The following is a 115,343-nucleotide window of genomic DNA, read 5'->3' as shown; positions in this document are numbered from 1 at the left end:
GATAAAATAATCTGGATTGCTTCCTTTTCCAAAAGAAGGATTTAAAGTATTAGGAAAAATATCAGCCACCATTGTTGTACCTACAGCTGTACCATCAGTTCTCCAAAGTTCTCTACCATTTGTTCCATCATCAGCCGAAAAAAACAAATAGCCATCATAAACAAAAAGATTATTTGGACTAGAACCAGCAGCCAAGTTAGCCGCTGTTGAAGGATTAATTTCTAAAAACAACCCCGTTCCAGAAGAGGTTCCATCTGTTACGTATAATTCTGGATTTTGTCCAGCTGTACTATACGCTAAAAAATAAATTTTATCATTATAGGTTACCATAGGAGTTCCACCACCTGCAAAAATTGGATCTATTATCTTTACAGTTCCAGCAGGCGTTCCATTGGTTTTCCAAAGTGAAGATGGTCCAGAAGCTTCTCTCGCCCAAAAGTATAATTCACCATTCAATTCTGCATAAAAATCTGGATTATCGGAAACATCAGAGCCATTCGGACCAGGATAAATATCCAATAATACTGTAGTACCACCAGCTGTTCCATCTGTAATAAAAAGCTCCATCCCATGGGCTTGTGAAGAAGCATGAAATACTAATTTATTATTAATAACTTTTAACGGTTTTGGGTTATAACCCACTCCATTTCCATTTAAGTCAGACACTAGAGTAGCTCCTGATCCAGTGGTTTTATACAATCTTTGTTGAAAACTAATAGAAGCATTGAAAAATAATTCTCCATTATATTCCATAAAATACCTAGGACTACTACCATTACTTCCCGTATTAATTTCAGCAACCTGTGTAAACTGATATTGTGCTACACTTAATTGGCTGAGCCAAAAGAATGCAATTAATATGTATATTTTTTTATTCATGATTTTTTTGTTTTATGACTATTTCTAGTTGATCTTTTTTTTTACAATTTTATAAGAGAGGATTTATATCTTTTATCATTCCGAAATTATACTGAGCATTTAACAGATAACTGATTAATAAAAGAAAAACATGTAATAAAGTAATTTTTTTAATTTTCATATATAAAGATTTTAATTGTTTTAATCCATTTTTTAGCATAAAAAATGGGTTCACTTTATTCATTGGTAGAAAACCAATTAAAATGTAAACCCAAAAACAAAAAAATCTATTTTATTTCTTTTTTAAAACAATTTCCACTCTTCTATTTTTCATTCTTCCTTCTTCTGTTTCATTAGAAGCTATAGGACATACTGGTCCAACTCCTAAAGGTGTTAAACGTGTACCAAAATCACCATAATTATTCATCAATGCACTTACAACTGCTCCTGCTCTATCTTCTGACAATTGTAAATTGACATCTAAAGAACCTACATCATCAGTATGTCCTACAATATATATTCTAGCTTTCGGATTCTGATTTAGATAGTCTCCAACCTTTTCAATTACCGTAAAAGAACTTTGCTTTAATGTTACTTTTCCTGTGTCAAATAAAATCCCATCTAATATTAATTTTCCTTCTCTTTCTAATTTATCCTTAATCACGTCTGCATTAATAGTAATTAAACCACTTTGAAGTACTTCTTGCTCAATTACTTCCACACACACTTTAACTGGTTTACCATCATAAGTAGGTGTCATTCCAATTTCAACATAATAAACTTTATCAGAGGTAGTTATTTTACCTACTATATACCGTTGTGATACATGATAGGTTCCAAAATCATAATAGTGTGAAATTTCTCCATTACTTTGACGATTCTCTTTACCGTAGACTTTCTCAAAAAACTTAGCACTATACCATGCGGTTGTACCATCGCATTCACCTCCTTTACATTGGAACAAAATTTCAGCATTACTAGCTTTAAAAGCATCTTGATAATTTTTCATTACCTCAACTGTAGATTTACCCAAAGGAATTTCGTAAACAATTGAAGTTTGATGCCCTGCAACCTCTAACCATTTTTGGGGTTCTTTTTCTGGTTTTGCAGGTTTTATGGCAAATTTTAATTCGTTATAGTCTTTTTGGAAATAATATACAATCTTAGAACCAGGATAACGTGTCACCAATTCATGATCATTTGCTTTTTCAATATCTTGTCCAAATACCGTAAAACAAGATAAGAACAGTAATAGTAAAAATTTAGTTTTCATAAGTGTAGCTTGTTGATTCAGATGTAGTACTACCATTGTATATTGTGGTTGTAGTAAACGACATTACTTTGTTGTCTTCTAAAGTATAATTCATTGTTACATCAAAAATAGGTTGGGTCGTATTATTCGCGTTATACTCTTTAATGGACTTAATATTATATTCTGATAAAATATAAATGTTGTTGTAATCGGTATATGAAAAAACACGACTAAAAAAAGGATAGATGTCAATCGGAGAGAAAAGCAATTGATCAAAATCCATTTGTTCTTTAAAGAATTGATAAACAGAATTTTTATGCGATTCATACTGATATTCAGCATAAGATATTATTACATAAGGATCTGTTGGATTACCTGTTCCTAATTTATCAACTCTAATAATCCTATTTAAATCATCATAAGTATAAGAAACACGAGTAAGCTCTTCATTATTTGTAATGCTAGCAATTCTACCATTTACATCATATGTTATTAAAAGCCTGTTTTGAATACTTCCATCATAAAATTCCAACTCTGTAATTTTAAAATTGTTATATATCAAATCAGTTTCATAAGTATCGACTTTTATTTTATTAAGCGAAAAATCGGGAGCCTGAGAGTATATGTATTCAATTTCACTAGGCTGATTTACTACATCAAACAAAGAAATTTTTCCATTGCTAGTATACGTTATAGTATAATTTTGACCAAAACGATTTACTCCAGAAATCCATTTTCCTGAATCACCATAATTAAAAGTGGTTGTATTTGTTGTTGCTCCTTGCGAAGAAGTAATGCTCTTAAGTTTCTTTTCTGGTATTTCTACTAGTGTTGCTTCATCATCTTTTGAACAGGAAGCCATAATAATTAAGCATAAAATTATTATTGATTTTAATTTATTTTTTATCATTATATTTTTTGTTTTATGTCTTTACCAACTTGTATTAATTTTACTTTTATCTCCTCTTGATTTACGATTGCAGAAGTATTAAATAGTATTTCAATTAGATACATATCATTTACATGGAATTTAATTTTTTGAACATTTTGAACTTCAGATTCAGCCCAATGATATGCATTTTCTCCAAAGCCTCCAATTGGTGTTGGTTTTATAATTTGTTGCTTGGTACCCATTACTCCTTTTTCTAAATCCATTCGCAACATATTGGAAAACTTACGAGGCATCTCGTTAATTTCAAGATTAGAAGAAATCGTAATCATGATTTGACTCGCTTTACTAACCTCATTTGGATCGTTCCAAATAAATTCACATCTGTTGGTATCTGGATAAGGGTTTCTAGCATAACTTTCAATTGTTGCAGTATCTACTCCAAAAGCTAAAGCAATATCATCCATAGAAACTAAATCACAAGGATTGATTAAAACTACTTTTTCCGAAACTACATTTTCTGTTGTCACTTCATTACTATTTATCTCTTCTTTACTATTTTCTTTTTTAGTAGTACAGCTAATTAGCAATACTACTACTATTACATTTATTATATTTTTCATTTTTTATAATTTATCAACTGTATATGTAATTCTAAACGTGTTGTCTCCATTTACAATTATAAAATAGTTGGGTTTACCCATTTTTACATCTTTAATAAAAATCGATCTTTGGTGAAAACCAAAGTTAATATCTTGTCTCAAATTTTTTTCTTCTTTTAAATTACATTGTACATTTACTTGTAACTCTTGATTGGCTAATTCTCCTTTAATTAAATAGTATCGCTCCTTATTAATCGCTTTTTTACCTAAATAAAAAATAGCATCATCAAAAACATCATTGTATCTTGTACCTGCATTTTGCTTCACATCAAACGTATCAGAACCACCACTATAATCCCAAATTCTAGCTGGGTAATTTTTAATTGATGGTATATCAATAGTTCCAGATTTGCTTTTTCCATATATTCTAACTCCAATTGCTCCATAAAGTTGAATAGTACTTGCTAATTGTGATCTTCCAATACATGTAGTTTGCATATCAATCACATTAATTCTATAAAGACCCGCATATGGAGAATCATCACACAAATTTGATTTTATAGCTTTGGTACCATTCCATTTATCCGTTAGAGAAGTATTCCAACTCCATTTTCCTTTAAATGAGTTACATTCCATGGTAAATTCAAAATTTCCTTTACTTCCATTATTTGTAAAAGTCCCTATAAGTTTGTCGCCAACAACAGTTGCTTCTATGTAACCAAGATTTCTATATTTCCCTTTAACCTTATTTCCAGTTTGTTCTAAAACGATTTTACCAAAATCAGTATTCCAAATGCCACTCCAAATAGCGGATTTGTTAGAAGTAGATGACTTATCATATATCATTTCTCCATTCCAATCACCACCAGACAAGGAAGTATTCCAACCCCATTTTCCAAAAAATTTATTGGACAGAAAACTCCATTTGAACGAACCCCATTTGTTATCACCATGAGCGAATGTTCCAACTAAATAGGCTTGATTAGTAAATTTATCCGTTACAAATTTACCCACGACAGTACCTCTTTCTCCATAATCACCGTAAACAATCGAATCTTCTTGAATTAATTTTACTATACCAAAATCAGTCCTATAAGTACCATCAACTTGAGCATAGCAGAATTGAATTAAAAAGAGAACAATAACTATTTTTATTTTTTTCATTTTATTCGTTTTTTTCAATTTTAAAACCTATTGCTATCCAATTATCTTTGTCTTTTTTATTTGCTAAATAATATTGCTTACCAAACTCGATGTCTTTTATTTTTATACTTCTTTGTTTCCAACCAAATTTATAATCTGGTCTACCTGTTAATTTTTGTGTAACATCCATTTGGACATTCACTTCTAAATTTTCATTGGCTAAGTCCCCTTTTATATCAAATTCAATAATTCTATCGATATTGTAATACATATTAGAATCTGAAACTTTTATCAATTCATATATGCTTTCAGAATTTTTATTACTGCTATCTTCATTATTCAGAGCACTATTTTGTTTCAGTTTAACAGGATCTGAGGAAGAAATATCCCATAGTCTTGGTTTCTTATTTCCAATAGCTTTAATTTCAACATTACTTGAAGTTGATTTTCCATACATTCGAACACCAGCTGTACCAAAAACATCTACATTCGAAGTTAAAGGATTATCTAAATCATAAAAAAAAGTGTCAATATCAGCTTTTATATGTGTAAGTGTTATTCTATATCTTCCCTCATAATCTTTTTTCGTTTTTATACTGCTACTTGGATTACTTAATCCTTGTGAAACTGTTGTTAAGCCTCCAGTAGCTTTTGTGTAATTTGTAGTCGATGTACTATTTCCACCTGTCAAAGAAGTAAATTCAGCTACAGTCATCGGTTTTAGGAATTTAGCAGAAAATTTAACTTTTTCAGCAGTATTCACTTTTCCTATTTCACCATACCAAACGGTTATATTCTCACTATTTTCCGATTTTATATAACTTTTATAAAGATTGTATTGTGTATTTCCATTATAAAAAGAACCATAAGCTACCGTTTTCAAATCAGTATCGAGCTTGGCTGTAAACGATTTTCCATCTTCAAACTTGCCTTCTAAATTGAATCCTTTTTGCTGCAAATTAAGTTTTTTGGTAAATCCGTTAGGATACGATTTAAACTCATACTGCCCAGACCATTTGTCCATTTTCAGACTTGGAAATGCATCCGATTTTAATGTTCCTGTCCAATTGCCTCTATTGGTAGTTTCTCCTTGCCATCTCCATTCTCCTGTGAAGGATTTATTATCTGAAGCCAATTTGAAGTAAAACTCCCCTACTTTTCCATTATTGGTAAACTTCCCATTAATGGTATAACCTGATTGTATGGCATCAATTATACCTATTGAAGAGTAATCTCCGTAAACTATTGGTCCTTCATGAATAAGTTTTACTTCTCCAAAGGAAGTATTCCAAGTTCCTGTAAAATTTTGTGCTTGTACTAGTATTACAAACAAAAAAGTAATTATTGTTGTGATTTTTTTCATTTTGCTTTCAGTATGAAATAAATTAATAAATGATTATTACATCGGCAATTTTTAGCTGAGTACTAGTATTTATCATAGCATAATACGTTAGACTACCGCTTTCAGATTCATTCGTAATAGTATAATTTTCACCACTAAAAAATAGTGATGATGCAGCATTTCTATCGAAAAACAAAAAATCTCCATTGGATAAAAAAGATGAAATAAATGCGAATAATTTATCTTGATTTGCGTAGATACCTCTAATACTTGGCACTATGTTTTTAGAAAATACAGAGACATTATTTGAAGAAACTCCTATCAAATTCTGATTTTCTCCATAGATGAGGGTTCCTGAATCTGTTCCATTGGAATAGTCATAAGTGCCATTAGTATTATTATAAGTTAAACCATATGGTTCATTTTGTCCAGATATTGAAACAGTAGCGTTCTCTCCATTATAAGTAACAGTAATAATTTTAGCAACATTACCAAATGTTTGAGTAATTTGAGAAACTTTTTTATCTGCATTGTAATTGATTGTTCTGTTCTTAACACCATCAACATCGGTTATTTTCATAGCTGATAGTAAACTATTTTCATTATAACTAAACTCATACAAAGTAGTTGTTGTTATGTTGCCTTGCTCTGAATATGTATTAAGTATTACTTTTTTAGCATTTCCTAAGGTTTCTTGTTGTGGAGTAGCATCATCATCTTTAGAACAAGAAATCAAAGAAAAAACAGACACAACTAATAAGGTTAAAATATTATTTTTCATTTTTATTTTTTTAAATTTTTAATAGAATAAATCTTCTTTTTTCACTTGAATAAAATTCATAACAGGATATTTACAAACAATTTTTCCTTGTATAGGTTTCCAATTTTCAGGTTTATTAGTATCTAAAAAATTCCCTGCCTTTCCAGAAAATTCAATTATAACTTCATCTTGATTTAATTTTGCTATAGTTGCTTCTCCTTCTAATAAAGTGTATGCAAATCCATTTTCCTTTGCCATAGTAACACTTACTACCGTTCCATTAGCATCTCTAGGATCTAGTTTTCCTTCTTCGTTTTTGCCTGAAATAGGCTTTACATCAAGCATATTTTTTAAACCTGAAAAAGAGATGTTAATTTTAGCATCATCACTATCTATAGAAAAAACCATCATCTGTTTTCCCGCTGTATTCATAATGGCTTTAAAATTTTCTTCAGTAGTAAAAAGAGGCTTATCATCATAGGTAATTTCAATTTTAGCTTGATTCTGATTAGCTCTTTCAATATTCTCAGAAGCGACACCTACTTGATCTAAAGTTTTTTCTATTACAGAATTAGTAACACTTTCAGTCGCTTTGTCTTTAGCGTCTTGACAACTTATATTAAATTGCATTGCAATTAGTAGTAAACTGATTTTTTTCATTATTATAATTTTTGGATAGTAAACAAACTCATATTTATCATTCTTACTTTTTCCTCTAAAGCAATTACCTTCATGGAACTTTGTTTTTTAGATTGTCTATTAAAAAAAGTCATTTCCATTACATAACCATAGTCTGTATTTAACAGTTGCATTGGGTTTTCTTCTTTCTTTTTAGAGAATAACTTAGACATTCCTCTTAAATAATCTTGGTATTCAAATTTAACATCTGGAGCATACCAAGCATTAATTCGGCCTTCATCATAAATAATATTGTATTCATGACATGTATATCCATTCATCATTTTAGTTTTCCCTGTTTTCTTAACTGATGGTACAACATCTGAGGCTTCTTGACTAGAAATGTCTTGATTACCCATCATTTTTTCCATCCATTCTAAAGACATTACCTGAGCAGTTCCATTAGAAATATTTAACATAATTGCAGATTGATTCTTCATATCAATGATAAAAGGATCTCCATTTTTTTCCATTTCTGTAATCAAAGCCTCTTTGCCATATCCTTGTTTCATAGTTGTTTTTTTACTATTAGCAGTTACATCTTCTACTTCAATAGTGGCAGTTACAGGAAAAACATATTTGGGTTCATGAGTAGCATTTCCCATTTGAGCAATCATTTCTTGCGTATCAACATTTGATTCTTTACTTGCTTTTTTCTGTTTTCTTTGTTTTTTCTTCGATATTTTTTTAGGAGCTTCAAAAATAGTATCTACAGTAGCTTCTGTAGTTTGATTAATTTTCTCATCTGTTTTTCTTTCCAAAGCACGTTCCATAGACTGTTGGGCTTTGTCTTGTAATTTTTTAAAAAACTGAGCATTAATGGTATGACTAAAAAATAAAGTCATTAGTAGTGTCAAACAAAAATGTTTCATGAGTTATAGATTTTAAATGTTTATTGCTCATTTGTAGAAAAAAAACAAAAAGGTAAACCCATAAATATTATTTTTGTTTTAAAGTTTACTTTACAAAACATCTGCTACTAATGAATGAAAACAACATAGTTGAAAGAATAAAACAAAATGACACTGCCATAATAAAGAAGATTTATGTAGAAAATAAATTGGCCTTTTTTAAGTTGGCAAACCGTTATGCTATTCCTAATGAAGTTGCTTTAGATATTTATCAAGATAGTATTGTTGCTTTAGTTGAAAATGCAAGAAAAAATAGCATAGATAATCTAAAAAGTAGTATTAGTACTTATTTTATTGGAATAGGAAAATTTATGATTTTTAATTATCTAAAAACAAAAAAATCGGTTAATTTGAGTGAGTTAGAAGAGATTGAAACCATAGAAGATTTTACTACAAATAACGATTTATTAAACGAACGAGAATTATTACTAAAAAATGCCTATGAAAAATTAGGAGAACAATGCCAGAAAATTTTAAATCTATTTTATTTTGAAAATAAAAAATTAGAAGAAATACAAGTGATTTTAAAATATGAGAATAAAGATGTTTTAAAAAGTCAAAAATCGAGATGTATTTCTCATTTAAAAAAATCCCTAAATCCAAAGAAATGATGCATGAGTTAATTGAAAAATATTTTGAAAAAAATCTTTCTGAAGAAGAGAAAATTCGTTTTGATAAAATGCTAATTGAAGATGTCGATTTCAAAAATGAATTTGAATTCTATTCGGAATTAAAAAATGCTGTGACAGTTTCAGAGAGACAAAAAATAAAGAAAGAGATTCAACAATTTGAAGCTATTGAAGACAAACCTGTTTTTACATTAAAACGCTATTTTCCTTATGCAGCTATTTTATTGATAATGGTTTCATTTTGGGTTTACTTTGTTATAAACCGACCAAATAATGATAATTTATACCTTACTTATTTTGAAGCATATCCAAATATAGAAATTTCAAACACAAGAAGTGAGCCTAATCAAAAATCAGTCATTGATGATGCTTTTATAGCTTATGATACTGAAGATTTCAAAAAAGCAAACGAGTTGTTTGATTTAGCATTAAAGATTTCAAATACAGATTATATTCAATTTTATAAGGCCATTTCTTTAATGAAACTTAATCAACACAAAGAAGCTTTGAAATTATTTGAAGTTACAAATTGGACCACAAGTTATAAGGAAAAATCTATGTGGTTTCAGTCACTTTGCTATTTGAAATTAAACCAAACGAAAGAAGCTAAAACAATGTTATCAATACTTTCAAAAAAATACTCTTTCAAAAATAAAGAAGCTAAAGAATTACTTTCTAAACTTTAAAAAATAGATAAGTAAAAAAGCAATAATTACTAAACTTAAAAACACATATATCATGATATAATTATTAGGTTTAGAAAACAAAGCATCAGAATTTCCATTTAAAACAAATCCAGACCAGTAATATGGATGCTTCAGTTCGGGTGCTTTTACTGTAGATAAAAATTTAATTTTTGCTTTTTGTAAGGCTTCATTTTTGGGCAAACCATCATTCAAATATTCATAAAAATATTGCATGATTTCAAAACCTTGTTTGTCTGGAGTTTCCCAAAGACTATGAATAGTTGAAGATACTCCACTAAATGTAAAAGCTCTAGATAAACTCATTACTCCTTCTCCTGCATGATTTTTCCCTAAACCTGTTTCACAAGCACTAAGTACAACTAAATCTAAAGGTAAATTCATCGCATACAAATCAGAAAAATATAAATCTTTATCTTGAAAAATAAGTTTTGATTTAAATTCATTTTCATAATCTATTTTTGCATGCATTGCTAAATGATAAACCGTGTTTTCTTTATACTTCAAAAAATTATTTATTGTAGCTTGATTCTTTGTAAAATAATTAGCATTAAATTTTTCATGTAGAAACAAAGCTTCTTTTTCTGCAAAAGGTAAAATACTATAAGGACTTTCTGTATAATCTGGCTGAAAAACAGACATTGTAATATCTTTTCTTTTTTGATGCTTTTGATTTTGTAATTCTAATAGAGATAATGAATTAGAATAATTAATTCTAAAATTTTGAATTAGAAATTTACGCTCATTATCTACTAAAGTTTCAAAAGGCATACCATTCAAAAAGGTATTTGTTACAATAGTTAAATTATTGTTTGTAATATTAAATGGTTTTATTAAAATAGTATATAGTTCGTTAGAAATATTTTCTATAGGTTTTCTATTATCAATTTTTAAAAGATATTCTTTTACTCTTGCTTTTAAATCATTTATATCACAAACTCTTTTTACTGTTACTCTATTAGATTCATCAACATAAACACCGTAAACACTTGTATCGGTTTTATAATATATTAATACTGGACTTTTAAACTTTAATAGAAATTGATTAAAATTGAAATTCGGATTTAAAAAAGTATTCAAAAAAGGAAAATCATTTTTCAATTTCCTTTCTAATAAATCAATTTTATTTTTCAATTGATTTGCTTTAAACTTATTATCTACTGAACTATTCTTTAAATAAAATGTCATTTTAGATTTTAAAGCATTAATTTCAGATAAATAGTTTGTCCCTTCTACAAAACTTTTAAGCTTTTTATTTATTAAAAAATTTTTACATAGATATTTCGATTGAGTATTTTCAATCATTTCCACTATTTCAACATTGTTTTCTTCATTAAGTAAAGCAATTTCCAGAAGACCTTTTCTTATATTTACTACATATTCTTCTAAGCCTGTATTAAACAGTCCGCTTTCATAAATATTATTAAACAAACTAACCGATAACTTATAGCCTTCATAAGATTTTTCTAAGCAAGATCTTCTTTTGGTTTCTCTAAAAATATCGAAATATTCTTTCGCAATCTCATTATTATAAGAGAGTAAATAAAAATCTGCATTATTACTTTTCTTTATGTAGAAAACTGCTTTATCAAAATTTTTTTCAGATTTATGAAAAGATTTTTCTTGAAAAAAAATCATAGCTTTACTCGTATACAAACCTGCTAAATCTCTATACTCATTTTTAGGACATAGTTTTATTGCTTCATCAATATAAAAATGAGCTTTGTCAAATCTTTTTAATTCTCTCCAAAAATAACTGTAAAAAGAATACATGTCTATCAATGCCTTTTTATCGGAAAATGGAATTAATATTTTTTCAGCCTTATCTAGTAATGAAAACGCCTTTTCATATTCTTTTTTTCTATATGAATATTCTGCATAAATACTTGTTGCATCGGAAAAAATCACTAAAACAGCTTCTTTATCAATCAAATTAATGAAGTAGTCATATAATTGATGATACGTTACTAAAGCTTCATTATCTTTTCTTTCTGCTATATTTATTTTTAATTGATTATGAAAATAACTTAAAACCTCTTTGTCAATAAAAGAAGGTGTAATTCGATTAACAGCAGGAATATTTTTTTTAAGCTTAGTAAAATAAAACTTTGCATTGTCTAAATCACCATATTCTAATAAATTACTTATTAAACTATTATATGATGATATTAAATTAATAGTATTACCGTTTGTACTCCTTTCCCAAATTGAAGTTGCTCGTATATAATAATTTTGAGAGTTTTTAAAATCTGAAACTTTATAATATGAAGCGCCAAGATAGTTATACAATAAGGCAGCCTCTTCAGATTCTACCTTCCCATTTTTAAAATAGATTTCCTCAGCCTTTCTATAATATTCTATTGTCTTATTTTCATTGTTTAATTTTTTATAAATAAAAGCTATATCTATAAAAAGCTCCACCTGTTCTTCAATATTTAATATTACCTTTTTATTTTCAACATCATATAGAAACTGTAAAGCAATTTCCAAAGCTTCAACCCAATCACCTGTTGCATTACCTACAGTAAAACAATAGTTTTTATAAAACTCCAAGAGAAAAAAATCAGAAAGAAGTTTATCTGATTCTATTTTTCTTTTCAAATTTTCCAATAATTGTAATTTTTGTTTCCAATCATTCATTAAATAATAACTTGATAAGGTCAATTTAATCTCATTAGTAGCATATTGATTGGAGTTTTTATTTACAAAGCTATTCAGACAAAACGTTCTTACCTGAATAGATTCTTCATATTTTTCCACTTTATGAAGTGAATCAGCTTTTTTATCTAGCTCATAGACTGATTGAGAGAAAGTTAGATGAATTATAAAAAAAAAGAAAAATATAAGTCTCATTTAAAAAAATATGAAAAGCAAATATAAAAAAATCAACACTATAATGATTGTTAATACTAAAATTAAACTTATATTTGCAGCCGAATTGCTACCATACAATTCATACATAATAATCATTTAAATAATATTGGCATGTACTTAACTAATGAAGTTAAAGCTGAAATCTTCGCAAAACACGGAGGAAAAGCTGAAAACACTGGATCTGCTGAAGGGCAAATCGCTTTGTTTACATTTAGAATTAATCACTTAACAGGACACTTGAAACAAAATCGTCATGATTACAACACTGAGCGTTCGTTAGTGAAACTAGTAGGTAAAAGAAGAAGTCTTCTTGACTACTTAAAGAAAAAAGATATCAACAGATATCGTGAGATTATTAAAGAATTAGGAATTAGAAAATAATCAACTAAAGGGGCTTCGCGCCCCTTTTTGTTTTATATATTTTAGAGAAAAAGTTTGGTTTTTCATTGGGTTTCAAACAACTACACACACAACAACAACACAACTAAACCCTTTGTTTAATTAAGAATTACAATTATGATTCCAAAAGTATTCCAAGAAGTAATCGATTTAGGAGATGGTAGAACCATTTCTATCGAAACTGGAAAATTAGCCAAACAAGCTGATGGATCTGTAGTAGTGCGTATGGGAGATGCTATGTTATTAGCAACTGCTGTATCTGCAAGGACTGCAAATCCTGGTATTGATTTTCTACCATTAACAGTAGATTATCGTGAAAAATTTGCTGCAGCCGGACGTTTTCCTGGTGGATTTTTCAAAAGAGAAGCACGTCCTAGTGATAGTGAAGTATTAACAATGCGTTTAGTGGATCGTGTTTTACGTCCTCTATTTCCAGATGATTATCATGCTGAAACGCAAATCATGATTCAGTTGATGTCTCATGATGATGAAGTAATGCCAGATGCATTAGCTGGTTTAGCTGCCTCGGCTGCACTTGCTGTTTCTGACATTCCTTTTTACAATTTAATTTCAGAAGTACGTGTTGCACGTATTGACGGAAATTTTATCATTAACCCTAGTAGAGAACAATTAGTACAATCTGATATTGATATGATGATTGGTGCTTCTATGGATTCTGTAGCAATGGTCGAAGGTGAAATGAAAGAAATTTCAGAAGCCGAAATGGTAGAAGCAATTAAAGTTGCTCACGAAGCAATTAAAGTTCAAATTCAAGCACAATTACGTTTACAAGAAGCTTTTGGTAAAAAAGAAATTCGTGAGTATGAAGGAGAAAAAGAAGATGAAGCTATTTACGAAAAAGTAAGAACTGCTGCCTACGATAAAATTTATGCTATTGCTCAAGAAGCATCAGCAAAAAGCGAAAGAGGTGAAAAATTTGCAGAAGTAAAAGAAGAAGTAAAAGCATTATTCACTGAAGAAGAATTAGAAGAGAATGGTGATTTAGTTAGTAAATACTTTTACAAAACAAATAAAGAAGCTGTTAGAAATGTTGTTTTAGAAAAAGGAACTCGTTTAGACGGAAGAAAAACTACAGAAATTAGACCTATTTGGTGTGAAGTAGATTATCTACCATCAACACATGGTTCTGCTATCTTTACTCGTGGAGAAACTCAAGCATTAGCTACAGTAACTTTAGGTACATCTAGAGAAGCAAATCAAATTGATTTACCATCTGAACAAGGAGAAGAAACTTTCTATTTACACTATAATTTTCCTCCTTTCTCCACTGGCGAAGCAAAACCATTAAGAGGAACATCACGTAGAGAAGTAGGACACGGAAATTTAGCTCAAAGAGCGTTAAAAAATATGATTCCTGCGGATTGCCCTTATACTATTCGTGTAGTATCTGAAGTATTAGAATCTAACGGTTCTTCTTCTATGGCAACTGTATGTTCTGGAACATTAGCTTTAATGGATGCAGGTGTACAAATGGTAAAACCAGTTTCTGGTATTGCAATGGGATTAATTACAGATGGCAACAATTTCGCTGTATTATCTGACATCTTAGGAGATGAAGATCACTTAGGAGACATGGATTTCAAAGTTACAGGTACTGCTGACGGTATTACAGCTTGTCAAATGGATATCAAAATTGACGGGTTACGTTATGATATCATGGAACAAGCTTTAGAACAAGCCCGTGAAGGTCGTTTGCATATTTTAGGAAAATTAACAGAAACTCTTGCTCAACCAAGAGTAGAGGTTAAACCAAAAGCTCCTAAAATTATCACTCGTACTATTCCTGGAGCATTCATTGGAGCATTAATTGGTCCTGGTGGAAAAGTAATCCAAGAATTACAAAAAGCAACTGGAACTACTATTGTTATTAATGAAGTAGATGAGCAAGGAGTTGTAGAAATTCTAGGTACAAGTCCAGAAGGAATTGCTACTGTATTAGCTAAAATTGATTCTATTATTTTCAAACCAGAAATGGGAGAAGCATACGAAGTAAAAGTAATAAAAATGTTAGATTTTGGAGCTGTTGTAGAATACACTAAAGCACCAGGAAATGAAGTTTTATTACATGTATCTGAACTAGCTTGGGAAAGAACAGAAAATGTTGCTGATGTAGTTAAGATGGGAGATGTTTTTGAAGTAAAATATTTAGGAATTGACCCTAAAACACGTAAAGAAAAAGTATCTCGTAAACAATTATTACCTCGTCCTCCAAGAGAGGAAAAGAAAATCGAGAAAAAAGATAACCCACAAGGTTAGTTCAATTATTTAATTCATATAAAACTCCACTTTCATACATTTGATTGTGGAGTTTTTGTTTTTACATTCATCACGCAACCTTTTTTATTTTATAAGACTACTAAATAAACAAACTTTATAAAAACATAAAAATGAAAAAATTAGCACTTCTATTTTTAGGAACATACATAATATTTGCTTGTTCATGTGATAAAGACGAACAAATATTTGATGAATCAATCTATTATAACAATGATACAGATTGTAATACTGTACAATCTGGGACATGCTGTGATATAGACGGTAGAATATTAGTTAACCAAAATACTTCATACACATATAACCACAATAACAATTATGATGCTACATCCATTGAATGGATTATAATTTCAGGAGACATTACATTAATTGAAGGTCAAAATACCAATCTAGCTAAATTCCACTTTGGAAATAATTTTGTAAGTGGCGAAATTAAAGCAATTTCTAACAACATGAATAGTACCCAAAACTGTGTGGATGTAATTTCTATAAATCTAATTAATTAGCATAGTTTCATCATTTTTAAAATATTACTTATTAAAATTAAAAGAAAACTATAATTAGATGTAAATTAAAAAAATAATTACAAAAGCCAATAAAAACATTGATACTCAAGGAAATTATACAAAAATGCATTAAAGGAGATCGAACTTCTCAGAAAGATCTTTACAATTTTTACAAAAATGATTTATTTCATTTAAGTTTAAAATATTGTAGTTCTGTTTCAGATGCAGAGGATAATTTACAAGACTCTTTTATAGAAATATTTAGCAGTATAAAAAAATATAATCACAAAGGTAGTTTTGAAGGCTGGATGAAAAGAATAACCATTAATAAAGCAATAGATAAATACAAAAAAAGCATTAAAAACAATAATAACGAACCTTATCTATTTACTGAAGAACCAGATTTTGATGAAAACGAGTCAATTGATATTTCTGTTGATGAAATATTAGAATTAGTACAAAATCTACCTAATCAATATAGAATTGTTTTCAATTTATTTCAACTAGAAAACAATTCTCACAAAGAAATCGCAATGCTTTTAAACATTAGTGAAGGAACATCAAAATCTAATTACCATAGAGCAAAACTTATTCTAAGAGAACAAATAAGTAATAAAAAAAATCATAAAATCATTAAACAAGCATGAAAAAGAATAATGATTTAGGAAACTATATATCTAATAAACTTCAGAATATAAATCAAGTACCAAATGATGAAATATGGGACATGATTGAAGAAAAACTAGAAAAGAAAAAGAAAAAAAGATTCTATTTTTATAGCATCTTCGGCTTATTAACTTGTTTAACTATTGGTTACTTCTTATTAACGATTAATTTTAATCAAAAAACCTATAAACCAACAATTCAAAAAACCTCTAATAAAGAAAATATTACATCCATCGAAAATAACTTAGACAGTATAAAATCAGTAAAACATTCAAAAGGAAAAATTTCAAACAATAAAAAAAATAGTATTGATTCTATTAATATTATCGAAAAAATCAAAACTTCTAAATCAATTCTTTCAGAAACAGAAGATTACATTATTTACAAAGAAACAATCATATATAAAACTTTAAAACATAAAAGAACATCAGTTAACACACAGACTATCTCTATTAATTCAGACAGAAGAAACACTAACAACGAAAACACTTCAACAACTAAAAAGAATAATTCTAGAAAAACAAATGGTCATTCTATAAAAGAAAACCATTCAAATCTCAACACTATCAAAAACACTCAAAATCAAAATAAAGAAATCACTAATATTAAAAATGAAATCAATAAAACCGAACAAATAAATTCATCAAAATCAGAAACTACAAACTTATTGGTTAAAGAAGATAATTTGTATAAAAATTTTAAAGCATCTATCATAGAATTAAACGAAACGACAGATACCATTATTACTACAGCAATTAAAAAAAGAAAATTAGAAGAGAAGAACAAAGATAAACCTAAAGAAAATATAGAAAAAAATAAAAAAGACCAACATTATATTTCTGTATATTTTGGCCCAACATTATATACTTCACTTACAAAAGGTTCCTCGGTAAACAGTTCCTTGATTAGTAATAAAAAAACAATAAGTTTAAATTCAAGTTATGGAATTTACTATAGGAAAATGTATAAAAATATTGGTTTTAGAATAGGTATTAGCAATACTAACTTGAGTTATAATACTATTATTCCAAACAACAATAATCAATTTTTAACCGATTATTATAATATTCAATTAAATTCAAACTTAACAAAAGAAAGTATTAACGCTACATTTAATGGAAGTAATGAAGTTAAATTAAGACAAAATTTAAGCTATTATGAATTACCATTAGAAATATACAAAACTCTATTAAAAGGAAAATCTAAAATTGGATTAGATCTTTTTTTAGGGCTAACTCCTCAATATTTAAACAAAAACAGTTTAACACTAGAATCTTCAAACATTAAAAATTACACTATTGGGAAATCCATAAACTTACGGGATGTTAATATTGGATTTCAAGTTGGGTTAGGAATAAACTATAGCCTTTCAAAAAAATTACAACTAGATGTTAATCCTATATTCAAATACCAAACATTTCCACATGAAGAACATGATAATTTTAACCCTATTTACATTGCTATACAATCTGGTTTATCCTATAAGTTTTAAGATTAAAAAACTTAATTCCGTTTTTATTGTAAACGGAATTAAGTTACCTATATATAACCAATTTATAACACCATCACTCTTTTTAACCTTTCACTTTACATTTCTTACAAACAACACAGTTATTGATTATTAAATGGCGCTTCTTTTGCAACATATTTACAGTTGCCGAATAAAGTATCAAATCTAAAGAATTAACATTATCAAAATTCTCATAGAACTTATCTCCTATTCTTTTAAGTAAAGTCTTCATTAATTTTCTTTTAATTTAATTTACCCATTTTATTAAGATGTTTAAAATGTGAATGTATCATCTCTAATAATGTTTTATGATGATAAGGTAAGTCATATTCTGTGGTAGTTTCTTTAATAATGTCATTAATTTCTTTATAGTTTACATGACATATATTTGGAAATAAATGATGTGCTGCATGACAATTAGATCCTCCACTAAAAAATCTTGCCCAACTTTTGTTTGCATTCCAATCACAACTAGTATAAAGTTGATGAACTGCCCATGAATGTTCTAAGTTTTCATCTTTAGGCAAGGGATAATCAGCTTCTTCAAAAAAATGAGTCCCAACTAACATGATTATAAAAATTAGTGATGTAAAAGCACTTGAAGACAAAAAAGCAAATAAAACAAATAACCATCCTAAAGAAGAATAAAACATTGGAAAGATCAATACTATAGAAAAATATAAAACCTTATAAAGGAAAAATCTTATATATAACTCTCGTTTTGAAAATCCTTTTTTCATCCAATCATACTCTTTTGAAAACAAATATATCCAATCACTAACAAAAACAGAATGCAATAAAGTCAACATATACACAAAAGGAGCGTAATAAACTTGATATTTATGCTTTGATCCCCAAGGATGAGTCGGACTTAGCCTTAAAAGTGGATTTTTATCTATATCAACATCACTTCCTTCTACATTCGCATAAAGATGATGTGAACGAATATGCCGTAATCCCCACAACATAGGATCTATTCCTACAGTTAAAAAACTAATAAAATGCAATATGCTATTTAATTTTTTATTCTTAAATGCTGTATTATGACTTGCATCGTGACCTAAACTAAAACCAATTAAAAGTCCCGACAATTGAAATACTAAATAACTAAGCCAAAATTCTATTCCTGTTATACCATCTAAAAAAAGCAATGAATAAGACAAGTAACATAACGAAAACCAAAAAATACCTTTAGCCCAAAATTTAAAATTACCATGATGAATTAGACCATCTCCCAACTTATTGTAAACTCTTTGTTTTAAAACTAAAAAAAAGAGTTTCTCTGATTCTGATTTATTAAAATATTTTGCTTTCATAAATTAAACTTTAATTTCTAATTCAAAACTATTTTATTAATCACAAATTAATTTGCAGTAAACAATATTAATTATATTTGTATTTGCGAAAATCACAAAATGAAAAATCAAGAATTATTATTAAAAGCAATTCAACAGAAAGTAAAAAACGTATCGCTCTTAGACGAATTAGCAAAAGTATTAGGCATAAGTTACGATGCTTCACACAGAAGAATATCTCTAAAAAGCAAATTTTCAATTGATGAAACTATAGTACTTTGTAATCATTATGACATTTCTATGGATACTTTATTCAGAAATGGAAATAAATATGTACTAGAAAAAACAAAAACTATAAAATCTATTTCCGATTTTAAGTTATACTTAGAAAAATCAGCTTCTTTATTGAGCCAATACAAATCATCTGATTCTTATGTTTATTATTCTGCTAAAGATATTCCTTTGCATTACACCATTGGAGGTAGTTTATTGTCAAAATTTAAAATATATGTTTGGTTAAACATCTTAACATCTGACCAAAACTTAAGCTTCGAAAATTTTGTCATAGAAGAATCCATGTTACAAGAATCTACTAACTTAGTCTCTATATTTGAAAATGTAAAACGAACAGAAATCTGGAATGATACAACCATTAATAGCTCCTTACAACAAATGTATTATTTCTATGAAGCTGGTTTGTTAAGTTATGAAAATGCCCTCTTAATTATTAATGATATCAAAAACATAATCGCATCTATAGAAATTGAAATAAAAAAAGATACTACTAATTTTGAAATATTCTATAATGAGTTATTAGTTTTAAATAATACTGTTTTGTTTGCTAATGAGTATCATTCATCTTTTTTTATACCTCATAACATGCTAAGTTATTATGTTACATCAGATGTGAAAATTTGTCAAGAAGAAAAAGAATTCATTCAAAATCAATTAAAAAACTCCATGTCAATTTCTAAAGCGGGCAAAAAAGATCAAAAAATTTTCTTTAACAGAATGCATCAAAAAATTGAGTTCTACAAGAACAAAGTTGAAAATTATATTATCGAATAAAAAAAATCATTTTTTTTGTAACTTTTTTACAACCTCTTACGTATAACAAACAGAACACTTAAAATCAAGAGGGATAATATAGATGAGACAACTCAAAATTACCAAGCAGGTAACGAATCGTGAAACTGCTTCCTTAGACAAATATCTACAAGAAATTGGAAAAGTTGACCTTATTACTGCGGATGAAGAAGTAGAATTAGCACAACGTATAAAAGCAGGTGATCAAAGAGCACTTGAAAAATTAACAAAAGCTAATTTACGTTTCGTGGTTTCTGTTGCTAAGCAATACCAAAATCAAGGACTTACTCTACCCGATTTAATTAACGAAGGAAATCTTGGTCTAATTAAAGCGGCTCAACGTTTTGATGAAACTCGTGGTTTCAAGTTCATCTCGTACGCAGTTTGGTGGATTCGTCAATCAATTCTTCAAGCTCTTGCTGAACAATCACGTATTGTACGTTTACCATTAAATAAAATTGGTTCTATCAATAAAATTAACAAAATGTATGCCTTATTAGAGCAATCTAGTGAGCGCGCACCTTCTGCTGAAGAAATTGCAAAAGAACTAGATATGACCGTAAATGATGTAAAAGAGTCTATGAAAAACTCTGGTCGTCATTTATCAATGGATGCTCCTCTTGTTGAAGGTGAAGATTCTAACCTTTATGACGTTTTACGTTCTGGAGAATCTCCAAATCCTGATAGAGAGTTAATCCATGAATCATTACAAACTGAAATTGAAAGAGCTTTAGAAACACTAACTCCTAGAGAAGCTGATGTGGTTCGTTTATATTTCGGATTAGGTGATCAACATCCTATGACTTTAGAAGAAATTGGTGAAACTTTTGATTTAACGCGTGAACGTGTTCGCCAAATTAAAGAAAAAGCAATCAGAAGATTGAAACATACTTCTAGAAGTAAAATACTAAAAACCTATTTAGGATAGTTTTCAATATCTTTTTTTAATTTCATTCTTATATTCAATAAAATTGAAAATTTGAATTTACGAAACAAAAAAGAATTTAAAATTAACAATATTTAAAGCAACAACAGTTTCAATAACTGTTCGTTTTTTGATTGATGATTGAAACCTCGGCTGATTACCGAGGTTTTACTTTTATACAGAATAAACTTTTAAACAATTAAAGGAAAAAGTATCTTTGCATCACAACTAATTAAAAGTATCTGTAATAAATTTAGATTAAACAACACACACAATGAAAAATACACTTATTGCTCCTTCAGTTTTAGCGGCTGACTTTGCTAATTTACAACGTGACATTGAAATGATTAACAAAAGTGAAGCTGACTGGTTTCATATAGATATTATGGATGGTGTTTTTGTACCAAATATATCATTTGGTATGCCTGTTTTAGGAGCTATTACAAAACATGCTAAAAAAACTATTGACGTTCATTTAATGATTGTAGATCCTGATCGTTATATTTCTACATTTAAAAAATTAGGTGCAGATATCTTAACCGTACATTATGAAGCTTGTACTCACTTACATCGTTCATTACAAGCTATAAAAGCAGAAGGAATGAAAGCAGGTGTTGCTATTAATCCTCATACTAATGTTTCTCTATTAGAAGATACTATTAATGATATAGATTTAGTATGTATTATGAGTGTAAATCCAGGTTTTGGAGGACAATCATTTATTGAAAATACATATAAAAAAGTTAAACAATTAAAAGAGATTATCACTAGAAATGGTGCTAATACTTTAATAGAAATTGATGGTGGTGTAACAAATCAGAATGCAAAACAACTAGCTGACGCAGGTGCTGATGTATTAGTAGCAGGTAGTTATGTTTTTGGAGCAAATGACCCTATTGCTACTATAGCAAATTTAAAAGAAATCAGTAAATAATAAATATCAAGTCTGTTAGGTAATTTATATCTAGCAGACTTTTTAATATTGTTCTATTAAATACTTTATTAAATCGGTTGTGGTAACAATTCCTACTAATAATTTTCCTTCAACAACTGGTAATGCATGAAATTCTTTACTAGCTAATATTTCTGCGGCTTCTTTTATAGTCGTTGTTGGCGTTATAGTAACCACATTCTTAGCCATTACTTGCTCCACAGTAAACATATTATAAACTGTTGCATCAATAATTCCACTTTCATCATCTATTGCATCAACAAATGAAATTCTCAGTAAATCTGTATAACTCAATATCCCGATTATCTTATTTCCATTTACCACAGGAATATGACGGATATGATATTTTTTAAATAAGTTTTCTGCCTTAGTTAAATCATCAGTTACAGTTAACGTAATGACTTCTTTTGTCATAATTGTTGTTATCGGTTCTTTCTTTCTCATGATTTCAAAATTTTACTAGAATATAAAGTTAAGGTTATATTTTAGTATTTAAAAATATAATCATGAAATTATAACAACACTTCTCTTTTATAAACTTTCCCTTGTTATAGTAAATATCAAAACTTCAAATAACAATCATTATATCTAAATATGGAAGAATTATTTAGCCTTTAAAATTAATCATTATTTTGACTTTGTCATATAACTCTGGAAACTCTTGTTTAAATTGATCTGGTGTTTCAAAAAAGTGTTCTAATATTACTGCAATAAATTCAAACTCATTTGTATAGGCATAAATCCTAAAATAATTAGAAGCGATAAGTTTTTTATAGTTTGGCGGATGTTTTACCTGTTCCATTATTTCCTCATAAGTAACAGTAAAAATAGTAGCAGAAGTGTCCGTATTTTTCAATCCTTGATGATGCAATACATGCCCAAATTCATGTAATCCTAAATTTAAATTATCATTACTTATATTATATCCTTCCATAAAATCTTTCCATGAAAATACTATTGCTTTCATTCTAGGGTTAAATTCTCCTTTATGATAGGCATCATTCATTTTAGAATAATAAATATCTGGATATATAACTATTTTATCTATTACAGAAAAAAGATACTTTCTCATTCCAAAAGTTAGCATAATAGCCGTTGCAGCTATTAAAACTCTCATTTCATCAGTCACAACTAATCCTTCATTTCCGTGAAAAGAATATCGCGTTATAAAAGTAGCCACTCTATGCTCAAAGTAAACTTTCTCTTTTGGCGATAATTTTTTATAAAATTCAAATTGATTGTGCAAAATTTGTACTTGACTCAATTTTAACTTCTTTGGAAAAGGATAAAAATGCACATAAATAGGTCTTCTAAAGAAGAAAGCATAAATAGGCTCTATAGCCACATTATAAGTAAAGAAAACCAGAAAGGCTAAACCTAAAAATAATAAAATATACTGCAATGGTTGATTTATTTGGAGCTATGATTACCTAAAAGACGAATATAAAAAATTAAATATAAAATTATCCATTCTATAAAAAAAATATTAGCTTTATATGAAAGAACAAATAGTATAAAAACATTGAAAATACAAACCTTACAAATCGATAAACTTACAACTGAACGATTAATCTTAATTCCATATACAATACAAATTTGCAAAAACATCATCAATAAAAATTTTAGCAATTTATTTAACATGGGATTAAAAAGAGGAAAAAGTTGGCCCGATAATGATGTTATAGAAACTTTACCTAAAATAATTAATAACTTATCGCAAGTTGAATCGCCTACTGGATTTGAATCTTGGATGATTATAAAAAAAGAAACATTAGAAATAATTGGAGATCTAGGATTTAAAGGATATAACCATGAAGAAGAAAATATCGACATTGGATATGGCATAATAGAAGAAGAAAGAAGAAATGGTTATGCAGAAGAAGCAACAAAAGAACTTATAAAATGGGCTTTTTCAACAGGACTCATAAAAGAAATAACAGCAAAATGTTTAATTGAAAACACAGGCTCTATCAATCTAATAAAAAAGTTGAACTTTATAGAAGCAAAAAGAGACCATGAGATGATTTATTGGACACTACAAAATAGACACAAATAGCCTTAAATTTATAAAAAATTACAATTATTTACACTTCTTTTACATTTTACCCCATCTCGCTATTTAAATTTACAGTAAAGTTAAACACAAAAATTACTATAAATAAAAAATATAGCAGTATGATAAAAAAATGCCTTTTAACAAGTAAATCATTTATATTTATTTTAATCTTTTCAATTTCATCATCATGCAATGGGCAAAAAGAAACGAAAATATTTCCCGAAAAGACTAAAGTATTAGCTAATAGCATTAGTTTATCCGCAAAAACCCTACCTGAATTCAAAACAGATCCTCACGTTAAAGAGTCGCAAGGAAATCAAATTAGCGGAGTAGTCCGTACCATATTTCAAGATAAAAATAATTTCTTCTGGTTTGGTACTCAAAACGGTCTTTGTCGTTATAACGGGGAGGAATTGATTTATTTCGACATAAAAAATGATCTTGGAAAAAGAATTGTTGTAACAGTAATAATAGAAGACCAATTAGGAAACCTATGGATTGGTCATGATGGAGGAATAACTCAATATGACGGCACTTATTTTACCAATTTCACAGAGAAACAAGGACTAATTAGCAATAATGTTAGGAGTATGGCAATAGATACTAATGGAATTATTTGGATAGGCACTTTACAAGGAGTTAGCCGTTTTGATGGAGAAAAATTCACTCCTTTTTACATTCCTGAAGCTAAACCAGACAACACAAGAGGTGTTACAAGTAGTAAAATAGTACACTCTATCATGGAGGATAGTAAAGGGCAACTATGGTTTGGTACTAATGGAGGTGCTTACATATATAATGGTGAGAAATTAACTAATATTTCTGAAAAAGATGGTTTGTGCAATAATAATGTGAATTCTATTATAGAAGATTCAAATGGAAATATTTGGTTTGCTACTACTCATAATGGATTGTGCTATTTCAACGGTAATTCTTTTATAAATATAACAGAAAAAGGAAATATCACTGGAAAAGAAATCTGGAACATATCAGAAGATAAAAACAAAAACATTTGGTTCAATGTAAAAGGAGAAGGTATTTATCGTTATGATGGAGAAAACTTTACTCATTTCCACGCAGAGCAAGGACTTTCAAACAATGCTACTTTTAAAATCTTAGAAGACAATCAAGGACGCATTTGGAGTGTAGGATTTATGGGAGCTTATCGTTACAATGGAAAATCATTCATAAATATAACTAGAAATGGACCATGGAATGATTAAGTTCAACTTAAATCTTATTAAAATGACTTTAATAAACACTCCTTTTATCTTGTCAATACTTTTTACAATTCTAACAGTATTTTCTTCTTGTAATGAACAAAAAAACACCAATGCCACTCCTTTAGAACTTGAAAAAAAATCCATTGGGAAAACAGTTTATGAACTCGATTCAAAAGCTACTCTGATTTATCAAGACAAAAACAACAACTATTGGTTTAGCAGCAAAGAAAAAGGCGTTTATAAATACAATGGAAAAAATCTTATTCTATATACTTCAAAAGATGGATTAATTAGCTATTCTATTTTAGGAATCCAAGAAGATAAGAGGGGCAATCTCTTTTTTGATACACCAGATGGTGTTAACAAATTTGACAGACAACAATTTACAACATTAAAAATAATAGAAGGTGAAAACGAATGGAAACTTGAACCAAATGATTTATGGTTTAGAATAGGATGGAATAATAACGGTCCTTATCGATATGATGGTAAAAATTTATTCCATTTAAAATTTCCTAAAAGCCAGCTTGAAGATGAGTTTTATTCAAAATATCCAAATATTTCTTATAACCCTTATGGCATTTATTCAATCTACAAAGATCACAAAGGAACACTTTGGTTTGGCACTTCAAGTTTAGGCATTTATCGTTTTGACGGAGAAAAAATAAGTTGGATGTATGAAAAGCTTTTAACAGAAACACCAGAAGGCGGTTCATTTGGTATTCGTTCCATTATAGAAGATAAAGAAGGATACTTCTGGATTTGCAATTCAACTTATAAATACAAAATCTTACCTGATGAAACAGTAGATAATGAAACTAATCTAATTAACTATAAAAGAGAAAAAGGGATTGAAAACAATAGAAAAAAGAATCTATATTTTATGTCAATGACAATTGACAATCATAATGATTTATGGATGATTAGTTATAATGATGGCATTTGGAAAAACAACGGAAAAGAACTTATTCAGTATCCTATTAAAAATGAAGAAAAAGAAATTCTGTTATTTGCAATTTATAATGACAATCAAGGGAATCTGTGGATTGCAACACATAATGATGGCACATATAAATACAACGGAGAAACCTTCGAAAAATTCAAATTAACAATACCAAAGTAGTAGGAACACTATACTTCATGATTCATTTTCATTACATCAAAACTAAAATCCTTTCCCATAGTTTTTTGTTTATTTTCTCTATATTTGAAAATAAAAATACACTTAAAAGCATAGTGTAATTATTAATCTAGCTAAACTATACATGAATCTTCGAAAAAAAAATCCTGCTTTAATCTTAATCGATGTACAAAAAGCTTTCTTAGATGAAGAATATTGGGGTGGAAATAGAAATAATAAAAATGCAGAAGCCATTTGCGGTCAAATTTTAAATCAATGGCGAAAATTAAACTTACCCCTATTTCACATCAGACATAGTTCAACAAATTTAAATTCTAAATTACATATCTCAAATGAAGGATTTCAATTCAATGAACACGTAACTCCACTAGAAAACGAACCTATAATCACAAAAAACGTAAATAGTGCTTTTATCGGAACCGATTTAAAAGAACAATTAGACAATCTAAACATTAATACTTTAGTCATTGTTGGAATAACAACAAATCATTGCGTATCAACAACAACCAGAATGGCTGGAAACTTCGGATACGAAACGTATTTAATTTCAGATGCAACAGCTACATTTGATCGAATAGGAATTAACGGAGAAAAATATGATTCAGAAATTATCCATTTAACAACACTTGCAAACCTAAATGAAGAATTTGCAACAGTATGGAGCTTAGAAAAGTTAATGACTGAAATATAAAACAGCTTAAATAAATACTACTCCTACACAAATTATTGTGTGCAAAAAAAATACTCGTCCATTTTTCGGTTGCTGAATAAACACTATCATCGGAACTTTGCTTCAAACAATTATACGATGAAATTTAAAGACTTACACAATCAAGACAAACCTTTATTAATTGGAAATGTTTGGGATGTATCTAGCGCAAAAATTGCTGAAAGATTAAACCTTCAAGCCATTGGAACTTCAAGTTCAGCAATTGCAGCACTCTTAGGATATAACGATGGAGAAGAAATGGAATTTTCAGAATTAAAATATTTTGTAAAACGAATAGCCCTAAACACAAAGCTCCCTCTATCTGTAGATTTAGAATCGGGTTACAGTCGCAATCCTATAGAAATTGCCAATCACATTAAACAATTAGCAGCTATAGGAGTTGTTGGAATTAACATAGAAGATAGCATTGTTAAAGACAACAGAGTATTACTAAATGCAGATGAATTTGCAAGAACACTTTCAGAAATAAAAAAAATACTTCATAAAGAAAATTTTGAAATATTTATCAATGTAAGAATCGATACTTTCTTATTAAATTATTCAAACGCAATTGAAGAAACAAAAAAACGAATTCAATTATATGAAAATGCAGGTGCAAATGGAATTTTTATACCTTGCATTAAAAACATAGCAGATATAAAAGAAATTGTAACTTACACTAAGTTACCAATCAATGTAATGTGTGTGCCAAATCTTCCAAATTTTGATACACTAACCCAATTAGGAGTAAAAAGAATAAGCATGGGTAATTTCTTATTTGATAAAATGTACACTCAATTTGAACAAACATTACAAGAAGTAATCAACCAGAAATCATTTAAATCCGTTTGTTAAATGCTAATTACAGACAATAAAAAAATAGAAACATATTACAACGCTTTGTTAAAAAGAGAACAACGCTTTGTAGGCATCTTTTTTGTAGGTGTAAAAACTACTTCTGTTTTTTGTATTGCTACTTGTAGAGCAAGAAAACCAAAATTAGAAAATGTAGAATTTTACACGTCATTTAAAGAAGCACTAGATAACGGATATAGACCTTGCAAAATTTGCAAGCCTACTGAAAATGCGAATGAAGCACCAGAACAGATTGCATTAGCTATTAAATTAGTTCAAGAAAATCCTAAAGAAAAAATAACAGACGATCAACTTCGTCAAAAAAACATAAGTCCAGAAGTAATACGCAGATGGTTTAATCAAAATTATGGCATAACATTTCAGGCTTATCAAAGAATGTATAGAATTAACAACGCTTACCAAGAATTAAAAAAAGGTAAAAACACAACAAACACAGCTTTTGATTCAGGGTATGAATCTTTAAGCGGGTTTGGTTATACCTTTAAAAAAATAATAGGTAAATCACCTCAAAAAAGTACACATAAAAATGTTATTTTAATTAACCGATTAACAACTCCTTTAGGACCAATGTTTGTTTGCGCTACTGAAAACGGAATTTGTCTCCTAGAATTTGTAGATAGGCGAATGCTGGAAACAGAATTTAAAGATTTACAAAAATTATTAAATGCTACTATTATTACAGGAGAAAACGAACATATAAAACAGGCTAAAAAAGAAATTACGGAATATTTTGATGGAAAAAGGAAAGTTTTCAGTCTAAAACTCGAAACTCCTGGAACTGACTTTCAAAATTCTGTTTGGAATTGTTTAAAAGAAATTAAATACGGAACAACTACAACATATCAGCAACAAGCCGAGAAAATCAATAATCCAAAAGCAATAAGAGCCGTTGCTTCAGCTAATGGTTTTAATAGAATTTCTATTATTATTCCTTGTCATAGAGTAATTGGAAAAGATGGAAAAATGACAGGATATGGTGGTGGAATTGAACGAAAAAAATGGCTGATAGAACACGAAACTAAAAACATATTGTAATAATATTTTTTTAAATTAAATTCTATAAAAGGCATAACTTATTTTCCTCAATATCATTATAAAAAAGTATTAAAATCGTGAAAAATATCTCGATTATCTATTTGGAAAATAAAAAAATTCTTACCATATTTGTGACAGGTTAAGTACCTTGCTTTTCTTTTAAAAAGAAAAAGATGATGTTTCGTCATCAAGTAGAAATTGTATTTCACACATCACTACATACTATCTTTAGGGTGAGAAAACGTACTAGTAGTGCATTTTCGGTGCCTTCTCCGAGAGATAAAATGCACTACTAGTACGTTTTCTCTGGAGTTGATAGATATAGTCCTAAGAGAATACGAAGGTTTTAACTAAGTCCTATTTTTAATCCTCTTAAAAATAGGACTTTTCATTTTAAAACAATAAATATGTCAGAACAACTTACGCGACAACAGCTTTATGATCGAATAAAAGAGAGTTCAAAAGATGGATATATTCTAGAAGAAATGAAACGATTGGGATTTTGGAAATCTCAAGGAGAGCCTACATTAGAAGAAACTCTTATTCAAAGAGAAGCCAATCTCAACAAAGAACTTACTGCTTTAGTTGCAAAAGAACGTAAATTTCAAAACCAAGAAATGTTACTCAAAGAAATTCACAAACAACGCATGCAAAAAGCAAAAGCGAAACGTGAAGAAACAAAGCAAAAGAGAGAACAAAAAAAACAAGATCAAGCAGCTCGTTGGCAAGAAATTCAAGAAAAAGAAATCATTTATTTAGGTGATGACGTTTCAAAAGGACTACAACAAACCGAATCAAACAAAGATTTACTTCTTCAAAATAACCTTCCTTTTTTTGAAAATGTTTTGCATTTAGCAGAAAGTATAGGAACTAGTACTAAAAAATTAACTTACTGGTGCTATCATAGAAAAGTAAGTACAAATAGTCACTATTATACTTTTGAAATTCCAAAAAAATCAGGTGGAAAAAGAAAAATATCAGCTCCTAAAACAGGTTTAAAAAACCTTCAAAAATGGTTATTGGATACTCTTTTGTCAAAAATTACAATGGCAGAAGAAGTTCATGGTTTCACTGCCAATCGTTCTATAGTGAGTAATGCAAAATCACATATAGACAAAGAAGTTGTAATCAATATAGACTTAAAAGATTTTTTCCCTAGCATTCATTTTAAAAGAGTAAAAGGATTATTCAAAGCCTTAGGTTATTCTGAGCAAATCGCAAGTATTTTTGCACTTATTAGCACTCAAGCTGAAACAAAAGAAGTACTATTAGATGGTGTAAAATATTATGTTCAATCTGGAAATAGAATTTTACCACAAGGCTCTCCTGCAAGTCCAGCTATAAGCAACCTTATTGCTTATAAATTAGACAAGCGTTTAAAGGGACTAGCACAACGATATGGTTTTACTTACACGCGATATGCTGATGATTTAACTTTTTCATCGGAAGAAAACAATGCTAAAAATAGTGCAGCACTACTCTATTTTGCTAAAAAAATTATTACTAGTGAAGATTTCACAGTGCATCCAGATAAAATACATCTGATGAAAAAATCACGTCAACAAAAAGTAACAGGAATTGTTGTCAATGAAAAACCTAATATAGATCGCAATCGACTACGACAATTTAGAGCATTATTACATAATATTTCATGCAATGGCTGGAAAGATCAAAAATGGGGAAAAGCTAAAAATATTTATAATGCCATTGATGGATACATTTTATTTATTCACATGGTTCAACCTGAAAAAGCAATCGTTTTTCGCAAAAAATTAGAAGAAATTGTTGTAAAGCATGGCAAACCTATTACTAAATGTTCAACTCCTTTACCTGTGGAAACACAAAAAAAAGAAGAAACATTAAGCGAAAAAGAAAATTCCTCTTCACCTTCTAATTGGTGGTCTAATTTTTAATACTCTATTTTATGAAACTGATTCAACAATGTAAATTATTCTTCCGAGAAGGAAATTCAGATAAAGTATATGAAATAGACCTTTGTAAATTAACAAACGGTGAATATCTCGTTAACTTTAGATATGGCAGAAGAGGAGCATCCTTAAAAGAAGGAACTAAAACACCCGCAAGTGTAAACCAGCAAGAAGCGGAAAAAATATTTAATAAGCTAGAACAAGAAAAAAGAACAAAAGGTTATCAAACTGAAGAAGAAATTAATATTCCACTTCCTGTATTAAATCATTTAGACAAAAATACACTAGAAGGTCGAATATTACTTCGTTTACAAGATGCTGTTGAAAATACACAATCATTCAAAACCACTTGGAAAACGTCACGCGTTATTTGGAAAGCAGGAGAATTAGGCATTACTAAAGCGGCTCCTTATATTTTGAAATTAGCTTCAAAAGGTGATGATTTTCAATTATATGCTTCAATATGGGCTTTTATTCAGTTAAAAACAGTTGAAGCAATTCCTTTTTTAAAAACCGCAGCACTCCAAATTAAACAAAAGGATCATGTTCGTTGGTTAGCTTACGAAGGCTTATTTCAATTAATGGAAGAAGGTGAAGATTTAAATGAGATAAAAAGAAAATGTTTTACTTTATTACCTGAAACCTTACAAGAAGTTATTAAAGAAGGCGAAACAAATGCTACATTCCATTTTTATTCCTTGCAAATAGAACAAAAACTTGCTTTAGAAGGCTTTTCTGCTTTTTATTTATTAAGTCTATTTAATCCGCAATGGAACAAAGGAATACAAGCTATTATTGAGCAAATTCCTTTTATTCCTCCTTATTTTAAAACAATACGATCATTGTATAAACTAGCTCAAATACGCAAAGATTATACAATACTAGCACTACTCTCTTATCGATTAGAAAAAGAAGACCCTATGTACACTCGTCGGGCATCATTAGATCCAGACGGTTATCCTACTCATCAATATATTAATAGTATAGGTGAATATTTAAATATAGGAAAAGAATTAAGAGGCAAAAATAGTAGAGTTGCTTTTTCACACAATACAAAATATTATTTCCAACAAAATAGTGTAACTCATCTTATACAATTAGGAACACAAAAAGATGGAAAAGATTATATAAAACTAGCCATTAATCAACTTCTTCAATACACAGAAGCAGATTATACCGCTAAAATAAAACAACCTCCACAGCAATATGGAATGTATTCTTATGAATTAAGACAATATCTTTTTACCTCTATTGAATATGCTGAATGCTCAAAAGCTTATTTATTATCGAGTATTCTTTTTGGGAATGACTCTACTAGGATGTTGACTCCAAAATTAGAATTAATTCATAGCAAAACTTATGAAGTAAGTGACAAATGGTATTATAACGTCAACAATGTGCGCCCTTATAATCCAGAAAATAAAGCTACAAAAAAGGAATCTAAAGAAGAAAAAGGGCTCTTAAGTACATTGAAAAACTTCTTTTCTAAAAAAGAAACTATTGTTCCTGAAACCATATCACAACCTGAATCTACTTTAACAGAAGTATCACAAAGAACAGAACTCTATCCGGAACATTGGGATGCTTACCCTGAAGCTTACATTCAATTGTTAATGATGGGAAAAATGAACCTCATTCATCAATTTGCTTTTGATAGATTGCAAACTCATGCTAACTATGATGCCATAAAAAAAAGATTTTCTCTTGAAGATATCATTCAGCTTTTACAAAATCCTTTTGAAATTCCTCAAAAATTAGGATATCAAACACTAGAAAATCGAAAACAGGAATTTGAAAAACTGCCTAATTACATGCTTTTGTTGCTTAATGTATCACATCAGCCTACATTAACTTGGGCAAGTAGAACAATTAGTTTTAATCGTTCTTTCTATTTAGAAAATGCAGAAGCACTAATTGCATTACTTTTTAATAATCAGGAGTTCTTAGATACTTGGATTATAGAACAGTTAGAAGCAATTCGATTCAATGAAGCAACAACTAAAGAAATTGTAGAGCAAACCATTCAAAAACTTATTCTCTTAACAGATACTCCTGCACATAATATTTTAGCTAAAAAAACCATTCAACGCTTAAAAATAGTAGCTAAAAATCAATTAGCTTCACTTCACCCAAAAATCATCAGTTATTTACTTGAAGCTCCATTGGGTATGAATGCTTTATTAGCTAGTGAAATTATTGCACTTAAAGCACAAGCGAATGAAAACATTCCTATTTCACTTTGTGTTGAATTTATCCAAAATCCGCTACAAGAAGTACGTTATATAGGACTTGATTTATTACAAAAAGCTTCTGAAATAGATATACAAACGCATTGGAATACTGTTTTAACATTGCTTCAACATGATACTGCAATGGTAGTTCAAACCGTTTTAAATTTAGGATTACGCCCTAGTTTAGCTTCTCAATTACAAAGCACGTGGATACAAATTGTTCAAACATTAATAAGCAAACCTGCATTTGAAGGCAGTCATTCTTTTATTATCAATCAACTAGAAGCATATAAGGCTCATTTACAATACTTAGAACCTAATTATCTACTTCAGGTTTTATTTGCTAATTATAGAGATGTACAAATAGAAGCATCTTTGTGGTTATATGCTTATCCAAAAACAAATACATTTACTTTAAGACAAATTATTGCTCTAGCAGAAAGCGAGCTTTTAGCCGTTCGTCAATGGGTATGGCAATACTATGAAAATAATATTGAACGAATTAAAAAAGAAAAAGAAAGAGCTTTATCTTTAGTTGATTCAAAATGGGAAGACACAAGAACTTTTGCTTTCCAGTTTTTCCGCACACAGTTTGAAGCTTCTGATTGGACTACAGAAACACTTATTAGTTTAGTAGATTCTGTTCGTGACGATGTTATGCAGTTTGGTAAAGAATTAATCATGCGCTATTTTACAGAAGCGCAGGGTCATCAATATCTAATTGCTTTATCTCAACATCCTAGTGAAGTAATTCAATTATATGTTTCCAACTTATTAAAAGAATATGCTACCGATTCTCCTGAAAAATTAGAACAACTCGATTTCTATTTCCGTTCAGTATTATTCCGTGTGCACAAAGGTAGAATTACCAAAGAACGTGTACTTGATTTTCTTATAGCAGAAGCTTTAAAAAATGAAAAAGCAGCACATTATGTAAATGGTTTGTTTTCTTATTTATCAGCTACTTCTGCTTTGCAAGATAAAGCACGATTTATATTGGCTTTAAGTCAAATACAAGATTGCTATCCGCAAATGGATTCTTGTTTAATTCTTAATTCTTAGACTCATCATGATTTTTGATTATAAATACAAAGGAAATTCAAAAGTAAACACCGATGCTAATTCAGTAGGGATGAATTTTGCTCCTGATGTACAACGCGATCCTACTTTTTTTGTGGGGAAATTACATAAAAAAATAGCTTTTCGTGAAGCTATATCTGCTTTGCATGATGTGGTGGTTTCCGATTTACGTTTTGTTCCTAAAGATCGTGAGGAATATAAAACTTGGTTAAAAGAACAAGAATCGCTTTGGCTTTCTGAATATATGGCTGAAAACCAAATTGAAGCTACTCGTCAAAGAATAACTGCTTTACGAGAAGAATTACAAGAAGTTTACAAAGAAAAAAATAAAGTATTAGGTCCTTTTAACAAAGCAAAAAAAGCTTATTTTGACTATTTATACCAAAAGGACAGAGATGCTTGGTTTGTATTAGATCCTGTAATTACGGTGCATCCAGATGAAGTCTTTTTTGAATGTTTTAGTCAAGATGAATCTTCTTATGGCAAACTAAGTTGTAATTACAATGTGTTTACCCAAATTGATACGTTTGCTTGTGGAACTACTAATATTGATTATTCACAATCACTTTATAATGAATTTCAAAAAATAAGAGACTATAAAGAAACTTCATTCTCTATAGATCCTAGCGGATTTGAAGCAAGTACTACTAATGAAGAAACTTACAAAGAAGTAAAAATAGACTTACCTGATTCTTGGGTAAGAGGTTTTCTACAAGTAAGCTCGGCTATGACTTTGCCTGCTGTTACTTTCGACTTACATCCGCAAGATATGTATCTTTTATGTTCTTATCTAAGGCGTTTTAAAGAACAAAAAGGGCCTCGTGCGCTTCGTTTTATATTGAAACCTGGACAGCCTATACAGGTAATGTTTGAACCCTGGAATGAGATTTTCACTTTTTACCGTTCGCCTTACACAGGTTCGCAAGATAAAACCATTAGAATATGGGGAAGACGTCGTTTACATATTTTAGAACGTTTGTTACCTATTGCTAAAACTTTTACAGTGCATCTTCTAGGAAATGGATTACCTTCTTTCTTCATTGCCAATTTAGGTGATATGACTTTTACATTAGGATTATCTGGTTGGACAGCAAATGACTGGAGTCATTCTGGAAATTTTGATTTAATGGCTCCTCGTAGTACAGTTGACAAACAAACCCAAGAATTGGTTTTTACTGCATTAAAAAAAGATTGGTTTGCTCAACCAGAACAATTATCCAAAACATTAGGTCTTGATTCTCATATTGTATCTTCTTCTTTAGCTGCTTATACACAAGCAGGAAGAGTGGTTTATGATTTGCATAAAGGTGTTTATCGTGTACGTGAATTATCACAAGAGCCTTTATCTGTAGATGCTTTCCGTTTTGGAAGTCCGCAAGAAGAAAAAGCAGATTTATTACTAAAACAACAAAATATCATAGCAAAAGGCGAAGTAAAAGGCGATATGCTACACCTGTCTTCAAAAATTAAAGACGGCAGACAAACTTATGCAGTGGAAGCCCAAATTGACAAAGACAATCGTATGATTAGTGGTTCTTGTCAGTGTGATTATTTTATTGCAAACGGATTGAGAAAAGGGCCTTGCGAGCATTTATTAGCTTTGCGAATGGAAGCTGCTAAAGCTATGCCTTGATGAATGTTTTTTTTGATATAGACTAAAAATTATCAAGAGACTATTCTAAAAGTATTAAAATTATCTTTTTGAAATTAAAGATTCAAAAAAGTTAATTTATTTGCTTTGTCAACTCATTGTGCTTGTGTCATAATTTAAAAAATTAAAACAAGCCTAACAAAGCAGTTACTTTTAAAATAGTCTCTTTTAGTTATTTAAGAAATTATTTTTTGGGAGTAGGTTTTTTTCGCTCACTTTTTTTCTTACCACCTGCCATCTCATATTGAGAACTGTTTTTTCCATACTTTGTGGCTACACCAGTTAAAATACGTTCGTTCCAGTCCTTTACTATCTCTATTTGACTGATGCATTCATTATATAAATCATCAATTGTACTTAAAGCGGTATTGTAAGTATTTAATTTTGTTGATAACGTATTAATTACAGCTTCATAATTGGGAACAGTAATGTCACTTCCTAAATCTAATGCGCTATCAATACTTTTTACCGCTGCTAAACGAATATTAGCCTTCTCAAGGTCTAATATTCTGGCTAATTTTCTTCTTGCCATAACTTTCAGTTTTAAATTATTATTCATTTAATTCATTCGAAATAATTAAAACAAATGTTGTGCCATTTTGAAATAAAAATTTGACAAAAATGATTATATATGTTAATTTTTTTACAAAAAAATATCATTTTTATTAATTAATCTAAGATTATTAAACATAATTAGATTAATAACTAACAAAAATGAATTAGTATTAAATCAAACTTAATTACTATTAAGCATAATCTAATTAGTATTAAACCAAACTTAATTACTATTAAGCATAATCTAATTAGCATTAAACCAAACTCAATTACTATTAAACATAATTTAATTAGTATTAAACCAAACTTAGTTACTATTAAACATAATCTAATTCGTATTAAACCAAACTTAGTTACTATTAAGCCTAATTTAATTTATAATAAACAAAATAGATCATTCAGAGAAAATAGAAAATACATCTCTCTTTTACTGATTAGTATATGGGGTTATGGGTTTACTTTTCAATATCTTCTATTATATCATATATATTATTTAAAATAACATATTTCTCATAAGCTGGGTAACCATTATAAACTACTTTATTATTCTTTATAATTATAATAGTAGGATACAATAAAACACCCATTTTTTTTGATTCTAAATCATCAAAAACATAAAGGTTTTCAAAGTCAAATTTTTTATTTTCAATGAAGTTAACCGTTTTATCAAATTCGTCTCTTTCAATAGCAACATTAACTGAAAAAAACTCTATTTTATTTTTATTTGCAAAATGATTTGTTACATCATTAAACAGGGGAAATTTTTCAATACAAACACCACAACTAGTTATCCAAAAATCTAAGACATAAATTTTATTCTTATCTAACTTCAACAATTCTTTTTTAGAATTATATAACTTTATTTCGGTTTCAACTTCACTTGTGACCTCCTTGAAATTATTAAAGTAGTGAATATTTTGCATCAATATAGTTGATGAAAAAATAGAGTAAATTATAATTGAAACAACAATAATAATTTTCTTGAACACTGTTGTTGCGTTATAAAAAATGTATGATAAAAAAGATACTACTGGTAAAGTAATAATAATGATATATGCTTTATCAAATTGAACTATTTTAAACACACTCAACAACAGTAGAAAAACTGAATATGAAAAACAAACAAAATATTTATTAATCCTAATTCTAAATTTTTGGAATAAAGTAATTGAAATAAAGGCTAATAGCATAAATAATGGAATGTATACTGAATATTCATCACTAATAAAACCTGCGATTAAATTATTTAACAATATGACAACAAAAAAAATAAAATATTTCATAATTTAATTACATTTGGCATTTAGCAGTACAACTTTCAAGGAGTAAAAATCCACAACCTTTTTTTCCATCATCTCTACATTCAACATTTGTTCTTTTTTAAAACAGTGTCTTTAAATTTTATTTCTTTTAAACTTTCTAGTTTCATAATTATTAAATTGAGTTTTATAATGTTTTTCACATGTTCCACTCCTAATACTAATACAAAACAATCAATGAGTTAAGTCCGTTTTACACAAAAAACACATCTCTCTTTTAGTCTGTTTTACTGATTAGTTCTTGCATTCCATAGTATTGAATTGCTTTTTGTTTTAATGGATTAGTACTCCATTCTTCCCACTGATTTGTATATGGGTCATAGCCACATTTTAGAGGTTTGGAATATTGGTTTTTGGGATCTTCTATATAAGCACGACAATCGGTGCAGATATGACGAAATTCACAATCTTTGCAAATGTCTATTTGGTCTTTGGTAATGTTCCAATATTTTTTAAAGTCTTTGTGTTGCAATGCTTCTTCTAATGTGGTGTTTTTAATGTTACCAAAGCTTTGAGAAATTGCTGGACAATTTTTTATGTTACCGTCTTTATCTATGGCTATTTTTTTGTTTAGGCAGGAGTTGTGGTTAAGTGATTCTAGAACTTTTTCTTTGTTTACTGAAAAATAATCATTTCCAATTTTCCCACAATGACTAAAGTTATTTATTTTATAATCCAAAAAAGTTATTGGAAAACTAGCTAAATCAATAATTTTATTTCTGTTTTTCGAATTATGTATCAATAATTCAGTCACTCTAAAATTATATTTATCAATATCTTTTATGAATTTAATGATTTCTTCTGAATAATGAACAATTAGTTCAATTGACATAAAATCTGAATTTTTAGTCAAAGTTAAAATATTCTTAATTTGATTAATTTCTAACTCCTCGTATGCGATAAATTGAATATTTCTGCACATCAAATTTTCAAGACTATTAATAATTTTCTTCAAATTAGTGATATTAAATGCACTTATTTCAATAACAAAATTTGATAAATTAGATGGTATTTCAAAAGTATTATTCATTTCAGGAAAAAAATCGAACTCTTCATAATCAACATACAATCCAAATTCTTTTGAATTTAGAAATTCTATGTACTCATCAATTATTTGTTCGTTTTCTAATCCATAAATCATTTTTATATCATTAATAGATTTTCTTTTATTTAATAATTCAATAATATCAAACATTGAGTTTGGAATTAATGTATAATCTTGTCTTTGAATATCTAAGATTATTGATCTATTGGAACCTCTAAAAATTTTGCAGTTAGTGTGAGTCTTAAAAAATAACATATCTAAAATCTAGTTATTGGCTTATAGAATTTATAAATTGGAAAATTATCAGTAAAATATTTTTCAGAAACAGCAATTTTATATTTGCTAATATTTTCGATTGACCTTTCTCTATATTTTAATTCGAAAAATGACAAGGGAAATAGTTCTTTATTATCTTTAAGATATTTTTTAATTTCTTCTTTAGTCATATTTTAGTGTTTTTGCAATAAGTTTTTCAATATTATAATTACAGGGATAAGATGTCATTCCAAATTGACCAATTGGATTTACTTCTAGAAATACAAAGTCATTTTGAGGAGTAACAATCATATCAATAGATCCTGAATTTAAAGATAATTCGTCCATTAGTTGTTTTATTTTATTCTCAATATAATTAGGTAATTTAAAAGGTATTGTTCTATTTGGTTTCTCTTTATTATAATCTCTAAAGTCTATTTCAGTTTGTTTGCTGTTTTGAGAAAGAATAGCCATTGAATAGAATTCATTATTAAGAAAGAATGAGCGGATCTCATACTTTTTTTCTATATAATTCTGAACTAAAGAAGGAAAAAAAAGATCTGAAGAAACGTCTTTAAGAGTGATCTTTTTAGTGTAGTTATAGATTGTGAAATTTTGAAAATCTTGCATACAATCTCCACTTACAGACTTTGTAATTAAAGAATTATTATAGGATTCTAAATTTTTAAAAGAATCTTTCAATGATATTAAATAATCTATAGGTGTTATTAAGCCTACTTTTCTAGCTTTATCAGAAATAATAAGCTTATTAACATCAGAATTATTAAATGAGTTTATTTTATTCAAACAATCAAGTTTATACATTATAAATTCTATTATTTTTTTAGTTTCAAATTGTTGGAAACTATTAAACTGCTTTATAGATGAAAGTTTAAAATTTGCTAAATTAAATAAACCTCTTCTGTACCAATATGATTTTATTTCACTTAGAAAAAAAGATTTATTATTTATTAATTCAAATTTGATGTCACTTCCTAAAAAATGAATATTTAATGGATCTTCTTCATTAATTCTTATCCAGTCTATTCTTTCTAAATCTAACCACTCAGTTACAATTGTAGTAGAGGTGTCAAATCTATTTGATAAAATTAATATCATTGAGATATTCTTATAATTTTGTAAAATTTAATATTTCTTAAACGACCTTGCCTTAAGCAATTATTGTGATATATGGATTAAAAAAGACTGTCAAAAAAATGACAGCCTTATAATCTTTACTGAATTGATTATTGAGTTAAATCAAAAGTAAAAGCTTCACCAGTTGCAGTACCATCCCACATCATTTGTCTTCTGATATCACCACAATTCCAGTTAGCATCAGTTTTAGCTGTAGCCGTATCTTGATGCGTTAATGAAGCGTCATTTCTACCTCCATAAGCTAATTGTGAATTAGACATTGTTGCTTCAGGATTTTCTGCCTGAAATTCTTTAATTGATTTTAATTTTTGCATAATATATTAAATTTAGTTAATATTCATATCATAATTATATTTGGCTTTCAATCGCCATTTTGAATAATTTAAATTATTTAAACCAACACTTTTTCTAATTGAATCTATTTTTTTTGGATTAATTAAAGGTGTAGAATGTCCTTGATAATCAAGAAAGCTTCCATATAATTGTTCATCTGTTTGATAAATTTTTAATTTGTCATAGACAGTTGCATAATTATAAGGTGGAGTTTCTCCTTTACGTAAGGATTCATATAACTTTGGTAACAATATACTATCCATAAATGCTGGAGAACAATGCAAATAAACAGCTAATAGTTCAGTGTCTTTCTGATTATATTCATAGTATCCAATTTTTTTTACGCTAGGATAGCCATATTTGTTGAAAATGGTTATAATTCTATTTTCATTTTGTTTATTTATATTTTCTTGTCTATTTATCTTTTCAATATTCTCTTCGATAACTGGTCCTTTTCCTCTTACATCTTTGTCTTGAGCAACCATTAATTCTACTGTATCCCTTAATTTTAAATCTAAACTTAAAACATATTTCTCTGAAAATAATGAAAGGTCGTTTTTATTAAATTTAGACTCTTTTAAAATTTTATTTAATAATGTGTCATTTTCAAAAAAGATATAATTACTACCATATCTTTGAAATGATTTTTGAAGAATTTTATCAATTTTCGCTTTATTTTTTTCAACTAAATAAGAAGCCATTAAATACGTTTCATATTCTTTGTAGCCTGAAATATTAATAGGTTCGTACTTTTTAAACAAACTATCTAAAATCTCATAAGAACGTTTATAATCTTTAACAATAAACAAACTATCTGCTTCAAATACTTTTAGATAATAGGGTATATAATTGGCGTCTTTATCTCCTATTTTGGTATAAGTGCTTTTGCAAGAGAATAGAATTATTAATAGAAACAATAGAACTAAAGATTTTTCTTTCATTTTATTTTTGTTATAATTTTGTAAACGCGCAAACTTATAGATTATTTTATATGTTAGATAGAAAATTAACGGATTTAGTTAAAATTTATGATTTATTACATTAAAACTGTAATAAATGTTAAAAAAACAAATCCTTTCTTGTTTTCCGTTTGTTTTCTTCTTTGCGAAGTACTCGGATATTTTAAAAAAAGAGATTATTTGTATTGCTTTTTTTATAATTATTATATACAATTATGTGTGTTTTTTATATAAAGTACAATAATCCTAATTAAGGAAAAACAAAGGAAATAACTCTATAAATAATTCAGGTACTATTCATTACTTTAAAGTTCCAGAATTTGTTTTAGAACACTTTGAACTTATTAAAAAAGTGAATAAGAGATTAGAAGAGGAAATCGAGGAATTAAAAGAAAGGTTAATCCATAAAAGTGAATAACAAAGAAACCGTTGTTCAATTCTTAATAACACACAAACCAAATAGGAATATGATCTGAGATATTTCTAGCTTCACGTAAATCGTTAAAATCTTTATAAAAGGGAATGATTCCAAATTCTTTAACCTCAACTGTTTTAGTATTATAAAATATATTATCAAATTCTGAAGCCAAACAATCTTCTTCGTTAATGCATTTTTGACGAAGTGAGGTTTTTTGATTTACAAAAACAGGTTGGTAACCCATTTTTCGCAACGGAAAGAAAACGGTGTGCGATTGGGGACAATTGAAATCGCCTATAAATACCAAATTTTTGTTAGGATACAAGGCTGGCAGAAACTTAAAATATTTTATTTCGGTTTCGGGTTGTAGCTTTTTGGTTTTAGCATGAAAATTAACTAGGGTAATTTCTTTTTCACCAAATTTAAAAGTTGCCAAATAGGGTTCTCGTTCAATTTCTTCTACATAGGTTGGTTCCAAAAAAGCTTCTCCTATTTTTTTTACTTTGCTTGGTTTCCATAAGAATGCATAACGCTCGGCTTTATAAGCACTACCCGATGTTGGATTGCTTATTACATAATCCCATTGTGCTCCTTTTCGATTTAGTTCGTCTACTAATAAAGCGACTGTTTTTGCTCCACTTTCGCTTACTACTACTTCTTGCACTGCTACAACATCAAATCCTTTTAAAGTGTTTGCCATATAAATTATGTCTTCTGCTGATTTGGATGTGCCTAAATTTTCTATGTTCCAAGAGCAGATTTTAATTTGACTAAAAGTACACAGACAAAATAGTAGGGCTAAGAAAATAAATTGGGGCTTCATTATGGTTTTTAGATTTTTCGGAAAATACAATTTAATTTTAAAATGGAGTAAAAATCGGTTAATTTTTCACGCTTTTTTAAAATTATCTTACCTCTATTTTGTTGTTTATACCAAATAATACTTGTCAAAAACAGAAGATTGAATTCATAAATAAAACAGGTAAACTCTTTTACTAAATGATAGGAAAAGTTATTCTACTACAAATTCATATTCTTTTTTATCCTCATCAGTTCCTTTTAATACTCCATATCGTATCCATTGTACGTAGATATCTTTTTCTACTCCGTTTGTATTTGTTATTTTTCCTGCTCCATATTTCCCGCGTACATTTACATTTCCTCTGACTTCGTTACCTAAACTATCTTTACTTATGATATCATAATTATATTCATAATAATCTTGTTTACCTGTTCGATATTTGTATTTATATTGATTATCTATATGATACGTTCGCCTTTCTTCGTTATCAATTTCTTCTATATCGTCTGGTGTAATAGTAGGTGCTTCTTGATAAAACGATTGTACTTGTCTTGTTTCTTCTTTTACTGGTGGTGCCTGATTGGTTTCTTTGCAGGAAAGGAAAAGAAAAAGGAATAATAGGAGTAGTTTTTTTGTCATAGGGATTGTTTTTTATAATCAAAAGTCACTGGAAATTTTCTAGTTGTTATGATTGGTTCATTGAAAATTTGTTTTTCATATACTGGATTTACTTGTAGATCTATAAACTCTTCATCTCTGTACTTTACATGCTCAATTACTGTTGAAACTTTAATATTTACATCAATACCTTGAAAATCATTATCATTATATAAAACAATATGATAAACACCTTGCATCATACCTATATTATCAAATTTTTTATATCCAGCGATACCTTTACCAAAATCATATCCTTTATATTGAGCACCAGAAAAAAACAAGTTTTTATTCACTTCATCAACAATTCCATAACTAACATCATGTCCTATAGTAGGCAAAACCAAATTTGTTACAGTTCCAACTGCTAAAGCTCCCAGAGGTGAAAAAGTCAACTTTGAGCCTGTTTGTACTGCTCCAACAATAAGTTTCCTATTTTGTTGCCAAGCTTTATTAGATTCTTCACCAACTCCTATCCAATATGCCCAAGCCACAACTCTTTTAGTTTCATATTCACTTACTCTGTTTTGTGGTAATACAAAAAATAAAGAGGTCTTATTTCCATTACTATTTGTTTTTGAATGTACTCTTTGTGATTTATCAAAAATCATTTCTTCTGTTTTTTCTTCAGATTCAATAACCTTTCTTGTTTTTTTTATTTTTAGTGTATCGTATCTTACAATCACATCTTTTGTATAAGAATTCCAAGTAGTATCTTGCTCTGTAACCCATTTAACATTAGTATTAAAATCTTTAAGGCTTTCATTAGTTGGAATGCGCTGAATTTTTATTTTACAGATTCTCCCTCCAAGTGAACTATTATAGAATCTAAATTTATAAACTCCTTTTGAATTTACATTTATAGTCTTATTTTCAATTTTAGAAGTTTTAAAATCTGAGAATTTTGAAGAAGAAGGGAATTCTACAATTTCAACTTCTTTAACTTCTTTGCCATTTATTTCTGATACATTAAAAATAATCTGATCTCCTTCTTCAAAACCAAAATAGAGTATTTCTTCACTTAGGGCTTTTATTTTTATTGTTTGCTCTGTTATATTAATTAGAGTTTGTGACAGAATTAAATTAATGGTTAGTAAATTTATTATAAAAAATAATTTTATTTTCATCTTAATTTGTTATTTTATTAATACATATAAATAATATGGAGAACCTCCATTCGGTCCACCACCACCAGCAACTTCATTAAGTAATAAATCAGAAAAATTATTTATAAGTATTTTTTCCATTTCATTTATATATTTTACAGACGAAGTTTCATATTTAACTATCATCTTTTCCCATTTTTTATTACTTCCATTATGTTTTGAAAAACGATTTAAAGGGTTTGAAGTAATACCTACTTTAACTCCTTCATAATGTCTAAGGTACTGAGCAATACTTTTTATTAGAGATGCCTTGACATCATTGAAAGAACCTGTCCAATGATCGTATATTAATATCATAATTTATTGTTTTTCACAAGTGTTTTTTCTGTTTGCTAATACTAGTCTTATGCTTGACATTATTTCCATTTCATCTACGTTTGAATTTGAATTATGTGTTTTACATAAAGGAATTATATACCAATTCATATCTATAGAATTTGCTTTTTGGACATGAGCACCAACTAAATCGGTCTTTTCACAACAATCAATTTCTGAACACCAATTTACCTTTTGTCCACTATAATTTTTCCAATGTTGTAACCAACTTCCGCAATTACAATTGTTATCAGAAGTTCCATTAATGTTTTTTACTTTTGTCATAATTTTTGTTTTATATTAACTATTTTCAACTTCATAAAACCCAACAGTCTCTAATAATTCATTTTCAAATTGATAGATATCATCTATAGTTTCTATTGGTTGACGGGTTTCATTTTTATTACTATCTATTAATCCAATGTATTTTTTATTTCCGTTTAAGTGTAATCTACATAAGGGTTTTCTATTGTTGTCATCTAATAGGATTCCTAAATAAGATTGTGTGTCTCTGTGAACAATACGTTGTACAGGGATTTTTCGTCTTAATATGGCTACTACAATTTTATATGCTTCTAGTTCTTCTTCTGTTGTAATTACTCTAATATCTTCCTCGATAGGTTCTACTTGATCTTCTAATTGTTTTTCAGCTTCTTTGGTTAGGGCAGCATTTAATCGGTCGTTTACTTTTTCACTGATGAATTGGTTAAAGCCTTTTTGTACCAGTTCCTTAAACTCTTCTAAAACTTTTTCAGTTAATCTTCCTGAGTAAACTTTATTTGCAAATAATCGTACAAATTCGTTTGAAGGTGTATTTGTTTCTTCTTGAATAAATTTCTTAATTTCTTTAGTATATTTTAAGGAACTTGCATTGTTTACAATATTGTTTACATCGAAATTTGACTTGTGAAATTTGGCTATTTCATTAATCACATTTTCTTTTAGACTAGTTATATCAAACTCTAAAAATGGTTTCTCGTCCATTTTATTTTTCTCATCTAAATCGGTAAAAAACTGATATTGAATGCCGTTTGTAAGCAAAGCAAAACGTGTTTTTGTAACATGGAAATAACGTAATAACTGTGAGTTATGAATGTTTAAATTTTCTTTCCAATTTTTACATTCTATAATTAGAATAGGTTCGTTGTTTTCAAAAATAGCATAATCTACTTTTTCGCCTTTTTTCAACCCAATATCTGCTGTAAATTCAGGTACAACTTCAGTAGGGTTAAAAGTATCGTATCCTAAAATATTTATAAACGGTAAGACAAAAGCGTGTTTTGTAGATTCTTCGGTTTCTATTTTGTCTTTTAACTGATTAATTTTATCGGCTAAAGCTTTTAGTTGTGTGTTTAGTTCCATTTTTGATAATTTATTTAGCATTCATTAAACAATAATTGTACGCAGGATAATCATCACCTTTCTTCCTATTATTTTGCCATTGTAAAGGCTGCAAATTTGGCAAATCATCACTCCCTCCATTTGAAACAGGATTAATATGATCAATTTCCCATCCTGTTCCTCCTTCAACAGTGAATCCATACTGATTCCAATCAATCCATGCTCCACAATTATCCTTTCTTCTTACGCTTGGGTTTACTCCTGGCACAACAACTGCCTTATTCCAAACAGCTATTTTTATCTGTTCTGACCAACTACCACCATCTCTATTTGTATTTCTTTTTCTCATTCCTTCCTTTTTTAAATTAATAATATCCAAACTTATAACCATTGAAAATGAATTCCTTACGGAAAACCGTAAAACCAGAAATTATTTCATAAAGCATAAAAAAAACCTATCAGATTTTAAAATCTGACAGGTTTATAATGATAAAATTAGTGTTCTTTTTATTACACTAATCCTAAATCTTTTGCCATTGCTATTAAATGTACTGTGTTATTGGCTTTAAAGTAAATTTTTAATTTGCTAATGCGTTTTTCAATAGTACTTTTACTATTAGGTGTTATGCCTAGTTCTTTGAATTTGAATTCCATTTCTTCTTGTGAAACGCCATTGGAAAGCTGTTTTATTAACTCTAAATCATAGTCGTCTATTTCATTATCTGTTTTGTCTTGAAATACATGAGCAATATTTGGAGAAATATATTTTTCTTTTGAATTAAAAACGGTTTGAATTGCTTTTTTCAACTCTGGAATGCTATTTCTTCCTTTCATCACAAAAGCATTAATTTCATAGCTATCGAAAAGGTTTTTTATTCTATATGGTTTATCTTCTATTGAAAAAGCTATAATTTTTATATTAGGTTGTACTATTCTAACGGTTTGTATTAAATCTTCTCCTGAATGAAGTTTAAGTTCATTTTTTCTGTGATCTTCTTTAAATGAAAGATCTGTAATTAGTAAATCATATGGTTCATTGTCTTGTAATGCTTTTCTCATTTTTAATAAAGCATCGTCGCAATATTTAGCATAGTCAATTTGTTCTTCCAGAATATCTAATTCTTTAAGAGCTTGCACAACTGCAAAATTTAATCCATCAATATCTTCGGCAATTATTACTTTTGAAAACATCATAATTTATTATTATTTGGGAAATTCAATATTAATTTTCACTCCTTTGTTTATTTCTGATTCAAAAATAATACTTCCTTTTATACTATGAATACGGTTTTCCACACTCTGAAGTCCACGTTTAGTAATTTTTTCTTTTTCAAATCCTACTCCATTATCTGAATAGCTGATTTGTATGCTTTTTTCTTGTTCTTTAAATCCTATTACAACTACTTCTGCTTTGCTATATTTTTTCATATTGACTAACAATTCTTGCAAAACACGGTGAATTTCAATTTGTTTTTCGGCACTTATTAATTCCCAATTAATTTCATTACTTCCTTTTTTAATGATATTTACTTCGTCCGATTTGTAACTCATTAGCATTTCATTTAATAAATTACCAAAATCTTTTCCTGTTTTTACACCACTGGTTTGCTTGGAAATATTTCGTGCTTTATCATAAATAACATCTAGACCTCGTAATATACTTTCTTTATTGTCTTTGTTTTGCAAATCTTGAGTTTCAATAAAGGTCATGGTATTAAAAACATCATTAGCTAACTCATCGTGTAGTCTTTTAGAAATTCGGGTTTCAGTTTCATAAGCTGTTTTTTGTATTTTTTCTTTGTTTTTCTTTCTAATGAAATAAAATATAAAAATACCTGATAGTACGCTTACTATAAAAAGTAATAAATAAATAATTTTTTGCTTTTCATGATTCTTGCTTTCTTCTATTGCTAAACGCGAATCATATTTAATTTTTGCGAATTGATTTTTTGCAGTTTGTCTAACAAAATTAATGCTGTCTCTTAAAAAACTAAGCTTTTCATAATAATTTTCAAACTCATCTTTATTAGAAGTATTTCTAATTAAAATATCTAATGCTTCCAATCTATCATCTGGACTATTTACTTTAGTAGCAATATCATAAGCATTTAAAGCAAATCTATTCGATTCTGAAGTAATAGAATCTTTAAAAAAACGTGCTAAATGTATTAATGGAGCTATTTTTTGATATTCATCTCCTATGCTATCTCTAATTCTTAATGACTCTGAAATATAATGATAGGCTTTATTTTTGTTTCCATTATTAAAATAAGTAAAACCTAAATTATCAATTATTCGTGCATATTCAACTCTATCATGTTTTAAATTTTCTACTTTAATTAGTGATTGATATATTTTAATTGCACTTTGAAAATCATTATTCACTATATATATAACCCCTTTGTTATTAAGCATTGTTAATTTATCTTTTTCAGAAATTTTTCCTTTTAAACACAAATCATAATACTTTAAAGCATTACCAAAATCAAGCATTCTCTGATAAGAAGTACCAAGCGAACTATAAATTGAATAAATATAATTAGAATCTTTAACTTCCTTAAAATAATCAAAAGCTTCAGTAGCTGTAGCTTCACTTCCTGAATAATCACCTTTTATTTTTTGAATTTTAGCCATTTCAGCTAGCAAATAAACCATTCTATCAGATTCAGATTCATTTGTGAGTAACTTTGCTTCATTAAAATAAAAATAAGCACTATCTAGATTGATAATTGAATCTCTATAAAAAGTAGCTTTGTTAGAGAATTTTGTATAATCATCAACAACAATTGTATCTTTTTCATTATTACACGAAAAAAGAAAAAACAATAGAAATAAAAACGGGAAATGTTTCATAATGAATTGCATTTCCCGAATTTATGAAAATAAATCAAATAAATTACATTTGATTATGGAATTGGAATTACTGGAACTGGTGGTGGAGGTGGATTGATAGTTCCTGTTTGACCACCTGTTTCACCACCAGTATCATCATTTGCATACTGATTGGTTGTTTCCGAAATATCTTCTGCTGTACATGATGTAAAGCTTACTGAAAACAAAGTAACTGCTATTAAAATATATAATCTATTCATGATTTTAAAAATTAAAAATTTGACATAGGAATAGCTGTTCGAGATTTTCTCGAATTTTGATTATTACAGCTATTGCCGTTAACATTTTGCTTTTGGGAAGTGAGTGAGCTAGAACAGAAAAGTCTTATTTATACTTCCCAGATAAAAATCATAATCTGTTTAGCATCACTTTTTTAGAAGTAGTTTTGTACATTTGTTCTAATCGCGAAATAGAACAAGAACTAATTCTGATGCAAAGATTTGTCAAATTTTTGGCAGTGTTTATACGGAATTCTGATAGTTCTGATAGTTCTAATTAAGTCTGAAAAAATCAGATAGAATCTTGAAAAATCTGAAAAATCTAAAAATAAAATATGGTGAAAAATTACTTAGACGAATACAGAAATAGCATAAGAGACCAATATGACATTGAAAAAAATGGAACTCATACTAATTTTTTATTGAATCCTTCAGAAGCAAACCTGAGAGACTTATGTATTTTACTTTTTAAAGAAAATAAGAATGTAGATGATTTGACTAGTTTTAGATTATATTTTGGTTTTGATTTTTCTATTCAGACTGCTCATGAATTGAACGACATTAAAAAATTAAATAAATTTAAACCCATTGGCCGTTTTCTAAAAAGAAAGTCTAAGTTAAAAAATATTGATGGATTAAATTTAGCAGCCATGTTAGTAGGTTTTGAGAATAGACCTTATAATAAGTTTTCTAAGATACCTTTAGAAGAAGATGGTAAAAATAAAAATTCTAAAAACTTACCATTAGAACAAGAAATCATTGATGAGAAAAAAAAACATCCAGATCTGGAAGACAATAAAGAGGATGAAAAGCAACCAATTTTAGGAATTATTGGTAAAGATTGGTTAACTCGGAATAAAAGGGAAGTAGTAATAGCAAGCAGTGTTTTAGTTTTGGCTTTAGTTTTTTTTGGAATAAATTATTCTATGACAGGAAAAGCATGTATGGAATGGATTGACGATCACTATGAGGTAATTGACTGTGATACTCCTAATGAAGATGGAAACCGATATATTTCGCCTAAAAAGGATGACTCTTTTATAGAAAATTTCAAAAAGGTTATGCCGTGTGACACAACTTCTTACAAAGATAAAAATGGAAATGCTTGTTTGTGGTATGGAAAATCTGCTAGTGGAGACATGGAATTTTTTAATGCTTTACATTATCATCCTGAAACGAATAAAACATTAAAGGAAGTGAGTGATCATATTTTTAGCAACTATATTGAGGGCACTCCTTGTGAATAATATTTAAATATAAAAGCAACAAAATAAACCAATCTACGTGTTTATCTTGTTGCTTTTTTAAAAGTGTGACTTCGGCAGGATTCGAACCTGCAACCAACGGAGCCGAAATCCGTCATTCTATCCAGTTGAACTACGAAGCCTTTTTATTTGTATTGCAAAAATATTAATTTCTATAAGTTAATTGTAGTATATTTTTTATTTTATTAAGGTAGAAATCATAAACAATATTTAATTGTGTTATTGTAGTTAACAATTTTTGTGTAAAGATCACCATGTAACCAATTCATTTTCGACGGCATATCGTACCAAACCTACTACATTTTTTGATCCTGTTTTACAAAACATACTACTTCGATGTGTTTCTATGGTACTTATACTTATAAATAATTTTTCAGAAATTTCTTTATTCGAATATTCTTTACAAATTAAATCTAATATTTCCATTTCTCTTACAGTTAAACAATTAGTTTGAAGGCTACTTCCCGATTTATTATTTATAATTTCCATCATAATAGCAGTAATCTCACTACTGTAATAAGTGCCTCCATTAATTATTTTGTGTATGGCTCTACACAATTCTTGTTTACCCGCAATTTTTAAGATAAAACCTTCTGATCCTGCATTTAAAATACTTTTCACTTCTTTTCTATCACAATCCATGCTTAATACAAGTATTGGAATTTGTGGTTTTTCTTTTTTGATTTTAAGTATTAAATCTACACCGCTAACGTCTGGTAAATTTAAATCTGTAATTAAAAAATCGACTGTAGTATTTAAAATAATTTCTAAAGCTTCTTTTCCTCTAGTTACTGGAGGCAATAAATCTAGTTCTCCATAAGATTCTAAAATTGATTCTAGACCTTCTAAAAATAACATATGATCATCTACTAATAGTGTTTTCAACTTTTTTATATACATAAATTTTAGTTATTAACGCATTCTAAAATAATAAATTAAATAAAAAATAGCAGTATTTACAAGGGAAGGTTTTATCCATTTTATGTTAAATGATATCTCAAATGTAATGAATATATATTATTTTATTTTATAACATTATTGCAATTTTAAAAGAAATTAGCTCCGTTTATTCATTAAAAGAATATTTTTTTGAATAAGTGTATTGTTAGTTTAAAATGGTATTTTTTAAAAATAACAATTTCTGTCCTATTTTTCTGTTTTTATGATTCTTATTTTATCAAGTATGGAATTGCATCATGGAATACCATGAGATAAAATCATGGTTTAACACTATTTTTTTTGTTATTATAAAATTTGAACTTTACAACTACAAATAAATAATTAAACAATTAAAAACATGAAAAAACTATTTTTAAACAAGCTCAATTTAGTATTGGCTTTAATCGTACTGACGTTTGCAAGTTGTGAAAAGGAGAATGATGGAATTGTTCCAGCACAAGATCAGACTAGTCAATCTATTGAAAATTTAAAGGCAGCCTTGTTACCTCCAACTACTCAAGAACTTCCTAAAATTGTTAGTGATCAAATTAATAGTAGTAAAGCTAATCTATTACATTACACAGACAAAGGTATGGAGATTTTAGAAGTTACCGTTTTGGGAACAATTAACACGGCAGATGCATTAAATTTATCAAAAGAAATAATATCTAGTAAAGAAAGTGTAGTGGCTAATGGTGATGTTGCTGAACCATCCTCAATAGTTGCAGGTCCATTAAAAGATTTATACTCTGGGAATGAATTACTAGAAATTCAAGATAATCTAAATGAGGTTGCTACTAATGAGTTAAAAATTAATGACCAAATTCTTGAAATTACTTGGAATATTAAAAACAAAAAAGTTAAATCTTTGTGTTTTTATAGAACTGATGGGATTGTTTGGGACAATGTAATAGGTGGTTTGGTTATTATGGAACAACCACAAATTGAAGAAAGTTCACAAGGTGATTTTCACTCAAAAGTATCTTCTAAATGGAGAAGTCTTACATGGACTGCAAACTGGCTTTGGGGATCAAAAAGAGGTGAAATGGGAGCAAAAATAACAATATACTATTCAAGCTCAAGAGTTACTAATACTGATCGCTCAGATTGGGGGAATATATCATTAGGAAAAGCAAGAAGCGAAAGTAAGATCTTAAATAATACTGGTTCTTATGGTAAAATTAGATACGCATTAGGTCTTTGTACTCCAACAGGTTCTTTAAGTTTTAATAGTAGTAATTTCACAGTTAGTTTTTCTGGACTAGGTAGTAATATTATTGCTAATGGAACTTTAACTTTATATCCATAATAAAAAATTACATACACTTTAAAAAGGTTGTCAAATGAATATTTATTTGACAGCCTTTTTTTATACAATCTATTTAATCAAACTGTCTTACTTGTTTTTTATCGTCATAAACAAGTTTATGAAAGTAGTACAAATTCATATCTATTTTTAGTCGTATGTTATTCTTTTTTGATGCAATTATATTTTTTTAATTATTTATCATGTTGTGTTAAAAAAACTATATATTTATAGTGTTTCATACTTTTAAAAGTAGGGTAAAATTATATCTCCAAAAATATAATTCCCTAGTAAAAGTAAAATATGAGAAGGAGAATAACTGCACAATTACCACTATTAGATTTTATTTTATCCAACTCTAAATCGTATGAAAAATTTTATTTTTTTGTTGTGTATTCTTTCTTTTCTTATGAGTATATCTCAAAATACTGTAGATAAAAATATTCTTTATAAAAAAATTGACACCATAAATGTATTAGTACAAGAAAGAGAAATCGAAAAAGCGAATAGTATTAGTGCAGAAATTCAAAAAAAATTAATTTCATTTGATACTAATACAAAATTAAATATATTATACAAGTTAAGTCTATCGTACTTACATCATAGTTATAATGATGAGGCAAAAAAAATACTATTAACTACTATACCTGAGATTAAACACTCTAATGATAATGAAATAAACGGGAAACTTTATAAGCAATTATGTTACATTGGTATTATTGAATATGATATTCCTTCTGCTACTAAATATTATGAGCTTTCAAAAAAATATTTTAATAAAACCTCTAATTCAAATTTACAATTCAACTTAGATTTACTTGTCTACAAAATGTATCTTAATCTTAAAAAATATGATACAGCGTTAAAAATTGCGAATACTTGCTATTCGAAAAGTTTCCAAACGAAAGATAGTACACAATCTATAGATGCTTTGTCTGCATTAATAGATTATTATAAAGCCATAAAAGATTATAAAAATGTTTTAACATACTCAAAAAAAGGGGTTGAAATTAGTTCTGCTGGCTTCTTAAATTCATATTCTTATTTTTTAGAAGAACAGTCAAATGTTTACATTCATCTTAAAAAATATGATTCTGCTACTTTATATTTTAAAAAAGCCTATAATGCTGTATCAAAAGATACTTCCCCTTTTCACAATTATAAAGCTTGGCGTATTAATAAAATTGGAGCCGAATTATATACTCTATTGAATGATAAAGAAAATGCTATTAAACATTTAGATTTAACTAGTGAATATCCATTTGAAAATAATTTAAAAGAACAAAGTGAATACATTTTTTTCAAAGCAGGTATTTATGAAAAATTAGGAAACTTTGATTTGGCTTTAAAAAACTTAAAATTATATTTAAACTTGAAAGATGAAATTGAGAAAAAAGAAGCGCAAAAGTATTTGATAAAATATACTTCTTTGTATGAAAGTATAGAAAAAGAAAAAAAAATTAATTCTCTGATAAAAGAAAATCATGAAAAAGAAATTCTAATATATAAAAGTAATCTGAAAAGAAAATTTACTTTATTCTATTTTACAATACTATTCATATTCACTATTTTATCTTTATATATTTGGTATCATTTTAAAACAAAAAAAATATTAATTAAAGCTGAAAATTTACGGTTTCAATCGGTTATAGATGCGCAAGAGAAGGAACGAATTAGAATTGCAAAAGATTTGCATGATGGTTTAGGTCAGAATATTTGTGCTATAAAAATGATTTGTTCAAACAGTTTGGATTTAGAGAATAAATCAAACCTAAAATTATTGCATATTATTGATGAAACTTATGAGGAGATTCGGAATATTTCTCATAATATGATGCCTAGTGTTCTCATTAAAAAAGGATTAATTCCTGCTATAAAAGAGATGATTGAAAAAATAGAACATAGTAGCAATATCTTTTTTGATTTTGAATATGATTGTTCGAATAAAATTGAAGAAGATGTATCAATTTCTATCTATCGTATTATTCAAGAATCGATTTCAAATATAATTAAACACTCACAAGCAACTAAAGTAAAAATAAAATTAGGAAAAGAAAGAAAAAATCATGTTTTACTAATTAAAGATAACGGAATAGGATCAAAAGATTTGTCAATAGCTAATCTAATTAATGAACCTGATAGTAAAACACAAAAATTAGGTATAGGTTTAAAGAATATTCTATCTAGAACAAAAATGATTAAAGGTAATATTCACATTGATAGCAGTGTCAATCAAGGAACTTCTTTAAAAATATTTTTTTAGATTATTATTTTAAATGAAAGGTATAAAATGATTCAGTAAGAATTTTTATTCTTTTAAGTACATTTTATACCTTTTATTTAATGTTATTTAAATATTATACTAATAACTTCTTAACAATAGTAGAAATAGTTTTCCCTTCTGCTTGTCCACCTATTTGTGCTGAAGCTAATCCCATTACTTTTCCCATAGATGCAATTCCAGATGCTCCTGTTTCTGCTATTATTTTTGCTATAATTGCTTCAATTTCTGTTTCTGATAATTGTGCTGGTAAGAATTTTTCAATAACTGCAATTTGTGCTAATTCTGGTTCTGCAAGATCTTGACGATTTTGTTTTGTGAATATTTCAGCACTATCTTTTCTCATTTTCACTAAACGTTGCAACATTTTAATTTCGTCTTGCTCTGACAATCCTTCTGATGCTCCTGTTTCAGTTTTTGCTAATATAATTGCCGATTTGATAGCTCTTAATGCTTCTAATGCTACTGTATCTTTTGCTTTCATGGCTTCTTTCATATTGTCCATGATTTTTACTTCTAAACTCATATTTTTTGATTAATTAATTATGTCTTTATTTTTGTTTTTTATTTTTAAAAACAGCATAACCGTTTTATTTAACTTTCTCTGTTAATGTGCAGAATATAAAAGATTACTGAAAAAGCCTTTAAAAAACTGTCACAAAAATAGTAAAAAAAATCCCGAAAATTTTACTTTACGGGACTTAGGTTAGGTTAATTTATGGAGATTTAATCTACATTATCATGTAAGAATGAGTTATTAGACCTTAATTGTAAATCATCATTACTATCTGATCCTAACGACATTCTAGATTGATTGCTTGTTGTGTTTGGTGTTGATGTAACATCAATTCCCATACGCTTATAAGCTGGTTGTTTTTCAATTTCGTCTATATGAGACGCATTATTATTGAATTTATAATTAAATTCTTTCATTTTGCGTTTACGTTCTTCTGCTCTTGCAATTAATGTTTCTTCTATTGTCATTTCAAAAGGAGATACATTCTCTAAACCATCATTATTTTGTGCTGCTGGTTTTTCTGTTTTTTTAACTGCAAAATTTAATTCTTCATCAACTGGCTCTTGAACTTCTTCAATAGGTTTTGATACTATTAATTCATTTTCCTTTTGCAAATAATCTTCTAAAGAATATCTTATTACTCCATTTTGATTTACTTCTGTAACAGGAACAACATTAATAGGATCTTTTACATCTATTTGTCTTGTATTCTCAGTTACTTCTGTTCTTTCAAAAGTTGCTCTTTGTTCTACCTTTTGTGTTCCAAATAAATCTAAAGAAAATGACAAGTCGTCCTTAGTTACTACAAATTCTGGCTCAACAACTTCAATTTCTCTTATTTTTGGTGTAACAATTTCAAAACTTGGTGTTGGAGTTGGTGTTACAATTTCAAAAGAAACATCCATATTTTTGATTGCTTCATTTGTTTGAACTAAATCCATTGTTGGTTTAACATTTTGAATTTCAAATTGAATTTCTTGTTTCTCTTCAAGATTATAAACCACTTTTTCGTTTCCCTCTACATCAGAATTAGTTTCAGACTTGTTTTCTTGTTTTGATTCAAAAATAGGTTCATCTACCACCATATTTGCAATGGTTTTATTTGTTAAATCATGAACTATTTTTTGTTCCTCTTCTAATGAGTGAATAATTTTCTTTGGTTCTGAATTAACAATTTCGGCTTGCTGTTCTATATTAAATCCTGTTGCAATAATTGTTACTGCTACTGAATCTTCTAATGTTTCATCTTCACCTACTCCCATGATGATATTGGCATTGAAACCAGCTTCTGTTTGAATGAAGTCATTTATTTCTCCAATTTCATCAATTGTAATTTCTGAAGTACCTGAAACGATTAACAACAGTACATTTTTTGCACCTGTAATTTTATTATCATTTAATAATGGTGAATCTAAGGCACTCATTATTGCTTGTTTTGCTCTATCTTCTCCTGCAGCTATAGACGATCCCATAATAGCTGTTCCACTATTTGAAAGTACCGTTTTTGCATCTTTTAAATCGATATTTTGAGTATAGTGATGTGTAATAACTTCTGCAATTCCTCTTGCTGCTGTTGCTAATACTTCATCTGCTTTTGAAAATCCTGCTTTGAATCCAAGATTTCCATACACTTCTCTTAATTTATTATTATTAATAACAATTAATGAATCAACTTGTTTACGTAGTCTTTCAACTCCAAGCATTGCTTGCTCTGAACGAACTTTTCCTTCAAATTGAAATGGAATTGTTACAATTCCTACTGTTAAAATATCTCTTTCTTTTGCTAACTGTGCAATTACAGGTGCTGCACCAGTACCTGTACCGCCTCCCATACCTGCTGTTATAAATAACATTTTTGTGTTTGTATCTAACATTTTTTCAATGTCAATGATACTTTCTAATGCTGATTGTTGCCCTACTTCTGGGTTTGCCCCAGCACCAAGACCTTCAGTAAGACTTACCCCTAACTGAATTTTGTTTGGAACAGCACTGCTTTGTAAAGCTTGTGAATCTGTGTTACAAACTATAAAATCAACTCCTTTAATTCCTTGTTTAAACATATGGTTGATGGCATTGCTACCACCTCCTCCTACTCCAATAACTTTGATAACGTTGGATTGGTTTTTTGGTAAATCAAATGAAATGCTTGTAAATTCTTCCATAATAGTACTTTTTATTCTGCGTTATCTAAAAACTCTTTAATCTTATCTATATACTTATCAAAAAATGACTTTTTGATTCTGTTTTCAGTAGATTCCGACTTAGGTTCTTCAATAACTTTCTCTTCTTCTACTTTTCCTTCTTCCACAGGTGTTTGAACTGGAACAGCTTCTTCTTTTTTCATTTCTACTAAAGGTATTGCACTTTTAGTATTATTACGAATACTGTTCATTACTAATCCTACTGCTGTTGCATATAACGGACTAGACAGTTCTTCGTTAGAATTTCCTGCTAAATGTTCGTTTGGATATCCTATTCTAGTATCCATTCCTGTAATATATTCCACTAATTGTTTAATATGTTGTAACTGAGCGCCACCTCCTGTTAAAACGATACCTGCAATTAGTTTCTTTTTAGGGTCTTCATGACCGTATAATTTTACTTCTGCATATACTTGCTCTATAATTTCCACTACACGTGCGTGGATAATCTTTGACAAGTTTTTCAATGATATTTCTTTTGGTTCTCTTCCTCTTAATCCTGGAATTGAAACAATTTCATTGTCTTTATTTTCTCCTGGCCATGCTGAACCAAAACGTACTTTTAATAGTTCTGCTTGTTTCTCAATGATAGAACAGCCTTCTTTTATATCTTCCGTGATTACATTTCCTCCAAACGGAATTACTGCTGTATGACGAATAATTCCATCTTTAAAAATGGCTAAATCTGTTGTTCCGCCACCTATATCTATCAATGCAACCCCTGCTTCTTTTTCTTCCTGACTTAAAACGGCATCAGCAGAAGCTAATGGTTCTAAGGTTAAACCTGATAATTCTAATCCTGAACTTTTTATACAACGACCAAGATTACGAATTGAAGCTGCTTGTCCTACAACTACATGGAAACTCGATTCTAATCGGCCTCCATACATTCCTATTGGTTCTTTTATTTCTGCTTGACCATCTACTTTAAATTCTTGTGGTAAAACATGAATAATTTCTTCACCAGGTAACATCGCTAATTTATGCACTTGTCCTATTAAGGCATCTATGTCTTCATCATCTATAACTTCATCAGCATTCGGACGACTTATATAATCACTATGTTGAATACTACGTATATGTTGACCTGCAATACCTACAACAACATCATTTATTTTGTATCCTGAATCACTTTCTGCTTCTAGAATAGCTTGTTGTATAGATTGAATTGTTTGTGTAATATTGTTCACAACACCTCTATGAACACCAAGACTTTTAGATTTTCCTACTCCTAAGATTTCTAATTTTCCGTATTCATTTTTTTTTCCTATCATTACTACGATTTTCGTAGTTCCGATATCTAATCCTACTGCAATATTATCTTTGTTCATAATTCTCCTATTTCTTACAAACTACTTGTTCTGTAAACATTACATTTACTTCTTTATAATACTTAATTAATGTATCTTTCACAGCATGATGAAAAAAGGCTTTATAATTCTTTAGCTTTTTTTCAATATAAACTGGTTTTCCAAAAACTATTTTATAGTTATAATTTCTACTTGTTAAAATGACATTACCCGAAGGTAAAATTTGAACCCCTGTTATTTCCTTTTTTAAAAAACTGTCCTTATAAATTTCATTAAACAGCATAACATAGCTATCCTTATCTTTATCATCAAAAGTTCCTATAACTAATGGAACTCTTGCAGAAAAGTTTTCAGACAAAGGCATTTTAACTCCTTTACTATCAAGGTAACACATGGTATTACCTGATACATATCGTACAATTGGGGACTTTTGTTTTATATGTGCATTTAGAGAACCATCTATAGTTGAAAAAACTTCAGATTTTTCAATCATTTCATGACCATTAAGAGCAGCTTCTAATACCTGCAAATCTACTCCATCTTTTTTAATTGCTAAAGCACCTCCCCATTTTTGTATTAAAAAGTTATTAACCATTTCGTGAGTTATGAACAAATTTTCTTGTCCGTCTTCAAATGAAATATTTACGCTTTTTATTACTCTATTTTGATTTCGTTTTGATGAAAAAGAATATAAAAATATCATCAAAAGTACAATCAATACTAAGCGTATATGTTGCCAATTAAATCTTTTCATATAATACTTTTTTTATATTTTTAACCATTTCTCCAATGTCTCCTGCACCTATTGTTATATATACATCTGCATTTGAATTTTCAAAAGTTCTTAACACTTCTTCCTTTTCAATTAATTTCTTTTTAGGATTATTAATCTTACTTAATAACCAATTTGATGTTACTCCTTCTATAGGTAATTCTCTTGCAGGATATATGTCTAATAACACAATCTCATCAAACTTTGATAAACTTTCTGCAAAACCATCAATAAAATCTTTTGTTCTTGAAAATAAATGCGGCTGAAATAGCGCCATTATTTTTTTATTTGGATACAATTCTCTTACTGCTTGATGGACTGCATTTATCTCTGTAGGATGGTGTGCGTAATCATCAATATAAACTATCTTTTCTTCTCTAATTTGAAATGAAAAACGTCTTCTAACACCTTTAAATGTAGCTAACGCTTCTTTTATTTTATTATTATCTAGTCCATAACTTTTTGCCATTGAAAATGCGATTAATGCATTTGATAAATTGTGATGTCCTGGCAAACTAAATTTTACATTTTCTATTATTTCTTGATTTGTATTAATATCAAAAACATAGAATCCGTTTTCTATCCTAATATTTTGAGCTTCATAATTTGCTTCTTCATTAATTCCAATAGTTTTTCCTTTTAAAGGCAATCCTTTTGCAATAAACAGGTTATTCGTTGTCACTTTATTAGAAAATTCTATAAATGAGGCTTCAATTGCGGATGCATCTCCATAAATATCAAGATGATCTGCGTCCATTGAAGTGATACAAGCTAAATTAGGATGTAGATGTAAAAATGAGCGATCAAATTCATCTGCTTCTACAACAGTTACTGTTTTTCCGCTTCCAATTAAATTTGAATTATAATTTTCAACTATTCCTCCTAAAAAGGCTGTTACATCAACTCCACTTTGATATAATATATGACCTAAAATACTTGATGTTGTCGTTTTTCCATGTGTTCCAGCAACTGCAAAACAGAATGTATCTTTAGTAATTATACCTAATACTTCTGCTCTTTTTTTAACATTGAAACCATTTGAAGTGAAATAATTCCATTCACTATGGTTTTTTGGAACTGCTGGTGTTATAATTATTAATGTATTTTCTTTGTTTAAATATTCCTGTTCAATTAAATCAATTGAATCTTCAAAATGAATTGATATTCCTAATTCTTGAAGTTCATCTGTTAATTGTGTTTTTGTTTTATCATACCCTGCAACATTCTTGCCAATATTCATAAAATAGCGCGCTAAAGCACTCATTCCGATTCCTCCGATTCCTATAAAATAAACGTTATGGATTTGGTTTAGATTCATTCTACTTGACAATTACTTATTTATTAACTAGTTATGTTTTTTTTATTTATTCTTTAATGAGTTTTTCAATTTCATTCACAATTTCTTTTGTTGCATTTGGCAATGCTAGTTTGTGTATTTTTTTACTCAACTTAGCTTGTTTTTCATCGTTTGAAATTAAATCTGCAAAAACCTTTTTAAAATTTTCATCTAAATCTGTTTCTTTTAGCATTATTGCTCCTTTTTTATTTAAAACAGCTTGAGCATTTTTTGTTTGATGATCTTCAGAAACGTTTGGAGAAGGAATGAAAACAGTTGGTTTTCCCACAATACATAGCTCTGAAACTGATGAAGCTCCTGAACGTGATATTATAACATCAGCAGCCGCATAAGCAAGATCCATTTTATCTATAAATGCTAATACATGTACATTTCCTTTTTTATTAAAATGATTGTATTCGTCAAAATATAGTTTCCCGCATTGCCATACTATTTGAACTCCTAGTTCCAATAAGAAATCAATCTCAGTTGCAATTAACTGATTTATTCTTCTTGCTCCAAGACTTCCTCCAAGTACTAAAAGTGTTCTTTTTGTACTATCAAGTCCGAAATAAGTAAGTCCTTCAATTCTTTTATCATCAATATCTAATAAATCTTGGCGCACAGGGTTTCCTGTTACAATCATTTTATCTTTTGGAAAAAAAGTATCTAAACCTTCATAAGCCACACAAATAGCGTTTGCCTTTTTGGCTAATAATTTATTTGTAATTCCTGGATATGAATTTTGTTCTTGAATAAGTGTAGGTATTCCTAAAATAGTTGCTACTTTTAAAACCGCTCCACTTGCAAAACCTCCTGTACCAATAACTACATTTGGTTTGAATTTTTTTATAATAATAAATGATTTCCATAAACTTGAAATTAGTTTAAACGGAAACATTAAATTTTGTATTGTTATTTTTCTTTGAATACCTGAAATCCAAAGTCCTTTTATATTATAGCCTGCTTGAGGCACTTTTTGCATTTCCATTTTATCTTTAGCTCCTACAAACAAAAATTCTGCATCAGGAAAACGAGTTTTTAACTCATTTGCAATTGCAATTGCAGGATAGATATGTCCTCCTGTTCCTCCACCGCTAATTATAAATTTGACTTTTTTTTCCATTTTTACTGATTTAAAACAGGTTCTAAAGGATTATTACTCTCTTCTTCTACTTCTTCATTTAAATCATTCAATTCTATTTCTCTATCTATTATTTGTTGTAACGCTCTCTCTCTTTTCTTTTTTTCTTCTTCATCCAATGCTACTTCTTCTTCTTTTTTAGTCACACTCAATATTACTCCAATAGCCACACACGTCATCCAAATAGAAGTTCCTCCACTACTAATTAGAGGTAATGTTTGCCCAGTAACTGGTAATAATTCAACAGCAACAGCCATATTAACTAAGGCTTGAAAAATAATAGGAAAACCTAATCCAATGATAAGTAGCTTTCCGAATAAACTAGAAGCCTTTTGAGCATTTATTATAAACCTAAAAAACAATAATAAATACAAAAAGATAATTCCTGTTGCACCAATCACTCCATACTCTTCAACAATTATTGCAAAAATAAAATCGGAAGAGGATTGAGGTAAGAAATTTTTCTGAACACTTTTACCTGGTCCTAAGCCATAAATACCTCCTGAAGCAATTGCGATTTTAGCTTTTTCAATTTGGTAATCATCATCTGTAGGTTTATTATCAACAAAACGTTCTATTCTATTTCCCCAAGTATTTACTCTACTAAACAATTTGTTATCTGGAAATGCTTTTGCAAATAACAGAAACAATAGCAATGAAGCAATCCCCATTCCAATTACAACTCCTAAGTATTTCAAAGGATAATGCCCTATAAAAATAAGCATACACACCATTGAAAAGATTAAAGCTGTAGTAGAAAAATTAGTTGGTAAAATCAGTACTAAAACACTAAAAACAGGAACCCAGAGTTCCAATAATGAATCTTTTAATGAATATTCTTTATCACTTACTTTTGCAAGATATCTTGCTACATAAACCATTAAGACTGTAAAGGCAAGTGTTGATGTTTGAAAACTAACTCCTACGAATGGTATTTGCACCCATCTACTCGCATTTGCACCTCCAATAACAGTACCTTGAAACAAGGTGTATATCAATAATATAATAACTAATGGAATTCCAAAAATGGATAATGCTCTAAAATAATGATACGGAACTTTATGAATGAAGTATATAATTGCAAAGCCAAGAAACAAATGTCCTAAATGTTTTACTAAATACCCTAAAGTTGAGCCTTTACCTATTACATATACAAGGTTAGTACTAGCGCTATAAACAGGTAAAAAAGAGATTAGAGCTAATAGAAAAACTATCGCCCATATTACTTTATCTCCTCTTAATCTAGCTACTAAACTTGTCATTTTTATTATAGATTATATACTGCTTGTTTAAATTGTCTTCCTCTATCTTCATAGTTTTCAAATAGATCAAAACTTGCACAACATGGTGATAACAACACTGAATCTCCTTTTTCAGCCATGCGTTGCGCTATTTTAACTGCTTCTTCCATAGATGTTGTTTCCACCATTGTATCAACTACACTACTAAATGTGCTAAACAATTTAGAATTATCAACTCCTAAGCAAACGATTCCTTTTACTTTTTCTCTTACTAACGACATTAATTCGTCATAATCATTTCCTTTGTCTACACCTCCTACAATCCAAATTGTAGGTGTTTTCATACTGTCTAATGCAAAAAATGTTGCATTTACATTTGTTGCTTTAGAATCATTTATATATTGAACGTTTTGAATTTTCAAAGTTTTCTCTAAACGATGTTCTGCTCCTTGAAAATTACTTAAGCTTTCTCTAATTGTTTGCTTTCTAATTTTCATTAATTGAGCTACAGCTGTTGCTGCCATTGCATTTTTAAGGTTATGCTTTCCTTCTAAAGCTAATTCATTTATTGGCATAGTAAATTTTTCGTTATTAATGTTGCTATTTAAGTTGTTTTCATTTAAAAATCCTCCTCTTTCTAATTCTTTCTCTATTGAAAAGGATATAATTTGTGCGTTTGTTTTATTATTTTGAAGCCATCTTTGAATTTCAATATCATCGTTATCTACTATCAAAAAATCATCTTCTGTTTGGTTTTTTATTATTCTAAATTTTGATTCTATATACAAATTGTAATCATAATTATATCTATCTAGGTGATCTGGACTTAGGTTTGTTATGATAGCAATATGTGGTTTGTAATTTATAATCCCATCTAATTGAAAGCTACTAAGTTCTAACACATACACATCATATTTATCTTCTGCTACTTGCCATGCAAAACTTTTTCCTATATTTCCAGCTAATCCTACATTTAAGCCTCCTTGTTTTAGTAAGTGATAAACTAACATTGTTGTTGTTGTTTTTCCATTACTTCCTGTTATTCCTATTGTTGTTGCTGTTGTAAACTGAGAAGCAAATTCTATTTCTGAAATAACTGGAATCTTTAGTTCCAATAGTTTCTTTACAATAGGTGCTTTTTCAGGAATTCCAGGACTTTTCATGACTACATCAGCATTTAAAATCAAAGATTCTGTGTGCTTTTCATCTTCCCAAGCAATTTTATTAATCGTAAGAACTTCTTTATAATTTTCTTTTATTTTTCCAAAATCAGACACAAAAACATCATAGCCTTTCTTTTTTCCAAGTATAGCTGTTCCTATTCCGCTTTCTCCTCCTCCAAGTATGACTAGTCTCATATTTATCTTAGTTTTAATGAAACCAAAGAAAAAATAGCTAATAAGATTGCAACAATCCAAAAACGTGTTACAATTTTACTTTCATGATATCCTTTCTTTTGATAATGGTGATGTAATGGTGACATTAAGAAAATACGTTTTCCTTCTCCATATTTTTTCTTTGTGTATTTAAAGTAACTTACTTGTAGCATCACGGATAAATTTTCAGCTAAGAAAACACCGCATAGAATAGGAATCATCAATTCTTTTCGGATTGCAATAGCAATTACAGCAATAATACCTCCTATCGTTAAACTACCTGTATCTCCCATAAAAACAGATGCTGGATAAGTATTATACCAAAGAAATCCAACTAATGCTCCTACAAAAGAGGCTATATATATTGTCATTTCTCCAGAATTTGGTATATACATTATATTGAGATAATCTGAAAAAATTACATTTCCCGATACGAACGCAAAGAGTCCTAATGTTAATACCGATATTGCTGACGTTCCTGCTGCCAAGCCATCTATCCCATCTGTTAAATTTGCTCCATTTGAGACTGCTGTAATAATAAATATAACAACTGGAATAAAGATTAACCAAGCCCAATCTTCATATCCATCACCCATGAATGACAACACTTTAGCATAATCAAATTCGTTATTCTTTAGAAATGGAATTGTTGTTGATGTTGATTTTTCTTGAAGAAAAGTAGTATCTATATTTTCTGTTTTTATTCGTTCTCCAATAGTATCTTTTCTTACTGTTACGTTTGGATGAAGGTATAAAACAGATCCTACAATTAAACCTAAGCCTACTTGACCTATTACTTTAAAAATTCCTTTTAATCCTTGTTTATCTTTTTTAAATATTTTTATATAATCGTCAATAAATCCTATAGTTCCCATCCATAAGGTTGTCATAATTAAAAGGGCAACATAAATATTATCTAATTTCGCTAATAAGAAAACAGGAATTAAAGTTGCCATAATAATAATGATTCCTCCCATTGTAGGTGTACCTGCTTTCTCGCTTTGTCCTTCTAAACCTAACTCCCTTACCGTTTCTCCAACTTGTTGTTTCCTTAAGAAATTGATTATTTTTTTTCCATATATTGTAGCTATTAATAGTGATAAAATAAATGCAAATGCAGAACGAAAGGTTATGTATTGAAACACTCCTGCACCTGGAAAATCAAATGTTTTATCTAAATATTTAAAAATGTAATATAGCATACTTTCCTATTTAAATTCAAAATCCAAATCTTTATTATAATTATTTTAGCGATTCGATTTTGTTTGTTTATTATTTATTTGTTCAATTTTTCTAATAGCTCTACAACTGTTTTTAAATCATCAAAATCATGACGAACACCATTAATTTCTTGATATGTTTCGTGTCCTTTTCCTGCAATTAATATAATGTCGTTAGAGTTTGCTAATTGACAAGCTGTTTTAATTGCTTGTTTTCGATCTACAATTGAAACCGTTTTTTTAAAATTTTGTGGTTCTACTCCTTTTTCCATTTCTTCAATAATCGATTCTGGGTTTTCAGTTCTTGGATTATCTGAAGTAAAAATTACTTTTGTGCTTAGCTCAGAGGCAATTTGTGCCATTATCGGTCTTTTCGTTTTGTCTCTATCTCCTCCGCAACCTACAACTGTGATTAACTGCTCGTTTTTTGTACGAATATCATCTATTGTTTTCAATACATTTTCTAATGCATCTGGTGTGTGAGCATAATCTACAATAGCTGTGATTTTTTGCTCGGAAACGATATATTGAAAACGTCCTGAAACACTTTCTAATGCAGAGATTAATCGTAATGCTTCTTGTTCTTCAAGTCCTAATTCTATTGCTGTTGCAAATATTGCTAATAAGTTATACGCATTAAAAGACCCTATTAGTTTTGTCCATACTTCATGATTATTTATTTTTAATAATAATCCTGTGAATTGATTTTCTAGTATTTGTGCTTTATAGTCAGCATATGATTTTAAAGCGTATGTTATTTTTTTAGCTTTGGTATTTTGGAACATAATTGCTCCATTTTTATCATCTACATTTGAAATAGCAAAAGCTGTTTTTGGTAGATTATCAAAGAAAACTTTTTTAACATCTCTATATTCTGCAAATGTTTTATGGTAATCTAAATGATCATGAGATAGATTTGTAAAAACACCACCTTGAAACTGTAATCCTTCTGTTCTTTTTTGATGAATACCATGTGAACTCACTTCCATAAAACAAAATTCACAACCTATTTCAACCATTTCGTTTAAATAATAATTAATCATTAACGAATCTGGAGTTGTATGTGTTGCTTTATATTCTATTTCATTAACCATTATTTTCACAGTTGAAAGTAACCCTACTTTATATCCTGCATTTTTAAATAATTGAAATAATAAAGAAGCTATTGTGGTTTTTCCGTTTGTTCCTGTAATTCCTACTAATTTTAATTTTGCAGAAGGGTTTTCGAAATAATTTGCTGCTATAAATGCTAAAGCTTCATTTGAACTGACTACTTTAATATAAGTAACACCATTAACTATCACTTTAGGAAAATCTTCACAAATTATAGCTGTTGCTCCTTGACTTAATGCCTTTTCTATATAATCATGTCCGTCTGAAAGTGTTCCTTTTATTGCCACAAAAACATCGTTCAACTCTATTTTTCTAGAGTCGAATTCTATTTTATTAACTGCAATATCTGTTGTTCCTTTTACAGCTTCTATTCTTACTTTATATAATATGTCTTTTAAGATCTTCATGATAACTCTAGTGTTATTATTTGATTCTTTTTTATTTTTTCTCCTGCTTTAACGGATTGATTCTTTACTTTACCAATACCAATTACATTTACTTTTGCTCCCAATGTTTCTAATAATGCTACAGCATCCATTCCATTCATTCCTTTTACATTTGGCACAGAAGAAGTATTAGATTGTACTTGTTTATAATAAGCGTTATAGCTTTTTTCTGTTATATTTATTTTTCCATCAAAATCTTTTATATGATTTGTTGGAGGAGAATCTGTATAAATTTTTTGTGCAATTCTTTTAAAAACAGGTCCTGCTACGTCAACACCATAATAACCCGCAGAAACATTTGGCTTATGAACAACTACAATACAAGAATATTTTGGATTTGTAGCTGGAAAATATCCTGCAAAAGATGATGAATAAAATAATTTTGATTTATCTCGATAATTTACTTGCGCTGTTCCTGTTTTTCCTGCCATTGAAAAATCTTTAGAATATAGTTTTGCACCTGTTCCTCTTTTTACTACGTTTTCCAAAATAGCCCTTACTTGCGATAAAGCCTCATCTGATGCTATTTTTGGATTTATTATTTCAGTGTCATATTTTATTATTGTTTTATTCCACTCTTTAATTTCTTTTACAAAAAGTGGTTTTACCATTACACCGTTATTTGCTACTGCATTATACAATGTTAAAGTTTGTAAAGGCGTCATAGCTAAGTTATATCCAAATGCCATCCAAGGTAATGTTGTTCCAGACCAACTTTTAGTTCCTGGTTGTGGAATTATAGGCTTTCCTTCACCTATAAGTTGTAAGCCTAGTGGTTTATTTAATCCATAACTATTAATTCTATCCACAAATTGTTTTGGATTGTCTTTATATGCATCATAAACAGCCTGAACAACTACTGTATTTGAAGAAACTTCAAACCCTCTTGCTAATGAGATTTTTCCATAACCTCCTTTTTTAGAATCTCTTACTTTCTTTTTATAGAATTCAATTACTCCTCCACGCGTGTCATAAACCTTACTTGTATCTACTTTTTTATCATCAAGCAAAGCTATTAAGTCCATTATTTTGAAAGTAGATCCTGGTTCTTGTGTTTCAGCAACAGCGTAATTTTGTGTCTCATAATATGAGCCATCTTTTGCTCTTCCTAAATTTGAAATTGCTTTTATTTCACCTGTTACTGTTTCCATTACCACTACACATCCGTGGTCTGCTTCATAATACTCTAATTGTTTTAACAATGCATGATGAGCAATATCTTGAATGTAAACGTCTATTGTTGAAATAATATCATAACCATCTTGAGGTTCTAATTCATTATTATCATTTATTGGTTTCCACTGACTTTTTGCAATTTTCTGCATCATTCTATGTCCGTTTTCACCATTTATATATTGTCTGAATGCAAATTCTAATCCTTTTCCATCACTATTTGAACGTTCATAACCAATTGTCCGTTGTGCAATAAGACCTATAGGATGTTCTCTCACTGTTTTTTGCTCTACAATAATTCCTCCTTTATATGCTCCTTTATTAAATAGCGGAAAACTTTTTATACGCATATAATCTGTATAACTTAATTTTCTTGCTATTAAATAATATCTGTTTTTATTAGCTCTAGCTTTTTGCAATTCTGCTTGGTAATGTCCTGTACTTTTCCCAAACATAATAGATAAAGAATCACTTAATGCTTTTATATTTTCATTAAAGTTTTCCTTTGTAGGTGATAATGCATCGAATCGGATAGTATATTCTGGAATTGAAGTCGCTAATAAACTTCCATCTGATGAATATACATTTCCTTTATTTGCAGGAATTGTGAAGTTTTTAACGGTTCTTTCTTTTGCTAATTTTCTATAATAATCTCCTTCAACCCATAGAATATTATTGAGTTTTATTATAATAAAAACAGCCATCACAAACATTGTGAAAGCTACTAAGTACATACGGTAGTTACTATTTTTCTCTTTTACTGCCATATTTTTAGTTTATCTATAAAACTTTTATCTTCTTCTTTTTTAGTTTTTACAATAATCTTTGTAGGTGGAACATTAGATGGAAAAATATCTCTTTGTTCCATTTTTTTTGCGACAGTAGATTCCATCTTCAATTTCATCAATTCCGAACGTCTATCTACAAATTCCGAACGAAGCTCTTTTACTTTATTTGTTAGCTCTGTGATTCTATAATTTTTAGCATCATATCTATGATTATTTGCAATCATTATCATCGCTAAAAAAATTAGAAAAACAATAAATTTCCAGTTCTTTAAGGCATCATCACTTACAAGAAATTTTGCTTTTAATAAACTGTATATACTATTTTTCATTCTCATTTTTTCTCTGCTACTCTTAGTTTTGCACTTCTTGCTCTATTATTTACTGCTATTTCTTCTGCTGTTGGGATAATTAGTTTTTCAATACTTTTAAATGGCACTTCAAAATTCCCAAAGAAGTCACGTTCTGGCTCTCCTTCAAACATTCCGTTTTTCATAAATCTTTTTACCAATCTATCTTCTAAAGAATGATATGAAATAACGCTTAATCTTCCTCCTGTTTCTAGTATTTCTAATGATTGTTCTAAAAATTCTTTTAAAACTTCCATTTCTTGATTTACCTCTATTCTAATAGCCTGATATATTTGTGCTAATATTTTATTACTCTTGTGTCCTGGTAAAAAACGAGCCAAAACTTGCTTTAAATGTTCAGAATCTTTTATTTGTTTATCCTTACGAGCCATAACAATTACATTAGCCATAGCTCCTCCATTTTTAAGTTCTCCATAATCTAAAAAAACTCGTTTCAAATCTTGTTCATCATATTCATTTACTACATGAAAAGCACTTATATCTCCTTTTTGGTTCATCCTCATATCTAATTCAGCATCAAATCGAGTAGAAAATCCTCTTTCTGCAACATCAAATTGATGAGACGAAACACCTAAATCTGCTAAAATTCCATCTACTTTTTTTATTCCATGAAAACGAAGAAATCTTTTTATGTTTCTAAAATTTTCGTTTATCAATAAGAAACGATCATCTTTTAAAGCATTATTCAAAGCATCTTCATCTTGATCAAAAGCAATCAATCTTCCTTCTTCTCCTAAACGAGACATAATTTCTTTAGAATGTCCACCGCCACCAAACGTAACATCTACATAAATGCCATTTGGTTTAATATTTAAACCATCCACTGTTTCCTTTAACAAAACCGGATTATGATATTCCATCTCCATCATCAATTAAATTACCCATTACTTCTTCAGCTAAATCAGCAAAATCGTCTGCTGCATTTTCAATTGTATTTTCATACAAATCTTTATCCCAAATTTCAACAATATTTACTGCTGAAGACAACACTATATCTTTGTCAATTTTTGCAAAAACAACTAAATCTTTTGGAATCAACACTCTTCCTGTTGCATCAATTTCTATCATTTTAACGCCAGCAGTAAATCGACGAATAAAATCATTATTCTTTTTTACAAATCGATTTAACTTGTTGATTTTCTGCATCATTTTATTCCATTCATCCATTGGATACAATTCTAAACAAGGTTGAAAAACAGAACGTTTTAACACAAAACCATCTTCCAAAGAACCTAATTGTTTCTTTAGAGAAGCTGGAAGCATTAACCTTCCTTTTGCATCTACTTTACATTCATATGTTCCAATTATTGTACTCAATTTACTCTTATAGGATTAAATTCTATACAAATTTAGAAATTTTTTACCACTTTATACCACTTACTACCACTTTGTTAATAAGTTTTTCCACTTTAACAAGTAACTTTTTTGCACATTTTTCGCTTTTATTACTAAAATTAATAGCTGGCAAATATTTTATAAAACAAATTCAAACAGTTGAAAATTCTTTTTTTAATAAGAAAATGCTGAAAATTAATCATTTAGAATCATTTTAAGTCCAAAAAACGCTCTTTAGAAATAGTTTTTTCAATTCCTTTTTATTCCTGTATAAAATGTTATATTTGTGAAAATTTCAGAAATAAATTTGAAGTTAATTTTATGCTAAAGAAAGAAAAGAAATACACCTATTTTGAATCTGGAGAAGGTACCCCAATAATAGTATTACATGGTTTAATGGGTGGCTTAAGCAACTTTGATGCTGTTGCTACTTTTTTTCCTGAAAAAGGGTACAAAGTTGTTATTCCTGAGCTACCATTATACACTCAAAATATACTGAAAACCAATGTGAAGGCTTTTTCTAAATTTGTAAAAGATTTTATTATCCATAAAGGATTTGATAAAGTAATTTTATTAGGAAACTCACTAGGTGGTCATATTGCTTTATATCATGCAAAAATGTATCCTGAATTAATGAAAGGGTTAGTTATCACAGGAAGCTCTGGTTTATACGAAAGCGGAATGGGCGAAAGCTATCCTAAACGTGGTGATTATGAATACATTAAAAAGAAAAGTGAAGATGTTTTTTACAATCCAGAAATAGCTACAAAAGAAATTGTAGATGAAGTTTTTGCGACTGTAAATGACCGAATTAAATTACTTAAAACGCTAACTATTGCAAAAAGCGCAATAAGGCATAATATGGGTAATGATTTACCTAAAATGAAAATACCTACTTGTATAATTTGGGGAAAAAATGACAAAGTAACACCTCCCGAGGTTGCTGAAGAATTTGACAAATTACTCCCTAATTCTGAACTATTTTGGATTGATAAATGTGGTCATGCTGCTATGATGGAACATCCAGATGAGTTCAATAGATTATTATATCATTGGTTAGTTAAAAATAACATATAATAATTCCCCTATTTGGGGAATTTCAGTTTAAACAAAATGAAAATAACAAGCGCTGAGTTCATAATTAGTAATTCTGATGTAAGTAAATGTCCTAACGAACCTTTACCAGAATATGCATTTATTGGCAGATCGAATGTAGGGAAATCTTCTCTTATCAACATGCTAACCAATCATAAAAACTTAGCCAAAACATCAGGAAAACCTGGAAAAACACAATTAATCAATCACTTTAAAATTAATTTAAATTGGTTTTTAGTCGATTTACCAGGATATGGATATGCGAGAGTTTCTAAAAAAACAAAAGAGGTTTTTCAACAATTTATTACTGATTATTTTGAAAAAAGACAACAACTAGTTTGTGCTTTTGTACTAATTGACATTCGCTTAGAAGCTCAAAAAATAGATTTAGAGTTTATTAATTATTTAGGAGAAACAGAAGTTCCATTTTGTATTATTTTCACAAAAGCTGACAAAATAGGCAAAGTAAAAGCTCAACAAAATGTAGCCGCTTATAAAAAGAAAGTCATGGCGAACGGTTGGGAAGAAATGCCTCAACATTTTATAACTTCGTCATCAGAAGGAATTGGAAGAGATGAATTATTAGCTTTTATAGACCAAATTAATTCCGAATTCAAAAAAGAGCCTTTTTAATTCTGTTTTATTTTTTAATAGTATATTTACTACGTCAAACAAAATAACAATTTATATACTATGAAAAAAATCATCCTAAGTGCTTTGCTATTTAGCACGCTATTGGCATGTAAAAACGATTCTACCTCTCCAAGCGGAAACCTGTTTGAAACTACGAATGAAGCAGATACAAACGAAAGTGCTAATAAAGTAATTAGCTATTACAATGCTTTTATTGAGTACGATTCTAGCACTTCTAAAAAGATCGATAATCTTTTAAATAATGACTACAGCAAGTTTGAAAAAATGGTTACAACCAAACAAAAATCGAACACCATATTAACTTGGATTGCGTTCACTGGCTTAAAAACATCAACAACTGTAGGATATGGAACAAACCAAGTGGATCTTATGAAACCCGAATTTTATTTAGATGATGCTCTTGCTGCTAAAATAAAACCCTTAATCTTAGAAATGTCTGAATCGTTTACAGCAACAAAAAACACTTACGAAGAGTTTAAAAAATATTTCGTTAATGAAGACTACAAAGACGACAATTGGGAAAAAGGAAGCCAATTTTTAAGTGATATAGACAAAAACACTGTAGCCTTTTATAAAAACAGAGATGAATTTCTTAAAATAATTGATGACAATGTTTCAAGTGCTGAAGAAAAGATTTTAGAAAATCATCCTATAAAAGATGCCATTTTACATACTAAAAAAACCTTAAAAATAGTAGACGAAATGATAGTTCAAGTAGCCGAAGAGACAACACCAATAGAGGTAATAGAAAAAGCATATTCTACATTAGAAGAAAGAGTAAAAACGAGCAAAGAAATAAATCAAGAGAAGTTAAAAGAACAAAACAAACTAGATTCTTTTACCGATTTCTACGATGAAATCGAAACGATGCTTGGAAGCATTAGAAAAGCAAAAAGAGATGGAGCCATATCTGACAATGATTATCGAGACATTAATTACAAATACAGTAATGTAATTTCAAATTATAATCGATTTGTTAAATAAATAAAAAGGGAGAATTTTAAATTCTCCCTTTTTATTTAAGCTCCATTTTTTCTGCGAAATAATCGCAAAAATCTTTCATTGTAGCTGACATTTTCTCATCGTTTGTTGCTCGCTGAAATGTATCTGACATTGCCACAAGCGTTTGATGAAAAAACAATTTCATTTCATCAACAGGCATATCTTTTGTCCAAAGATCTATTCGTAATGTTTCTTGTGCTTTTGAATCCCATAAAGAAACCATCATTGCCTTTGCTTCTTCATGATCCACACCACCGTCTTGCGCTGTCCAAGTTAATTTTTCAGGAACTCTATTTTCATCTAATTCTACTAAGAATTTAATTTCAGATGTACTATTTGTCATTATTTACTAGGTTTATATTTAGAATTTTCAAAAATTGTTTTAGCATCTGTTACTAATAATTCGCTTAACGAAATATCATTATTTTCCATATAACTACGAACAATTTGCCAACCAATCCATTGTCCTACTCTACCTGGAGATTCCGCATCAATATCCTGATAAAATTTAGAAAACGGAGCTTCGTTTATAAATCTAAATTCATTTTTAACATTTGAATCATACAGTAATTTATTATCTATAAAATAACTCCATATTTGATATTCATTTTCTTTACACCAAGCTAATTGTTGTTCTGTATATGCTATTTTATTAGCTTCAGAAACATTTGGTATTAATTTATCTTTCATATACAATTCCTTACCATGATATATAATTAATGACAAGAAATTTCTATCCTTTGGACTTGCTATTTTTCCATAACAAAAACTAGAAACTAAATCAGGTAATATTTGATTTTCTTCAAAAGTAATTCTTTGATAATCTGGAAAATCTGAATAAAAAGGATGATCTTTCCCTAAATAACAATCTAATGAAATTAAAGCAATTGAATCTGCATAAATTGCTTTTGCTTCTCTATCCACTTCACTTATTAATGTAATTACCCTAGGTGTATTGTATTTTGGAAAATAATATTGTACTCGTTTAAAAAAATCACTTAATTCATCTTCTAGCTTATTTGTTTCAGAATATTTATTAATTACTTCTCCATACAATTTTTGAAGTAATGGATCAGATAGCTTATTTGTCCAAACAGTATCATGATTTCCACTAGGAAACAAAAAAGGATATTGATTTTTTATTGACTCTAAATCACTTGGCTTTGACTCATAAAACAGTTTATCAAAACGCTCTATGTTGAATTTTACTGGAATTTCAGCTACTTTTTCTTCCGTTTTATCTTCTTCTTTACAAGAGAATAATAGAATGAAAAATGAAAAAATGAAAAACTTCTTCATATAAGGTATTTTTTATAATTTTATAAAAATTTAAGGAATCTGAAATTCCTGAAAAATGAAAACGCAAATATACAGTATACGTTACTAAATTTTCTTAAAAAAATGACAAATTCAAATAGTTTCAATGCAGAAAAAATCAATCAACATATTGTAAAATGGTTACTCGATTACGCAACCAATGCAAAAGTGAAAGGTTTTGTTGTAGGAATATCTGGAGGAATTGATAGTGCATTAACATCTACACTATGTGCTCAAACTGGTTTACCAACACTTTGTGTAGAAATGCCAATTCATCAGGCTGAAAGCCATGTAAATAGAGCAAATGAGCATATTAATCAATTAAAAAGTCGCTTTTCAAACGTTACTAATGAGCGTGCTGATTTGACTCCTGTTTTTGAAACTTTTAAACATCAAGTTACTTCTTCCGAAAACGAAGCTGTTTTAAACTTATCTTTAGCCAATGTAAGAGCACGATTAAGAATGACTACATTATATTATTTTGCTGGAATTCATGGTTTATTGGTTACTGGAACAGGTAATAAAATCGAAGATTTTGGTGTTGGTTTTTTTACCAAATATGGTGATGGTGGTGTTGATTTAAGTCCAATTGCTGATTTAATGAAAAGCGAAGTTAGATTGTTAGCAAAATATTTACACGTTCCTGAAAGCATTCTAAAAGCAAAACCTACAGATGGATTGTTTGGCGATGACAGAAGCGATGAGGATCAAATAGGTGCTAATTATGAAGAATTAGAATGGGCAATGTTAGAATCTGAAAAAGGGAAGACAGAAGATGATTTTTCTGGCAGACAAGCTACTGTTTTTAGCATCTACACTCGACTAAACACTATTAACCAACATAAAATGATTCCTATTCCAGTATGTATAATTCCCAAAATTTTAAAGCAGATTTAAATATATTATTAAATTAATTAACAAGTATTTACTTTTTTTTCACTAACTTTGATAATAAATCAGTTTTTTTGTTAAATTTAACACTAAAGGTATGATAAAAATTTGTGTTGCTGATAACCATCCTGTTGTAATACAAGGAATTAAATCTTATTTCAGCGCTAATGCTGCTATAGAAATTGTTGCGACTGCGACTAAACTAGATGACCTCACTACTATTTTACAGTCCAAAACCGTTGATGTAATTTTATTAGATATTGAACTAGATGGAATATCAAGTATAAGGGATATTAAAAATCTTTTAAAAGATTTTTCTGAATCCAAAATTATTCTTTTCACTTCTGTTTCTGAAAAGATGTACGCGCCAACAGCTATTAAGGCTGGAGTTTCTGCTTATATTTTAAAATCTAATCCTTTAAAAGATTTAGAAAATGCTATCTATAAAGTAAATCAGGGTATTGTCATTTTTAGTGACGCTGTAAAAAGAAGTATTGATCTTTTAAATAAAGGAAAGAAGACAGATCGTCTTTATAAGAAATTATCAACAAGAGAAGTAGAAGTACTTCGTTATTTAAATGATGGTAAAAAGAATAAAGAAATTGCGGAAATTTTAGACTTAGATGAAAAAACGATTAGTACATATAAACTTCGTTTATTAGCGAAATTAAATGTTACTAATTTAGTTGACTTATTAAGTAAGGCTAAAAGTTTAGATATTATTTAAGAGTATCGACTCATTACTCTACCCAATTTTTTAGAAAACATATTGGTAAGACCAAGATAGTCCATTACCATAGATAATGTTTCCGAATTGTCATCTCTGTTTTGAGTTGACATTTCTGTTTTTAGTTCTTCTATAATTTTATTTACCCAATACCATCTTAATGTTAGTATTGTTTCGGTGACATATTGTGCTATTGTTTTGTCTTTTTGTTTCACAATTATCTGTTGTGATTCCCAATTATGCAGAACTTCTCTTTCTTCATTCATTAAAATGGAAGTAACCTCTTGTGCAATTTCATTATCTAATTGCATGATGTATTTTTCCATCTCAAAACTCTCATTTTGATGGTAATAGTTAATTAGATTAGTATAAATAGCTTGAAATATAGGGTTTGCTAATTCTATTTCGTCTTCTTGCAAGCTCAAATAAATTCGTTGATATACTTTGTAAGGATTTGTTTCTTTTACTTCAATAAAATCTCCTTCTTCATTTGTTTTTATCATTACATCTTCAAAATCTTCTATTGAATCTCCGTAGAGTAATAACATTTCAATTATTTTTCTTTCAAGTTCATTTTGAATGTCAATTTTAGCATTTGAAGCTGCATTTTCATTTTTGTGAACCTGAAATGCTTTTTGTTCTTCCTTGAATTTTTTATTTGTTTCTGTTAATTCCTTTTTATCTAATTGAGCTAAAGTATTAAATAAGACTTCTTCAGAAATATCCATAATTCTTGAACATTCTTGCAAGTAAACTTCCCTCTTAATTCTATCTGGAATTTTTGAGATACTTATTACCATATCTCTAATTAAGTCGGCTTTTTTAATTGGATCGTTTTTAGCTTCTTTCATTAACAATGAAGCTTTAAACTGAATAAAATCTTTAGCATTTTCTTCTAAGAATAACACTAATTTATCGTAAGGTGTTTTCTTTGCAAAACTATCTGGATCTTCTCCATCTGGGAAAGCACAAACTCTCACATTTACACCTGCTTCTAATATTAAATCTATTCCTCTAATTGAAGCCCTTAATCCTGCTGCATCTCCATCAAAAAGAACAGTAATATTTTTTGTTAAACGACTTATTAATCGTATTTGATCTGGCGTTAAAGCTGTTCCAGAAGAAGCTACTACGTTTTCAATTCCTGCTTGGTTAAATTGAATTACATCTGTGTATCCTTCAACTAAATAACAATTATCTTGTTTGGCAATTGCTTGTTTTGCATGATAAATTCCATAAAGCACTTTGCTTTTATGATAAATTTCACTTTCTGGTGAATTAACATATTTCGCTGCTTTTTTATCATTAGTTAAAATTCGTCCTCCAAATCCTAAAACACGACCACTCATGCTTTGAATAGGAAACATTACTCTGCCTTTAAAGCGATCAAATTGTTTATCTTCTTTTACAATAGTTAATCCTGTTTTTTCAAGGAATTCTAATTTATATCCTTTCCCTAAAGCTTCTTTTGTAAAAGCATCCCAAGAGTTTGGTGAATATCCTAAACTAAATTTTTTAATAGTTTCTAATGTAAACCCTCTCTCTTTAAAGTATGTTAATCCTATTGCTTTTCCTTCATCCGTTTCTAATAGTGTATGATTAAGAAATTTATTTGCAAATTCGGAAACCAAATACATACTTTCTTTTTCATTAGCCACAGCCAAATCTTCATTAGTTTGAACTGTTTCTTCAACTTCAATGTTATATTTTTTTGCTAAAAATTTTATAGCTTCAGGATATGTAAAATGTTCGTGTTCCATTAAAAATGTTACTACATTTCCTCCTTTTCCTGATGAAAAATCTTTCCAAATTTGTTTTACTGGAGAAACCATAAATGAGGGTGACTTTTCATCTACAAATGGGCTTAATCCTTTAAGATTACTTCCTGAGCGTTTTAATTGTACAAAATCACCTATAACCTCCTCTACACGAGCTGTTTCAAATACATTTTCTATGGTAGATTTTGATATCAAAGTTTTTTATTTAGTGGTCAAAGATACAAACTTGTAAACTGCAAAAAAAGGCACTTTTAATAAAAAAAATGCCTTAATTCTTATTCTGTATTATACCTAATTACTTTGTTACCACATTTTCAGTACTTTTCTCTATTTTTATAAACTTAAAATCAGGTTCTCCGTCTACATCTACATTTCTAAAAAACTCATTAATTCCTCCATCAACAACTTTTATATTGTTTTTTGAAAGGTTATATCTGTTTTCTACATCTTCTATTTTTCTTTCATTTTGAGTTGCAAAAGTATTTTTACAATGTGCAATTATTATATTTTTAAGTTTTACAAGCTCTTCAAATTCTTCTGTTACTAATTGGTTTTTAACTACTAAGAAATCTTCAAATCCATATACAATACTATTTGTAAACGTTAAATAGCTGTCTTTATTTAAGAAAATAGATTCTTTAATTAATCCTTGAGCATTATCCTCTAAATTTACTAATGTTATGTTTTCGGCTTGAATTTTTGTTTTATTTGCATTAGGGTCAAATCGATCATAATCGTCATAAGAATCAATTTCGAAACATCTAGATCCTTGAAAATCGGAAGAATACGGATTGCGAATTGCAATACTATTATTTATTTTTGATTGTACACCTTGAGTAAAATCAAAATCATCATCTGTTGCTCTAAATGAGATTAATTTTTCTAGCGTAACGTTTCCTCCATAGAATTCGAATGAATCATCATTGCAGTAACTTACTTGAATGTTTTTTATGATTGTTTTGTTTCCTACTCCTGCAAACGAAAGTCCATTTAGTTCTTTTTTTGCACTCAATTTTCTTCCTGAATATTCAATTCTTACATAATTTAACACTCCTGAATCGCTTTCTGTGTTCTTTCCTCCATAAACATTGTATTGAGGATTTAAATCGAATTTTAAAATTCCTATTCCTCCAAAATTATTCACAGGTGCATCTCCCATTACTATTATGCCTCCCCAATCTCCTGGTCTTCTTGTGTATGTATCTTTATTTGTTGTAAATACTATTGGAAATCCTGGTGATCCGTTTGCTTCTATTTTTGCTCCTTTAGTAATTACTAATGTTCCACACGTTTCGTAATCTCCTCTTATTACGGTTCCAGGTTCTATTGTTAAAACTGCATTATTCGTTACATATACAACTCCATGTAATAAATATGTGTATCTATTTGAAAGTGTTGTGTTTTCTGTGATTGTTCCAGCTAATGTTTTATTAGTTTCTTTATATTCTTGTTTTTTAGGGTTGAAATTTGTCCAGCTTTCTATCCAATTGTCTTTGGTTATAATTCCAAAGTTAGATTGAGAAAAGCTTAAAAATGTACTTATTAAAAGTCCTGTTAATAGTATATTCTTTCTCATAGCAGTTTGTTTTTTTTAGTTCTTCAAAGCTATCATTCTAGCTTTATCAGAATCTTCCTATGAGATTATGAAATTGTTATTATACAGATTATTATATCAATTTATCATTAATAAAAAATGCCTCTTACACATAAGAAGCATTTAACGCATACAACTAACCCAAATTTATTGTATTAAAGATGTTTAAACTTTAAACTTCCTTTTTGTTTTAATTAAAATCAAAACGAATTCCTAAAGAAATATTATTTTGATCTACTGTATTATTTTTAAATAGTGGATTGATATCGTATTTAACATAAAGACTAGTAGCTTTATATCCAACATAAGTACTCAACCCGTACACGAAGTTTGATGTATTAAAATCTCCTTTTTGCTTATCTTTAATTTTATCACCGTCTAATTCATATTTGGTAATTTGTTTTGACTTAATATTAAAACCTCCATAACCTCCTAGACCAACCCTAAAAGAGTTATGTGTTCTGAAATAAGTCTTTCCGTCTTCTGAAAGTTTTTTAGGTGTAAAATCAAATTCTAAATGTAGTGGAAAAACCAATTGTACATTTCGCAACCTTGATTCTTTTAAATCAACTGCTGCAATTTGCAATTCTGTTTGATTACCATTTTTAACAAAGAACCTGTTATTTGTTGGACGAAGATTATTATACATTACTGACAATCCATATTTTACATGTAATAAATTAGCATTTTTAAGAATTCTAGTGTTGTACGTCAAACCCCATTCATAAAAATGTGAACCTGCAACACGAAAATCTGAATTTTCAATATTTTCTCCTTCAGTGATTAAATTATTTAACCCTAAAGCAAATACAAATTGAGATGTAGTTCTTTTAGATTGTTTTTTTATAAAATCATCTGCACCATTATAAACTTTCATAGAAGAAAGGTTTATTTGTCTGTGGAATTCACCTATACTATCTGGGCTTGACCCAAAGACAATACTTGTACCTCCTCTTTTTGACTTTTCATTATTATCAGAAATTTTTCCGTCAATTTTATCTTGAATTAATTGATTTAATTTTTCTTCTTGAACAGCTACTTTAGATTCAATATTTTTTGCTCTTTCTTTGGCTTTTTTTAATTTTAGTTCATCTGCTTCATTTTTAGAAAGAGTTCCTTCACTAACCTGATTGTCTATTTTATCTATTTCAACTTTTAAAGCGTTTTTTTCTTCATTAGTTATCGAAGCAATTTGATCTCCAATTTGTTTTGCTCGAATTTCAAATGAAATAGGCTTTTGCTCCCTACCTTTAATTGTACCAGTCTCTTGAACAATTTCTTCAACAACCTCAATTATCACATCTTTAAACCATATTTGTCCTTTTCCATGCAACAAAACACCATAAGAAATTGAAGTTGCATCATTGGGAACAAATAAAACAACCTCATATTTTATCCAATCTGTTGTTCCTTTAATAGCTCTATTTTGCATATTATCAAAAGCCAAAACTTTTTCTTTGTAAAAATCTACACGCATCCAAAGTCCAGCCCAAGATTTCACATCTTCACTTTTAACATAACCAGACATTTTAATTGTCTTTCCTAGATATAAATCTGGTTGAATTGTTTGCATTATGTTTCCAAAGCCTTTAATATCTTTTTTAATTGACTTAATTGTTAAAACATTTTGATTGCTAAATTCGGTACTTGTATCAGAACCCATTCGATAACTTCCATCAACTGTTTCTCTATAAGACCAATCTTCTGAATTTTTAGATATGTCTGCTGTTTGAGCTTTTAAATTAGTTACAAAAGCAACTAACGTGATTACTGTGTAAAAAATAATTTTTTGCATAATTTTTCGCTTTTTGATTGATGATTTTTAATGATGATTTATTCGTAGTTTCTATTAGCTACAGCTGTTTTTACTTGTTTAAAATTTCTTGTCAGTCTATCTAAAGTTGTTTCTTTATATTCTTCATTCAGTTCTTTCTCTGTTGATGTGAGTAACAATGATGCATCTACTTTTAAGTTAGATTCAATATTTTTATTAGTTTGAGGTTGTTGTTTTATTTCAACTTTTCTATTTTCTACACTTGCCAGCAAGGTTTCACCACTTATGTATTTATTTTTGACATTGATTCGCTTTACCTCATCTTGATTAATTTGCTCTATTTTGTCATTTTGAACAATTTTTGCTTCTTCTATTTTTACTATTTCCTCTACTTGGCTTTCGTTTTTACTTCTATTTTCTTTAGTAATAAATTTTTGAGATTGTTTATCATTATTTATTTCTGCTAAAGCTTCTTTTTCTTTTATTAAGATGTTATCTATTATTTGTTTTGTTTCATCTTTAACTGTATCAATATCTTTTTCATTAGTTACAATTTTTATATCATTAGTAGTTACAGTTGTATTGTTTTGATCATAAAGCCAAAATCCGATTGTTAAAAAAACTAAAGATGTAGCGGCAATATACAACCATGAAAAACTCTTTTTTTTCTTATTTTCTTTAACAGAAAGCATTGCATCCAATCTATCCCAAGCTTGTTCTGATGGTTTTATTTCTCTTGAACTTAATTTTTCTTTTATTTTATGTTCTATTTTATTTGGTGCCATTTTGTTTTCTTTTTAATAGATTAACTTGTTCTTGAAGCATTTTTCTAGCATGTGATAATTGTGATTTTGATGTACCTTCACTTATCCTGAGCATTTTTGCAATCTCATTGTGCTTATAACCTTCTATTGCGTAAAGGTTAAATATCATTCGATAACCATCAGGTAAATTATCAATTAACATTTGAATATCATCTGCTGAAAAAGCGTCTATTTCAAAGCTATCTTCATTCTCAGATAAAATAATATTTTCTATTTCTTGATGATTAAACACGTTCTTCTTTACTCTAATAAAATCAATACACTCATTGACCATTATTTTTCTCATCCAACCTTCAAAACTACCTTTGTGTTCAAACTTTTTCAGATTGGTAAATACTTTCATAAAAGCTGTAATCATTACATCTTCAGCATGATGAATGTCTTTAATATATTGACGACACACACCTAACATCTTAGGAGAAAACTTAGTATACAATTGATGTTGCGCTTGTCTGTTATTTAAGACCGCTTGCTCTATTACTTGTTTTTCTTCTCTATGTAAGTCTATTACCTTCATTTATTTTTTAGAAATTAAATTCTGATTTTAGAACCGCTTTCTATTTATATAGACGAGATGTTTTTTTAAAAGGTTGTATAGAAACTAAAAAATTATTTAAAAAAATTATTTTTTACGTTCAATAACATAATTCACCATTAAAATAAGAGAATCTTTATATGGTGATGAAGGGAAGTTTTGAATAAGCAATAATGCTTCTTGTTGGAATTGAATCATTTTTTGTTCAGCATAAGCTAATCCGTTTTTGTCTTTTACAAATTGAATTACTTCTCGAACTCTCTTTTTGTCTTTATTATGATTTTTTACTGAATTAATTACCCAGTTTTTTTCTTTAGTAGTACAATTATTTAATGCATAAATCAAAGGAAGTGTCATTTTTTGTTCCTTAATATCAATTCCTGTTGGTTTACCAATTGCATCATCTGTATAGTCAAATAAGTCATCTTTTATTTGAAAAGCCATTCCAATTAGTTCGCCAAATTTTCGCATTTTTTCTACTAGTTCTCCGTTTTCTGGAACTACTGAACATGCTCCAAGTGAACAACAAGCGGCAATAAGTGTGGCTGTTTTTTGACGGATTATTTCATAATAAACATCTTCTGTTATATCTAATCTACGTGCTTTTTCAATTTGCAATAATTCTCCTTCGCTCATTTCACGAACAGCTACTGAAATTATTTTCAATAAATCAAAATCGTTATTATCTATGGAAAGCAATAAGCCTTTTGACAATAAATAATCACCAACTAATACTGCAATTTTATTTTTCCAGAGTGCATTTATTGAGAAAAAACCTCTACGTTTATTACTATCATCTACAACATCATCATGAACTAAAGTTGCTGTATGGATAAGTTCGATCACTGAAGCACCACGATATGTGCGTTCATTTACATCATTATTATTAGCAACCATTTTTGCGGTTAAGAAAACAAACATTGGTCGCATTTGTTTTCCTTTTCGGTTTACTATATAATGAGTAATTCTATTAAGTAGCGCTACTTTTGAAGACATTGATTCACGGAACTTTTTTTCGAAAAGTTCCATTTCTACAAAAATAGGTTGTTTTATTTGCTCTACGATTTTCATTTATGCTCCAAAAATAGCTAAAACTTTGTTTTAAAACAAAGCCTTCTCTATTTGTTTCATCTAGATGGAAGTGACATTCTCTTTTGTTTTACAATAACCACGTTTGATATTATAAAATTATCTCCAAGAAAATTAATTATCTTAAGTTTTATTTGCCAATTGTCCACAAGCAGCATCAATATCTTTTCCTCTACTTCTCCTAACTTTAACTATAATATCATTTTTTTCTAGTGCTTCAATATAGTTTTCGGTTGCTTGTTCTGAAGCTTGTTGAAATTCTCCATCATCAATAGGATTATATTCAATAAGGTTTACTTTACAAGGTACATATTTGCAAAATTTCACTAAGGCATCAATTGATTTTTTATCATCATTTATTCCTTTCCAAACCACATATTCATAAGTTACTTTACTCTTTGTTTTTTTATACCAATATTCTAATGCTTCTCTTAAATCTGTTAAAGGAAAGCTCTTTGTAAAAGGCATTATATTATTCCTGGTTTCTTCAATTGCAGAATGAAGCGAAACAGCCAATTTGAATTTCACTTCATCATCTGCCATTTTTTTTATCATTTTGGAAACACCAGAAGTAGAAACAGTAATTCGTTTTGGAGACATCCCTAATCCTTCAGGAGAAGTTATCATGTCTATTGCTTTCATTACGTTTGGGTAATTCATCAATGGCTCTCCCATTCCCATAAAAACAATATTAGATAATGGTCTATCATAATACAATCTACTTTCATTATCAATTGCTGCTACTTGATCGTAAATTTCTCCTGGCTCAAGGTTTCTCATTCTTTTTAAACGAGCTGTTGCACAAAAATTACAATCTAAACTACAACCTACTTGACTAGAAACACATGCTGTTGTTCTTGTTTTTGTTGGAATTAGAACTGATTCTACAATTAAATCATCGTGCAAACGGACAGCATTTTTAACGGTTCCATCTTCACTGCGTTGCATTGTATCAACTTTTATATGATTGATTACAAAATTAGCCTCAAGCATGTTTCTAGTTTCTTTTGAAATATTTGTCATATCTTCAAAAGAATGTGCTCTTTTACTCCACAACCATTCATATACTTGATTTCCTCTAAATGCTTTATCATCATTAGAGACAAAGAAATCTCGTAATTGCTCTTTAGTTAAAGCTCTTATGTCTTTTTTCGTCGTTTGCATGGTGCAAAGGTAAAAGAAAATTATGGATAAATATTTTTCAAATTGGTATAAAAATTTAAGCTATTTCTTCTTCAAAACAGTATTTTCTAATACTAATATATCTAAGGCTGTTTCTTTGAATAGTTGTAATGCTTCTTGAGGTGTTTCTACAATAGGCATCCCTTTTCTGTTTAAACTTGTATTTAACAACACTGCAATTTCACTTTCTTTGTGGAATGCTACTAATAATTTTGAAAATCTAGGATTCCAAGTTCCATCAACGGTTTGTACTCTTGCAGATCCATTACAGTGCGTTACATTTTTCAAACTATTAAGGTGTTCTTTTTTTGTTTTATCTACTAAAATCATCTATTCCTTTTTGACTATTTTTTTACCAAAACAAGTGCTTCCACCTGTTGCAATTTTTGGTTCTTCTGTATTTAAAAAAAGTCTTTTCTCTTTAAAATAATCACGTTTTGGTATATTAAAGTTTTCGCACTGTACTACTAAATCAATATCCTTTAACGTTATTCCTTCTGCATCTAAACAATATTGAACGGCTTGCGAATCATTTCCTCCATCATGCTTTATTCTAGCAATTCTTTCTTTTTCTATAGCTACACATACATGACCGTTTTTTTAACAAGACAGCCGAACCGTTATGGGAAAGTCCTGTTCCTATTATATAAATTGGTTTACTCATCTATAATCTTGAAATTTATTGAAAACTACAAAAAATATTTTGATAACTTTGAATGATATTTTAAAACTCAAAATTAAGATGCATTTTATATCAGAAGATTTAGAAAATTATGTTGCTAATCATAGCCAGAACGAGCCAGAACTGTTAGCAAAACTCAATAGAGAAACATATCAAAAAATTTTACAACCTAGAATGTTAAGTGGACATTTTCAAGGTAGAGTATTAAGTATGTTATCTAAAATTATTAATCCTAATTCCATTTTAGAGATTGGTACTTATACAGGTTATGCTACTCTATGTTTAGCTGAAGGTTTAAAAAAAGAAGGAACCATTGATACTATTGATGTTAATGAAGAACTTTTTGATTTTCAAAAAAAGTATTTTGATGCTTCGGAATGGAAAAATCAAATATTTCAACATCTGGGAAATGCATTAGATATTATTCCTAATCTAAATAAAAAATTTGACTTAGTTTTTATTGATGCGGATAAAGAAAATTACATTAATTATTTTAATATAATAATCCCAATGATGAATAAAGGCGGAATTATTTTATCTGACAATGTACTTTGGAGCGGAAAAGTAATTGAAGAACTAGATCCTAAAGATATTAGCACCAAGATACTTGTTGAGTATAATGAACTACTAAACAATGATATTAGAGTAGAATCCGTTTTATTACCAATTAGAGATGGGTTAACAGTTAGTAGAGTTCTATAATTTCTACTAACTATTCTCATTTTATTTTCTACTTCTTTTTAAATATATTGAATATCCTTTATAAAAAACAGTTCCAAATAAAGCTCCAAAAAAGTAACCTGTTAAGATATCAATAGGAAAATGCAGTCCAAGATATATTCTACTATAAGCAAAGATTAAAGGGAAAAAGAATACAACAAAAGCATACTTATAGTATTGTCTTAAAATCAAGAAAATAAAAGTCATAGTTGCTGTAGAATTTGAAGCATGTCCTGAAAAGAAACTATACGAATTACTTGTTTTAACAACTCTAATAATGGTATTAATTTCAGGATCATTACATGGTCTTAAGCGTTGAAAAGAGTATTTAAAAAGATTTGTAATTTGATCTGTAAAAGTAATTAATAAAGCTATAAATAATAATACTATTCCTAGATTTTTCCAGCCAATTTTCTTTTGTAGAATTAATAACAAAATAACAAAATAAGGCGTCCAATTGAGCTGCTTTGTTATTTGTAACCAAAAGGTATCAAAGGATTCTGAGCCTAAACCGTTAAGAAATACTAATAGTTCTTTATCTAGTGTAATAATTTGTTCCAAGATTAAAATTGTCTTTTGATAGGTCCAGATAAGTTTTCAATATCTTCTTTAACTTCCTGAATTGGGTTTTGTATATCCGTAGTTATATCCTTCAATGGATTAACTGTATTATTTATTCCTTCTTTTGCTTTATTTATTTCATCTGAAATACCGCCAGTTATAGAATTCAAATCTATACCCGAATCTGTTGTGCTATTTTGAATTTCGTTTTTAATTTCATTAGTAGCATTTTTTAATTGAGCCATAGTTTTACCCATAAATCTAGCTACATCAGGAATTCCTTTTGAACCAAAAATCATAATTGCAATTAATATTATTATGATAAGTTCGCCTCCACCTATGCCAAACATTGTTTCTTTATTAAATTATAGTGAACAAAGTTACAAAGAAAAAAATAACCTAATGTCAATCTTTATAATTTTGACATTAGGTTTAACTATTTTTTCATATATCTTAAAAAAATTATTTCTTATCTAATTCATCAAATTTAGATATCACTGCTTCACTTGGCCACACATTATTTACCGTGTCAATATCAGCGGTTTCTAATTTTGGATCTAATTGAATTTTAACTATTTTTTTATTTGTAGCAAATACTCTTTTTGCTGTGTCATTATTCTTTCTCCAAATTTGAACCGGAAACTTATAATCCTCTTTAGTTCCATCTTCATATTGAAGTTCTACAATAATTGGCATCATTAATCCTCCTGGTTTTTCAAACTCAACTTCATAAAAATATTTAGGATTTTTTAATGCAGCCTTCTCTTCAGAAGTATAATTTTTAGACACATAATCTTCGAGAACTTGAACATCTTTTACTTCAAATGCTTTTTTTGTCTTTGGATTAAACTCTTTATGTGTCTCATCAACTAAATAAATAAATGGACCCATATCTCTTAAAGACCTTCCTCTTCTCGCTACGAAATTCTTCATTTCTTCAGTAGGCTCTGATGAAACATAATACTGTTTTACTTCTTTAATGCCAATATCAACATAATCCGTAGAATAAAACCATCCTCTCCAAAACCAATCTAAATCTACTGCTGAAGCATCTTCCATTGTTCTAAAAAAGTCTTCTGGTGTTGGGTGTTTAAACTTCCATCTTTGAGCATACGTTTTAAATGCATGATCAAAAAGCTCTCTACCCATTATAGTTTCACGAAGAATATTTAATCCTGTTGCTGGTTTTCCATAAGCGTTTGCTCCAAAATTATATATGTTTTCAGAGTTAGACATTATTGGCTCTAAATATTTTTGATTTCCTTTCATATAAGGAACTATTTTATCTGCTGGACCTCTATCTGTTGGGAAATTAGGGTCAAATTCCAATTCTGTTAAATATTCTAAAAAAGTATTCAATCCTTCATCCATCCATGTCCATTGTCTCTCATCTGAATTTACAATCATTGGAAAGAAATTATGCCCTACTTCATGAATAATTACACCTAACATTCCGTATTTAACTCTATCAGAATATTTTCCATCTTTATCAGGTCGTCCAAAATTCCAACAAATCATAGGATATTCCATTCCTTGATCTTGTGCAGAAACAGAAACTGCTTTTGGATATGGATAATCAAATGTATGTCTTGAATATGTTTTTAAAGTTTGTGCAACCGCTCTTGTAGAATATTCTCCCCAAAGTGGATTAGCCTCTTTCGGGTAAATTGAAATAGCCATTGGTTTATTTTTTTCCAACTGAACAGCCATTGCGTCTAACATAAATTTCCTAGATGATGAAAATCCGAAATCACGAACATTTTCAGCTTTAAATTTCCAAGTACTCTTTTTATCAGAAAATCCTTTTTCAGCTTTTTCAGCTTCTTCTTGAGTTACAATTAAAACTGGTTTATCGAAAGTGTTTTCTGCTAATTCCCATCTTTTCATTTGTTCTTCAGTAAACACATCTTTTCTATTTTGATGTGCTCCAGTTGCTTCTAATATGTGATCAGAAGGCACAGTAATATTTACATCGTAATTTCCGAAAGTTAGAGCAAATTCTCCTCTTCCCCAAAATTGCATATTCTGCCAACCTTCAACATCGCTATAAACCGCCATTCTAGGATAAAACTGAGCAATTACATATAAACGATTTCCATCTTCAAACTCTTCGTAACCTGAACGACCTCCATCAACTTGATAATTATTAATATTATACCACCATTTAATTGAAAAAGTAAATTTACCTTTTGATTGTAAAGGTTTTGCAAGGTTTATACGCATCATTGTTTGATTGATGGTGTAACTTATGTCTTTACCTGATTTGTCTTTTACATATTCTATATGAAATCCTCCTTGAAAAGGCTCTTCCATGAATTTTTTAGCAAATTTATCTGGAGCTAATCCTGGATCAACTCTTTCATTATCCACTAATGGTGATTTTGAATCTGCTGAACGAACATTCTGATCCAGTTGCACCCATAAGTATTCTAATGGTTCTGGTGAATTATTATAATATGTAATCGTTTCCGAACCTAATAGTTTTTTATTTTTATCATCTAACTCAAGGTTCATTTTATAATCAGCTCTTTGTTGATAATACGCTGGACCAGGCGCTCCCGAAGCTGTTCTAAACATATTTGGCGTAGCCATTAAGTCATACATTTGACGAAATTTATTTTCGTTATAATGACCTGGCTCTCTTCCTTTATCTTCGGTTTTCACTTCCTGAGCTATCGCAAAAAAAGAAGTAATTAAAACCAAAATCGAAGAAAATAAAATTCTATTTTTCATGGTAGGTTAATTAGTTTTCAAAATTTTAACAAAGCAGTTTGGTCAGTATTGGTTAACAAAAAACTACTTTTTTTATTATTTATATCTGTATGTAACAAATTTTGTTGTTCTTTAAAAATTTCAGTCAAAACTGAATTTTCGATTTCGAAAGTAGTAATTTTTTCAGAAAAATTCACTTTTAAGTAACAAATTAACACATCATTATCAATTTCAGTTCCTAAAAAATGAATTTCACTTAGCTTGTTATTAATATTTATCCTTATTTTTTCATTTAAATATTTCTCAACAAAGTTTTCAGCACCTTCAATTTCTCTATTTGATGCCAAATAAATTTTTTTATTATATCTCTTTTCTAAAGCTTTGTTTAAATCATCAATAAAAATTCTTGATGTTATTTCTACTCTACCTTTTTTGTCTACATAATCAATTTGAGTTACAGAGACATAAAACTTATGTATTGTAAAAGAACTTACAATAAGGAACAGAAATAAAAAGGATATTATTTTAATCTTATTTTTCATCTGACAAATGTAATAATTCTTCATTTTCTTTTTTAAACGCCTTTGATTTATCTATTAAATATTCTATCAGTTTTAATTCATTCTCTACTTTTAAAAATTCTACTAAATCATAACTTGACATTTCCGCATACGCTAAAAAAGGAACAATTTCCTCATTTTTAATTTTCAATGTAGATATAAAAAAATGATGTGAAAAACGCTCATTAATATGTTCTGCAAATGATTTTGACTGAATGTCTCTCAATCGTCTTTCTTCGAGAACCAAAGAAGCATTTTTTTTTGAGTTTTTTTTAATTCCTAATAATCTTCCAATTCCTCTTCCGATAGCTAGAAAATCAATATTAGATCCATTAGGAGCAAAATGATCTGGTGAAGTTGTTATTTTATTACCTTTATTAAATCTCTCATCTCCATAATTTTTAGTTACATTCATATCAATCCCTGAAAAACCACCATATGTTTTTATCTTTTTCGTATCTACTTCTAAATCACCTGTCAAAGTATAAGGTGTGACTACAACTTCATCGAGTTCGTTTATTTTTACTTTTAAACGAATTTCTAACTCTTCTGTCCAAAAGTCTTTTTCTGTAAGAACATATTTCTGGGAAACAAATGATAATCCTTGAAAATATAATGTATCTTTTGCTTTTGCAGTAATAGAAAATCTACCATCAACATCAGAAATTGCTCCTATATTTGAACTTACATTAAAAATTGTAATTTCGGCTACTTCCATAGAATCGGCTATAATTCTACCTCGTATTACTTCTCTTTCTCTTGGGATATTTTGCGAGAAGAAAAATTGTGAAAACAACAATAATAGAACAAAACTAATCTTTCCCATTATCTTTTTCTTTTTTACCAATACCCTTAATTTCAATATATTCTGATGCTAATTGCCCTAAAATAAAAGTAGCCATTGTTTTATTTTCATTTTTCATAGCATCAACATATCTTTCATCTTCTACTACATAAAATAAAAAACCATCTACATACTCTTCTGGAATTTTTAAAGTATTTATAATATACTCCTTTTGATAATAATCGCTAGTTTCTTCTTGAAGCATTTCTTTTTTCTCTATTTTCAATTCTTTTTTAAGTATTTTGGTTCTTCCACTAATTGCGTTTATTAAACCATCAACACTCATTCCTCCTAAAGGAATTAACAACGGACTATACCATTTAAATTCTTCTGCTGATTGCAGTCTTCTTTCTGCTGGTGTATATACTTTTTGCCCTTTTGGTACAATTCCCAAAGATTCTGCATTTATATTTTTATATTTAATAAGTGTTACTTCTGTTAATTGATTAACTAATGCTTCCATTGGAACAAATACTAAATCTTGATCAAAATCTTTTTGCACAACTACTCTTTGATATCCTTTTAAATGTACTGCACTAAACATTAATGTGTCATTAACTTTTGCTTTTATTGTGAAGTAACCTCCACGTTCTGAAACTACCCCTATATTTTTAGAAACATTTATAACATGAATTTCATCTAAAAAATTTGATTCAGAAACAATCTTTCCTTTAAAAATAGAGTCATTTTGAGCCCATATAAAAAGAGGAAACAATAAAAATAAGAGTATTTTTTCTTTCATTAATGTTGTTTTTTTAAGTATTCTGTAAAAATAAATGAGTTTAGTGCCAATTAAATACTAACAAGATTATAAACTTTTGTTAATTGAAAATATTATTTTTGAAAAAAAAATCATGAAAAATTTAATTATAGCAAGTACTTCCACTTTACACAATGGGAGTTATCTTGATTATTTGTTACCAACTTTAGAAGATCATTTCAAAGAAGTTTCTACTATTTTATTTATTCCTTATGCAAGACCTAGTGGAATTTCTCATGATGAATATACCTCAAAAGTAAAAAAGGCTTTTATTCTTATTAATAAAAAAGTTAAAGGAATTCATGAATTTGAAAATCCAATTGAAGCTATAAAAAATGCTGAAGCTATTTTTACAGGTGGAGGAAATACTTTTGTTTTAGTAAACGAATTATATCGCAACAATGTTTTAAACACTTTAGAAGAGGTAATTAAAAATGGCACTCCATATTTAGGCACAAGCGCAGGAAGTAATATCTGTGGACTTACTATGAATACCACAAACGACATGCCCATTGTTTATCCTCCAAGTTTTAGAACATTAGGTTTAGTTTCTTTCAACATTAATCCTCATTATCTTGATCCAGAAATAGACTCAACCCACATGGGAGAAACTAGAGAAACTAGAATTAAAGAATTTCATGCTTACAATCCGCAACCAGTAATTGGATTAAGAGAAGGAAGCTGGTTAGAAGTTCGTAATAATTCTGTAAAATTAAAAGGAAACTTAACAGCTCGATTATTTAAACGAAATCAAGAGCCTATTGAAATTGACCCTGAAACAGAATTAAATAATTTATAAAAACAAAAAAGTCTCAAACATTAGTTTGAGACTTTTTTTGAGCGGAAGACGAGGCTCGAACTCGCGACAACCAGCTTGGAAGGCTGGAGCTCTACCAACTGAGCTACTTCCGCAAATGATGATTCTTTTAAAACTTTCATCTAAAGTTTTTGAGCGGAAGACGAGGCTCGAACTCGCGACAACCAGCTTGGAAGGCTGGAGCTCTACCAACTGAGCTACTTCCGCTTTTGTGGGTGCAAATATACTTTATTTTTATTTTTACTTGCAAGTTTTTTTTAAAAAAAATTACACTTACATTTGTAATCCCAACATTTCTACAAAACAAAACACTCTAAAATATTATAAATGAGAAGTTTAAAAAATAATAGAAATTTAAAAAAATACTACAAACGAAACGCACATTATTAAACATCTTGTTTTAAAAAGTAAAAAAATAATAGAAATTTACTTTTTTGATGAAAATAATGACATTACTACTAATTTATTTTTGGCATGTTTTTAGATAATATACTAACAACAGATTTATCATCTGTTTAGTTTATAAAATATCAAACATAATTTAATTTTCAAAATCACTATTTATAGTGAGTGTTTAAATAAGCTGGCAACTTAATTTTGTCAAATCATAGAAATTCATAATATAAGCAATTAAGAATTAACATTAATAAACAGGTTTTTCTTTTAAAAAACATTAAAAATATATGGTAAAAAATATACTCATTATATTCTCTTTAATTTTCTTACTCATCAGTTGCAAAGAAAGTTCTGATAAAGCAAGTATTTCTGCTAATGAAGAACCTATAGAAGAAATTAGCAAGCCTATTCCTACTGAACTAATTGAAACATTGAAAGATAGCATTAAATTGTTTTACAACAAACTAAACAATCATGAGATTTGGTTTAATAAAACAAATAGAATTGCTTTGATTAATGAAGTTAAAAATTGCCATCAAGATGGTTTAGATCCAAATGATTATAATTTAAAGGAAATCTTAAAATTAGAAAAAGAAAGAGACTCGTTAAATGATAAGGCTATTTTTGACTACGATATTTTATTGACTAGTACATTTGAAAAACTAGCATTACATCTTTACAAAGGGAAATTAGACCCTAAAAAAGTATATTCTGACTGGGATTTAAAACCTAAATCATTAGCATTATCTCCATACTTAGAAAAAGGAATTAAGTCTAAAGAAATTTCGAATGTTTTTAAAGAATTAAAACCTCAACATTTCATATACAATCAAATTAAAAAAAGTTTAACTATACTAGAAAAATATCCTGAATATGATTTTAAAAAGAGTGAAGCTAAAGACAAGATTGAATTAAATGATACAACTGATGAAATTATAACCATCAAACACAAATTAGCTTACTGGAAAGATTACACTCGAAATGATAGTATAACAACTGCAATTTATGATTCCATCACATTTAATGCTGTAAAGAAATTTCAAGCCAGAAATGGTCTTAAATCGGATGGAGTAATAGGAAAAGGTACGATAAAGGCTCTTAATTTCTCCAAAGAAGAAAGAATACACCAAATAATAGCTAATTTGGAAAGATGGAAATGGTTTCCAAGGGATTTTGGCGATAATTATTTAATTACAAATTTACCCGACTATAAAATTACTTATGTGGCAAAAAGAGACACGCTTTCAGAACATAATATTGTTGTAGGGACTCCAAAAAGAAAAACACCGATTCTAATTTCAAAATTATCAAACTTAGTATTCAACCCAACATGGACAGTTCCTCCTACAATTATAAAAGAAGATTTAACACCTTCTGCTAAAAAGAATATTTCTTATTTTACAAGAACCAGAATGACTATTTATGACTCAACAGGAAACAAAATAGCCCCTGAAGAATGGGATCCTGAAAAATCAAGATCTTATAGATATGTACAAACATCTGGATATAATAATTCTTTAGGCTTAGTTAAATTTAATTTCCCTAATCGTCATTTAGTTTATCTACATGACACAAATCATAGAGATTATTTTTCAAGAGAATACAGAGCCCTTAGTTCTGGATGTGTTAGAGTTGAAAATCCTTTAGATTTATCAGAAAAAATTCTTGATAATGAAGAAAGAGGTTGGACAAAAAAAGAAATTGATACTATTATAAAAAAGAAAAACATTAAAACCATTCCTATTAAAAATGAGATTAATGTTTATATTTTATATTGGACTAATTGGCTAGATAAAGATGGTAGCTTACAATTCCGAGATGACATTTACAATCTAGACAAAAAATTATACAATTCTCTAAGAAGTTAATTTAGATTTTTTTGAATAGCTTCTAGATGGATGGTAAATGAACAAACATGTCTTGTCTTTAATCAATTCTATCAATTTAGCTGAAATTTCATTTGGAACAGCAGGACAACCTTGACTTCTTCCTAAACGCCCATTTGATTTTATAAACTTTTCAGAAACATAGTCAGCACCATGAATTACAACAGCTCTATCTCTTGCTTTATCATTTATCCCATATTCTAAACCATCTAAACGTAATGAAAGACCATGTTTACCTATGTATGTTTCACCTGTAGTGTAAAACCCTAAACTACTTTGATATGATTCTGATCTATTTGAAAAATCGCTTGCAAATAATTCTCCTGAATTTCTTCCATGAGCTACTAATGACTGCAAAACAATTTCTTTAGTTTCCATATTAATCACCCACATTCTTTCTTCGTTTGAAGACAGGCTAAAATCAACAATTGTTAAATATTCTTTTTCTATTAAACCTTGTTCTTTTAAATTGTTATATCCTTCAAAAGCTTTAAAGAAACTATCAAAATTAGGCAACTTATATTCATTGGATGTTATATTGCTATAAAATGACTTACATTTTATCTCTAATGCTAATTTTAAGTTTGCTGCTACTAATTTTGGATCTGTACTTTTATTAATTTCTACCCTTTCAATACCTTTGAAAGTAGTAAAGCTAAATAATAAAAAACTTAGGGCAAAAAGGGGGATTAATCGGTAATTCATTGTAAGTCTAGTAGTTATTATATTGTTAAGCGGTTCCAAATATATTTAAAAAAAACTAAGAAACAAATTTTTTTACACCATTAGTCGAAAAAAAATGCTTTTTATCGGTTTTCCATACAAAACGTTAAAGATATTATAATTTATTTCACACAAAATCGAATAATTTTAAATTTGCGAAAAAAGTTTCATGTATAATAACTTCATTATCTGCGTTTTATTGCTATTAACTACACAAAAAATATTTTCGCAAAAAACAGACAGCATAAAAAAAAGTTTGAAAGCAGAAAAAAAAACAAATAATGTTATTATTGATGGGATTTTAAATGAAGATGATTGGCTAAATGCATCCGTTGCAGACAACTTCTACACTTTTGAGCCTAATAACGGAACCCTTGTTCCAAAAGAGCTAAGAACTGAGGTTAAAGTTCTTTATGATAACGATGCAATTTATATTGGAGCTTTACTTTACGACAATGATCCTTCAAAAATTTTAAAAGAAATAACAGAAAGAGATCGATTTGGTACTGCCGATTCTTTTGGTGTTTTTATAAATGGGTATAATGATGGTCAGCAAGACTTCCAATTTTATGTTTCTGCTGCAAATGGTCAGTCAGACTGTAATTTTACTTCTCAGAACGGAGAAGATTATTCATGGAATGCTATTTGGGAAAGTAAAACAAAAATAACAGACATTGGTTGGATTGTAGAAATTAAAATTCCTTATGCGGCTTTGCGTTTCCCTAGTTCAAATATTCAAACATGGGGAATTAATTTTTTTAGGGAAATAAAAAGAACCCGACAAAAATATACTTGGTCACATATTAATAATAATGTAGGAACATTTTCTCAACAAGCAGGAATTTTAAATGGAATTGAAAACATATCAACTCCTACTCGATTATTTCTAATTCCTTATGCTTCTTCTTATTTAAATTCCAATAAAGAAGACACAGAGTTAACATTAAAAGGTGGTTTAGATATTAAATATGGTATAAATGATGCTTTTACTCTTGATGCTATTTTAATTCCAGATTTTGGGCAAACCAAATTTGATAATGTAGAATTAAATTTAGGTCCATTTGAACAAGAATTCAATGAAAATAGACCTTTTTTTACTGAAGGAACTGATTTATTTAACAAAGGAGATTTATTATACACTAGACGAATAGGCGCTTCTCCCATTTTCAAACCTAAATTAGGTGCAAACGAAAGAGTTGATGAATTTCCAAGCACAACAAATCTTCTTAATGCTCTAAAAATATCTGGACGTAATGATGACGGTCTTGGAATAGGTTTTCTTAATGCTATAACCGAAGAAACAACTGTTACAATACGAAATACAGAAGACGGAAGCTCTAGAAGAAAGGTAGTATCTCCTCTAACAAATTACAATGTAACTGTTTTCGATCAAAGATTTAATAAAAATTCATCTGTAACATTTATAAACACAAACGTTACTAGAAATGGTAGTTTTAGAGATGCCAACGTTTCAGGAATTGTCTTCGATTTGAATACTAAAAAAAACACATTTAATCTTAGTGGAAAAGCAAATCTTAGTAGTGTTTATGATGAGAAAAACACTAATGGAATAAACTCTTCTTTAGCCATAGGTGAAACATCTGGAAAATACAGATTTGGAATAGGCGCTGAATACATTTCTAAAGATTTCGACAATAATGATTTAGGTATTAATTTTCAAACTAATTACTATAGTTTTTACACAAATACTAGCTATAGAATATTAAATCCTACTAAAATATTTAACTCTTTTAGAGTACTGCTTAGCTCATATATTGAATTTAATAATCTTACCAACGAAATTCAACAAAACAACTTTGGTATAGATATAAATACTACATCAAGAAAAAATCATTATGTAGGAATGGGTTATAATATAAAACCTTATGAAAGGTATGATTATTACGAACCTAGAATTACGGATCGGTTCTTAATTACTCCTAAGCTTCAAAATTTTTGGTTTAGCATTTCTTCAAACTATAACAATAAATTTGCATTAGATTTAAATATTGAATACGTTGATTTTGATCAAAATGGGAGATCTGACTTTGATTTTAGTATTAAACCAAGATATCGATTCAGTGACCAATTTTCATTAATTTATGAGATAAACCCTTATACACAAAAAGACAATATTGGTTTTATTGATTATATTGATAGTAGTAATGAAATTATTATGGCTCAAAGAAACAGAACTACTTTAAATAATAATTTAACGAGTAAGTTTTCTATTAATAGCCAAATGAATTTTAATTTATCCGTTAGACATTATTGGTCTATTGCTGAAAACAATGCTTTTTTCTCGTTACAAGAAACTGGAAGGCTTATTGAAAAAACAGATTATACTGAAAACAAAAACTCTAGTTTTAGTACTTGGAATTTAGACTTATCTTACTCATGGTGGTTTGCTCCTGGAAGCCAAGCTACTATTTTATACAGGAATAATGCTACAAACTCAACTAACGATATTAACAAGAATTTCAATAAGAATTTAGATACATTATTCTCAGATAACCTAAATCATGTTTTCTCAATAAGTATTCGTTACTTCATTGATTATAATCAAACTAAAAATTGGTTTAAAAAAGCATAGTCTTTGTATTGCTTTATTATCTTTGTTGTAATGTTATAAATTATTAAAGATGATGAACAAGAAAGTTATCCTAATGATATTAGACGGTTGGGGTAAATCTCCCGATCCAAAAGTATCTGCTATAGACAATGCTTACACTCCATTTATAGATTCATTATATTCTAAATATCCAAATGCACAATTAAGAACAGACGGATTAAATGTTGGGCTTCCTGAAGGTCAAATGGGAAACAGTGAAGTAGGCCACATGAATTTAGGTGCTGGACGAATAGTATATCAAGACTTAGCAAAAATAAATTTAGCAGTAGCCAACAAAACTATGAATCAAGAAAAATCATTAATGGATGCTCTTGATTACGCTAAAAAAAACAACAAATCGGTTCATTTCTTAGGCTTAGTTTCAGATGGCGGTGTACATTCTCACACTTCACATTTAAAAGGTTTAATAGATGTCGCTCAGGAAATGGGTGTACAAAATATGTTTGTTCATGCTTTTACAGATGGTAGAGATGTTGATCCAAAATCAGGAGCAAATTATATTGAAAACTTAGAGAACTATTTAGAAAACACCAATGCAAAACTAGCTTCAATAATCGGTCGCTACTATGCAATGGATAGAGATAAACGTTGGGAACGTGTAAAACTTGCTTATGATTTAATCGTAAATGGAATTGGTACAAAATCAAAAAAAGGATCACTAAGTGTTTTAGAAAGTTATTCTAACGCTATTACTGATGAATTTATTAAACCTATTTCTATTGTAGATGCAAACGAAAATCCAATTTCAACAATAAAAGATGATGATGTTGTTATTTTCTTTAATTTTAGAACAGATAGAGGAAGAGAATTAACCGAAGCACTATCTCAGAAAGATTTTCATGAGCAAAACATGCACAAACTAAATCTGTATTATGTTACTATGACAAATTATGATGAAACATACTCAAATGTTCATGTAATTTATGATAAGGATAATATAACTGAAACACTTGGTGAAGTATTAGAAAAACATCATAAAAAGCAAATTAGAATTGCAGAAACAGAAAAATATCCGCATGTAACTTTCTTTTTCTCTGGAGGAAGAGAAGAGCCATTCGTTGGAGAATCTCGTATTTTAAAAAACTCACCAAAAGTTGCTACTTATGATTTGCAACCCGAAATGAGTGCTTACGAACTTAAAGATGCATTAATCCCTGAGCTTAAAAAAGGTGAGGTTGATTTTGTATGTTTAAATTTTGCTAATGGAGATATGGTTGGACATACTGGAGTAATGGAAGCTGCAATAAAAGCTTGTGAAGCAGTTGATATTTGCGTAAAAGAAGTTGTTGAAACTGCTTTAGAAAATGGGTACACAACTCTTTTAATTGCCGATCATGGAAATTGCGAAACAATGATTAACCCTGATGGAAGTCCGAATACAGCTCACACAACGAATCCTGTTCCTTTAATATTAATTGATAATGATCTAAAAAATATAAACAATGGTGTTTTGGGAGACATTGCTCCTACTATTTTAGATTTAATAGGAATTGAACAACCAAAATCCATGATATGTAAATCTTTACTATAAATATGAAAACAGTAATAATAACGTATTATCTCTTATGACGAATTGCTCACTTTACACAAAAGGAACAGATGGAAAACCTGAAGAAAATAGGGGAAAGATAATTATAGAGTCAAAAGAAATTACTGATGGTATTTTAATAGGTAAAACTAAAATTACCAACTTACAACAAGAACCTTTCAACGAATGGTATTCAATAGGTTACAACGAATATAAACCTAATGAAGAGATTATAAAAGGGATTAAAAAATACATTTCAGATTATTCCATTACTGTTTTTATGGGAACATGGTGTGAAGATAGCCAGAATCAGGTACCTAAATTTTTTAAAATTTTAAACCAATTAGATTTTCCTCTAAGAAAAGTAAACCTAATAACAATGACTAGAGACAAAACAACTCCTGAGATTTTTGAAGAAGGATTAAATATTACTAATGTACCAACCTTTATTTTTTATAAAAAGGACTTTGAAATTAATAGAATTGTTGAATCGCCTGTTGAAAGTTTAGAAGAAGATATTTTTAAGATTGTTTCAAACAAACCTTATAAACATATATATACTGAATAAAATATAATCCCGAACTATTCGGGATTTTTTTATATACAATTATTAATTAAAAGTTAAACTTTCAATAATTGATAGTGTTACTATTATATTTGCGTTCATAAATTTCAATCCTATGAAAAACCTATTAGCTAATCTAAATATAACAGTTAATAAAAAACTGTATGTAAAAGCTCCTGAGACTTCAGATTTAGGAAAAAAAATCATTCAACATAGTATAATCTTAATTCATGAAATAGGTTTTGAAGCTTTTACTTTTAAAAAATTAGGTGAAAGAATAAACTCAAATGAGAGTTCCATTTATAGATATTTTGAGAATAAACATAAATTATTACTATATTTATGTTCTTGGTATTGGTCTTGGATAGAATACAAACTCGTTTTTTCTACTACAAATATTTCGAATCCTTTAGACAAACTTATTAAAGCCATAACAGTAGTTACAGAAGAAATAAAAAATGATTTATCAACAGAGTATATAAACAAAGGCACTCTAAGTCAAATTGTTATTAGTGAGTTTACGAAAACATTTCTAACAAAAGAAGTAGATGAAGAGAATAAAGAAGGCTTTTTTATTGTGTATAAAAGTGTAATTAATAGATTAACAACTATAATTGAAGAAGTGAATCCAAATTATATGTTTTCCAAAACACTTGCTTCATCTATTATAGAAGGTTCGTTACACCAACATTATTTAAAAGATCATTTTAAAACTATCACAAATTTATCTGACTCAAATTGTTTGTCGGATTTCTATATCGATTTAATAAAAAAAGTACTTGTATGACACCATTAGAAAGATTTAAAAACTTAATTATAATTGATAAAAGAGATATTTATCAAATATTATTATACTCGCTTTTCGGAGGATTAATTAGTCTTACATTGCCTCTTGGAATACAATCAATTATTAATTTTCTTCAAGCTGGTAAAGTTTCTACTTCGTGGATAGTTCTTGTTATTATAGTTGTAGTAGGAGTTGTGCTTGTAGGTGTATTTAAAATCATGCAATATCGTATTACTGAAAATTTACAGCAAAAAATATTTGTGCGTTCTTCTTTTGATTTTGCTTATCGGTTTCCAAAAATAAAGTTTGATCAATTATATAATGAATATCCACCAGAACTTGCTAATCGTTTTTTTGATACGTTAACGGTTCAAAAAGGTTTTTCTAAACTATTACTCGATATTTCAACTGCAATTCTTCAAATTCTATTTGGTATAATATTACTCTCTTTATATCATTCTTTTTTTATTCTATTTGGGTTCATTCTTTTAGGAATGTTGTACATAATTTTTAGAGCTAATTTCACAAAAGGACTGGAAACTAGCTTAAAAGAATCAAAATATAAATATAAAGTGGCACATTGGATACAAGAAATCGCAAGAAATCATTTAAGTTTCAGAAATTTGAATTTATTTGAATTTTCATTAAACAAGAATGATCAATTAGTAAGTGATTATTTAAATTATAGAGAAGATCATTTTAGAATTTTAAAAAGACAATTTATCCATTTAGTAGGATTTAAAACTATTATCACTGCTGGATTATTAATTATAGGTGGAATATTAGTATTGAATCAACAGATGAATATCGGACAATTTGTTGCGGCAGAAATTATAATTATTTCAATTATAACGGCTGTTGAAAAGTTATTTGCTGGATTAGAATTGTTCTATGATGTTCTTACATCATTGGAAAAACTAGGAAATGTTGCTGATTTAGATATAGAGAAAAATGATACTCCTCAAAATTTCATGATTAACAACAATGACGCTATAACACTAAAGGCTAAGAATTTAAATTATAAATATCCTGATTCTGAAACCTGTATTTTAAACAATATTAATTTAACAATACATCCAAAAGACAGAGTCGTAATTAAAGGTAAAAATGGTTCTGGTAAAACAACTTTAATTCGATTATTAGCTAAAATTATAGATCCTACTTCTGGAACGATGTTTGTAAACGATGTCAATATCAACAAAGTTAATATTAATGATTATAGATCAAAAATAGGTCTTATTAGTGTTAATGATACTACTTTTGAAGGTAGCATTTTAGATAATATTATTTGTCAAAACAAATCGATTAATATTAATGAAATTAATAAAGTTTTAGACAAAGTAAAGTTGTCTAAATTTATAAAATCATTGCCTCTAGGTTTAGATACTCCGTTGTTCACTGATGGTAAACAAATAAGTTCATCTGTAGTTCAAAAAATAGTATTAGCACGTTGTATTTTATCTAACCCTGAAATAATTTTATTAGAAGATCCATTAACAAAAGTAGACGAAAATCAGGCTAAAAAGATAATTGATTATTTAATGGATAAATCTCATCCTTGGACACTTGTTATTACAACTGGAAATAGTGAATGGGAAAAACAAGCTACAAAAATTATAACATTAGAAAATGGTCAAATTGTTTAAACTATTAAATAAACAAAATGCTAAACATAACAAAAAATAAAATTGATAGCACATTTGATTTTTCAAAATATAAATCGAGTGCTGTTTTTGCAGATAACAAAGGGTACTTAGTTATACGAAAGATAATTATAGGAATTGCTATTTTAACTTTCTTATTTCTATTTCTTCCATGGACACAAAATATTTCTGGCTCTGGATTTGTTACTACTTTAAAACCTGATCAAAGACCTCAAAATATTCAAACTGCAATTGCTGGACGAATAGAAAAATGGTATGTGAGCGAAGGTGATTTTGTAAAAAAAGGAGATACTATTTTATTCATTTCTGAGGTAAAAGAAGATTATTTAGATCCAAATTTGGTAGAAAACACAGGAAACCAAGTGATCGCAAAAGAGAATGCTGCTACTTCTTACGCTTCAAAGGTGAAAGCATTAGAAAGTCAGATGTATGCTATTGAGAGTGAAAAAAACTTGAAATATAAACAAGCTCAGAATAAATTAAAACAAGCTTATTTAAAGGTGAAAAGTGATAGTATAGATTTACAAGCTGTAAAAACACAGTTAAAAATTGCTGAAACTCAATTTAACAGAGCTATCAATTTAAACAAGGAAGGCTTAAAACCTCTAACTGATGTTGAAGAAAAGAGAGTTAAGCTACAGGAAATGGAGGCTAAAATTATTACACAAGAGAATAAATATTTAGCTAGCCAAAATGAAATTCTTAATGCTACAATGGAATTGAATCGAATTTCTGCTGAGTATGCTGAAAAAAGTGCAAAAGCTAGTAGTGATAAACAAACTGCTTTAAGTTCTCAATTTGACACTGAAGCTCAAGTAGGAAAATTAAAAAACCAATATACTAATTATCAAATTAGAAATGGTCTTTATTATATAACTGCTCCACAAGATGGTTATGTTAATAGAGCTATACAATCGGGAATTGGTGAAACAATCAAAGAAGGCACATCGATAGTTAGTATTATGCCTTCAAAATTTGAAATTGCTGTTGAAACGTATATAGATCCTGTTGATTTTCCATTAATCAATAGAGGACAAAAAGTAAGAGTTTGGTTTGACGGTTGGCCTACTATAGTATTTAGTGGTTGGCCTGGTGCTTCTTATGGAACTTTTGGAGGTGTTATTGTTGCTAAAGAAAATTTCATAAGTCAAAATGGGAAATACAGAGTACTTATTGCGCCAGACAAAGAAGATAAGAACTGGCCAGAACAATTGAGTATTGGTGCTGGAACACAATCTATTGCTTTATTAAAAAGTGTTCCTATTTGGTTTGAAATTTGGAGAACATTAAATGGGTTTCCTCCTAATTTTTATCAGCCTCAAAATGCTGAAAAAGATCAAAAAAAGTAGTAGACAAATCCTTTTTACTGTTTATTAAAACTAAAAACACAGATGAAAATAAAAATTATACTTTTTTTTATGCTTCTTAACTTTTCTATGAAAGCGCAAGAAAGCGACTTAAAAGAGTTTACTTTAGAGGAATATTTGGGTTATGTGAAAAAATTTCATCCGCTAGTAAAACAAGCTGATTTAAAAATTTCAGAAGCTCAAGCAAAACTTATGAAAGCAAGAGGGGCTTTTGATCCAAAGCTTGAAGCGGATTTTTCAAAGAAAGAATATGGCGATAAAAACTATTATTCGCTTTTTAATGGTAGTTTCAAGATTCCTACTTGGTATGGAATAGAGGTCAAAGCTGCTTTTGATAATAATGAAGGTATTTATTTAAATCCTGAAAATACGGTTCCTAATAATGGGCTTACTTCTCTTGGTATTTCAATTCCTTTAGGTCAGGGTTTATGGATTAATGAAAGAATGTCCGATTTAAGAAAAGCAAAAACGTATCAAAAATTAAATGAAGCTGAACGTAATATTCAGGTTACAAACATTCTTTATGATGCTATTGTAAGTTATATTAACTGGAAAAGGAGTTATGATGAAGTGGAATTGTATCGTAATTATTTGAAAAATGCTAGTGTTCGCTATGATGGTGTTCTTAAACTTATTGAGCAAGGTGACAAGGCTGCAATTGATAGTATAGAAGCTGGAATTACAGTGAAAACAAGAAGGTTAAATCTTGAAAATGCTGAATTGAAATTAATGAAATCTAAACTAGACTTGTCTAATTATATTTGGACTGAAAATACTATTCCATTAGAATTAACTGATTCTTTATTACCAGATAAGAATATTGAAAAAACTATTTTGGAGACATTAAATTTAACGGAATTTACAGAAATTACGATTGAAAATCACCCGAAACTAAATGCACTGCAATCTAAGATAGCTATTCTTACTATAGACCGAAAGTTGCAAGCAAATAGCATTTTACCTAAATTAAATGTTAGCTATAATTATCTTTCTGAGCCTAGTGCTTTTGAAGATTATAGATTTGAAGATTATAAAATAGGTGTTCATTTTTCTTTTCCTTTATTTCTTAGAAAAGAAAGGGCTAATTTAAAACTAGCGAAACTAAAAGTGCAAGACACAGAATTAAGTTTGTCTTATGAAAGAGAGAGCTTAATGAATAAGATTGAGGCTCAAAAACAGGAGATTAATTCTTTTAAAAAGCAACGTTCTATAAATTCTGAATTGGTTTCCAACTATGAGCAGATGCTAAATGCTGAGGAACGATTGTTTACTATGGGTGAAAGTTCTTTATTTTTGATTAATTCTAGAGAAAATACTCTTGTGAGTGCACAATTGTCTAATATTTCATTAACAAATGCTTATTTAAATGCTACTGTTTCCTTGTTTAAAACGATTGCAAATCCTGAATAGAATATTTCTTTTAGGGAACAACATGAAAAAGTAGTTTTAATAGAATGATTCTTGATTTGCTATTTTTTATTTATCATAAGATAAATACTCTCTTTATTTAAGCTTTTCTCAATTATACTCTATAAAAACAAAACCTCAAGTTTTATTCTTGAGGTTTTGTTTTTAAAACTACTTGTTTTTATTACGCCAATGCCTTGTTCGATTGCGCCCATGCTTTGTTTGGTTGCGCCAATGCCTTGTTCGATTGCACCCATGCTTTGTTTGGTTGTGCCAAGAGCTTGTTTGTTTTGGACAAAGCTTTATTTATTTATCTCCTTTTAAATTTTATTTTTGCAATGGCTTTGTATTGAACAGACTTTGTGTTTAATATAGTAGCAATATAGTCTTTTGCTTTACTGGCTATATCTACTAGATTATCTAAATCGTCATATACTATTTGGTTTCTTTCTCCTCTCGCACTGTTTAATGGTATGAATGCATCAGCAACAGCTTGTGTTTTCTGGAGCATTTCTATTTTTTTAGCTTGATAGGTTGCTATTTGATACTCTGTTTCATTTGGAGTATAATTTGGGGTGTTTTCTAATATGGAAATTAATGCGTCTAAATTATTGGTTCGCTGGTCGTAACTCATTTGTGAAGTGGAGTGACTGATTTGTTCTTCTTCTGGATTGTTATTTTTTTTAGTAGGTGTTTTTTTTACTCCTTTTAGTTTGCGAACTGCTGTCATAAAGTTTTCTAGATCTGCATCTGTTACTCCTTCTGTTGCTTTGTAGGCTTTCCTTAGCTTTGTAAGTTGTGTACTTAGAGGTTTAAAGAGTGCTTCTCTTTCGTCTACAGCAGTGGAATATGGTGCTACTAATTTGTTTACATTTTCTTGTTTTTCAAATGCATTTGTGTAAATGGCTTGAAGGTTTGATAAGTGTAGTTTAGGATTACTAGGATTATATAGTGCTCCTAATGCTTCAATGTTTGTGTTTAATAAATTGAGGTTTGCAATGTTTCTTGCGTGCCCTACTTCTGAGGTTGATGCCATAATTTTTACTTTTTAATTAAAAAACATTAACGAGAAAAAAGAAGCATTATTTTAATTTTGTTAGTTTTTTATTACAATTTTAACATTTAAACATGATTTATATTAATAAAATTAACCTGTTAAACACAAATAACACATTAAGACTACCGCTAAGTATAATCATTTTTTGATGAAGTGTTTTTATCAATGTTTTCGATAGAAAATTGTATCAAAGACAAGGGAAATTTTATTAAAAATGATTCTCGTTTTACTGCACAAAAAACACTACGATTGTCCTTAGGCTAAGACTATTTTTAACGAAAGATATATTTATCTTTTTAGTCTGTTTTACTGATTAGTTCTTGCATTCCATAGTATTGAATTGCTTTTTGTTTTAATGGATTAGTACTCCATTCTTCCCACTGATTTGTATATGGGTCATAGCCACATTTTAGGGGTTTGGAATATTGGTTTTCAGGATTTTCTATATAAGCACGGCAATCGGTGCAGATATGACGAAATTCACAATCTTTGCAAATGTCTATTTGGTCTTTGGTAATGTTCCAATATTTTTTAAAATCTTTGTGTTGCAATGCTTCTTCTAGTGTGGTGTTTTTGATGTTACCAAAGCTTTGAGAAATTGCTGGACAATTTTTTATGTTACCGTCTTTGTCTATGGCGATTTTTTTATTTAGGCAGGAGTTGTGATGTTGGGATTCGCTAAATAAATTGATATTTGAATAAAAAGATTCTGTACTAATTATTCCGCAATGTTTTTCATTAAGTATATTCCTTTCGACCTGTAAAATATAACCCATATTTCTATTTATAGAATTATAACTTTTTGTAATAGGTGAATTATAAATAATTAGAGCATGAATTCTACTGTTTTGTGTTATCAATTCGGTTAATTCTTCTATATTAAAAGTCTCATAATAAGGTATAATAAAGTCTATAGATACAATTCTAGATTTTTCACTATAAAGATATTGAATAATTTTTTTTACAAAATCAAGATGAATTGTTTTAAAGAAACGCATCTGAATATAAGAGCATTTTAATGTTTCCAATTGTTTTATTACTTCTTTATAATCATGTGTTGTTTCATCAAAATCGATGATTGCATTAGTTATTAAAGAAGGAGATTGCCAATTTGTATTTATTTTAGGAAATAAATTAGGATTTGAATTAAAAAAAACTAATTTGTTTTCAACCAAAAAATCAAAATAATCATCAATTATTTCATCATATTCATAATTGAAATCATTTTTAATAGTATCAATAGTTTTTCCGTTATATTTATCTAGGATATCATATAATCCATTTGGAATAAAAAAATAGGTATTATTTTTTGTATCACAAATAATACTTCTATTAAAGCCTTTTACAGGAATACAATCTGAAAAAAGAATAAAGTTGGATGTTTTCAAATTAAATAATTTTAGAAATTGGTTTTACAAAGGGTTTTGTTATATTTCTAGAATTTTGATAAGCATTTATAGCGACTAGCTTGCTTTTTGGTTTTTCTTGAATCTTATTTTGGGTCTCATTTTGAGTTTTGACCTTAAGCCCATTAAACACATTTATAGGTTTTTTATTTTCCATCTTTTAGTTTTGCTGCTAATGTTTTTTCAATATAAAAGTTACAAGCATTATTTATAAAACTGACCTGACCTGTTGGATTTATTTCTAAAAAATAATACTCGTCATTACTATACATTAAATCCGCAGAACCATAATTCATATTAAATTTTTTAAAAACTTTATCTAGCATATTTTCAATACTCGAAGGTAATTGAAAAGGAATAATTCTTAAATTTTCCATGCTTCTCAACTTTGTTCTGTAATCAATGTCATTATCAAAATTGTAAATACAGGCTGCATAAAAAATTCCATCAATATAGATTACCCTAATTTCAAAATCAGCAATGATTCTTTCTTGAAATAATGAAATTGCAAATTCATTTGGAACTTCATCTAAAATTTCTTGTGTTATTGGAAAGGTTAAATTAAAGTTATAGTTGTGTTCCTCATCAGAATATAAATAGTTATCGAGTATTCTTTTAGATATTATTCCATTTTTAGATCGATATAAATCAAAGAAATTTTTAAGTTTTTCTTTATTTCCCGTAATTAAAGTATGAGGAATCTTAAAACCTTGTTGTTTCGCTTCTAGCATAACATCTAAACGATTGAATTCGAACTCAGATGTCCTTTTACCTAATTTATATACTGGTTTTTGCAATAAATAGGCATCATTTAAGACTTCATAACAATTGTCTTCATATTGATCTCCATAAGAAATAAGCCCACCGCCATTAAACCATATACTTTTTAATTTTTCAAACTCAATGTCTTTTTGATACATTGTGTTAATTAAATAGGAATTGATTTCGTTGCTAAATTCCATTTTATCAATTTCTATTTTATCACTTTCACTAAACCGAATAAATTCTGTATCTAAACAATCAATAACTTGATTTACAAAATCATCAACATCTTTACTGTAAATTAACACCATATTACATTATTTTTCATAAAAGAACCAATCATCGGTAAGCTTCATTACAAAATTGTAATTTTCTTTGTAATATTTATCATATTCTTCTGGGTTTTCTTTGTTGTATTCTGTTACAATATAATTATCATTGTGTATAAAGAAACCATAAGGATTGTTAAAAATAAATTTCATTTTTCTAACCATTATTTCATTTGACCCGCATGACTTTGAAATGTATAAATTGCCTTTGTAAATGTGAAAACAAGAATTATGGTAAAAAACATTATTAGTACTTCTCTTGCTATCATATTCAAAATTTTTAATGCTTTTTTCAAGTAATTTGTTTAGCGTTTCTAAATTTTTTGCTTTTTGTTGTGTAGCATGTTTTATCAATACATGATATTCAGGAAAAGGATTTATAACAGTATCGTTCTTAGTATAAATTCCTGTTTTTTCTTCTGAGGGATAGCCTTCTTTTTTTAGTAGTTCTATTAATTTATTGGTAACTCTTTCTGTTGTTTCATATAACACTTTAGGCTCTTTTCTATTAGTTAGCCCATAATCAGCTTGATCTTCATCTTTTAAAGCTTCTATTTGCGTTTTTAAATTTGTATTGAATTTTTCTAAACTTTCCTTATAAATAGAATCATAACGCACGGTAAAATTGTTCCAACTTGGATTTCTTTTTAAAGGGTTTAATACTGATGTATTAAAATATTTTATATCAACTCCTTTTTTTGCTAATTTTTCACCAAAATAAAAAGCGTTTTTATAATCTCTAGATAAAACAGCACACCTCACTGCATTATGCAGATCTCTTGCAAATAATAGAGGATATTCCTTATCTAAAAGTAGGTATTGCTCTTTTGCTTTTGCATATTGTCTTTTTAAGATGTAATCTTCAGCTTTTTCTGTATAGGTATAGTAATTGATTTCCTTGTTTTTTGCTTTTTGTTTTTCAATATCTGCAACAAGTTCATTGTTAATCATAATGGTTCTGTATGCTGAATTTTCTCTCTTTTTTATTTTTTTTCGTTTATTTTTTTTAGGAGAATATACCATAGCACTCAAATCGAAAATTTCTGAGTAACAATTTTTTTCTCCAAAGGCTAACAGGGTATTATTTGTAATTTTTCCCTTAATTTTAAAAGAACGCCTTCCTCTAAGTGATGTTCTGTAATACGAATAGTTTTTAAAATAAAAAGCAGGAAATGTATCCAGAATTGTAGTTTCATCAACTTTGCTATTGTTCAATTTTACTTCAATAGCCTCCTCATTAACAATTTTACTGTAATAGCAATTTTTAATGGTATCTGTTATTTCTCCTAAAAATACATCAATTCTGTTTTCTACACTATTCTCTGTTTGTTTTTTCTTTGCTAGGTTATCCCATCCGCCAGATATATATCCTTCAATCTCTATGATGCTATCATTTGGATTGAATAGCACCTTTTCGAAATCAACTTTTAAAAAAAACATGTGAAGATTTTCTGAAAAATGAAAATTTCTAAAATCTTTACTTCGAAAACTTACACCATAATTAATCAATCCTTTGTAATTCCTATCGTCAACAAAATAAGAGTGTGGCAACGTATCATTTTTTTTAGAAATGAATCTATTTTTATATTGCCATAGGTTATAGGTTTGGTCATGAATTTTGTTTATTTCAAAATCGCGTTGACTATACTTGCTCTTGAGCCTAGTATTTTGCCCATTAACAGCAGGAATAGTTAAAATATTTAGAGTGAAAAGGAATAGTATTAAAATTGTTTTTTTCATTATAAGGATTGTTGATACTTGTCTGTTTTGTTATGCGTGTTCTTTTTTAGAGAGGTCTATAATATTAAAACTTAACTTTAAGATATACTCAAAAATAAAAAATATTAAGTAGACCTAAATTGTAATTAATTTAGGTCTACTAAAAAGTAAAGTGCAATAACCTCACTTTTTTTAATAAAGTTTAGTTACCTACCTGTAAGTTCATTACATTCTGCAGCAGATATTTCTTTAACATTTGTTCTGTTGTGATAAGTTCTAACACCATTTCCTCTATCTACATCGTAACCATAATCATAGTCTAATACTGCATTTGGATTTGATCCTAAAGTTCCAGTTCCACATCCATGTCCTGCTGGCGTTTGAGTTCCACCACCATTTAGTGTAAACATTTGTTCTTTTTTTAAGACAGCGTCTTTAAATTTTGTTTCTTTTAAACTTTCTAGTTTCATACTTATTAAATTATTTATTTATTGCAAATACTACAAGCATTTAAAGTCAATTGTAGTTTTTGACTATCGTTATAACAATATTTTTAAACTAATAGTAATTGTTGCTACTATTACAATATTTTCTTAAATGAAAATTACTTCTTTTATTATGCTTGAACCCGTTAGGTGTAATCAATTTTGATATTTTTTTGTCAGTTGGAGTGTTTTTAAATAGCGAATTGTATCAAAGACAAGGGAAATTTTATTAAAAATGATTCTCGTTTTACTGCACAAAAAACACTACGATTGCCGTTTTTAATAATTTTTCAATAGGTTAAGATTATTTTTAACGAGAGATATATTTATCTTTTTAGTCTGTTTTACTGATTAGTTCTTGCATTCCATAGTATTGAATTGCTTTTTGTTTTAATGGATTAGTACTCCATTCTTCCCACTGATTTGTATATGGGTCATAGCCACATTTTAGGGGTTTGGAATATTGGTTTTCAGTATCTTCTATATAAGCACGACAATCGGTGCAAATATGACGAAATTCACAATCTTTGCAAATGTCTATTTGATCTTTGGTAATGTTCCAATATTTTTTAAAGTCTTTGTGTTGCAATGCTTCTTCTAGTGTGGTGTTTTTGATGTTACCAAAGCTTTGAGAAATTGCTGGACAATTTTTTATGTTACCGTCTTTATCTATGGCAATTTTTTTATTTAGGCAGGAGTTGTGGCTTAGTCCTTCCATGAATGTATCAATATTTGCTACAAAATAACCATTAATAGCACCGCAAAAATTAAAATCTATAATTTCTTTCTTACTATATGTTATAATACCTTTTTTGATGCTTTTTAATGAAGAATGTAAAATAATATTTGTCAATCTTGGGTATTTAGAACTTAATTTTGAATAATTAATTTTAGGGTTATATTTAGACAATAATTGCACAGAAAGTAATCTACTATCATTAAAAATCTCTAAAAACCGTAATAGTTCTTCATGGTTGTCGTTATAGAAAATTAAAAAACAATCTTGTATTCCTAAATTATCAAAGGTGTCTTTTATTGCACTTAAATTTAGAAAAGTATCTTTAGAATACTCTATAACTGCGTTAGTAATTTTATAAGGTTTTTCAAAAGTAGTATCTATATCAGGGAACCTTTCACTTTCTTTACTAGAACACTCAAAAACAAACTCATTTTCAATTAGAAACTTCTTATATTCATTAATTATAGTAGTATTATTAAATTCAACTTTTAATTTATCAAAATCTAATATTTTATTTTGTTTAAGGATTTCATATAATGAATTGGGTATGTTTTTATAACTATTTCTTTGTAGGTCAATAATTATACTTTTGCTATATCCTTTACTAGCAATACAATTTGAAAAAAGTTTATATGTTGTCATAATTCCATTTTAATTATTGGCTTATAATGTTTAATTACTGCCATTTCTGTGCTTTCAACTTTAGCAGATCCTTTACATATATTAATTTCTACTGTAGATTTCATTTCATTAATTTTTTCTCCTTTTGTTAAAAGCAATGTTAGTGGAGAAATGATTTTATTAAAAATTTTGTTCATATTGAATTAGTTTTTCAAATACTTTTTTTTCTAAGTTGTAGTTACATGGTTTTGAAGTCATTCCAAATTGTCCAACAGGATTTACTTCTAAAAAATAATATATATCATCTTTTCCTTTGATAATATCTATTGAACCTGTTTTTAAATCTAAGTCGTTCATTAGCTTTCTAATATTATCTTCCATATAATGTGGTAATTTATAGGGGATATTTCTATTTGGTTTTTTATAGTTATATCTTCTAAAATCTACTTCTGTTTGTTTATCGTTTTGAGAAAAAATAGCCATACTATAGCATTCTCCATCTAAATAGAATGTTCTTACTTCATACCTTTTATCTATTCTTTTTTGTAGCAGTGATGGTAAAAACTTGTGTTTTACTTTTTTTACAATAGTTGTATATGTTGAATAAAATTTATTTCCATGTTTAAAACCTGTTGTGCTAGATAATGGTTTTGTTATATATTCTTTATAGTTTATTTCTTCTAAAGAATTTGTAATTATAGTTTCTGGAATGGTTAACCCATTTTTTTGAGCGAGTAATAAAACGTCTATTTTGTCTTCTTTTACAAAAGGGTAATCAAACCAAAATGTATTTTTTGACAATCTATTGACAAAAATTTTTAAAAATGATTCCCAATCTTTAAATACAAATTGTGAAAATAATCTTGAATTTTCAAAATCAATTTTTTTATCTAAAAATCGATCTATAAATGTTCTTCTTGATATTCTTCTATTCCAAATAACTTTTTTCTCATCTAAATTAATCTCTTTAGAATTGACTTTAATTTTTGATAGGTTTTCATTTAATTTGTAACCGAAATAAAAAGAATTGCTGTCTTTTAAAGTATCACAGTTTATGCGAATATATTTTTTATTATAGAATAAAAAATAATCTACAATTTCATCTGAAGTTCTTTCATAACCTATGGTCAATAATATAATCATAGTCTTTTATTATTAACATCTTTAAAAATTATTTTATACGGAATATTTTCTGGTATGTATATTTCATASCCTTGTAAATCTTCTTTTTTACATTTGAATATGGGAAAATATATTTCTCTATTATCATAGATAGGAATAACTTCTACACTATAAAATTCTTTCTCTTTTGGTAAGGYAATTTTATGATTCATAAAAGCATTAGGCTTATAATACCATTCATAATATTTTTCATAATAGGG

At 28.6% G+C, this 115,343-nt stretch carries 110 protein-coding genes, 3 tRNA genes and 1 pseudogene (1 of these 114 running past the window's edge); 37 read left to right on the top strand and 77 right to left on the bottom strand.

Annotation, left to right across the window (positions count from 1 at the left end; genetic code table 11):
- From SY27_RS04205 to SY27_RS04165, 9 genes are all read right to left on the bottom strand, one after another.
- Nucleotides 1-879, bottom strand: the 5' portion of a protein-coding gene (locus SY27_RS04205; RefSeq protein WP_045967576.1) for a T9SS type A sorting domain-containing protein. 804 nt of this gene lie to the left of the window's left edge; the window shows 879 of its 1,683 coding nt (coding positions 1-879); its start codon is at nt 877-879; its stop codon lies beyond the left edge, outside the window.
- 271 nt (nt 880-1,150) lie between these two features.
- Complete coding sequence (locus tag SY27_RS18110; protein WP_052705132.1) at nt 1,151-2,131, bottom strand: OmpA family protein; 981 nt, start codon at nt 2,129-2,131, stop codon at nt 1,151-1,153.
- Complete coding sequence (locus tag SY27_RS04195) at nt 2,121-3,020, bottom strand: RHS repeat protein (RefSeq protein ID WP_045967575.1); 900 nt, start codon at nt 3,018-3,020, stop codon at nt 2,121-2,123. Before SY27_RS04195 ends, SY27_RS18110 begins: the two co-directional genes overlap by 11 nt.
- The gene (locus tag SY27_RS04190; RefSeq protein WP_045967574.1) at nt 3,020-3,622 is read right to left on the bottom strand and encodes a hypothetical protein; all 603 of its coding nucleotides are present in this window, start codon (nt 3,620-3,622) and stop codon (nt 3,020-3,022) included. Before SY27_RS04190 ends, SY27_RS04195 begins: the two co-directional genes overlap by 1 nt.
- A gap of 3 nt (nt 3,623-3,625) precedes the next feature.
- On the bottom strand, nt 3,626-4,765 hold the full coding sequence (locus tag SY27_RS04185) for a hypothetical protein (protein ID WP_045967573.1): 1,140 nt from the start codon (nt 4,763-4,765) through the stop codon (nt 3,626-3,628).
- A gap of 1 nt (nt 4,766) precedes the next feature.
- Nucleotides 4,767-6,107 (bottom strand): hypothetical protein, encoded by a 1,341-nt coding sequence (locus SY27_RS04180; RefSeq protein ID WP_045967572.1) that lies wholly within the window; start codon nt 6,105-6,107, stop codon nt 4,767-4,769.
- Between the two features lie 22 nt (nt 6,108-6,129).
- The gene (locus SY27_RS04175) at nt 6,130-6,867 is read right to left on the bottom strand and encodes a hypothetical protein (protein ID WP_045967571.1); all 738 of its coding nucleotides are present in this window, start codon (nt 6,865-6,867) and stop codon (nt 6,130-6,132) included.
- An 18-nt stretch (nt 6,868-6,885) separates the two neighbouring features.
- On the bottom strand, nt 6,886-7,506 hold the full coding sequence (locus tag SY27_RS04170; protein WP_045967570.1) for a hypothetical protein: 621 nt from the start codon (nt 7,504-7,506) through the stop codon (nt 6,886-6,888).
- Nucleotides 7,507-7,508: 2 nt separating this feature from the next.
- Complete coding sequence (locus SY27_RS04165; RefSeq protein WP_152640700.1) at nt 7,509-8,396, bottom strand: hypothetical protein; 888 nt, start codon at nt 8,394-8,396, stop codon at nt 7,509-7,511.
- 110 nt (nt 8,397-8,506) lie between these two features.
- Here SY27_RS04165 and SY27_RS04160 point away from each other — a divergent pair, with 110 nt between their 5' ends.
- Together SY27_RS04160 and SY27_RS04155 are read left to right on the top strand one after the other, a co-directional pair.
- A complete protein-coding gene (locus tag SY27_RS04160) occupies nt 8,507-9,046 on the top strand; it encodes an RNA polymerase sigma factor (RefSeq protein ID WP_045967568.1) in 540 nt (179 codons plus the stop codon).
- On the top strand, nt 9,043-9,750 hold the full coding sequence (locus SY27_RS04155; protein WP_152640699.1) for a tol-pal system YbgF family protein: 708 nt from the start codon (nt 9,043-9,045) through the stop codon (nt 9,748-9,750). The genes SY27_RS04160 and SY27_RS04155 overlap by 4 nt, the downstream gene beginning before the upstream one ends.
- Here SY27_RS04155 and SY27_RS04150 read toward each other — a convergent pair.
- Nucleotides 9,733-12,621 (bottom strand): CHAT domain-containing protein, encoded by a 2,889-nt coding sequence (locus tag SY27_RS04150; protein ID WP_045967566.1) that lies wholly within the window; start codon nt 12,619-12,621, stop codon nt 9,733-9,735. The two genes, SY27_RS04155 and SY27_RS04150, sit on opposite strands and share 18 nt — an antisense overlap.
- A gap of 132 nt (nt 12,622-12,753) precedes the next feature.
- On the opposite strand from SY27_RS04150, the gene rpsO reads away from it, so the two are divergent.
- The 5 genes from rpsO (at nt 12,754) to SY27_RS04125 (ending at nt 18,000) form a co-directional block, all read left to right on the top strand.
- On the top strand, nt 12,754-13,023 hold the full coding sequence (rpsO, locus tag SY27_RS04145; RefSeq protein ID WP_045967565.1) for a 30S ribosomal protein S15: 270 nt from the start codon (nt 12,754-12,756) through the stop codon (nt 13,021-13,023).
- A 135-nt stretch (nt 13,024-13,158) separates the two neighbouring features.
- Nucleotides 13,159-15,318, top strand: a complete 2,160-nt coding sequence (locus tag SY27_RS04140; protein WP_045967564.1) for a polyribonucleotide nucleotidyltransferase — start codon at nt 13,159-13,161, stop codon at nt 15,316-15,318.
- Between the two features lie 131 nt (nt 15,319-15,449).
- Nucleotides 15,450-15,842, top strand: a complete 393-nt coding sequence (locus SY27_RS04135) for a hypothetical protein (protein WP_045967563.1) — start codon at nt 15,450-15,452, stop codon at nt 15,840-15,842.
- A gap of 98 nt (nt 15,843-15,940) precedes the next feature.
- Nucleotides 15,941-16,489, top strand: a complete 549-nt coding sequence (locus SY27_RS04130) for an RNA polymerase sigma factor (protein ID WP_045967562.1) — start codon at nt 15,941-15,943, stop codon at nt 16,487-16,489.
- Nucleotides 16,486-18,000 carry a hypothetical protein gene (locus SY27_RS04125; RefSeq protein ID WP_045967561.1) on the top strand — a complete coding sequence of 505 codons (1,515 nt, stop codon included), beginning with the start codon at nt 16,486-16,488 and terminating at the stop codon, nt 17,998-18,000. The genes SY27_RS04130 and SY27_RS04125 overlap by 4 nt, the downstream gene beginning before the upstream one ends.
- A gap of 260 nt (nt 18,001-18,260) precedes the next feature.
- Here the strand turns inward: SY27_RS04125 and SY27_RS04120 are convergent, their stop codons facing one another.
- Nucleotides 18,261-19,334, bottom strand: a complete 1,074-nt coding sequence (locus SY27_RS04120) for a fatty acid desaturase (protein WP_045967560.1) — start codon at nt 19,332-19,334, stop codon at nt 18,261-18,263.
- 99 nt (nt 19,335-19,433) lie between these two features.
- On the opposite strand from SY27_RS04120, the gene SY27_RS04115 reads away from it, so the two are divergent.
- From SY27_RS04115 to rpe, 3 genes are all read left to right on the top strand, one after another.
- A complete protein-coding gene (locus tag SY27_RS04115) occupies nt 19,434-20,381 on the top strand; it encodes a hypothetical protein (protein ID WP_045967559.1) in 948 nt (315 codons plus the stop codon).
- A gap of 82 nt (nt 20,382-20,463) precedes the next feature.
- A complete protein-coding gene (locus SY27_RS04110) occupies nt 20,464-21,327 on the top strand; it encodes an RNA polymerase sigma factor RpoD/SigA (RefSeq protein WP_045967558.1) in 864 nt (287 codons plus the stop codon).
- A gap of 271 nt (nt 21,328-21,598) precedes the next feature.
- The gene (rpe, locus tag SY27_RS04105) at nt 21,599-22,258 is read left to right on the top strand and encodes a ribulose-phosphate 3-epimerase (protein WP_045967557.1); all 660 of its coding nucleotides are present in this window, start codon (nt 21,599-21,601) and stop codon (nt 22,256-22,258) included.
- A 42-nt stretch (nt 22,259-22,300) separates the two neighbouring features.
- On the opposite strand, the gene SY27_RS04100 is transcribed toward rpe, so the two are convergent.
- Together SY27_RS04100 and SY27_RS04095 are read right to left on the bottom strand one after the other, a co-directional pair.
- On the bottom strand, nt 22,301-22,720 hold the full coding sequence (locus tag SY27_RS04100; protein WP_045967556.1) for a CBS domain-containing protein: 420 nt from the start codon (nt 22,718-22,720) through the stop codon (nt 22,301-22,303).
- A gap of 163 nt (nt 22,721-22,883) precedes the next feature.
- Nucleotides 22,884-23,678, bottom strand: coding sequence for a zinc-dependent peptidase (locus tag SY27_RS04095; RefSeq protein WP_161794120.1), 795 nt, complete (start codon nt 23,676-23,678; stop codon nt 22,884-22,886).
- 120 nt (nt 23,679-23,798) lie between these two features.
- Between SY27_RS04095 and SY27_RS04090 the strand changes: the two genes are divergently transcribed.
- From SY27_RS04090 to SY27_RS04050, 9 genes are all read left to right on the top strand, one after another.
- Nucleotides 23,799-24,332, top strand: a complete 534-nt coding sequence (locus SY27_RS04090) for a GNAT family N-acetyltransferase (protein ID WP_045967554.1) — start codon at nt 23,799-23,801, stop codon at nt 24,330-24,332.
- Nucleotides 24,333-24,451: 119 nt separating this feature from the next.
- Entirely contained in the window at nt 24,452-25,555 is a 1,104-nt protein-coding gene (locus tag SY27_RS04085; protein WP_045967553.1) for a two-component regulator propeller domain-containing protein, read from the top strand.
- Between the two features lie 22 nt (nt 25,556-25,577).
- Entirely contained in the window at nt 25,578-26,678 is a 1,101-nt protein-coding gene (locus tag SY27_RS04080) for a two-component regulator propeller domain-containing protein (RefSeq protein WP_161794119.1), read from the top strand.
- Between the two features lie 142 nt (nt 26,679-26,820).
- Nucleotides 26,821-27,387: a cysteine hydrolase family protein gene (locus SY27_RS04075; RefSeq protein WP_045967551.1), complete on the top strand. Its 567-nt coding sequence runs from the start codon at nt 26,821-26,823 to the stop codon at nt 27,385-27,387.
- 117 nt (nt 27,388-27,504) lie between these two features.
- On the top strand, nt 27,505-28,260 hold the full coding sequence (locus SY27_RS04070; RefSeq protein ID WP_045967550.1) for an isocitrate lyase/phosphoenolpyruvate mutase family protein: 756 nt from the start codon (nt 27,505-27,507) through the stop codon (nt 28,258-28,260).
- On the top strand, nt 28,261-29,316 hold the full coding sequence (locus tag SY27_RS04065; protein ID WP_045967549.1) for a bifunctional transcriptional activator/DNA repair enzyme AdaA: 1,056 nt from the start codon (nt 28,261-28,263) through the stop codon (nt 29,314-29,316).
- Nucleotides 29,317-29,723: 407 nt separating this feature from the next.
- Nucleotides 29,724-31,229, top strand: coding sequence for a reverse transcriptase family protein (locus tag SY27_RS04060; RefSeq protein ID WP_045967548.1), 1,506 nt, complete (start codon nt 29,724-29,726; stop codon nt 31,227-31,229).
- A gap of 11 nt (nt 31,230-31,240) precedes the next feature.
- On the top strand, nt 31,241-34,537 hold the full coding sequence (locus SY27_RS04055; RefSeq protein WP_045967547.1) for a WGR domain-containing protein: 3,297 nt from the start codon (nt 31,241-31,243) through the stop codon (nt 34,535-34,537).
- Between the two features lie 7 nt (nt 34,538-34,544).
- Nucleotides 34,545-36,188 carry a hypothetical protein gene (locus tag SY27_RS04050; RefSeq protein ID WP_045967546.1) on the top strand — a complete coding sequence of 548 codons (1,644 nt, stop codon included), beginning with the start codon at nt 34,545-34,547 and terminating at the stop codon, nt 36,186-36,188.
- 202 nt (nt 36,189-36,390) lie between these two features.
- Here SY27_RS04050 and SY27_RS04045 read toward each other — a convergent pair whose 3' ends face one another.
- From SY27_RS04045 to SY27_RS03965, 17 genes are all read right to left on the bottom strand, one after another.
- Complete coding sequence (locus SY27_RS04045; RefSeq protein ID WP_045968256.1) at nt 36,391-36,738, bottom strand: hypothetical protein; 348 nt, start codon at nt 36,736-36,738, stop codon at nt 36,391-36,393.
- 478 nt (nt 36,739-37,216) lie between these two features.
- Nucleotides 37,217-38,044 carry a redoxin family protein gene (locus tag SY27_RS04040; RefSeq protein WP_045967545.1) on the bottom strand — a complete coding sequence of 276 codons (828 nt, stop codon included), beginning with the start codon at nt 38,042-38,044 and terminating at the stop codon, nt 37,217-37,219.
- Nucleotides 38,045-38,297: 253 nt separating this feature from the next.
- Nucleotides 38,298-39,380: a grasp-with-spasm system SPASM domain peptide maturase gene (gwsS, locus tag SY27_RS04035; protein ID WP_045967544.1), complete on the bottom strand. Its 1,083-nt coding sequence runs from the start codon at nt 39,378-39,380 to the stop codon at nt 38,298-38,300.
- Nucleotides 39,381-39,382: 2 nt separating this feature from the next.
- Complete coding sequence (locus SY27_RS04030) at nt 39,383-39,571, bottom strand: hypothetical protein (protein WP_045967543.1); 189 nt, start codon at nt 39,569-39,571, stop codon at nt 39,383-39,385.
- Entirely contained in the window at nt 39,564-40,499 is a 936-nt protein-coding gene (gwsG, locus tag SY27_RS04025) for a grasp-with-spasm system ATP-grasp peptide maturase (protein WP_045967542.1), read from the bottom strand. Before gwsG (SY27_RS04025) ends, SY27_RS04030 begins: the two co-directional genes overlap by 8 nt.
- 128 nt (nt 40,500-40,627) lie before the next feature.
- A complete protein-coding gene (locus tag SY27_RS04020; protein WP_045967541.1) occupies nt 40,628-40,852 on the bottom strand; it encodes a hypothetical protein in 225 nt (74 codons plus the stop codon).
- A 12-nt stretch (nt 40,853-40,864) separates the two neighbouring features.
- Complete coding sequence (locus SY27_RS04015; protein ID WP_045967540.1) at nt 40,865-41,812, bottom strand: hypothetical protein; 948 nt, start codon at nt 41,810-41,812, stop codon at nt 40,865-40,867.
- 458 nt (nt 41,813-42,270) lie between these two features.
- The gene (locus tag SY27_RS04010) at nt 42,271-43,071 is read right to left on the bottom strand and encodes an endonuclease/exonuclease/phosphatase family protein (RefSeq protein WP_045967539.1); all 801 of its coding nucleotides are present in this window, start codon (nt 43,069-43,071) and stop codon (nt 42,271-42,273) included.
- A gap of 189 nt (nt 43,072-43,260) precedes the next feature.
- Entirely contained in the window at nt 43,261-43,689 is a 429-nt protein-coding gene (locus SY27_RS04005) for a hypothetical protein (protein ID WP_052705130.1), read from the bottom strand.
- On the bottom strand, nt 43,686-44,834 hold the full coding sequence (locus SY27_RS04000; protein WP_045967538.1) for a hypothetical protein: 1,149 nt from the start codon (nt 44,832-44,834) through the stop codon (nt 43,686-43,688). The genes SY27_RS04005 and SY27_RS04000 overlap by 4 nt, the downstream gene beginning before the upstream one ends.
- A gap of 9 nt (nt 44,835-44,843) precedes the next feature.
- Nucleotides 44,844-45,170 (bottom strand): hypothetical protein, encoded by a 327-nt coding sequence (locus tag SY27_RS03995; protein WP_045967537.1) that lies wholly within the window; start codon nt 45,168-45,170, stop codon nt 44,844-44,846.
- A gap of 3 nt (nt 45,171-45,173) precedes the next feature.
- Nucleotides 45,174-45,473, bottom strand: a complete 300-nt coding sequence (locus SY27_RS03990) for a hypothetical protein (RefSeq protein WP_045967536.1) — start codon at nt 45,471-45,473, stop codon at nt 45,174-45,176.
- 15 nt (nt 45,474-45,488) lie between these two features.
- Nucleotides 45,489-46,550 carry a type I restriction endonuclease gene (locus SY27_RS03985; protein WP_045968252.1) on the bottom strand — a complete coding sequence of 354 codons (1,062 nt, stop codon included), beginning with the start codon at nt 46,548-46,550 and terminating at the stop codon, nt 45,489-45,491.
- Between the two features lie 10 nt (nt 46,551-46,560).
- On the bottom strand, nt 46,561-46,878 hold the full coding sequence (locus SY27_RS03980; RefSeq protein ID WP_052705176.1) for an HNH endonuclease signature motif containing protein: 318 nt from the start codon (nt 46,876-46,878) through the stop codon (nt 46,561-46,563).
- A 161-nt stretch (nt 46,879-47,039) separates the two neighbouring features.
- Nucleotides 47,040-47,720 carry a response regulator transcription factor gene (locus tag SY27_RS03975; RefSeq protein ID WP_045967535.1) on the bottom strand — a complete coding sequence of 227 codons (681 nt, stop codon included), beginning with the start codon at nt 47,718-47,720 and terminating at the stop codon, nt 47,040-47,042.
- Nucleotides 47,721-47,732: 12 nt separating this feature from the next.
- Nucleotides 47,733-49,394, bottom strand: coding sequence for a tetratricopeptide repeat-containing sensor histidine kinase (locus SY27_RS03970; protein ID WP_152640698.1), 1,662 nt, complete (start codon nt 49,392-49,394; stop codon nt 47,733-47,735).
- 41 nt (nt 49,395-49,435) lie between these two features.
- Nucleotides 49,436-49,621: a hypothetical protein gene (locus tag SY27_RS03965; RefSeq protein ID WP_045967533.1), complete on the bottom strand. Its 186-nt coding sequence runs from the start codon at nt 49,619-49,621 to the stop codon at nt 49,436-49,438.
- A 353-nt stretch (nt 49,622-49,974) separates the two neighbouring features.
- Between SY27_RS03965 and SY27_RS18105 the strand changes: the two genes are divergently transcribed.
- On the top strand, nt 49,975-50,886 hold the full coding sequence (locus SY27_RS18105; protein ID WP_052705128.1) for a hypothetical protein: 912 nt from the start codon (nt 49,975-49,977) through the stop codon (nt 50,884-50,886).
- A 66-nt stretch (nt 50,887-50,952) separates the two neighbouring features.
- Here SY27_RS18105 and SY27_RS03955 read toward each other — a convergent pair.
- Both SY27_RS03955 and SY27_RS03950 read right to left on the bottom strand, forming a co-directional pair.
- Nucleotides 50,953-51,026: transfer RNA gene (locus SY27_RS03955), tRNA-Arg, on the bottom strand.
- Nucleotides 51,027-51,153: 127 nt separating this feature from the next.
- Nucleotides 51,154-51,789 carry a response regulator transcription factor gene (locus SY27_RS03950; RefSeq protein ID WP_161794118.1) on the bottom strand — a complete coding sequence of 212 codons (636 nt, stop codon included), beginning with the start codon at nt 51,787-51,789 and terminating at the stop codon, nt 51,154-51,156.
- Between the two features lie 412 nt (nt 51,790-52,201).
- Here SY27_RS03950 and SY27_RS03945 point away from each other — a divergent pair, with 412 nt between their 5' ends.
- Together SY27_RS03945 and SY27_RS03940 are read left to right on the top strand one after the other, a co-directional pair.
- Nucleotides 52,202-53,152, top strand: a complete 951-nt coding sequence (locus SY27_RS03945) for a hypothetical protein (RefSeq protein WP_045967531.1) — start codon at nt 52,202-52,204, stop codon at nt 53,150-53,152.
- Between the two features lie 364 nt (nt 53,153-53,516).
- On the top strand, nt 53,517-55,412 hold the full coding sequence (locus SY27_RS03940) for a sensor histidine kinase (protein WP_082084301.1): 1,896 nt from the start codon (nt 53,517-53,519) through the stop codon (nt 55,410-55,412).
- 94 nt (nt 55,413-55,506) lie between these two features.
- On the opposite strand, the gene SY27_RS03935 is transcribed toward SY27_RS03940, so the two are convergent.
- From SY27_RS03935 to mraZ, 14 genes are all read right to left on the bottom strand, one after another.
- Entirely contained in the window at nt 55,507-55,956 is a 450-nt protein-coding gene (locus SY27_RS03935; protein ID WP_045967529.1) for a GatB/YqeY domain-containing protein, read from the bottom strand.
- Nucleotides 55,957-56,156: 200 nt separating this feature from the next.
- Entirely contained in the window at nt 56,157-58,109 is a 1,953-nt protein-coding gene (gene ftsZ / locus SY27_RS03930; RefSeq protein ID WP_045967528.1) for a cell division protein FtsZ, read from the bottom strand.
- A gap of 11 nt (nt 58,110-58,120) precedes the next feature.
- Nucleotides 58,121-59,479, bottom strand: a complete 1,359-nt coding sequence (ftsA, locus tag SY27_RS03925; protein WP_045967527.1) for a cell division protein FtsA — start codon at nt 59,477-59,479, stop codon at nt 58,121-58,123.
- A gap of 7 nt (nt 59,480-59,486) precedes the next feature.
- A complete protein-coding gene (locus tag SY27_RS03920; RefSeq protein WP_045967526.1) occupies nt 59,487-60,212 on the bottom strand; it encodes a cell division protein FtsQ/DivIB in 726 nt (241 codons plus the stop codon).
- Nucleotides 60,199-61,548: a UDP-N-acetylmuramate--L-alanine ligase gene (gene murC / locus SY27_RS03915; protein WP_045967525.1), complete on the bottom strand. Its 1,350-nt coding sequence runs from the start codon at nt 61,546-61,548 to the stop codon at nt 60,199-60,201. Before murC ends, SY27_RS03920 begins: the two co-directional genes overlap by 14 nt.
- Before the next feature lie 46 nt (nt 61,549-61,594).
- Complete coding sequence (gene murG, locus SY27_RS03910; protein WP_045967524.1) at nt 61,595-62,692, bottom strand: undecaprenyldiphospho-muramoylpentapeptide beta-N-acetylglucosaminyltransferase; 1,098 nt, start codon at nt 62,690-62,692, stop codon at nt 61,595-61,597.
- Nucleotides 62,693-62,694: 2 nt separating this feature from the next.
- The gene (locus SY27_RS03905; RefSeq protein WP_045967523.1) at nt 62,695-63,972 is read right to left on the bottom strand and encodes an FtsW/RodA/SpoVE family cell cycle protein; all 1,278 of its coding nucleotides are present in this window, start codon (nt 63,970-63,972) and stop codon (nt 62,695-62,697) included.
- Between the two features lie 5 nt (nt 63,973-63,977).
- Nucleotides 63,978-65,309, bottom strand: coding sequence for a UDP-N-acetylmuramoyl-L-alanine--D-glutamate ligase (gene murD, locus SY27_RS03900; RefSeq protein WP_045967522.1), 1,332 nt, complete (start codon nt 65,307-65,309; stop codon nt 63,978-63,980).
- Nucleotides 65,310-65,311: 2 nt separating this feature from the next.
- Nucleotides 65,312-66,529 (bottom strand): phospho-N-acetylmuramoyl-pentapeptide-transferase, encoded by a 1,218-nt coding sequence (gene mraY, locus SY27_RS03895; RefSeq protein WP_045967521.1) that lies wholly within the window; start codon nt 66,527-66,529, stop codon nt 65,312-65,314.
- 74 nt (nt 66,530-66,603) lie between these two features.
- Nucleotides 66,604-68,067: a UDP-N-acetylmuramoyl-L-alanyl-D-glutamate--2,6-diaminopimelate ligase gene (locus SY27_RS03890; protein WP_045967520.1), complete on the bottom strand. Its 1,464-nt coding sequence runs from the start codon at nt 68,065-68,067 to the stop codon at nt 66,604-66,606.
- On the bottom strand, nt 68,064-70,046 hold the full coding sequence (locus SY27_RS03885; protein WP_045967519.1) for a penicillin-binding protein: 1,983 nt from the start codon (nt 70,044-70,046) through the stop codon (nt 68,064-68,066). The genes SY27_RS03890 and SY27_RS03885 overlap by 4 nt, the downstream gene beginning before the upstream one ends.
- A complete protein-coding gene (locus SY27_RS03880) occupies nt 70,037-70,396 on the bottom strand; it encodes an FtsL-like putative cell division protein (RefSeq protein ID WP_045967518.1) in 360 nt (119 codons plus the stop codon). The genes SY27_RS03885 and SY27_RS03880 overlap by 10 nt, the downstream gene beginning before the upstream one ends.
- 2 nt (nt 70,397-70,398) lie before the next feature.
- Nucleotides 70,399-71,295, bottom strand: coding sequence for a 16S rRNA (cytosine(1402)-N(4))-methyltransferase RsmH (gene rsmH / locus SY27_RS03875; RefSeq protein ID WP_045968246.1), 897 nt, complete (start codon nt 71,293-71,295; stop codon nt 70,399-70,401).
- Nucleotides 71,282-71,752 (bottom strand): division/cell wall cluster transcriptional repressor MraZ, encoded by a 471-nt coding sequence (mraZ, locus tag SY27_RS03870; RefSeq protein ID WP_082084300.1) that lies wholly within the window; start codon nt 71,750-71,752, stop codon nt 71,282-71,284. Before mraZ ends, rsmH begins: the two co-directional genes overlap by 14 nt.
- A gap of 339 nt (nt 71,753-72,091) precedes the next feature.
- On the opposite strand from mraZ, the gene SY27_RS03865 reads away from it, so the two are divergent.
- The 3 genes from SY27_RS03865 to SY27_RS03855 are packed head-to-tail and all read left to right on the top strand — an operon-like array spanning nt 72,092 to nt 74,503.
- Nucleotides 72,092-72,847, top strand: a complete 756-nt coding sequence (locus SY27_RS03865) for an alpha/beta fold hydrolase (RefSeq protein ID WP_045967517.1) — start codon at nt 72,092-72,094, stop codon at nt 72,845-72,847.
- A gap of 36 nt (nt 72,848-72,883) precedes the next feature.
- Nucleotides 72,884-73,498, top strand: a complete 615-nt coding sequence (gene yihA / locus SY27_RS03860) for a ribosome biogenesis GTP-binding protein YihA/YsxC (RefSeq protein ID WP_045967516.1) — start codon at nt 72,884-72,886, stop codon at nt 73,496-73,498.
- 60 nt (nt 73,499-73,558) lie between these two features.
- The gene (locus SY27_RS03855; protein WP_152640697.1) at nt 73,559-74,503 is read left to right on the top strand and encodes a DUF3829 domain-containing protein; all 945 of its coding nucleotides are present in this window, start codon (nt 73,559-73,561) and stop codon (nt 74,501-74,503) included.
- Nucleotides 74,504-74,534: 31 nt separating this feature from the next.
- On the opposite strand, the gene gldC is transcribed toward SY27_RS03855, so the two are convergent.
- Nucleotides 74,535-74,864, bottom strand: a complete 330-nt coding sequence (gldC, locus tag SY27_RS03850; protein WP_045967514.1) for a gliding motility protein GldC — start codon at nt 74,862-74,864, stop codon at nt 74,535-74,537.
- The gene (gene gldB / locus SY27_RS03845; protein ID WP_045967513.1) at nt 74,864-75,820 is read right to left on the bottom strand and encodes a gliding motility lipoprotein GldB; all 957 of its coding nucleotides are present in this window, start codon (nt 75,818-75,820) and stop codon (nt 74,864-74,866) included. Before gldB ends, gldC begins: the two co-directional genes overlap by 1 nt.
- A 102-nt stretch (nt 75,821-75,922) precedes the next feature.
- Between gldB and nadE the strand changes: the two genes are divergently transcribed.
- Together nadE and SY27_RS03835 are read left to right on the top strand one after the other, a co-directional pair.
- The gene (gene nadE / locus SY27_RS03840) at nt 75,923-76,735 is read left to right on the top strand and encodes an NAD(+) synthase (RefSeq protein WP_045967512.1); all 813 of its coding nucleotides are present in this window, start codon (nt 75,923-75,925) and stop codon (nt 76,733-76,735) included.
- A 91-nt stretch (nt 76,736-76,826) separates the two neighbouring features.
- The gene (locus tag SY27_RS03835) at nt 76,827-77,456 is read left to right on the top strand and encodes a response regulator transcription factor (RefSeq protein ID WP_045967511.1); all 630 of its coding nucleotides are present in this window, start codon (nt 76,827-76,829) and stop codon (nt 77,454-77,456) included.
- On the opposite strand, the gene dnaG is transcribed toward SY27_RS03835, so the two are convergent.
- From dnaG to SY27_RS19265, 9 genes and pseudogenes are all read right to left on the bottom strand, one after another.
- Complete coding sequence (gene dnaG, locus SY27_RS03830; RefSeq protein ID WP_045967510.1) at nt 77,453-79,429, bottom strand: DNA primase; 1,977 nt, start codon at nt 79,427-79,429, stop codon at nt 77,453-77,455. The two genes, SY27_RS03835 and dnaG, sit on opposite strands and share 4 nt — an antisense overlap.
- 100 nt (nt 79,430-79,529) lie before the next feature.
- Nucleotides 79,530-80,810: a hypothetical protein gene (locus tag SY27_RS03825; RefSeq protein ID WP_045967509.1), complete on the bottom strand. Its 1,281-nt coding sequence runs from the start codon at nt 80,808-80,810 to the stop codon at nt 79,530-79,532.
- Between the two features lie 208 nt (nt 80,811-81,018).
- On the bottom strand, nt 81,019-82,623 hold the full coding sequence (locus SY27_RS03820) for a hypothetical protein (RefSeq protein ID WP_235270886.1): 1,605 nt from the start codon (nt 82,621-82,623) through the stop codon (nt 81,019-81,021).
- 38 nt (nt 82,624-82,661) lie between these two features.
- On the bottom strand, nt 82,662-83,387 hold the full coding sequence (locus SY27_RS03815; RefSeq protein ID WP_045967508.1) for a hypothetical protein: 726 nt from the start codon (nt 83,385-83,387) through the stop codon (nt 82,662-82,664).
- Complete coding sequence (locus tag SY27_RS03810; RefSeq protein WP_045967507.1) at nt 83,374-83,943, bottom strand: RNA polymerase sigma factor; 570 nt, start codon at nt 83,941-83,943, stop codon at nt 83,374-83,376. The genes SY27_RS03815 and SY27_RS03810 overlap by 14 nt, the downstream gene beginning before the upstream one ends.
- A gap of 105 nt (nt 83,944-84,048) precedes the next feature.
- Nucleotides 84,049-85,032, bottom strand: coding sequence for a polyprenyl synthetase family protein (locus tag SY27_RS03805; RefSeq protein WP_045967506.1), 984 nt, complete (start codon nt 85,030-85,032; stop codon nt 84,049-84,051).
- A gap of 141 nt (nt 85,033-85,173) precedes the next feature.
- Nucleotides 85,174-86,214: a 23S rRNA (adenine(2503)-C(2))-methyltransferase RlmN gene (gene rlmN / locus SY27_RS03800; RefSeq protein ID WP_045967505.1), complete on the bottom strand. Its 1,041-nt coding sequence runs from the start codon at nt 86,212-86,214 to the stop codon at nt 85,174-85,176.
- A gap of 60 nt (nt 86,215-86,274) precedes the next feature.
- On the bottom strand, nt 86,275-86,562 hold the full coding sequence (locus SY27_RS03795; protein ID WP_045967504.1) for a carbamoyltransferase C-terminal domain-containing protein: 288 nt from the start codon (nt 86,560-86,562) through the stop codon (nt 86,275-86,277).
- A pseudogene (locus tag SY27_RS19265) lies at nt 86,563-86,814 on the bottom strand (carbamoyltransferase N-terminal domain-containing protein); the annotation flags it as partial.
- A gap of 160 nt (nt 86,815-86,974) precedes the next feature.
- Between SY27_RS19265 and SY27_RS03790 the strand changes: the two are divergent.
- On the top strand, nt 86,975-87,616 hold the full coding sequence (locus SY27_RS03790; protein ID WP_045967503.1) for an O-methyltransferase: 642 nt from the start codon (nt 86,975-86,977) through the stop codon (nt 87,614-87,616).
- A gap of 21 nt (nt 87,617-87,637) precedes the next feature.
- On the opposite strand, the gene SY27_RS03785 is transcribed toward SY27_RS03790, so the two are convergent.
- The 6 genes from SY27_RS03785 to SY27_RS03760 all read right to left on the bottom strand — a co-directional run bounded on the left by SY27_RS03785 (nt 87,638) and on the right by SY27_RS03760 (nt 93,053).
- Nucleotides 87,638-88,198, bottom strand: coding sequence for a phosphatase PAP2 family protein (locus tag SY27_RS03785; protein ID WP_045967502.1), 561 nt, complete (start codon nt 88,196-88,198; stop codon nt 87,638-87,640).
- Nucleotides 88,198-88,545, bottom strand: a complete 348-nt coding sequence (locus tag SY27_RS03780; protein ID WP_045967501.1) for a twin-arginine translocase TatA/TatE family subunit — start codon at nt 88,543-88,545, stop codon at nt 88,198-88,200. Before SY27_RS03780 ends, SY27_RS03785 begins: the two co-directional genes overlap by 1 nt.
- A gap of 112 nt (nt 88,546-88,657) precedes the next feature.
- Nucleotides 88,658-90,928, bottom strand: a complete 2,271-nt coding sequence (locus tag SY27_RS03775; RefSeq protein WP_045967500.1) for a M1 family metallopeptidase — start codon at nt 90,926-90,928, stop codon at nt 88,658-88,660.
- Between the two features lie 17 nt (nt 90,929-90,945).
- Nucleotides 90,946-91,449 (bottom strand): DUF6702 family protein, encoded by a 504-nt coding sequence (locus SY27_RS03770; protein ID WP_045967499.1) that lies wholly within the window; start codon nt 91,447-91,449, stop codon nt 90,946-90,948.
- Nucleotides 91,439-92,293, bottom strand: coding sequence for a carboxypeptidase-like regulatory domain-containing protein (locus tag SY27_RS03765; protein ID WP_045967498.1), 855 nt, complete (start codon nt 92,291-92,293; stop codon nt 91,439-91,441). Before SY27_RS03765 ends, SY27_RS03770 begins: the two co-directional genes overlap by 11 nt.
- On the bottom strand, nt 92,280-93,053 hold the full coding sequence (locus SY27_RS03760; RefSeq protein WP_045967497.1) for a hypothetical protein: 774 nt from the start codon (nt 93,051-93,053) through the stop codon (nt 92,280-92,282). Before SY27_RS03760 ends, SY27_RS03765 begins: the two co-directional genes overlap by 14 nt.
- A gap of 112 nt (nt 93,054-93,165) precedes the next feature.
- On the opposite strand from SY27_RS03760, the gene pepE reads away from it, so the two are divergent.
- Complete coding sequence (gene pepE / locus SY27_RS03755) at nt 93,166-93,870, top strand: dipeptidase PepE (protein WP_045967496.1); 705 nt, start codon at nt 93,166-93,168, stop codon at nt 93,868-93,870.
- A gap of 40 nt (nt 93,871-93,910) precedes the next feature.
- Here the strand turns inward: pepE and SY27_RS03750 are convergent.
- Both SY27_RS03750 and SY27_RS03745 read right to left on the bottom strand, forming a co-directional pair.
- Nucleotides 93,911-93,983 (bottom strand) — tRNA-Gly (locus tag SY27_RS03750).
- A gap of 39 nt (nt 93,984-94,022) precedes the next feature.
- Nucleotides 94,023-94,095 (bottom strand) — tRNA-Gly (locus SY27_RS03745).
- Between the two features lie 476 nt (nt 94,096-94,571).
- On the opposite strand from SY27_RS03745, the gene SY27_RS03740 reads away from it, so the two are divergent.
- A complete protein-coding gene (locus SY27_RS03740) occupies nt 94,572-96,152 on the top strand; it encodes a murein L,D-transpeptidase (protein ID WP_045967495.1) in 1,581 nt (526 codons plus the stop codon).
- Here the strand turns inward: SY27_RS03740 and SY27_RS03735 are convergent.
- On the bottom strand, nt 96,141-96,875 hold the full coding sequence (locus SY27_RS03735) for a murein L,D-transpeptidase catalytic domain family protein (protein ID WP_045967494.1): 735 nt from the start codon (nt 96,873-96,875) through the stop codon (nt 96,141-96,143). The two genes, SY27_RS03740 and SY27_RS03735, sit on opposite strands and share 12 nt — an antisense overlap.
- A gap of 274 nt (nt 96,876-97,149) precedes the next feature.
- On the opposite strand from SY27_RS03735, the gene SY27_RS03730 reads away from it, so the two are divergent.
- The 7 genes from SY27_RS03730 (at nt 97,150) to SY27_RS03700 (ending at nt 106,846) form a co-directional block, all read left to right on the top strand.
- Nucleotides 97,150-99,486 carry a DUF5916 domain-containing protein gene (locus SY27_RS03730; protein ID WP_369793053.1) on the top strand — a complete coding sequence of 779 codons (2,337 nt, stop codon included), beginning with the start codon at nt 97,150-97,152 and terminating at the stop codon, nt 99,484-99,486.
- 52 nt (nt 99,487-99,538) lie between these two features.
- Nucleotides 99,539-101,056, top strand: coding sequence for a 2,3-bisphosphoglycerate-independent phosphoglycerate mutase (gene gpmI, locus SY27_RS03725; RefSeq protein ID WP_045967492.1), 1,518 nt, complete (start codon nt 99,539-99,541; stop codon nt 101,054-101,056).
- 34 nt (nt 101,057-101,090) lie between these two features.
- A complete protein-coding gene (locus tag SY27_RS03720; protein ID WP_045967491.1) occupies nt 101,091-101,621 on the top strand; it encodes a thioredoxin family protein in 531 nt (176 codons plus the stop codon).
- A 112-nt stretch (nt 101,622-101,733) separates the two neighbouring features.
- Nucleotides 101,734-102,405, top strand: coding sequence for a TetR/AcrR family transcriptional regulator (locus tag SY27_RS03715; RefSeq protein ID WP_045967490.1), 672 nt, complete (start codon nt 101,734-101,736; stop codon nt 102,403-102,405).
- Entirely contained in the window at nt 102,402-104,051 is a 1,650-nt protein-coding gene (locus tag SY27_RS03710; RefSeq protein ID WP_045967489.1) for a peptidase domain-containing ABC transporter, read from the top strand. Before SY27_RS03715 ends, SY27_RS03710 begins: the two co-directional genes overlap by 4 nt.
- Nucleotides 104,052-104,068: 17 nt before the next feature.
- Nucleotides 104,069-105,418, top strand: coding sequence for an HlyD family secretion protein (locus SY27_RS03705; RefSeq protein ID WP_045967488.1), 1,350 nt, complete (start codon nt 104,069-104,071; stop codon nt 105,416-105,418).
- 42 nt (nt 105,419-105,460) lie between these two features.
- Entirely contained in the window at nt 105,461-106,846 is a 1,386-nt protein-coding gene (locus SY27_RS03700; RefSeq protein ID WP_045967487.1) for a TolC family protein, read from the top strand.
- 119 nt (nt 106,847-106,965) lie between these two features.
- Here SY27_RS03700 and SY27_RS19180 read toward each other — a convergent pair whose 3' ends face one another.
- From SY27_RS19180 to SY27_RS18765, 11 genes are all read right to left on the bottom strand, one after another.
- Nucleotides 106,966-107,100 (bottom strand): hypothetical protein, encoded by a 135-nt coding sequence (locus tag SY27_RS19180; protein ID WP_255350296.1) that lies wholly within the window; start codon nt 107,098-107,100, stop codon nt 106,966-106,968.
- 53 nt (nt 107,101-107,153) lie between these two features.
- Nucleotides 107,154-107,879 (bottom strand): hypothetical protein, encoded by a 726-nt coding sequence (locus SY27_RS03695; protein ID WP_045967486.1) that lies wholly within the window; start codon nt 107,877-107,879, stop codon nt 107,154-107,156.
- 317 nt (nt 107,880-108,196) lie between these two features.
- On the bottom strand, nt 108,197-109,288 hold the full coding sequence (gene gwsS / locus SY27_RS18100) for a grasp-with-spasm system SPASM domain peptide maturase (RefSeq protein ID WP_052705127.1): 1,092 nt from the start codon (nt 109,286-109,288) through the stop codon (nt 108,197-108,199).
- A 1-nt stretch (nt 109,289) separates the two neighbouring features.
- A complete protein-coding gene (locus SY27_RS18770; protein WP_161794117.1) occupies nt 109,290-109,463 on the bottom strand; it encodes a hypothetical protein in 174 nt (57 codons plus the stop codon).
- Complete coding sequence (locus tag SY27_RS18095) at nt 109,453-110,379, bottom strand: hypothetical protein (protein ID WP_052705124.1); 927 nt, start codon at nt 110,377-110,379, stop codon at nt 109,453-109,455. The genes SY27_RS18770 and SY27_RS18095 overlap by 11 nt, the downstream gene beginning before the upstream one ends.
- A gap of 6 nt (nt 110,380-110,385) precedes the next feature.
- Nucleotides 110,386-112,137: a hypothetical protein gene (locus tag SY27_RS03680; protein WP_045967485.1), complete on the bottom strand. Its 1,752-nt coding sequence runs from the start codon at nt 112,135-112,137 to the stop codon at nt 110,386-110,388.
- A 185-nt stretch (nt 112,138-112,322) separates the two neighbouring features.
- Complete coding sequence (locus SY27_RS03675; protein ID WP_045967484.1) at nt 112,323-112,586, bottom strand: hypothetical protein; 264 nt, start codon at nt 112,584-112,586, stop codon at nt 112,323-112,325.
- A gap of 349 nt (nt 112,587-112,935) precedes the next feature.
- A complete protein-coding gene (gene gwsS / locus SY27_RS03670; protein ID WP_045967483.1) occupies nt 112,936-113,982 on the bottom strand; it encodes a grasp-with-spasm system SPASM domain peptide maturase in 1,047 nt (348 codons plus the stop codon).
- Nucleotides 113,979-114,158, bottom strand: a complete 180-nt coding sequence (locus tag SY27_RS03665; RefSeq protein ID WP_045967482.1) for a hypothetical protein — start codon at nt 114,156-114,158, stop codon at nt 113,979-113,981. The genes gwsS (SY27_RS03670) and SY27_RS03665 overlap by 4 nt, the downstream gene beginning before the upstream one ends.
- Complete coding sequence (gwsG, locus tag SY27_RS18090; RefSeq protein WP_052705122.1) at nt 114,142-115,104, bottom strand: grasp-with-spasm system ATP-grasp peptide maturase; 963 nt, start codon at nt 115,102-115,104, stop codon at nt 114,142-114,144. The genes SY27_RS03665 and gwsG (SY27_RS18090) overlap by 17 nt, the downstream gene beginning before the upstream one ends.
- Nucleotides 115,101-115,343: hypothetical protein (locus SY27_RS18765; RefSeq protein ID WP_045967481.1), on the bottom strand; the 243-nt coding region annotated here is incomplete at its 5' end. The genes SY27_RS18765 and gwsG (SY27_RS18090), both read right to left, overlap by 4 nt.

The organism is Flavobacterium sp. 316, assembly GCF_000967805.1.
GTDB classification, from domain to species: domain Bacteria; phylum Bacteroidota; class Bacteroidia; order Flavobacteriales; family Flavobacteriaceae; genus Flavobacterium; species Flavobacterium sediminilitoris.
The sequence above is the reverse complement of the archived record's forward strand: the minus strand, read 5'-3'. Positions and strand labels throughout refer to the sequence as shown.

Excerpts from the sequence above, each read along its gene's own strand:
- SY27_RS04150 (WP_045967566.1), bottom strand. The coding sequence starts at position 12,621 with ATGAGACTTATATTTTTCTTTTTTTTTATAATTCATCTAACTTTCTCT.
- SY27_RS04010 (WP_045967539.1), bottom strand. The coding sequence starts at position 43,071 with ATGAAGCCCCAATTTATTTTCTTAGCCCTACTATTTTGTCTGTGTACT.
- SY27_RS03965 (WP_045967533.1), bottom strand. The coding sequence starts at position 49,621 with ATGAATAGATTATATATTTTAATAGCAGTTACTTTGTTTTCAGTAAGC.
- pepE (WP_045967496.1), top strand. The coding sequence starts at position 93,166 with ATGAAAAATTTAATTATAGCAAGTACTTCCACTTTACACAATGGGAGT.
- murD (WP_045967522.1), bottom strand. The coding sequence starts at position 65,309 with ATGAGACTAGTCATACTTGGAGGAGGAGAAAGCGGAATAGGAACAGCT.
- SY27_RS04005 (WP_052705130.1), bottom strand. The coding sequence starts at position 43,689 with ATGACAAAAAAACTACTCCTATTATTCCTTTTTCTTTTCCTTTCCTGC.
- SY27_RS04185 (WP_045967573.1), bottom strand. The coding sequence starts at position 4,765 with ATGAAAAAAATAAAAATAGTTATTGTTCTCTTTTTAATTCAATTCTGC.
- SY27_RS03775 (WP_045967500.1), bottom strand. The coding sequence starts at position 90,928 with ATGAAAAATAGAATTTTATTTTCTTCGATTTTGGTTTTAATTACTTCT.
- rlmN (WP_045967505.1), bottom strand. The coding sequence starts at position 86,214 with ATGCAAACGACGAAAAAAGACATAAGAGCTTTAACTAAAGAGCAATTA.
- SY27_RS03940 (WP_082084301.1), top strand. The coding sequence starts at position 53,517 with ATGAAAAATTTTATTTTTTTGTTGTGTATTCTTTCTTTTCTTATGAGT.
- SY27_RS03695 (WP_045967486.1), bottom strand. The coding sequence starts at position 107,879 with ATGGCATCAACCTCAGAAGTAGGGCACGCAAGAAACATTGCAAACCTC.
- gwsS (WP_045967544.1), bottom strand. The coding sequence starts at position 39,380 with ATGTTATTTTTTAAGACTCACACTAACTGCAAAATTTTTAGAGGTTCC.
- gwsS (WP_045967483.1), bottom strand. The coding sequence starts at position 113,982 with ATGACAACATATAAACTTTTTTCAAATTGTATTGCTAGTAAAGGATAT.
- SY27_RS03770 (WP_045967499.1), bottom strand. The coding sequence starts at position 91,449 with ATGAAAAATAAGATTAAAATAATATCCTTTTTATTTCTGTTCCTTATT.
- SY27_RS03945 (WP_045967531.1), top strand. The coding sequence starts at position 52,202 with ATGAAAAAACTATTTTTAAACAAGCTCAATTTAGTATTGGCTTTAATC.
- SY27_RS04160 (WP_045967568.1), top strand. The coding sequence starts at position 8,507 with ATGAATGAAAACAACATAGTTGAAAGAATAAAACAAAATGACACTGCC.
- SY27_RS03675 (WP_045967484.1), bottom strand. The coding sequence starts at position 112,586 with ATGAAACTAGAAAGTTTAAAAGAAACAAAATTTAAAGACGCTGTCTTA.
- SY27_RS04170 (WP_045967570.1), bottom strand. The coding sequence starts at position 7,506 with ATGAAAAAAATCAGTTTACTACTAATTGCAATGCAATTTAATATAAGT.
- SY27_RS03680 (WP_045967485.1), bottom strand. The coding sequence starts at position 112,137 with ATGAAAAAAACAATTTTAATACTATTCCTTTTCACTCTAAATATTTTA.
- SY27_RS18095 (WP_052705124.1), bottom strand. The coding sequence starts at position 110,379 with ATGGTGTTAATTTACAGTAAAGATGTTGATGATTTTGTAAATCAAGTT.
- SY27_RS03820 (WP_235270886.1), bottom strand. The coding sequence starts at position 82,623 with ATGCAAAAAATTATTTTTTACACAGTAATCACGTTAGTTGCTTTTGTA.
- SY27_RS03825 (WP_045967509.1), bottom strand. The coding sequence starts at position 80,810 with ATGAGAAAGAATATACTATTAACAGGACTTTTAATAAGTACATTTTTA.
- ftsA (WP_045967527.1), bottom strand. The coding sequence starts at position 59,479 with ATGAACAAAGATAATATTGCAGTAGGATTAGATATCGGAACTACGAAA.
- gwsG (WP_052705122.1), bottom strand. The coding sequence starts at position 115,104 with ATGATTATATTATTGACCATAGGTTATGAAAGAACTTCAGATGAAATT.
- SY27_RS04065 (WP_045967549.1), top strand. The coding sequence starts at position 28,261 with ATGCTAATTACAGACAATAAAAAAATAGAAACATATTACAACGCTTTG.
- SY27_RS03890 (WP_045967520.1), bottom strand. The coding sequence starts at position 68,067 with ATGAAGATCTTAAAAGACATATTATATAAAGTAAGAATAGAAGCTGTA.
- SY27_RS03920 (WP_045967526.1), bottom strand. The coding sequence starts at position 60,212 with ATGAAAAGATTTAATTGGCAACATATACGCTTAGTATTGATTGTACTT.
- SY27_RS03980 (WP_052705176.1), bottom strand. The coding sequence starts at position 46,878 with ATGAGAAAAAGAAATACAAATAGAGATGGTGGTAGTTGGTCAGAACAG.
- yihA (WP_045967516.1), top strand. The coding sequence starts at position 72,884 with ATGAAAATAACAAGCGCTGAGTTCATAATTAGTAATTCTGATGTAAGT.
- SY27_RS03665 (WP_045967482.1), bottom strand. The coding sequence starts at position 114,158 with ATGAACAAAATTTTTAATAAAATCATTTCTCCACTAACATTGCTTTTA.
- SY27_RS04030 (WP_045967543.1), bottom strand. The coding sequence starts at position 39,571 with ATGACTAAAGAAGAAATTAAAAAATATCTTAAAGATAATAAAGAACTA.
- SY27_RS03880 (WP_045967518.1), bottom strand. The coding sequence starts at position 70,396 with ATGAAAAATAGTATATACAGTTTATTAAAAGCAAAATTTCTTGTAAGT.
- SY27_RS04155 (WP_152640699.1), top strand. The coding sequence starts at position 9,043 with ATGATGCATGAGTTAATTGAAAAATATTTTGAAAAAAATCTTTCTGAA.
- SY27_RS04140 (WP_045967564.1), top strand. The coding sequence starts at position 13,159 with ATGATTCCAAAAGTATTCCAAGAAGTAATCGATTTAGGAGATGGTAGA.
- SY27_RS18110 (WP_052705132.1), bottom strand. The coding sequence starts at position 2,131 with ATGAAAACTAAATTTTTACTATTACTGTTCTTATCTTGTTTTACGGTA.
- SY27_RS03805 (WP_045967506.1), bottom strand. The coding sequence starts at position 85,032 with ATGAAAATCGTAGAGCAAATAAAACAACCTATTTTTGTAGAAATGGAA.
- SY27_RS04190 (WP_045967574.1), bottom strand. The coding sequence starts at position 3,622 with ATGAAAAATATAATAAATGTAATAGTAGTAGTATTGCTAATTAGCTGT.
- SY27_RS04195 (WP_045967575.1), bottom strand. The coding sequence starts at position 3,020 with ATGATAAAAAATAAATTAAAATCAATAATAATTTTATGCTTAATTATT.
- murC (WP_045967525.1), bottom strand. The coding sequence starts at position 61,548 with ATGAATCTAAACCAAATCCATAACGTTTATTTTATAGGAATCGGAGGA.
- gldC (WP_045967514.1), bottom strand. The coding sequence starts at position 74,864 with ATGACAAATAGTACATCTGAAATTAAATTCTTAGTAGAATTAGATGAA.
- SY27_RS03865 (WP_045967517.1), top strand. The coding sequence starts at position 72,092 with ATGCTAAAGAAAGAAAAGAAATACACCTATTTTGAATCTGGAGAAGGT.
- SY27_RS04055 (WP_045967547.1), top strand. The coding sequence starts at position 31,241 with ATGAAACTGATTCAACAATGTAAATTATTCTTCCGAGAAGGAAATTCA.
- SY27_RS04020 (WP_045967541.1), bottom strand. The coding sequence starts at position 40,852 with ATGCAAAAATTAAAATCAATTAAAGAATTTCAGGCAGAAAATCCTGAA.
- SY27_RS04175 (WP_045967571.1), bottom strand. The coding sequence starts at position 6,867 with ATGAAAAATAATATTTTAACCTTATTAGTTGTGTCTGTTTTTTCTTTG.
- gwsG (WP_045967542.1), bottom strand. The coding sequence starts at position 40,499 with ATGATATTAATTTTATCAAATAGATTTGACACCTCTACTACAATTGTA.
- SY27_RS04180 (WP_045967572.1), bottom strand. The coding sequence starts at position 6,107 with ATGAAAAAAATCACAACAATAATTACTTTTTTGTTTGTAATACTAGTA.
- rpsO (WP_045967565.1), top strand. The coding sequence starts at position 12,754 with ATGTACTTAACTAATGAAGTTAAAGCTGAAATCTTCGCAAAACACGGA.
- SY27_RS03710 (WP_045967489.1), top strand. The coding sequence starts at position 102,402 with ATGACACCATTAGAAAGATTTAAAAACTTAATTATAATTGATAAAAGA.
- SY27_RS03760 (WP_045967497.1), bottom strand. The coding sequence starts at position 93,053 with ATGAAAGAAAAAATACTCTTATTTTTATTGTTTCCTCTTTTTATATGG.
- SY27_RS04040 (WP_045967545.1), bottom strand. The coding sequence starts at position 38,044 with ATGAAATATTTTATTTTTTTTGTTGTCATATTGTTAAATAATTTAATC.
- SY27_RS04075 (WP_045967551.1), top strand. The coding sequence starts at position 26,821 with ATGAATCTTCGAAAAAAAAATCCTGCTTTAATCTTAATCGATGTACAA.
- SY27_RS03975 (WP_045967535.1), bottom strand. The coding sequence starts at position 47,720 with ATGTTTTCAAAAGTAATAATTGCCGAAGATATTGATGGATTAAATTTT.
- SY27_RS04050 (WP_045967546.1), top strand. The coding sequence starts at position 34,545 with ATGATTTTTGATTATAAATACAAAGGAAATTCAAAAGTAAACACCGAT.
- SY27_RS04165 (WP_152640700.1), bottom strand. The coding sequence starts at position 8,396 with ATGAAACATTTTTGTTTGACACTACTAATGACTTTATTTTTTAGTCAT.
- gldB (WP_045967513.1), bottom strand. The coding sequence starts at position 75,820 with ATGAAGAAGTTTTTCATTTTTTCATTTTTCATTCTATTATTCTCTTGT.
- ftsZ (WP_045967528.1), bottom strand. The coding sequence starts at position 58,109 with ATGGAAGAATTTACAAGCATTTCATTTGATTTACCAAAAAACCAATCC.
- SY27_RS03700 (WP_045967487.1), top strand. The coding sequence starts at position 105,461 with ATGAAAATAAAAATTATACTTTTTTTTATGCTTCTTAACTTTTCTATG.
- SY27_RS03970 (WP_152640698.1), bottom strand. The coding sequence starts at position 49,394 with ATGCAATTCATTATGAAACATTTCCCGTTTTTATTTCTATTGTTTTTT.
- murG (WP_045967524.1), bottom strand. The coding sequence starts at position 62,692 with ATGGAAAAAAAAGTCAAATTTATAATTAGCGGTGGAGGAACAGGAGGA.
- SY27_RS04100 (WP_045967556.1), bottom strand. The coding sequence starts at position 22,720 with ATGAGAAAGAAAGAACCGATAACAACAATTATGACAAAAGAAGTCATT.
- SY27_RS03795 (WP_045967504.1), bottom strand. The coding sequence starts at position 86,562 with ATGATTTTAGTAGATAAAACAAAAAAAGAACACCTTAATAGTTTGAAA.
- SY27_RS03985 (WP_045968252.1), bottom strand. The coding sequence starts at position 46,550 with ATGGAACTAAACACACAACTAAAAGCTTTAGCCGATAAAATTAATCAG.
- SY27_RS04080 (WP_161794119.1), top strand. The coding sequence starts at position 25,578 with ATGACTTTAATAAACACTCCTTTTATCTTGTCAATACTTTTTACAATT.
- gpmI (WP_045967492.1), top strand. The coding sequence starts at position 99,539 with ATGAACAAGAAAGTTATCCTAATGATATTAGACGGTTGGGGTAAATCT.
- SY27_RS03810 (WP_045967507.1), bottom strand. The coding sequence starts at position 83,943 with ATGAAGGTAATAGACTTACATAGAGAAGAAAAACAAGTAATAGAGCAA.
- SY27_RS04085 (WP_045967553.1), top strand. The coding sequence starts at position 24,452 with ATGATAAAAAAATGCCTTTTAACAAGTAAATCATTTATATTTATTTTA.
- SY27_RS04110 (WP_045967558.1), top strand. The coding sequence starts at position 20,464 with ATGAGACAACTCAAAATTACCAAGCAGGTAACGAATCGTGAAACTGCT.
- SY27_RS04120 (WP_045967560.1), bottom strand. The coding sequence starts at position 19,334 with ATGAAAGCAAAATATTTTAATAAATCAGAATCAGAGAAACTCTTTTTT.
- SY27_RS03815 (WP_045967508.1), bottom strand. The coding sequence starts at position 83,387 with ATGGCACCAAATAAAATAGAACATAAAATAAAAGAAAAATTAAGTTCA.
- SY27_RS03705 (WP_045967488.1), top strand. The coding sequence starts at position 104,069 with ATGCTAAACATAACAAAAAATAAAATTGATAGCACATTTGATTTTTCA.
- SY27_RS03885 (WP_045967519.1), bottom strand. The coding sequence starts at position 70,046 with ATGGCAGTAAAAGAGAAAAATAGTAACTACCGTATGTACTTAGTAGCT.
- SY27_RS18105 (WP_052705128.1), top strand. The coding sequence starts at position 49,975 with ATGGTGAAAAATTACTTAGACGAATACAGAAATAGCATAAGAGACCAA.
- SY27_RS04000 (WP_045967538.1), bottom strand. The coding sequence starts at position 44,834 with ATGAAAATAAAATTATTTTTTATAATAAATTTACTAACCATTAATTTA.
- SY27_RS03990 (WP_045967536.1), bottom strand. The coding sequence starts at position 45,473 with ATGACAAAAGTAAAAAACATTAATGGAACTTCTGATAACAATTGTAAT.
- SY27_RS03780 (WP_045967501.1), bottom strand. The coding sequence starts at position 88,545 with ATGTTTGGCATAGGTGGAGGCGAACTTATCATAATAATATTAATTGCA.
- nadE (WP_045967512.1), top strand. The coding sequence starts at position 75,923 with ATGACAAATTCAAATAGTTTCAATGCAGAAAAAATCAATCAACATATT.
- SY27_RS04070 (WP_045967550.1), top strand. The coding sequence starts at position 27,505 with ATGAAATTTAAAGACTTACACAATCAAGACAAACCTTTATTAATTGGA.
- SY27_RS03735 (WP_045967494.1), bottom strand. The coding sequence starts at position 96,875 with ATGAATTACCGATTAATCCCCCTTTTTGCCCTAAGTTTTTTATTATTT.
- SY27_RS18770 (WP_161794117.1), bottom strand. The coding sequence starts at position 109,463 with ATGGAAAATAAAAAACCTATAAATGTGTTTAATGGGCTTAAGGTCAAA.
- rpe (WP_045967557.1), top strand. The coding sequence starts at position 21,599 with ATGAAAAATACACTTATTGCTCCTTCAGTTTTAGCGGCTGACTTTGCT.
- SY27_RS04060 (WP_045967548.1), top strand. The coding sequence starts at position 29,724 with ATGTCAGAACAACTTACGCGACAACAGCTTTATGATCGAATAAAAGAG.
- mraY (WP_045967521.1), bottom strand. The coding sequence starts at position 66,529 with ATGCTATATTACATTTTTAAATATTTAGATAAAACATTTGATTTTCCA.
- SY27_RS04015 (WP_045967540.1), bottom strand. The coding sequence starts at position 41,812 with ATGAAAGAAAAATCTTTAGTTCTATTGTTTCTATTAATAATTCTATTC.
- SY27_RS03855 (WP_152640697.1), top strand. The coding sequence starts at position 73,559 with ATGAAAAAAATCATCCTAAGTGCTTTGCTATTTAGCACGCTATTGGCA.
- SY27_RS03720 (WP_045967491.1), top strand. The coding sequence starts at position 101,091 with ATGACGAATTGCTCACTTTACACAAAAGGAACAGATGGAAAACCTGAA.
- SY27_RS04045 (WP_045968256.1), bottom strand. The coding sequence starts at position 36,738 with ATGGCAAGAAGAAAATTAGCCAGAATATTAGACCTTGAGAAGGCTAAT.
- SY27_RS03740 (WP_045967495.1), top strand. The coding sequence starts at position 94,572 with ATGGTAAAAAATATACTCATTATATTCTCTTTAATTTTCTTACTCATC.
- SY27_RS04125 (WP_045967561.1), top strand. The coding sequence starts at position 16,486 with ATGAAAAAGAATAATGATTTAGGAAACTATATATCTAATAAACTTCAG.
- SY27_RS04135 (WP_045967563.1), top strand. The coding sequence starts at position 15,450 with ATGAAAAAATTAGCACTTCTATTTTTAGGAACATACATAATATTTGCT.
- SY27_RS03790 (WP_045967503.1), top strand. The coding sequence starts at position 86,975 with ATGCATTTTATATCAGAAGATTTAGAAAATTATGTTGCTAATCATAGC.
- SY27_RS03935 (WP_045967529.1), bottom strand. The coding sequence starts at position 55,956 with ATGAGTTTAGAAGTAAAAATCATGGACAATATGAAAGAAGCCATGAAA.
- SY27_RS03995 (WP_045967537.1), bottom strand. The coding sequence starts at position 45,170 with ATGATATTAATATACGATCATTGGACAGGTTCTTTCAATGATGTCAAG.
- SY27_RS03715 (WP_045967490.1), top strand. The coding sequence starts at position 101,734 with ATGAAAAACCTATTAGCTAATCTAAATATAACAGTTAATAAAAAACTG.
- SY27_RS04115 (WP_045967559.1), top strand. The coding sequence starts at position 19,434 with ATGAAAAATCAAGAATTATTATTAAAAGCAATTCAACAGAAAGTAAAA.
- SY27_RS03765 (WP_045967498.1), bottom strand. The coding sequence starts at position 92,293 with ATGGGAAAGATTAGTTTTGTTCTATTATTGTTGTTTTCACAATTTTTC.
- rsmH (WP_045968246.1), bottom strand. The coding sequence starts at position 71,295 with ATGGAATATCATAATCCGGTTTTGTTAAAGGAAACAGTGGATGGTTTA.
- SY27_RS03905 (WP_045967523.1), bottom strand. The coding sequence starts at position 63,972 with ATGACAAGTTTAGTAGCTAGATTAAGAGGAGATAAAGTAATATGGGCG.
- SY27_RS03835 (WP_045967511.1), top strand. The coding sequence starts at position 76,827 with ATGATAAAAATTTGTGTTGCTGATAACCATCCTGTTGTAATACAAGGA.
- SY27_RS19180 (WP_255350296.1), bottom strand. The coding sequence starts at position 107,100 with ATGGGTGCAATCGAACAAGGCATTGGCGCAACCAAACAAAGCATGGGC.